This window comes from Desulfogranum marinum (assembly GCF_963675105.2).
Classification (GTDB): domain Bacteria; phylum Desulfobacterota; class Desulfobulbia; order Desulfobulbales; family Desulfobulbaceae; genus Desulfogranum; species Desulfogranum marinum.
In genome coordinates, this window is the sequence record NZ_CAXXRO010000004.1 from 346,029 (window position 1) to 461,371 (window position 115,343).

Annotated in this window: 104 protein-coding genes, 2 tRNA genes, 1 pseudogene and 1 riboswitch (1 of these 108 only partly in view); of the genes and pseudogenes, 42 read left to right on the top strand and 65 right to left on the bottom strand. The window is 46.6% G+C overall.

The genetic code is table 11. From position 1 onward, the window contains the following. Positions 1 to 347: the start of a M48 family metalloprotease gene (locus ACHZCY_RS10370; protein WP_205223353.1), read on the bottom strand. The gene continues 496 nt to the left of window position 1, outside the view; the window shows 347 of its 843 coding nt (coding positions 1-347); it begins with the start codon at positions 345 to 347; the stop codon falls past the left edge of the window. 180 nt (positions 348 to 527) lie between these two features. On the opposite strand from ACHZCY_RS10370, the gene ACHZCY_RS10375 reads away from it, so the two are divergent. Then, the gene (locus ACHZCY_RS10375; RefSeq protein WP_205223352.1) at positions 528 to 2,483 is read left to right on the top strand and encodes an alkaline phosphatase D family protein; all 1,956 of its coding nucleotides are present in this window, start codon (positions 528 to 530) and stop codon (positions 2,481 to 2,483) included. Positions 2,484 to 2,693: 210 nt separating this feature from the next. Here ACHZCY_RS10375 and ACHZCY_RS10380 read toward each other — a convergent pair whose 3' ends face one another. The 5 genes and pseudogenes from ACHZCY_RS10380 to ACHZCY_RS10400 all read right to left on the bottom strand — a co-directional run bounded on the left by ACHZCY_RS10380 (position 2,694) and on the right by ACHZCY_RS10400 (position 7,294). Then, entirely contained in the window at positions 2,694 to 2,966 is a 273-nt protein-coding gene (locus tag ACHZCY_RS10380) for a cation:proton antiporter domain-containing protein (protein WP_319548853.1), read from the bottom strand. A 212-nt stretch (positions 2,967 to 3,178) separates the two neighbouring features. Then, entirely contained in the window at positions 3,179 to 3,349 is a 171-nt protein-coding gene (locus tag ACHZCY_RS10385) for a hypothetical protein (RefSeq protein WP_319548854.1), read from the bottom strand. Positions 3,350 to 3,403: 54 nt separating this feature from the next. Continuing rightward, positions 3,404 to 3,751, bottom strand: a pseudogene (locus ACHZCY_RS10390) (ISNCY family transposase); the annotation flags it as partial. A gap of 759 nt (positions 3,752 to 4,510) precedes the next feature. Next, positions 4,511 to 6,004: a hypothetical protein gene (locus ACHZCY_RS10395; protein ID WP_319548856.1), complete on the bottom strand. Its 1,494-nt coding sequence runs from the start codon at positions 6,002 to 6,004 to the stop codon at positions 4,511 to 4,513. Positions 6,005 to 6,766: 762 nt separating this feature from the next. Beyond that, positions 6,767 to 7,294 (bottom strand): hypothetical protein, encoded by a 528-nt coding sequence (locus ACHZCY_RS10400; protein ID WP_205223348.1) that lies wholly within the window; start codon positions 7,292 to 7,294, stop codon positions 6,767 to 6,769. Positions 7,295 to 7,657: 363 nt separating this feature from the next. Here ACHZCY_RS10400 and ACHZCY_RS10405 point away from each other — a divergent pair, with 363 nt between their 5' ends. Beyond that, a complete protein-coding gene (locus ACHZCY_RS10405) occupies positions 7,658 to 8,776 on the top strand; it encodes a Fic family protein (protein WP_319548857.1) in 1,119 nt (372 codons plus the stop codon). A gap of 140 nt (positions 8,777 to 8,916) precedes the next feature. Here ACHZCY_RS10405 and ACHZCY_RS10410 read toward each other — a convergent pair. From ACHZCY_RS10410 to ACHZCY_RS10435, 6 genes are all read right to left on the bottom strand, one after another. Further along, a tRNA-Leu gene (locus ACHZCY_RS10410) sits at positions 8,917 to 9,002 on the bottom strand. Between the two features lie 37 nt (positions 9,003 to 9,039). Next, positions 9,040 to 9,396, bottom strand: a complete 357-nt coding sequence (gene secG, locus ACHZCY_RS10415) for a preprotein translocase subunit SecG (RefSeq protein WP_205223346.1) — start codon at positions 9,394 to 9,396, stop codon at positions 9,040 to 9,042. After that, positions 9,393 to 10,148: a triose-phosphate isomerase gene (gene tpiA, locus ACHZCY_RS10420; protein ID WP_319548858.1), complete on the bottom strand. Its 756-nt coding sequence runs from the start codon at positions 10,146 to 10,148 to the stop codon at positions 9,393 to 9,395. The genes secG and tpiA overlap by 4 nt, the downstream gene beginning before the upstream one ends. A gap of 47 nt (positions 10,149 to 10,195) precedes the next feature. Further along, positions 10,196 to 11,374: a phosphoglycerate kinase gene (locus ACHZCY_RS10425; RefSeq protein ID WP_319548859.1), complete on the bottom strand. Its 1,179-nt coding sequence runs from the start codon at positions 11,372 to 11,374 to the stop codon at positions 10,196 to 10,198. Continuing rightward, entirely contained in the window at positions 11,371 to 11,814 is a 444-nt protein-coding gene (rimI, locus tag ACHZCY_RS10430; RefSeq protein WP_205223343.1) for a ribosomal protein S18-alanine N-acetyltransferase, read from the bottom strand. The genes ACHZCY_RS10425 and rimI overlap by 4 nt, the downstream gene beginning before the upstream one ends. A gap of 11 nt (positions 11,815 to 11,825) precedes the next feature. Beyond that, the gene (locus ACHZCY_RS10435) at positions 11,826 to 13,046 is read right to left on the bottom strand and encodes a type I glyceraldehyde-3-phosphate dehydrogenase (protein WP_205223342.1); all 1,221 of its coding nucleotides are present in this window, start codon (positions 13,044 to 13,046) and stop codon (positions 11,826 to 11,828) included. A gap of 287 nt (positions 13,047 to 13,333) precedes the next feature. Between ACHZCY_RS10435 and sfsA the strand changes: the two genes are divergently transcribed. After that, complete coding sequence (sfsA, locus tag ACHZCY_RS10440; RefSeq protein ID WP_319548860.1) at positions 13,334 to 14,044, top strand: DNA/RNA nuclease SfsA; 711 nt, start codon at positions 13,334 to 13,336, stop codon at positions 14,042 to 14,044. 270 nt (positions 14,045 to 14,314) lie between these two features. On the opposite strand, the gene ACHZCY_RS10445 is transcribed toward sfsA, so the two are convergent. Genes ACHZCY_RS10445 through lepB form a run of 3 tightly spaced genes read right to left on the bottom strand, consistent with a single transcriptional unit; the run spans position 14,315 to position 17,236 of the window. After that, positions 14,315 to 15,589: a dihydroorotase gene (locus ACHZCY_RS10445; RefSeq protein WP_319548861.1), complete on the bottom strand. Its 1,275-nt coding sequence runs from the start codon at positions 15,587 to 15,589 to the stop codon at positions 14,315 to 14,317. Positions 15,590 to 15,637: 48 nt separating this feature from the next. Continuing rightward, positions 15,638 to 16,570 (bottom strand): aspartate carbamoyltransferase catalytic subunit, encoded by a 933-nt coding sequence (locus ACHZCY_RS10450; protein WP_205223339.1) that lies wholly within the window; start codon positions 16,568 to 16,570, stop codon positions 15,638 to 15,640. 15 nt (positions 16,571 to 16,585) lie between these two features. Continuing rightward, positions 16,586 to 17,236 carry a signal peptidase I gene (lepB, locus tag ACHZCY_RS10455; protein ID WP_205223338.1) on the bottom strand — a complete coding sequence of 217 codons (651 nt, stop codon included), beginning with the start codon at positions 17,234 to 17,236 and terminating at the stop codon, positions 16,586 to 16,588. 325 nt (positions 17,237 to 17,561) lie between these two features. Here lepB and pilM point away from each other — a divergent pair, with 325 nt between their 5' ends. The 7 genes from pilM (at position 17,562) to ACHZCY_RS10490 (ending at position 25,084) form a co-directional block, all read left to right on the top strand. Beyond that, positions 17,562 to 18,608, top strand: a complete 1,047-nt coding sequence (pilM, locus tag ACHZCY_RS10460; protein ID WP_205223337.1) for a type IV pilus assembly protein PilM — start codon at positions 17,562 to 17,564, stop codon at positions 18,606 to 18,608. 6 nt (positions 18,609 to 18,614) lie between these two features. After that, a complete protein-coding gene (locus tag ACHZCY_RS10465) occupies positions 18,615 to 19,187 on the top strand; it encodes a PilN domain-containing protein (RefSeq protein ID WP_319548862.1) in 573 nt (190 codons plus the stop codon). Between the two features lie 15 nt (positions 19,188 to 19,202). Then, the gene (locus ACHZCY_RS10470; protein WP_205223335.1) at positions 19,203 to 19,847 is read left to right on the top strand and encodes a type IV pilus inner membrane component PilO; all 645 of its coding nucleotides are present in this window, start codon (positions 19,203 to 19,205) and stop codon (positions 19,845 to 19,847) included. Between the two features lie 26 nt (positions 19,848 to 19,873). Further along, positions 19,874 to 20,416: a hypothetical protein gene (locus ACHZCY_RS10475; RefSeq protein WP_205223334.1), complete on the top strand. Its 543-nt coding sequence runs from the start codon at positions 19,874 to 19,876 to the stop codon at positions 20,414 to 20,416. 83 nt (positions 20,417 to 20,499) lie between these two features. Further along, positions 20,500 to 22,293: an AMIN domain-containing protein gene (locus ACHZCY_RS10480; protein ID WP_205223333.1), complete on the top strand. Its 1,794-nt coding sequence runs from the start codon at positions 20,500 to 20,502 to the stop codon at positions 22,291 to 22,293. 33 nt (positions 22,294 to 22,326) lie between these two features. Further along, complete coding sequence (mshL, locus tag ACHZCY_RS10485) at positions 22,327 to 24,018, top strand: pilus (MSHA type) biogenesis protein MshL (protein WP_319548863.1); 1,692 nt, start codon at positions 22,327 to 22,329, stop codon at positions 24,016 to 24,018. Between the two features lie 46 nt (positions 24,019 to 24,064). Beyond that, positions 24,065 to 25,084, top strand: a complete 1,020-nt coding sequence (locus ACHZCY_RS10490) for a hypothetical protein (protein ID WP_205223331.1) — start codon at positions 24,065 to 24,067, stop codon at positions 25,082 to 25,084. 116 nt (positions 25,085 to 25,200) lie between these two features. On the opposite strand, the gene secB is transcribed toward ACHZCY_RS10490, so the two are convergent. Together secB and uvrA are read right to left on the bottom strand one after the other, a co-directional pair. Continuing rightward, positions 25,201 to 25,665, bottom strand: a complete 465-nt coding sequence (gene secB, locus ACHZCY_RS10495; protein WP_205223330.1) for a protein-export chaperone SecB — start codon at positions 25,663 to 25,665, stop codon at positions 25,201 to 25,203. A 329-nt stretch (positions 25,666 to 25,994) separates the two neighbouring features. Beyond that, positions 25,995 to 28,832, bottom strand: a complete 2,838-nt coding sequence (uvrA, locus tag ACHZCY_RS10500; protein ID WP_319548864.1) for an excinuclease ABC subunit UvrA — start codon at positions 28,830 to 28,832, stop codon at positions 25,995 to 25,997. Between the two features lie 32 nt (positions 28,833 to 28,864). Here uvrA and ACHZCY_RS10505 point away from each other — a divergent pair, with 32 nt between their 5' ends. After that, the gene (locus ACHZCY_RS10505; RefSeq protein WP_269755863.1) at positions 28,865 to 28,987 is read left to right on the top strand and encodes a hypothetical protein; all 123 of its coding nucleotides are present in this window, start codon (positions 28,865 to 28,867) and stop codon (positions 28,985 to 28,987) included. A gap of 310 nt (positions 28,988 to 29,297) precedes the next feature. Then, complete coding sequence (gene glyQ, locus ACHZCY_RS10510) at positions 29,298 to 30,170, top strand: glycine--tRNA ligase subunit alpha (RefSeq protein ID WP_205223328.1); 873 nt, start codon at positions 29,298 to 29,300, stop codon at positions 30,168 to 30,170. A 102-nt stretch (positions 30,171 to 30,272) separates the two neighbouring features. Here glyQ and ACHZCY_RS10515 read toward each other — a convergent pair whose 3' ends face one another. After that, the gene (locus ACHZCY_RS10515; RefSeq protein WP_319548865.1) at positions 30,273 to 30,956 is read right to left on the bottom strand and encodes a metal-dependent hydrolase; all 684 of its coding nucleotides are present in this window, start codon (positions 30,954 to 30,956) and stop codon (positions 30,273 to 30,275) included. Positions 30,957 to 31,304: 348 nt separating this feature from the next. On the opposite strand from ACHZCY_RS10515, the gene ACHZCY_RS10520 reads away from it, so the two are divergent. Next, positions 31,305 to 31,865 carry a flavodoxin domain-containing protein gene (locus ACHZCY_RS10520; protein WP_319548866.1) on the top strand — a complete coding sequence of 187 codons (561 nt, stop codon included), beginning with the start codon at positions 31,305 to 31,307 and terminating at the stop codon, positions 31,863 to 31,865. Positions 31,866 to 32,372: 507 nt separating this feature from the next. After that, positions 32,373 to 35,543, top strand: a complete 3,171-nt coding sequence (locus ACHZCY_RS10525) for an NAD-glutamate dehydrogenase domain-containing protein (protein ID WP_319548867.1) — start codon at positions 32,373 to 32,375, stop codon at positions 35,541 to 35,543. A gap of 55 nt (positions 35,544 to 35,598) precedes the next feature. On the opposite strand, the gene ACHZCY_RS10530 is transcribed toward ACHZCY_RS10525, so the two are convergent. Continuing rightward, positions 35,599 to 36,297, bottom strand: coding sequence for a hypothetical protein (locus tag ACHZCY_RS10530; protein WP_319548868.1), 699 nt, complete (start codon positions 36,295 to 36,297; stop codon positions 35,599 to 35,601). A gap of 692 nt (positions 36,298 to 36,989) precedes the next feature. On the opposite strand from ACHZCY_RS10530, the gene ACHZCY_RS10535 reads away from it, so the two are divergent. Next, a complete protein-coding gene (locus ACHZCY_RS10535) occupies positions 36,990 to 38,189 on the top strand; it encodes an amidohydrolase family protein (RefSeq protein ID WP_319548869.1) in 1,200 nt (399 codons plus the stop codon). Positions 38,190 to 38,558: 369 nt separating this feature from the next. On the opposite strand, the gene ACHZCY_RS10540 is transcribed toward ACHZCY_RS10535, so the two are convergent. Beyond that, a complete protein-coding gene (locus tag ACHZCY_RS10540; RefSeq protein WP_394713430.1) occupies positions 38,559 to 38,774 on the bottom strand; it encodes a type II toxin-antitoxin system RelE/ParE family toxin in 216 nt (71 codons plus the stop codon). Positions 38,775 to 39,065: 291 nt separating this feature from the next. Next, positions 39,066 to 39,163: transfer RNA gene (locus ACHZCY_RS10545), tRNA-Sec, on the bottom strand. Between the two features lie 128 nt (positions 39,164 to 39,291). Between ACHZCY_RS10545 and ACHZCY_RS10550 the strand changes: the two genes are divergently transcribed. Next, the gene (locus ACHZCY_RS10550; RefSeq protein WP_205223027.1) at positions 39,292 to 39,636 is read left to right on the top strand and encodes a hypothetical protein; all 345 of its coding nucleotides are present in this window, start codon (positions 39,292 to 39,294) and stop codon (positions 39,634 to 39,636) included. 329 nt (positions 39,637 to 39,965) lie between these two features. Here ACHZCY_RS10550 and ACHZCY_RS10555 read toward each other — a convergent pair whose 3' ends face one another. The 8 genes from ACHZCY_RS10555 to ACHZCY_RS10590 all read right to left on the bottom strand — a co-directional run bounded on the left by ACHZCY_RS10555 (position 39,966) and on the right by ACHZCY_RS10590 (position 47,414). Next, on the bottom strand, positions 39,966 to 41,072 hold the full coding sequence (locus ACHZCY_RS10555) for an ABC transporter permease (protein ID WP_394713431.1): 1,107 nt from the start codon (positions 41,070 to 41,072) through the stop codon (positions 39,966 to 39,968). Between the two features lie 11 nt (positions 41,073 to 41,083). Next, a complete protein-coding gene (locus ACHZCY_RS10560) occupies positions 41,084 to 41,998 on the bottom strand; it encodes an ABC transporter ATP-binding protein (RefSeq protein ID WP_394713432.1) in 915 nt (304 codons plus the stop codon). A 14-nt stretch (positions 41,999 to 42,012) separates the two neighbouring features. Next, positions 42,013 to 42,957, bottom strand: coding sequence for an HlyD family secretion protein (locus tag ACHZCY_RS10565; RefSeq protein WP_319548872.1), 945 nt, complete (start codon positions 42,955 to 42,957; stop codon positions 42,013 to 42,015). A 347-nt stretch (positions 42,958 to 43,304) separates the two neighbouring features. Next, positions 43,305 to 43,943: a 3-isopropylmalate dehydratase small subunit gene (gene leuD / locus ACHZCY_RS10570; protein ID WP_319548873.1), complete on the bottom strand. Its 639-nt coding sequence runs from the start codon at positions 43,941 to 43,943 to the stop codon at positions 43,305 to 43,307. Continuing rightward, on the bottom strand, positions 43,943 to 45,373 hold the full coding sequence (leuC, locus tag ACHZCY_RS10575) for a 3-isopropylmalate dehydratase large subunit (protein ID WP_319548874.1): 1,431 nt from the start codon (positions 45,371 to 45,373) through the stop codon (positions 43,943 to 43,945). The genes leuD and leuC overlap by 1 nt, the downstream gene beginning before the upstream one ends. A 106-nt stretch (positions 45,374 to 45,479) precedes the next feature. Continuing rightward, positions 45,480 to 45,767 carry a mercury methylation ferredoxin HgcB gene (gene hgcB, locus ACHZCY_RS10580; protein ID WP_319548875.1) on the bottom strand — a complete coding sequence of 96 codons (288 nt, stop codon included), beginning with the start codon at positions 45,765 to 45,767 and terminating at the stop codon, positions 45,480 to 45,482. An 18-nt stretch (positions 45,768 to 45,785) separates the two neighbouring features. Beyond that, complete coding sequence (gene hgcA / locus ACHZCY_RS10585; RefSeq protein ID WP_319548876.1) at positions 45,786 to 46,955, bottom strand: mercury methylation corrinoid protein HgcA; 1,170 nt, start codon at positions 46,953 to 46,955, stop codon at positions 45,786 to 45,788. A 174-nt stretch (positions 46,956 to 47,129) separates the two neighbouring features. Then, positions 47,130 to 47,414, bottom strand: coding sequence for an ArsR/SmtB family transcription factor (locus tag ACHZCY_RS10590; RefSeq protein ID WP_205223034.1), 285 nt, complete (start codon positions 47,412 to 47,414; stop codon positions 47,130 to 47,132). Positions 47,415 to 47,678: 264 nt separating this feature from the next. On the opposite strand from ACHZCY_RS10590, the gene ACHZCY_RS10595 reads away from it, so the two are divergent. From ACHZCY_RS10595 to ACHZCY_RS10625, 7 genes are all read left to right on the top strand, one after another. After that, on the top strand, positions 47,679 to 49,331 hold the full coding sequence (locus ACHZCY_RS10595) for an alpha-keto acid decarboxylase family protein (RefSeq protein ID WP_319548877.1): 1,653 nt from the start codon (positions 47,679 to 47,681) through the stop codon (positions 49,329 to 49,331). Positions 49,332 to 49,337: 6 nt separating this feature from the next. Further along, positions 49,338 to 50,288, top strand: a complete 951-nt coding sequence (locus tag ACHZCY_RS10600) for a radical SAM protein (protein ID WP_319548878.1) — start codon at positions 49,338 to 49,340, stop codon at positions 50,286 to 50,288. A 338-nt stretch (positions 50,289 to 50,626) separates the two neighbouring features. Beyond that, positions 50,627 to 51,862 carry an aminotransferase class I/II-fold pyridoxal phosphate-dependent enzyme gene (locus ACHZCY_RS10605; RefSeq protein ID WP_205223037.1) on the top strand — a complete coding sequence of 412 codons (1,236 nt, stop codon included), beginning with the start codon at positions 50,627 to 50,629 and terminating at the stop codon, positions 51,860 to 51,862. Between the two features lie 283 nt (positions 51,863 to 52,145). Further along, the gene (locus ACHZCY_RS10610; RefSeq protein ID WP_319548879.1) at positions 52,146 to 53,882 is read left to right on the top strand and encodes a chorismate-binding protein; all 1,737 of its coding nucleotides are present in this window, start codon (positions 52,146 to 52,148) and stop codon (positions 53,880 to 53,882) included. A gap of 78 nt (positions 53,883 to 53,960) precedes the next feature. Beyond that, positions 53,961 to 54,905, top strand: coding sequence for a 2-hydroxyacid dehydrogenase (locus ACHZCY_RS10615; RefSeq protein ID WP_319548880.1), 945 nt, complete (start codon positions 53,961 to 53,963; stop codon positions 54,903 to 54,905). Between the two features lie 44 nt (positions 54,906 to 54,949). Then, positions 54,950 to 55,315 carry a nucleotide pyrophosphohydrolase gene (locus ACHZCY_RS10620; protein ID WP_205223040.1) on the top strand — a complete coding sequence of 122 codons (366 nt, stop codon included), beginning with the start codon at positions 54,950 to 54,952 and terminating at the stop codon, positions 55,313 to 55,315. Next, positions 55,315 to 56,418 carry a phosphotransferase enzyme family protein gene (locus ACHZCY_RS10625; RefSeq protein ID WP_205223041.1) on the top strand — a complete coding sequence of 368 codons (1,104 nt, stop codon included), beginning with the start codon at positions 55,315 to 55,317 and terminating at the stop codon, positions 56,416 to 56,418. Before ACHZCY_RS10620 ends, ACHZCY_RS10625 begins: the two co-directional genes overlap by 1 nt. 91 nt (positions 56,419 to 56,509) lie before the next feature. Here the strand turns inward: ACHZCY_RS10625 and ACHZCY_RS10630 are convergent, their stop codons facing one another. Beyond that, on the bottom strand, positions 56,510 to 56,701 hold the full coding sequence (locus ACHZCY_RS10630) for a hypothetical protein (protein WP_205223042.1): 192 nt from the start codon (positions 56,699 to 56,701) through the stop codon (positions 56,510 to 56,512). Positions 56,702 to 56,865: 164 nt separating this feature from the next. Next, positions 56,866 to 57,858 carry a sirohydrochlorin cobaltochelatase gene (locus ACHZCY_RS10635; protein ID WP_205223043.1) on the bottom strand — a complete coding sequence of 331 codons (993 nt, stop codon included), beginning with the start codon at positions 57,856 to 57,858 and terminating at the stop codon, positions 56,866 to 56,868. A 119-nt stretch (positions 57,859 to 57,977) separates the two neighbouring features. Continuing rightward, positions 57,978 to 58,159, bottom strand: a riboswitch (cobalamin riboswitch). 615 nt (positions 58,160 to 58,774) lie between these two features. On the opposite strand from ACHZCY_RS10635, the gene ACHZCY_RS10640 reads away from it, so the two are divergent. The 6 genes from ACHZCY_RS10640 to ACHZCY_RS10665 all read left to right on the top strand — a co-directional run bounded on the left by ACHZCY_RS10640 (position 58,775) and on the right by ACHZCY_RS10665 (position 63,341). Next, a complete protein-coding gene (locus ACHZCY_RS10640) occupies positions 58,775 to 59,206 on the top strand; it encodes an FKBP-type peptidyl-prolyl cis-trans isomerase (RefSeq protein WP_205223044.1) in 432 nt (143 codons plus the stop codon). Between the two features lie 267 nt (positions 59,207 to 59,473). Continuing rightward, positions 59,474 to 59,671 (top strand): hypothetical protein, encoded by a 198-nt coding sequence (locus ACHZCY_RS10645; RefSeq protein ID WP_205223045.1) that lies wholly within the window; start codon positions 59,474 to 59,476, stop codon positions 59,669 to 59,671. A gap of 33 nt (positions 59,672 to 59,704) precedes the next feature. Next, entirely contained in the window at positions 59,705 to 60,535 is an 831-nt protein-coding gene (locus tag ACHZCY_RS10650) for an amino acid kinase family protein (protein ID WP_205223046.1), read from the top strand. A 399-nt stretch (positions 60,536 to 60,934) separates the two neighbouring features. Then, the gene (gene tgt, locus ACHZCY_RS10655; RefSeq protein ID WP_205223047.1) at positions 60,935 to 62,059 is read left to right on the top strand and encodes a tRNA guanosine(34) transglycosylase Tgt; all 1,125 of its coding nucleotides are present in this window, start codon (positions 60,935 to 60,937) and stop codon (positions 62,057 to 62,059) included. Positions 62,060 to 62,087: 28 nt separating this feature from the next. Continuing rightward, positions 62,088 to 62,432 carry a preprotein translocase subunit YajC gene (yajC, locus tag ACHZCY_RS10660; RefSeq protein WP_205223048.1) on the top strand — a complete coding sequence of 115 codons (345 nt, stop codon included), beginning with the start codon at positions 62,088 to 62,090 and terminating at the stop codon, positions 62,430 to 62,432. Between the two features lie 183 nt (positions 62,433 to 62,615). Then, a complete protein-coding gene (locus tag ACHZCY_RS10665) occupies positions 62,616 to 63,341 on the top strand; it encodes a spermine/spermidine synthase domain-containing protein (protein ID WP_319548881.1) in 726 nt (241 codons plus the stop codon). A 103-nt stretch (positions 63,342 to 63,444) separates the two neighbouring features. Here ACHZCY_RS10665 and mnmL read toward each other — a convergent pair whose 3' ends face one another. The 5 genes from mnmL to ACHZCY_RS10690 form a co-directional block, all read right to left on the bottom strand. Further along, positions 63,445 to 64,401: a tRNA modification radical SAM protein MnmL/YtqA gene (mnmL, locus tag ACHZCY_RS10670; RefSeq protein WP_319548882.1), complete on the bottom strand. Its 957-nt coding sequence runs from the start codon at positions 64,399 to 64,401 to the stop codon at positions 63,445 to 63,447. Between the two features lie 29 nt (positions 64,402 to 64,430). Further along, entirely contained in the window at positions 64,431 to 64,784 is a 354-nt protein-coding gene (locus tag ACHZCY_RS10675) for a cupin domain-containing protein (protein ID WP_205223051.1), read from the bottom strand. Between the two features lie 9 nt (positions 64,785 to 64,793). Then, positions 64,794 to 65,375, bottom strand: coding sequence for an FmdE family protein (locus ACHZCY_RS10680; RefSeq protein ID WP_205223052.1), 582 nt, complete (start codon positions 65,373 to 65,375; stop codon positions 64,794 to 64,796). A 98-nt stretch (positions 65,376 to 65,473) separates the two neighbouring features. Continuing rightward, positions 65,474 to 66,547, bottom strand: coding sequence for a hypothetical protein (locus ACHZCY_RS10685; protein WP_205223053.1), 1,074 nt, complete (start codon positions 66,545 to 66,547; stop codon positions 65,474 to 65,476). Next, entirely contained in the window at positions 66,544 to 67,800 is a 1,257-nt protein-coding gene (locus ACHZCY_RS10690; RefSeq protein ID WP_205223054.1) for a peptidase U32 family protein, read from the bottom strand. The genes ACHZCY_RS10685 and ACHZCY_RS10690 overlap by 4 nt, the downstream gene beginning before the upstream one ends. A 256-nt stretch (positions 67,801 to 68,056) precedes the next feature. On the opposite strand from ACHZCY_RS10690, the gene ACHZCY_RS10695 reads away from it, so the two are divergent. Next, positions 68,057 to 68,353, top strand: a complete 297-nt coding sequence (locus ACHZCY_RS10695; protein WP_205223055.1) for an isoamylase early set domain-containing protein — start codon at positions 68,057 to 68,059, stop codon at positions 68,351 to 68,353. 140 nt (positions 68,354 to 68,493) lie between these two features. Here ACHZCY_RS10695 and ACHZCY_RS10700 read toward each other — a convergent pair whose 3' ends face one another. The 17 genes from ACHZCY_RS10700 to ACHZCY_RS10780 all read right to left on the bottom strand — a co-directional run bounded on the left by ACHZCY_RS10700 (position 68,494) and on the right by ACHZCY_RS10780 (position 84,501). Beyond that, complete coding sequence (locus ACHZCY_RS10700; RefSeq protein WP_205223056.1) at positions 68,494 to 69,048, bottom strand: gamma carbonic anhydrase family protein; 555 nt, start codon at positions 69,046 to 69,048, stop codon at positions 68,494 to 68,496. Positions 69,049 to 69,076: 28 nt separating this feature from the next. After that, entirely contained in the window at positions 69,077 to 70,570 is a 1,494-nt protein-coding gene (locus ACHZCY_RS10705) for an ABC transporter ATP-binding protein (protein ID WP_319548883.1), read from the bottom strand. A gap of 6 nt (positions 70,571 to 70,576) precedes the next feature. After that, on the bottom strand, positions 70,577 to 71,059 hold the full coding sequence (gene gpt, locus ACHZCY_RS10710; RefSeq protein ID WP_205223058.1) for a xanthine phosphoribosyltransferase: 483 nt from the start codon (positions 71,057 to 71,059) through the stop codon (positions 70,577 to 70,579). A gap of 46 nt (positions 71,060 to 71,105) precedes the next feature. After that, the gene (locus tag ACHZCY_RS10715) at positions 71,106 to 72,026 is read right to left on the bottom strand and encodes an ABC transporter permease (RefSeq protein ID WP_319548884.1); all 921 of its coding nucleotides are present in this window, start codon (positions 72,024 to 72,026) and stop codon (positions 71,106 to 71,108) included. Beyond that, the gene (locus ACHZCY_RS10720) at positions 72,023 to 73,087 is read right to left on the bottom strand and encodes an ABC transporter permease (RefSeq protein ID WP_319548885.1); all 1,065 of its coding nucleotides are present in this window, start codon (positions 73,085 to 73,087) and stop codon (positions 72,023 to 72,025) included. The genes ACHZCY_RS10715 and ACHZCY_RS10720 overlap by 4 nt, the downstream gene beginning before the upstream one ends. A gap of 42 nt (positions 73,088 to 73,129) precedes the next feature. Next, on the bottom strand, positions 73,130 to 74,188 hold the full coding sequence (locus ACHZCY_RS10725; protein ID WP_319548886.1) for a BMP family ABC transporter substrate-binding protein: 1,059 nt from the start codon (positions 74,186 to 74,188) through the stop codon (positions 73,130 to 73,132). A gap of 233 nt (positions 74,189 to 74,421) precedes the next feature. Beyond that, the gene (locus ACHZCY_RS10730; RefSeq protein WP_205223061.1) at positions 74,422 to 75,135 is read right to left on the bottom strand and encodes an SDR family oxidoreductase; all 714 of its coding nucleotides are present in this window, start codon (positions 75,133 to 75,135) and stop codon (positions 74,422 to 74,424) included. Between the two features lie 424 nt (positions 75,136 to 75,559). After that, positions 75,560 to 76,243 carry a sensor histidine kinase gene (locus tag ACHZCY_RS10735; protein WP_319548887.1) on the bottom strand — a complete coding sequence of 228 codons (684 nt, stop codon included), beginning with the start codon at positions 76,241 to 76,243 and terminating at the stop codon, positions 75,560 to 75,562. Then, positions 76,233 to 76,622, bottom strand: coding sequence for a response regulator (locus ACHZCY_RS10740; protein WP_205223063.1), 390 nt, complete (start codon positions 76,620 to 76,622; stop codon positions 76,233 to 76,235). The genes ACHZCY_RS10735 and ACHZCY_RS10740 overlap by 11 nt, the downstream gene beginning before the upstream one ends. A 10-nt stretch (positions 76,623 to 76,632) precedes the next feature. Next, the gene (locus ACHZCY_RS10745) at positions 76,633 to 78,474 is read right to left on the bottom strand and encodes a sensor histidine kinase (protein ID WP_319548888.1); all 1,842 of its coding nucleotides are present in this window, start codon (positions 78,472 to 78,474) and stop codon (positions 76,633 to 76,635) included. Continuing rightward, positions 78,471 to 78,824: a NifB/NifX family molybdenum-iron cluster-binding protein gene (locus ACHZCY_RS10750; protein WP_205223065.1), complete on the bottom strand. Its 354-nt coding sequence runs from the start codon at positions 78,822 to 78,824 to the stop codon at positions 78,471 to 78,473. The genes ACHZCY_RS10745 and ACHZCY_RS10750 overlap by 4 nt, the downstream gene beginning before the upstream one ends. A gap of 10 nt (positions 78,825 to 78,834) precedes the next feature. Beyond that, positions 78,835 to 80,223 (bottom strand): sigma-54 interaction domain-containing protein, encoded by a 1,389-nt coding sequence (locus tag ACHZCY_RS10755; protein ID WP_319548889.1) that lies wholly within the window; start codon positions 80,221 to 80,223, stop codon positions 78,835 to 78,837. Between the two features lie 24 nt (positions 80,224 to 80,247). Next, the gene (locus tag ACHZCY_RS10760) at positions 80,248 to 80,385 is read right to left on the bottom strand and encodes a hypothetical protein (RefSeq protein WP_319548890.1); all 138 of its coding nucleotides are present in this window, start codon (positions 80,383 to 80,385) and stop codon (positions 80,248 to 80,250) included. A 221-nt stretch (positions 80,386 to 80,606) separates the two neighbouring features. After that, complete coding sequence (locus ACHZCY_RS10765; protein ID WP_319548891.1) at positions 80,607 to 82,100, bottom strand: SLC13 family permease; 1,494 nt, start codon at positions 82,098 to 82,100, stop codon at positions 80,607 to 80,609. Between the two features lie 21 nt (positions 82,101 to 82,121). Beyond that, entirely contained in the window at positions 82,122 to 82,652 is a 531-nt protein-coding gene (locus ACHZCY_RS10770) for a CBS domain-containing protein (RefSeq protein WP_205223069.1), read from the bottom strand. A gap of 155 nt (positions 82,653 to 82,807) precedes the next feature. Next, complete coding sequence (locus tag ACHZCY_RS10775) at positions 82,808 to 83,248, bottom strand: response regulator (RefSeq protein ID WP_319548892.1); 441 nt, start codon at positions 83,246 to 83,248, stop codon at positions 82,808 to 82,810. 35 nt (positions 83,249 to 83,283) lie between these two features. Further along, on the bottom strand, positions 83,284 to 84,501 hold the full coding sequence (locus ACHZCY_RS10780; protein ID WP_205223071.1) for a response regulator: 1,218 nt from the start codon (positions 84,499 to 84,501) through the stop codon (positions 83,284 to 83,286). 326 nt (positions 84,502 to 84,827) lie between these two features. On the opposite strand from ACHZCY_RS10780, the gene ACHZCY_RS10785 reads away from it, so the two are divergent. From ACHZCY_RS10785 to ACHZCY_RS10815, 7 genes are all read left to right on the top strand, one after another. Next, positions 84,828 to 85,550 carry a (Fe-S)-binding protein gene (locus ACHZCY_RS10785; protein WP_319548893.1) on the top strand — a complete coding sequence of 241 codons (723 nt, stop codon included), beginning with the start codon at positions 84,828 to 84,830 and terminating at the stop codon, positions 85,548 to 85,550. Positions 85,551 to 85,659: 109 nt separating this feature from the next. Beyond that, positions 85,660 to 87,060, top strand: coding sequence for a LutB/LldF family L-lactate oxidation iron-sulfur protein (locus ACHZCY_RS10790; RefSeq protein ID WP_205223073.1), 1,401 nt, complete (start codon positions 85,660 to 85,662; stop codon positions 87,058 to 87,060). Continuing rightward, positions 87,057 to 87,752 carry a LutC/YkgG family protein gene (locus ACHZCY_RS10795; RefSeq protein WP_319548894.1) on the top strand — a complete coding sequence of 232 codons (696 nt, stop codon included), beginning with the start codon at positions 87,057 to 87,059 and terminating at the stop codon, positions 87,750 to 87,752. Before ACHZCY_RS10790 ends, ACHZCY_RS10795 begins: the two co-directional genes overlap by 4 nt. Positions 87,753 to 87,934: 182 nt before the next feature. Continuing rightward, the gene (locus ACHZCY_RS10800) at positions 87,935 to 89,050 is read left to right on the top strand and encodes an efflux RND transporter periplasmic adaptor subunit (RefSeq protein ID WP_319548895.1); all 1,116 of its coding nucleotides are present in this window, start codon (positions 87,935 to 87,937) and stop codon (positions 89,048 to 89,050) included. Positions 89,051 to 89,053: 3 nt separating this feature from the next. Then, the gene (locus ACHZCY_RS10805; RefSeq protein WP_319548896.1) at positions 89,054 to 92,212 is read left to right on the top strand and encodes an efflux RND transporter permease subunit; all 3,159 of its coding nucleotides are present in this window, start codon (positions 89,054 to 89,056) and stop codon (positions 92,210 to 92,212) included. Between the two features lie 15 nt (positions 92,213 to 92,227). After that, the gene (locus tag ACHZCY_RS10810; protein ID WP_319548897.1) at positions 92,228 to 94,621 is read left to right on the top strand and encodes a TolC family protein; all 2,394 of its coding nucleotides are present in this window, start codon (positions 92,228 to 92,230) and stop codon (positions 94,619 to 94,621) included. Between the two features lie 469 nt (positions 94,622 to 95,090). Continuing rightward, a complete protein-coding gene (locus ACHZCY_RS10815) occupies positions 95,091 to 96,602 on the top strand; it encodes a DEAD/DEAH box helicase (protein WP_319548898.1) in 1,512 nt (503 codons plus the stop codon). Between the two features lie 137 nt (positions 96,603 to 96,739). Here the strand turns inward: ACHZCY_RS10815 and ACHZCY_RS10820 are convergent, their stop codons facing one another. Beyond that, entirely contained in the window at positions 96,740 to 97,357 is a 618-nt protein-coding gene (locus tag ACHZCY_RS10820) for a nitrite reductase (RefSeq protein WP_319548899.1), read from the bottom strand. A 367-nt stretch (positions 97,358 to 97,724) separates the two neighbouring features. Here ACHZCY_RS10820 and sugE point away from each other — a divergent pair, with 367 nt between their 5' ends. From sugE to ACHZCY_RS10835, 3 genes are all read left to right on the top strand, one after another. Beyond that, positions 97,725 to 98,054 carry a quaternary ammonium compound efflux SMR transporter SugE gene (gene sugE / locus ACHZCY_RS10825; RefSeq protein WP_319548900.1) on the top strand — a complete coding sequence of 110 codons (330 nt, stop codon included), beginning with the start codon at positions 97,725 to 97,727 and terminating at the stop codon, positions 98,052 to 98,054. Beyond that, positions 98,047 to 98,562, top strand: a complete 516-nt coding sequence (locus ACHZCY_RS10830) for a YchJ family protein (RefSeq protein WP_319548901.1) — start codon at positions 98,047 to 98,049, stop codon at positions 98,560 to 98,562. Before sugE ends, ACHZCY_RS10830 begins: the two co-directional genes overlap by 8 nt. Before the next feature lie 122 nt (positions 98,563 to 98,684). Continuing rightward, the gene (locus ACHZCY_RS10835) at positions 98,685 to 99,617 is read left to right on the top strand and encodes a DMT family transporter (protein WP_319548902.1); all 933 of its coding nucleotides are present in this window, start codon (positions 98,685 to 98,687) and stop codon (positions 99,615 to 99,617) included. Positions 99,618 to 99,648: 31 nt separating this feature from the next. On the opposite strand, the gene ACHZCY_RS10840 is transcribed toward ACHZCY_RS10835, so the two are convergent. From ACHZCY_RS10840 to ACHZCY_RS10880, 9 genes are all read right to left on the bottom strand, one after another. Next, positions 99,649 to 100,668 carry an alpha-hydroxy-acid oxidizing protein gene (locus ACHZCY_RS10840; protein ID WP_319548903.1) on the bottom strand — a complete coding sequence of 340 codons (1,020 nt, stop codon included), beginning with the start codon at positions 100,666 to 100,668 and terminating at the stop codon, positions 99,649 to 99,651. A 188-nt stretch (positions 100,669 to 100,856) separates the two neighbouring features. After that, positions 100,857 to 101,444: a hypothetical protein gene (locus tag ACHZCY_RS10845; RefSeq protein WP_319548904.1), complete on the bottom strand. Its 588-nt coding sequence runs from the start codon at positions 101,442 to 101,444 to the stop codon at positions 100,857 to 100,859. A gap of 94 nt (positions 101,445 to 101,538) precedes the next feature. Continuing rightward, a complete protein-coding gene (locus ACHZCY_RS10850) occupies positions 101,539 to 102,435 on the bottom strand; it encodes a DUF1835 domain-containing protein (protein ID WP_205223085.1) in 897 nt (298 codons plus the stop codon). Between the two features lie 181 nt (positions 102,436 to 102,616). Continuing rightward, a complete protein-coding gene (ade, locus tag ACHZCY_RS10855) occupies positions 102,617 to 104,272 on the bottom strand; it encodes an adenine deaminase (protein WP_319548905.1) in 1,656 nt (551 codons plus the stop codon). Positions 104,273 to 104,317: 45 nt separating this feature from the next. Continuing rightward, positions 104,318 to 105,937: an ABC transporter ATP-binding protein gene (locus ACHZCY_RS10860; RefSeq protein WP_319548906.1), complete on the bottom strand. Its 1,620-nt coding sequence runs from the start codon at positions 105,935 to 105,937 to the stop codon at positions 104,318 to 104,320. A 36-nt stretch (positions 105,938 to 105,973) separates the two neighbouring features. Continuing rightward, positions 105,974 to 106,798 (bottom strand): ABC transporter permease, encoded by an 825-nt coding sequence (locus ACHZCY_RS10865; protein ID WP_369125059.1) that lies wholly within the window; start codon positions 106,796 to 106,798, stop codon positions 105,974 to 105,976. A 22-nt stretch (positions 106,799 to 106,820) separates the two neighbouring features. Further along, positions 106,821 to 107,792 (bottom strand): ABC transporter permease, encoded by a 972-nt coding sequence (locus tag ACHZCY_RS10870; RefSeq protein WP_319548907.1) that lies wholly within the window; start codon positions 107,790 to 107,792, stop codon positions 106,821 to 106,823. Positions 107,793 to 107,907: 115 nt separating this feature from the next. Then, on the bottom strand, positions 107,908 to 109,500 hold the full coding sequence (locus ACHZCY_RS10875; protein WP_319548908.1) for an ABC transporter substrate-binding protein: 1,593 nt from the start codon (positions 109,498 to 109,500) through the stop codon (positions 107,908 to 107,910). A 133-nt stretch (positions 109,501 to 109,633) separates the two neighbouring features. Further along, positions 109,634 to 110,191, bottom strand: coding sequence for a MarR family winged helix-turn-helix transcriptional regulator (locus ACHZCY_RS10880; protein WP_319548909.1), 558 nt, complete (start codon positions 110,189 to 110,191; stop codon positions 109,634 to 109,636). Positions 110,192 to 110,873: 682 nt separating this feature from the next. Between ACHZCY_RS10880 and prs the strand changes: the two genes are divergently transcribed. Beyond that, on the top strand, positions 110,874 to 112,073 hold the full coding sequence (prs, locus tag ACHZCY_RS10885; protein WP_205223091.1) for a ribose-phosphate diphosphokinase: 1,200 nt from the start codon (positions 110,874 to 110,876) through the stop codon (positions 112,071 to 112,073). Positions 112,074 to 112,798: 725 nt separating this feature from the next. Further along, the gene (locus tag ACHZCY_RS10890; RefSeq protein WP_205223092.1) at positions 112,799 to 113,149 is read left to right on the top strand and encodes a PilZ domain-containing protein; all 351 of its coding nucleotides are present in this window, start codon (positions 112,799 to 112,801) and stop codon (positions 113,147 to 113,149) included. A 157-nt stretch (positions 113,150 to 113,306) separates the two neighbouring features. Here the strand turns inward: ACHZCY_RS10890 and ACHZCY_RS10895 are convergent, their stop codons facing one another. Together ACHZCY_RS10895 and ACHZCY_RS10900 are read right to left on the bottom strand one after the other, a co-directional pair. Continuing rightward, positions 113,307 to 113,507, bottom strand: coding sequence for a cold-shock protein (locus tag ACHZCY_RS10895; RefSeq protein ID WP_205223093.1), 201 nt, complete (start codon positions 113,505 to 113,507; stop codon positions 113,307 to 113,309). 637 nt (positions 113,508 to 114,144) lie between these two features. Then, positions 114,145 to 114,888 carry a GGDEF domain-containing protein gene (locus tag ACHZCY_RS10900; RefSeq protein WP_319548910.1) on the bottom strand — a complete coding sequence of 248 codons (744 nt, stop codon included), beginning with the start codon at positions 114,886 to 114,888 and terminating at the stop codon, positions 114,145 to 114,147. Positions 114,889 to 115,343 lie beyond the last annotated feature (455 nt).

Genomic DNA, 115,343 nt, shown 5'->3' on the forward strand with positions numbered 1-115,343 from the left:
ATCAGCTCCATTAAGCCGCTGTATATTCTTATACTTCCGTCTGCCATGGCAAAGGCATTGATATCCTTGGCCAGATAGACTTTAACATTGAAGTCTGTTTGATCAGTCGCAGAGATTCCCTTGAGTAACCGCCTTATGCGTTGATCATAGTCACTCTGTTGCGGGGCAATCTGGTGTTTACTGTCTGCCGTATATGCGGCCTGACGAGCAAGGCTGTTTACCTGCTTATCGGATAAAGTGATTGCAGTCACTGCATCTGTCACTGCTCCGGTCACCATAAACAGGTTGGTATCCTCGCATGCACAGAGCGACAGGCTTAAAAGTATGGGTAACAAATATCGAATCATTTTTGTTTTTGGCTGGTTTATTGATCACTTGTGGAAACAGGCTGCGGCCACTTTACTACAGCTCTTGTATCTTGCAACCAGCAGCAATTGCTTTCTACATGGAAGGGGAAACTAACGCTCTTAAGGATGCCTGAAAAGAGCCCGAAGTAAATTGACACCAACAAATGGTTTGGCTAGGGTATGCGCAGAGTACACTACCCTTCTAAACGACATCACAATCAGCCTCTTTATCCCATGCAGCAACATGCAGACTTACCGCCCATTATTGCAGGCCCTATTCTTCGTCGAGTAACCCGTGATCAACTTGTCCTGTGGGTTGCAACCAGCAGCGAGTTGTCCATGTCGTTATGTCTCTATCGCCATACAGATCAGCACTGCTTTTTCAAGGGCGATATTGGAGATTTTTCACCACCTCCAGTTCGGATTGGTGAACATGCCTATATTTATCTGATTGATTTCAAGCCCCAAGACCCTTTCCCAGCTGAAGAGCTTCTGCAGTATGACCTGCTTTTCCACAATGGACAGGAAGAGTCCAGCTTGGTGGACTGCATGTCACATATTGTCTACGAGGGACAATCAAGGCCACTCTTTGTGGTGAAGCCGGTGCTGGACCATATACTCCATGGATCATGCCGCAAGCCGCACGACCCTTCAAAGGACGCTTTGCTCCGTATTGACAACGAACTGGCAACAACCGTTACCAAGCCGGAAAAGCGCCCGGCACTCCTGATGATGACCGGGGACCAGATCTATGCCGATGACGTCGGTGGTCCAATGTTGGTTGCCATTCACCAGGCTGCCGCCAAATTGGGTTTGTTCAAGGAACACTTGACCGGTGCAGTTGTCGCAGACAGTGACCAATTATTAGCCAGCAAGTTCTGCTACTACAAGCGGGAGGAACTCCTGCCCCACAACAAAGAAACCAAAAATTTACGGGATCGTTTTTTCGGAGGAGTTCGAAAACCGATCTTTACCACCGCATCGGCACACAACCACCTGGTCACCTTGGCTGAGCTAGCAGCAATGTACCTGCTTATATGGTCGCCTGCTCTCTGGAAATATGTAGACTTGGATTCCGGAGACATACCTGAGGGAAACCGGGAACAATATAAGACAGAAAGCAAGGATGTTGGTGCCTTTGCAGAGGGTCTTGGCAATGTTCAACGACTCCTGGCGCACATGCCCACGTATATGATCTTTGATGATCATGATGTCACCGACGACTGGAATTTGAGCCGCGGGTGGGAAGAGGTTGCCTATGAGCACCCTTTTTCAAGGCGTATTATAGGTAACGCCCTTATTGCCTATTTTCTCTTCCAGGGGTGGGGAAACAATCCTCAACAATTTGAAGGAGTTTTCCTTGAGCATGTTCATGATTGTTTTCATGAGCCAGGCGGTGAAAAACAGGATGCACTGATTAATTACCTGCTCAAATTTGAAGCTTGGAATTACAGTCTGCCGACCAAGCCGAAAATGGTTGTTCTCGACACCCGTACCAATCGGTGGTGGTCCGAATCCAGTCTGACAAAACCTTCTGGTTTGATGGAATGGGAAGACCTGTCTGAACTACAGCAGGAATTAATGCACCAACCTTCCGTGCTGCTGATTTCACCAGCCCCTATTTTCGGAGTCAAATTGATTGAGGTGGTACAGCGAATCATTACCTATTGTGGACATCCCCTGGTGGTTGATGCAGAAAACTGGATGGCCCACCCTGGATCAGCCAACGTTATCCTCAATATTTTCAGGCACCGCCACACCCCCAAAAACTTCGTCATCTTATCTGGTGATGTTCATTACTCCTTTGCCTACGACGTCAAACTGAGATATCGCCGTAACAGCCCCAACATTTGGCAAATTACCTGTAGCGGCTTTAAAAATGAATTCCCCCATCGCCTGCTACGATGGTTTGATAGAGCCAATCGCTGGCTGTATGCCAGCCGATCGCCCCTTAACTGGTTTACCAGGCGGCGTAAGATGCGCATTAAAGCGCGAAGGCCAGACAACCATGACGCCCGCCAACTGGTGAACGAAAGCAGTGTCGGCAGAGTTCGGTTAAATGAGCAAGGGGAACCAACAGAAATCAGTGTCCTGCCTGGACGTGGTGGGGAAGTAAAATTTTATGCGCAGCAATAATGGCATCTACTCACTGTAAAGGGCTGCCGGCAAATACATTGGAAAATATCGAGTTCATATTCAGGTTAGACCTGGATCTTCTCATTGAACACAGCCGCAGACGTAACTGTGCTACGTTGAGGAATTTATGATTGAAGATCAGCTAAAGATAACCTGAGGATACGAAGCGGGCTCTTCAAGGTATTTCAGGACAAATTCTAAGGTTGCATCTTACTCTTTAACTTTCAAAACCTTGGCCGCAAAAGAGATGGACCAGCCTTGGATGACGAGTGATGCTATCACCACGACAAACACCTCGTTGAAAAACTCCACCGTAACCGGGCCGGGGCTGATAACCGGAATAATGGCTAGAAAAAGGGGCACAGCCCCGCGCAGACCAACCCAGCCAATAAAAAGTTGTTCCCTCAAGGAAAATTTCAACGGAGCCAAACTGACCATTGCAGCCAGCGGGCGAGCAACAAACATTAACACAGCAGCTATCATTAAAGCCTGCGGTGCATCCTTAACTAATGCCTGACCGAAAAGCCCTTTTCATCCTACGATCAGAGCATTTTAAGTTCATTTGTTATTCATCTGGCTGGTCTTGATTACTCTTAACCTCTAAAGAGTACACCACCGTGCGCTAACCACATGATTTTGTCGATTTTAGACGGATTTCACCACGCTTGCATTGCTGCGAGGGGTAGCGTAAAATGTTACGCTGCTTTTTTTAATACTTTTTCCTTCCGCTCCAACAATGCGAGTTCTTTCTGGCGGAGCTTTACTCCAAGCTGCTGGATGTTACGTGCCAGTACAGCAAGAGCGACATAGCGTTTGAAACCGTAAATGCCGTGATCAGGACACCGATCAAGACCATGGACTTCCAAAGCGTTGATAGCTGACTCAACAGCCTAATGCCGATATCTAGCCCTAATAAAGCTTGGTGAATGTTCCCTTTCTTTATCCATTAATGAAAGCTTGCTTTTCTTGGGCAGGATCACATGGTCGAGGTGTTTTTGTAAATCTTGTTGATTTGCAGACGAATGGAACCCTTTGTCAAAACTGCAGGCGGTGAGACTTGAAAATTTCTTTCGACTCTCTTCAACCATGGGGATGGCAACCTGATCATCAGTCTCATGTTCCATCACACGATAATGGAGGATAAAGCCGTACTGATCCTGAAGTACACACACTTTCAGGCCAAGCTCAACAGGGACACCAGCTTTCCCTTTACTGATCCACTCGGTATGTTCTTCAAAAATCGAGAACACTTTCTCTGCATGTGCGATAAAGTTTTCAATCGCAAAAACAAGGGCAATAGCAACCGGTTTACCACTGTTTTCCTGTTTGATTGACAAACGTGCTCTATCAAGCAAAATATTCGCCGCATCAATATATTTCTGGTGCGCCGCTTTGATGAGTTCTTCCCGTTTTTCTTTCTTAGCCTGGTCTTTGGACGTAGAACGTTTAAGCTGTTGCGCGGTACGAAACAGTCGTTTAATGGCTTTTATGTTATGGTTATTTTGCCGCCATCCGCAGAGTCTCTACAGAGTGCAGAGTGTCGCTACCAAAGTAATCACTTTCCGCATGGCATCAACGAGTACACTGCCTAAAAATATAAAATTATTCAATATTTATTCGCTTTCGCATGGGAACTTCAGTTTGGATGTTACCTACAGCTATTTTTGGCCTCCTCCCGGCTACAGGTGGTCGACCTATCGCTGCAAGACGAAAGAAAGCTATGACCCGATTGTGGATTTCGCTACATCACACCTGTCTTTGAGAAATAATAAACGGAATCCTCAGACAAACTATGGACAGTATGTTTGTGACATAATCCCTACAGCAGAGATCAAGTTGACCTGAGATGTTATCCAAAGGGTATTTGACCAGCAGCGAATTATATCATCAGGAAGTATCTCAGAGACGGAGAATCCGTATATCAAATAAGGAGCTTGGGCGACACCGAAAAGCTAACAAAGAGTTCTGACTCCTTTTCGCAACCTTAGGTCTATCCTAGCTGTCCGGCTTATCTTTGGAAAATAACTCTACCGAGGACTGTACAGCGGACAGGAGAGCTTTTTCAACATTCTGTAGTCTTGATCTTGCCACTTCCGTGGAGCTGGGGTTTTGCCTGAATTATAGAAAATAGTGATCCGGTTTCCACCCCAGGTGAAGAGCTCTTCTCTGCCATCATTAAATAGGTCAACAACCAACACAGCAGCTTCGTATGGGTTGAAATTCGCTTGGTTGCTTTGTCCAACCCATGCTTGAGGATCTTCCATCATTCCACCACCAAATATTGGAGTGAGCGGCCTGTCATTAAGGGGAGAAACCACCCTAAGCCGTGGCCTCACTGCCTGAGAGCTAACAACGCTCATATGTCGTTCAACATAGAGTATTTCAGTGCCTGTGGTATCGTCCCACTCAATTGCTTGAACATATTCACCATCTCCGTCCCAGCCCGGATGGACTCTCCAGCCCTGCCTCAAAAGCTTTCCTTGGGAATTGATGATCCAGTGATTATAGCCATCACTATTTCTCACTACGGTTTCAAGCCCCCTTGCCTGGGGAAAAAAGTCACCTACCGCATGCTGGTGAGGATGGCGGTTGGCATGAGGGGAATGGGCGGCCCAGATTTCATTTTGAGCAGAATCGTACCCATAGGCGATAATCGAAGGGTGGCCACTGGGCGGACCATAGAGACTGTACACTGCCTCAAGTCCTGTGGTTGTCGGGTCGATATCCCGGACCGTAAAGGCGTGAATACCTCGATTCCCCGTCCTACTGTTGGCATCGGCCAACCAGATAAAGCCACCCCCCTGGTCTAAGGCAAGAGTACCATGGAAAATTTCATCGCCTCCCACACCGTCGAGATTTGCTGTCTGCGGAGGTGGATACATAAACATACCTTGGCCGTGCACCGCTTTTCTCTGGTACCATTCTACTGTGGGACTGTCGGCTCGCATATCAATGGAGATGACCGAAACCGTCGGGTCACAGGAGGCGCTGGCAGCAACGATGCGGGTCGCTGCCCCATTCCGGTCATCAGCCCTGCGTGCTAATATTACGTACATCCACTGCTCATCCCCAGGTAAATCAACCCTATATTTAAGCCCCCCTGTCCTCCCGTCGCGGATAAAGAGTGTTCTCCAGTCAGAGCCGATATGCAAAAACTCAGCCTTACCGTCACCGTCGGCATCCCCAATATAACCATAGGTGGTATAGTTCCAAAAAGAGTGTTTGGGATAATCCCAGTTGGTATCTGCCTTGATATCCCAGAAGGTATTTCCGCAGACATCGTAGGCTGCAATCCTATTTCTCGAAGAGATCACATAATCTGGCCAGCCATCATTATCAAGATCACCTATTGCCGGTCTTCCGTTGAAATTAATTTTGAAGGCATGGGCCTGCACCTCTCCAGTGGGGCCCTCAAATGCACCGACTAAACATTCCGGCATATTCGACTGAGTCTGGGCAACCGCTCCATTGCAGGCCGCAAAGAGAGCGATGCTGCAGACAAAAAGAATAATTTGGTTCAAAGATTTCGTCATGGCAATGGAAAAAACAGGTGGCTGGTATTGTCCTCTTTGAGCAGCTGGAGAGAGAACGGAATAAAAGGGTCAGAATTATTTATCGAACATTTGCGGCACGCATGGAAGCATATATAATAGACATCGACTATTACGAATACTTCTCCCAAACAAACCTCATCATATCGTCCAACGCGGTCACAATCAACAGAGCGTTTTTGTTTGAAACGACGACAACTATTATCGGGACAATCTCATCCATTTCAGCAAAGAATTTTGTGCAGGATTTACTCCGACTGCCTGATGACCAATCACATGCACCTTGTTATTGATCCTAAGTCGCTTTTAAGGTCCATGAACGGATCGACGGGAGGCAGACGCGGTACGCGAATAAACTTGAATGGTGATCCAGCAGCCTCTGGGAAGGCCGTTTTAAATCCAGCATCATCTTAACAGCAGAATACCTGCCGGCGTGTTGCCGTTATATTGAATTGAATCCTCTACGTGTCGGTATGGTCCCAGACCTGCGATACGATAGGTGGTCGAGCTATCGCTGCAAGGCTGAAGGAAGAAATGATCAGATTATGGATTTCAATACATCATACCTGTCTTTGGGAAAAAATAAACAAGATCGTCAGATAACCTATGGGCAGTATATTTGTGACACAATTCCTGAATCAGAGATGGTTTTGCTCAAAAGCTGCTTTTAGCAAGTAAAGATCTCTGGCCATTTCTTTGATCCGCCCCGAATCTTATCTTTATCCTTTTCGGTTAGATCAAAACTGTCCTGGAGGTAATCATAAGAGAGTTCAGCCTGAACATTCTCAGTCCAGGCTTATGCTTCCGTAATGCCCGGAGAAAAACTCTAATAGTCTCTTTAAACAAGCCGTAGCGGGACAAGATGGAAAGCCAGCCAAGCATAAAAAAAGAATCCACACGCTGACTTTTCTTAGAAACATTACATTCTTCGATGAAGCTTTTGGTCAAGCCGGCAAATATTTGATATGCGAAATCATTTTTTAATTTCCGATAGAATTTAAATAGGGTGGTATGATCTACAAATGCTTTGCCAAACTCAGTAAATGTGGCATTGATCCAATCGAGTCGGCGCATGAACATAAACTCTACCTGACGCCAATTGAGTTGCTCCAGAGCCATAAATACCAGCAGAGATATTTTAAGTTTAATTGAAACATTTGGAGCCCCTCCTTCTTCTGTATAAAGATGTTTAAATTGTTCCTCGTCAATGAGAGGCCATATTTTATCTTTGCAGACAAATGACCAATCAGCTTCCGGCAAGATATTGGCTATCAGGAAAGTGGGTTCTGTGAGAGGTTATTGGCTACTTGTGGCTCTATACATGCTATTTTTATTCGATCGGCATTTAATCTCAATATATCAAGTACATGCTTAACATGAACCCTAGTGCCAAGCCAAGACGTCTTGCTGTAAAATTAACACTATTACAGTTAGTTGCGACATGCTAACAGAAGGGGTTGGTAAATCAACAGATTCATATATGACATAAATTACTCTCTTTGTGTGGTATGGAATTAGCCTTATTTCCGCTTCTTAATATATTAAGGCATCGAGCTGTATGCCACATTCGATGAAAGAAATGATTATCTTTAAGAATCGTGTCATTTATGATACGATTAGCTTATGGAAATACATCAATGGATATGGCAACATCGGGACTGGCCCGACTTTTCGTTCAATGCAGCCCCGCTTCTTACATATATTGCAACAGCTTCCCAACTGATTGGTGAACTTGCAGCAATCAGTCGATCAATAAGTGATCAAGAGAGGAGGGGTGCTCTGGAGCGAGTTTTGTCTGATGATGCCATTGAAACAGCAGCCATAGAAGGGGAAATCCTGCGTCGAAGCTCTGTGCGAAGTTCAATTCGCAAACGAATTGGGTTACCCGTTGAACAGAAAGACTGGGATGATCTGGCAGATGGGCTGGTTGCCATGTTGTTTGATGCAAGGGATCAAGATCCTAAACCACTTACAACCGAGAGATTGTTTGGTTGGCATGCAGCGCTTTTTCCCACAGGTTATTCAGGCCTTAAAAAAATCCGTGTAGCCAAATACAGAGGCGCTGAAGAAATGCAAATCGTTTCTGGACCAATTGGCAGAGAAACGATTCATTATATCGCCCCACCGCAAAGTCAAATTCAAGCTGAAATGGATGTGTTCCTCAACTGGGTGAATACCAACGATGATCACAATCCATTACTCAAAGCAGGAATTGCTCACTTGTGGTTCATCATGATCCATCCCTTTGATGATGGGAACGGTCGAGTGGGAAGAGCCATTACAGACTACATAATGTCTAAGAACTATCCAACGCTTATGCAAGTTATCTCATTTTCAAAACACTTCAGCTTGGATAGAAAAGGATATTACGCGGTCTTGGAAAAAGCCGGCAAACAAGATTGCAACATTACGGCCTGGCTCAAGTGGTTTTTACAAACCACAATTGCGGCCTTGCGCGAAGCTCAATGGATAGTTGATGGGGTTATTACAAAAACAAAATTTTGGCAGTTGCATCAAGACACGCCTTTGAACAGGAGGCAGACAAAGGTTATTAACCGGCTACTCGATGCTGGAGATACATTGGAAGGAGCCATGACAACCAGGAAATATGCAGGAATGACCAATTGCAGCAAGGTTACTGCAAGTCGCGACCTCTCTGATCTTCTGGATAAAAAGATTTTACAAAAAACTGCTGCTGGCGGCAGAAGTACAAGTTACGAAATATGTCTTCCAGGCCTTTGATCTCTGGCAGGAGAGGTTTTGGTGTGCAGATTGGAGACTCTCTACAGGTTGAGCAGGAGCAAGGCGAAAAACGCATATTACCGCAGATCCCAAAAGAAAAAGCCTTGTAATCAATTAAGATCACAAGGCTTTTATATAAATGGTGCCGAAGGCGAGAATCGAACTCGCACGACCGTGGGCCACTACCCCCTCAAGATAGCGTGTCTACCAGTTCCACCACTTCGGCACACAAATTTTTATTCTATTTTTTCCTGCTGCATCCGTTATTCTGCCGGAGCTGCTGTCTCACCGGTTTCAGCCTTAGGCATTGGGATAGTCACCTGCTCTGTTGAAAGCGGCTCAGCTTTTTCCTGTACCGGCGCTGCAATATTTTTCATGACTGAGCTGGTACTTTTGTCCACAGATATATACGCTAAAGAAACCGAAGTTGCCATAAAAATAATAGCAGCAAGCGTGGTAATTTTATTCAACATCGGCACAGGTCCCTCCGTTCCAAAAAGAGACTGGCTTGAACCACCGAAAGTTGCCCCAATATCTGCACCCTTACCGTGTTGCAACAACACGATTGCGATCAGAAAGAAACAAACTACAACATGTACTATAATTAATATCGTTGTCATATAAAATTAATAATTCGAGCAAAAGACTCGAATTTAAGCGCTGCCCCCCCAACCAACGCCCCATCAATATCGGGCTGCGCCATCAGGGAATCAACATTATCGGGCTTGACTGAGCCACCATACAGTATTCTTATTTTCTGGGCAATATCTTTTCTGTATTTTTCTTCTAAAAATTGGCGCAGGTAGGCATGTACCTCCTGGGCCTGCTCTTTGCTCGCAGTTTTTCCGGTGCCAATCGCCCAAACGGGTTCGTAGGCAACCACAATATCGCCAACCATTTCCGCGGTACAACCCTCCAGGCCTTCTGCAAGCTGTGACTCAAGCACCTTGAAGGTCATATCTGCTTCGCGTTGTCCCAGGGTTTCACCAATGCAGAGGATCGGAACAATACCATTTGCAAGGGCACCTTTGACTCGAAGATTCACCATTTTATCCGACTCTTGGAAAATCTGCCTTCTTTCCGAATGGCCAATGATCGCCATCGGTACCCCAAGATCGACAAGCATTGTTGGCGATATTTCCCCTGTGAACGCCCCTTCTTTTTCCCAAGCCACATTCTGAGAGGCAATAAACGTAGATGTTTTCCCCACTGCCTTACTCACAGCATCAAGAGCTGTAAATGGCGGAGCAATCACGACATCCCGATCATTGCACCCAGCAGCAACTTCTGCAACTTTCTCTGCGAGCTCAACAGCCTGAGCGACAGACAGATGCATTTTCCAATTTCCAGCAATTAAAGGTCTTCTCGGCATAATAGTCTCCTTTTACGACAGGAAAGTTAAGCAATCAGTCTCAAGGGTTAATCAGACAGCGCAACAACACCGGGAAGCTGCTTGCCTTCCATTAACATGAGAAAAGCACCTCCACCGGTTGACATATACGATATGTTGGCCGCTTCTCCGGACTTTTTAATGGCAGCATTCGAATCTCCTCCTCCTGTTACACTCAATGCATGGGAAGTAGCCACGCAATGGGCAATTGCCATGGTTCCACGGGAGAAGGCATCCATTTCAAATGCGCCCATCGGTCCATTCCACACTATGGTTTTGGCATCTGCAAGCGCCTCTTCAAAACAAAGAACTGATGCCGGCCCTATGTCCAAGGCCATCCATGCCTCTGGAATATCCTGTATGGTTACATGCTTGCTCACCGCATCCGGAGCAAAGGTTTCTGCCGCCACCACATCCACAGGCAAATAGACCTTTACCCCTTTAGCCTTTGCCTTTGCTAATAGGGTGTTGGCTGTTTCCAGCAAGTCGTCTTCCACCTTTGAAGCACCAACATCGTACCCCTGGCCTTTGAGAAATGTATTGGCCATGGCCCCCCCGAGTATCAACCGATCTACCCGATCCAGCATATTTTCCAGGGCTTCTAATTTACCAGATACTTTTGCACCACCGACAATGGCAACGAACGGACGTTGTGGTTCTGCACAGGAACGGCGGAAATAATCAAGCTCCTTTTGCAAAAGCAACCCTGGTGCCTTAATGGCGACACACCCTGCAACACCGACCACTGAAGCGTGGGCACGATGCGATACGGCAAAGGCATCGTTGACGTACACATCTGCCAATCGGGATAATTGCTCGGAGAACTGTGGATCATTTTCCACTTCCTGCTGATGGAACCGAACATTTTCAAGCATTATAATATCGCCTGGTTCCATTGCCGATACAAGCGCTTCCACTTCCGGCCCGATACAATCCGGAGCCAGCTTTACCTGCTCAGCAAGTAAGCCTGCCAGATACTCCGCTACCGGAGCGAGGGAGTACGTTGCAACTTTTTGTCCCTTGGGCCGCCCCAGATGCGTACAGAGAATGATTTTAGCCTTTTTCTCCAACAGATAGGTGATGGTCGGGAGCGCCATTTGAATACGAAGATCATCGGTTACTTCACCGGCATCGCTCATTGGTACATTAAAATCTACCCGTACCAACACCCTTTTCCCTGTAACATCAATTTCGCGAAGTGTTTTCACAGTCCCCCTCCCGGCTCCTTGATTACTTTTGTTATCATCAGCACAGCAGCTTCCGCAGGATTTCTATAATACTTTGGCCGCACCCCCCGGCGAAGGAATCCCTTGCCCTGATAGAATTGCTGCGCAGACTCATTGGAAGCACGAACTTCCAGCCAGCATTGTTCAACGTTCTCTTTTGCAAGAAGCATCAGGCCTTTATCAACCAGTGCGCCGCCAATACCGATTTTCCGTTTTCCGGGTGCGACCCCAATGCGCAGCAGTTCAGATTCGGGACCACACCATCGAAAAAAGACATAGCCGCAGACCTTGCCTTCTGCTTCTGCGACCAACTGCACACCCTCAGCATATTCACATTCTGAACGAATCTGCTTTTCACTCCAGAAGGTTTCCATAACCTCCTGTTCAATCAAATGTACAGCTGCAAGGTCTTTCGGCTGCATCTTGCGGACGATCACACCATTTTTTCTGCAACCGATACTGTCAAATCGCCCAGCATATTGGTATAACTTCCCAGCTCATTATCATACCATCCATAAATGACTGACTGAGTGACCGGCACCTGCAGTACAGGAGGCACGTCCTCTTGATCAAAGCTAACTCCTTTCACATGCTTCAAGTTAACATTGATAGAGGCTGTTCGGGTGTGGATCTCGGTTGACTCAATCACAGCAGCTGCCTTTGGAATGCCGACGATATCCGAAGATACATTTTGTTCGGTGGAGTGAACAAGATATGGGGTATTAGCTGCGTATTCGCTGTAAATGGAATTAATCAAACCGCGCTTAATCGGATTTTCCAGCTCGTCTTGAAAATTGAGTACCAGCACGATCAGTGACCCTGTGGAGGTTGGGATCCTGACGGATTCGGCAATAAAGCCAATGTTTTTCATTTCAGGAATAACCAGCCCCAGTGCTTTTGCTGCCCCGGTGGTGGTCAAAATAATATTATTGAATATTGACCTGTCCTTACGCAGGTCGGTCGCTCCAGCGGCCGGCATACGATCCAGCACCTGTTGGCTTCCTGTAGCAGCATGCACTGTTACCATAGAAGCAGACAACATTCTGTCTGCTCCGAAATGGTCCAGCAAAGGTTTCATCATATAGGAAAGGCAGGTTGTGGTACATGAAGCGGCAGACACCACGTTATGTTTTGCAGGATCATAGTCGTCATCATTAATTCCCATGACCGTTGTGATGGCATCCTCAGGCATATCCAACCCTTTTGCCTGAATTTTGAAAGGTGCGGAAAGCATGACTTTTTCAGCACCAGCCTGCAGGTGGCCGCGTATTGCGCCCCTACCCTCATTCGCGTCGGCTGTGGGATCTTTAAAGACACCGGTTGTATCAACTACTAGCCGAACCTGATTACCCTTCCAGTCAATATCTTTCGGATTGCGCGCCTCACGAAGGATCGTGACCGGTACACCGTTTACGGTCATTGTTCCTGTTGCATCGTCAAGGTTCTCAATAACTCGTCCGCCTTTATGACCGTGGAGATACATGCTCAAGCGACCGTAACTTGAATCTTTTTCAATGGCTGAGGCAATATCTTCCAGCCCTGAACCAACGTTTCGGCCGAGATTGACAACAATTTCAGAAAAATGCCGGCGTGAGACATGGTGCCATAATGATAGTTTTCCGATTCTGCCAAGGCCATTGAGTCCGAGCTTCATAGGTATGCTCTCCTATACGGTTGCGATTAAGTCGTTTATAAAACGGTACCCAGGACAGGGTGATACCGCTTTTGTTAGTAACAATACATTTATTCTGGAAGAGTATAGTCGAAAAACAGTGCCACCGAAAGTAGTAATATGACAAAAAAATTCAGCCTTTCAATACCATATCAAGGATGGTTATCTTAATAAGACCAGAGGAAAATTGGGTTGCACCGTACAGGATTGCGCTGTAAGCACTGCACGACTGTTCTTTTCGTCAACAATCAACTTAACCACAGGTGACCATGCAATTGCCCCCGGTTCGCACCAACGCTATCCTAGTTAAACGATACAAGCGTTTCCTGGCAGACGTCCAGCTTCCGAATCAAGAGCCGATGACCGTCCATTGTCCAAATAGTGGCTCCATGCTCGGCTGTTCAACCCCCGGCAGCCCTGTGATTATCTCCCGATCAGATAACCCAGGAAGAAAATACCCGTGGACGCTTGAAATGGTACAATCGAAAGGCGTTTGGATAGGTGTTAACACCTCCATGACCAACAAGTTGGTCCATGAAGCCCTTCTTAATGGGACCATCGACAACTTTGGAAGCATTACAAAAATCTCCCCTGAAAAAAAAGTTTCAGAAAAGAGCAGGCTTGATTTTTTGTTGGAATCAGCACAAGGATTGACATACCTGGAGGTAAAAAACTGCTCGCTGGCCCACAACCAACTTGCCATTTTTCCAGACGCAGTAACAGCGCGGGGGACCAAGCATCTTGTCGAACTGATGCACCTGGCAAACCAGGGGTCTGCAGCAGCTGTACTATTCTGTATACAAAGGGGCGATGTTGACAGCTTTGCTCCTGCTACGGAGATCGATCCAGTGTATGCTCAAACATTACAGCAGGTGGCAAAAGAGGGTGTTCAGGTGTTAGCGTATCTTGCAGAAGTAACACCCGAGGCGGTCACAGTAACCCGGCAAGTACCTGTCCACCTCGACCATGTGCAGGCTTAACCCGAATTTCTCATAAACATTTTGTAGGTGTTTGAAAAATAAGTACATTCAAACTAATGCAGTTAAAGTGAGCGAGATGGAGAATTAACAATATTTTCACCAAAAGTCAGTCCATGCGGCGCCATCTTCTTCAGTGTTTTGGCAGTAAATATAGCCTACTATGATTTACTACCAAAAACTTTGAACCTGACACCGCCTGAACTGATGAGAAATCCAGGTTTAAAGCTGCTTATCGGACCCGGCGGGAACTCCGGTAACACTTGCGGCTATCTAAATAAAACGTGAGAACTGTACAGCACCATCGACCATGGTCAACATCGATCGTCCGGTCAATGTCCAGTCAAGAAACGGAGAATTGCGGCTTTTGGAAACAACCTGATCCACGGAATAGGAGAACTCTAATTTCGGGTCGATAATAGTTATATCAGCGGCTGCACCAGGAGCAAGGCTACCACCTTCAACGCCGAGAATACGAGCAGGGTTCACGGCCAGTAATTCCACCATCCGAGAAGCATCAATCACTCCTTGATGGAGCAAGGTCAAGGTAAGTGGAACCGCAGTTTCAAGGCCGATGATGCCAAAGGCGGCGACATCGAACTCCATCTCTTTTTCCAATATGGAGTGGGGTGCATGATCCGTTGCGATTGCGTCAAGGGTACCGTCCTGCAATCCACGAATGACAGCCGCCCGGTCTTCACCGGTGCGGAGCGGAGGATTCATTTTAGCGTTAGTTATATACCCTGACACAGCCTCATCGGTTAAGGTGAAATAGTGCGGAGCTGTCTCTGCCGTAACCCGTACCCCCCTGGTTTTGGCTTGACGGATCAAATCCACGGACATTGCAGTACTGACATGGGCGATATGAACCTTTTTACCGGTGAACTCAGCTAGAGCTATCTCACGATAGACCATTACCGATTCGGCAGCATTGGGTATACCTTTCAAGCCAAGCTGAGTGGACATCTCTCCTTCATTCATGACCCCGGTACTCAAGGCTGGATCTTCGCAGTGGGCTATAACGGCCAAGTCAAAATCACTGGCATACTCAAGGGCCCGACGCATAAGCTGGCTGTCGGTTACCGGCAGCCCGTCGTCGGAAACAGCCACTGCTCCGGCTGCACGCAATTCTCCATATTCCGCAAGTTGCTTCCCTTCACTCCCCTTACTGATTGCTCCTACGGGGTACACTCGAGCGGCAGCGCTACGTGCTTTCTCAAGAATCATCGCACAAACAGCGCTATTGTCATTCACCGGGCAAGTGTTGGGCATACAGGCAACAGCTGTAAAACCACCGCTTGCGGCAGCAAGAGTACCGGAAGTAATATCTTCCTTATACTCCTGGCCCGGCTCACGCAGGTGAGTATGCATATCTATAAGTCCGGGAACGACCAGGCAACCGGCAGCATCTATAACAGGTAAATCATCGGCTCCAATTTCATCACCTGTGCTAATGACCCCGTCCTGTACAATAATATCGCACTGCTGATCGACTTTGTTCGCCGGGTCAACAACTCGCCCGTTTTTTATAACCCACGATCTTTCCATTACACCTTCACACTGTCGCATTGGATATTTGATTTGAGCATGTCTGCATCAGGAGTTGCCCATGACCAGATAAAGCAGTGCCATCCGCACAGCCACCCCATTGGTCACCTGGTTTAAAATTACCGACTGGGTAGAGTCAGCCACCTCCGGCATAAGTTCTACACCACGATTAACAGGCCCAGGATGCATAACCAGTGCATCCGGTTTAGCCAGGGACATCATTTTTTGGGAAACACCAAACCGGCGCGAATACTCTCTTAACGACGGCAAGAGTGGATCATTTTGCCGCTCCAGTTGTATTCGCAGGGTCATCACCACATCGGCATCGCGCACCACCTCTTCCATGGAGGTGCATACTTTTGCCCCCAACTGTTCGAGCCCTTTAGGGAGAAGAGTAGCAGGCCCGAAAACGTGAACCTCGGATCCCATTGTTGTAAAGCCCTCAATCGCAGAATGCGCAACCCGGCTATGGGAGATGTCGCCTATAATCGCTATTTTCAGATCGTTCAGACGGCCTTTATGCTCCTTGACGGTCATCATGTCCAATAATCCTTGCGACGGATGCTCGTGTGCTCCGTCTCCAGCATTGATCACTGCCGCATTGACATAACGGGACAGCATGTGCGGTGCACCTGAAAAAGAATGACGGACAATAATAATATCCGGATGCATTGCAGAGATATTACGCGCAGTATCAATCAGGGTTTCTCCTTTAGTAGCACTACTTGTAGAAGGAGAAATATTAAAGGTGTCCGCACTCATCCTTTTTGCCGCTATCTCAAAAGAAAGACGGGTACGAGTCGATGGCTCATAAAAAAGATTTATAACGGTGTGTCCACGTAGGGTGGGAACCTTTTTAATAGGCCTGGCTGATATCTCTTTGAAAGAATCTGCAGTATCCAGAATATGGAGGATATCATCCTTGGAGAGTTCGTCGATGCCAAGTATATGGCGGTGTGAAAAAAAATATCCGGTAGCCATGCCACCCTCCGGCGTTTAATGTAGAACATCCCCCAGCCTGCTCCAACGGATGGAACTGAGCCGGTCAAGAGATAATAAAGGTTTCTGCACATCCCACGACCAGTAGATGAAAAAAGCCTTGCCTCGCACAGCCTTCAAGTCAACAAATCCCCAAAAACGTCCATCATAGGAGTTATCACGATTATCCCCCATAACCAGCAGTTTGCCCGGCGGCACGGTTACTGGTCCGAAATTATCCCGGGGCCCTATCGCCGCTGACAAAACATTGACATCGCGATACACTCCATACTTATCCTCAAATGGCTGACCATTGATAAATACCTTTTTATTGCGAATTACGACCGTGTCTCCTGCCACTCCTATGACCCGTTTAATATAATCGAGCTTTGGGTCTTTAGGGTATTTAAACACTATAATATCATTTGGTTGCGGATCCTTAACAGGGATCAGTACAGATCCGCTAAAAGGGACCTTAACTCCATAAATAAACTTATTTACAAGAATATGGTCGCCAATTTGCAAAGTAGGCAACATTGAACCGGATGGAATTTTAAAAGCCTGAACAATAAAAGTTCTAATAAAAAACGCCAAAACAATGGCTATTATTACAGCTTCAATATTTTCACGTAATCCGGATTTATTTTTTTTCTTTTTTAAATTTGCCACAAATGGTGCCTTTCGGTAAAGGAAGCGTAGGTAAAAGCCTGGGCAAAATTAACCCAACAGGGTCTAAAATACAAGCAGGATTTCCAGCGGCTGGAAATGGATCATGTTATGCACAGCATTTCAGAGAGTTACAAAAAATACCAACTGAAGATATATTCATTCACCATTAGCTATCTCCTCTGTTTTTATTAGATAAAATACAAAAAAAACAGAGCTTGCCTTGACAAAGCGATTTGTTTGTGTGCTAATAATTAGGGGATAAAAGACGAAACTTCTTTTTGACGTTAATTCAAGCTCATGCCTCAACCTTTTTAAAGAGAAAACCATGGCTAAGAAAGACCAGCTAATTACGGGTGTCGATATTGGCTCCCACGCCATCAAAGTCTGCCAGCTACAGCAGACAGGCAAGGGCTACAAGCTCCTTGCCATAGGCAGCACTACTCTGCCTCCAGGTGTAGTAGAGGATGGTGTTTTGCAGGAGCCGGATGTTGTTGGCAATGCCATTGCCGCCTTATTTAAAAACCTGAAAATAAAAAACTCAAAAGTAGGCATATCCATCTCCGGCTACTCCGTCATCGTAAAGAAAATTAACCTTGAATACATGACTGACGAGGAATTATCCGAGTATATTGTAGCTGAAGCAGAACAATACATTCCTTTTGATATCAATGACGTATATATCGATTTCCAAAAGCTCCCTACCAGCAGTCAAGAAAATGACAGAAGTGATATAATGCTGGTAGCTGCGAAAAAAGATGTCATTGACGATTACCTGTTGATGCTCCATGAACAAAAGCTCAAGCCTGTTCTGGTAGATGTTGACGGTTTTGCCCTGGAAAACATATGGGAGAAAATGTCAGGCAACGCTGAAAACATCGCATTGGTTGATATTGGCGCATCGAAAATGAATATAAATGTCATTGCTGATGGAGTAAGTGTACTGGCAAGAGACGTAGTGGTAGGTAGCAGTCAACTTACAGACCAGTTGGCCAATACATTAAACGTGGAAGAAGAAGAAGCGGAAAACATCAAATTAGGTATGGTTTCTGCAGAGGAAAACCAGAGCACAGTAGAAGAAATTTTCTTACAAACCTGTACTCAATGGATACTGGAAATAAAAAAAGCCATCGATCTTTATATGGCAAATAATCCTGACAATCCCCTCAAGTTGCTGGTGCTCAGTGGGGGGGGAGCGAAAGTGAAAGGTCTTCTGGAGTATATCAAACAAGAAACCGGACTGGACGTTGTCTTATTCAATCCGTTTGAAACGATGATAATTGATGAGAAAAAAATTGATCGTCAATATCTTGACTCAATCGCGCCGGAAATGGCCATTGCTGCTGGGCTGGCCATCCGGGAAGCAGCCTTCTAAGAAACTATGATATATATAAACCTTTTACCTGTTAAGGAAATCAGGCGCAGAAACAAAGCGAAAAAACAAATATTCAGCTTGGCCGGCGCATTCGTATTGGTCGTTGCCCTGCTCTCCATCTTCGCTATGCTTCAAGCCAATACGATCACCGCGAGAAACAAAACCCTTGCAGACCTGAAAAAAGAAAGGCAGCGTTATACCGCAATCCTCAACAGGATTAAGCAGCTTGAACAAGACAAGCAGGTCTTACAAAACCGAATCGCTGTTATCAAAAAGCTCAAAAAATCGTCATCACTTACGGTACATGCACTTGATGAGGTGGCCAATATTACACCTTCTAAAAGAATGTGGTTGACCACACTAACGCAGAGTGGCGGAAACATGAAAGTATCTGGAATGGCGCTGGACAACAGAACTATAGCCAAATACATGGATGACTTGAAATCCTCTCCCTACATCCAAAGCGTTCACCTTGCAAGCTCATCGCTTAAAGGATTTGCCGGGAGGAACCTGAAAGCATTTTCTATTTCCTGTTCCATTGCCGTCCCTGAAGATAAAAAAGAACCACAAACGAATTGATCACAGGCACACGATATGGCTGCTGGCACTATCACCAACAAGTTCGATACCTTTATTGACGAAAAATACATCCCCCTTGATGTAAAGGTAAAAATTGCGATTGCGGTTTTAACACTGCTCATACCTGTTGCGCTCTGCTACTTTCTCTTGTTTGAGCCTAACCAGGAAACAATCGCCAACCTTGACAACCAAATAGTCCGAGCACAAAAAGATTTGAACAAAGCGCGAAAAGCAGCGCAGAACCTGCCCAAACATGAACAGGAACTGGCAGAAATTAAAAAGGAGTTTGAAGCAACAGCGGTTATCCTGCCCAAAAGCCAGGAAATACCAAACTTGCTCAGAAGTATATCAGACCACGGTAAGAGTGCCGGCCTTGATTTTCTCTCCTTTAAGCCTGGCGCAGAGATACCTAGGGATTTTTATGCTGAAATTCCAGTCGATATCTCGACCAAAGGCCCATACCATAACATGGGTTTTTTTCTGGATCAGGTAAGCAAACTGGAACGACTGGTAACAGTTAACAATATCAAAATGGGGTCGCCCAAAAAAGAGGGGTCGGAAATGCTTTTAAATTCGACCTGCAGGCTTGTAACCTACCGTTTCACCAACACCAAACTCCCTTCAGAAAACGAGGGAAAAGGTAAAAAAAGAAAACGATAACATAAGGCCCTGGCAGGACTTATATCATGCTACGTAAAAAAAACAGCAATCCTTATTATTTCGAGCTATGCGCATTGACGTTGGCTACTTTGAGCCTCATCATGCTGCAAGCCCCCCCATCATATGCGACTGAAGAGGTGGTACAACCTGCACTCCCTCTCACTCTGGAACAAGGAGACTCCAGCAATAGTAAGACCTTTTTCTATGAGTTAGAGGGGCGGTCTGACCCTTTCGTTCCATTTCTCACTCCAAAGGCGACTTCTGCCACGCCTCTGGATCCGGACGAAATTATTGACGAAGAAACTATTTTAACCGGCATGCAGCTCTTTGAACCAGGACAGTTGAAACTGGTTGCAGTCATGGTTGCAAAGGGTGAACCAATGGCACTGGTCGAAGATGTAACTGGTAAGGGCTACATGTTGCGTGAAGGTATTCCCATTGGCCGCCGTGGAGTGGTCGATGAAATTTTTGCATCGGAAGTGAAGATCATTGAGACCGCCAAGACCCGTGCGGGCAAAGAGATTTTAACTACGATTACAATGAAATTAAAAAAAGAGGGAGACGAATAAACATGTTTCACTTTTCTTCCCCAACCAGCTGGACAACGCGTAGGCTTTCAACCGCGCAGCTGGCATTTCTATGCGTCGTGAGCATGGGTCTACTTGCTCTGATGACTGGTGCTGCTTTTGCGGCAGAAAATGACAACGGAGCGAACAAGGTTGGCTCCTTAACTGCAACCGACCAGGGCACCTCCCTTGAAATAAGAGTCAGTAGTTCCACAACTCCAACATACACAATATACGAGCTATTCAACCCGTCAAGGATAGTGCTCGATATTGCCGAAACAGTGCCGGCTCCGGATTTTGCCCCACAGCTTCCGCCGGATACAGGTATTAAGCTTTCAACCAAACAACTCACTGATGTTTCTCCATCGTTGTTTCGTCTTGAATTTACTTTGTCACAGTCAATGCCCTTTGAGGCTTCACTGGATGGGAATGATATTATTTTGACTGTTGACAAAGTTAAATCTGCCGGTACGGCCCAGACGCCCGCCGGCATGCTTGAAGTAACAGATATTCAGGTAAAAACATCACCGGATCAAACCCGTGTCAAGCTACTGGCAAACGGTGAACTTACCGATTACACATACGATGTTCTTGACAGCAAAGCAAATACACCTGCAAGGATGTACATTGATCTCAACAACATCACTGGAGATACCCTTTTGCAGGAACAGATGGTTGGCACCTCTCTGGCACGGATTCGTGTAGCAAAGCGCGGTTCAGGGCTACGGATCGTGTTTGACTCCTCTACCAAAGATCTGTTTCCGTTTTCAGTTCAGTCAGTCCCCAATGGGATTGAAGTCGTTATTGATGAACCGCAGCAGGTTGATCAAATTTCTACACTTATTAAAGAAAAGACCACCATTGAAAGCCAGCTTCCCGAAGTAGATCCTCTTGAAAGCAGGCTTTCTCCCCAGGCAACGGAAAAACAGCTTCAGGATGCCTTTAACTTTTCCGGCTATAATAAAGAACGTATAACCGTCGATTTTTATAAAATCGACTTACACAATGTCTTTCGTCTCTTTCGTGAAGTAAGTGGTATCAACATAGTTGTTGACGAGTCAGTATCAGGATCTTTAACGCTCGCTCTTGACGATGTTCCATGGGATTTTGCGCTTGATATTATCCTCAATCTAAAAAATCTCGCCAAAGAGGAACGTTTCAACACCTTGGTCATCCTGCCAAAAGACAAATCTTTTAACTGGGCCAAGCAGGCTGAAAATAATATTAGCTTTGAAGCAGATATTGAAGTCGCCGAGCAAGAAGCACTCATTATTAAGCAGCAGCAGAACCTGCCGAAAGAAGTAATCGAAGCAAAGCAGCTTATAGCTCAGGCAAAAAAAGCAGAAAATAAAGAAAATTTTGAATTGGCAATCAGCCTATATGAACAGGCATTTGTCAAGTGGACTGATAATGACAAACTGGCAAATAGAATAGCCTCTATTTATCTGGTCCGGCTGCGTCAAAATGCCAAGGCAGTCTTTTATGCAAAAAAAGCACTTGCTGTAGATCCAGAAAATACTGCTGCTGCTCTTAATGCAGCCATTGGTTTAGCTAACATGCAAGAGCTTCAACAGGCAGTAGATTTTTTTGACCAAAGTATCAGCGTTGAAAAACCAAGTGCAGAGGCATTGTTGAGTTATGCCGTGTTTAGCGAGGGCAAGAAAGAATACGAAAGCGCCCTGAAACTGCTCTCACGATACGATAAAATCTATGGTCAAAGCTTGAACTCCATGGTTGCGGTGGCCCGCGTCAATGACAAGCTCGGCAACCACGCTGTTGCTACAGAAAAATATCAGGCAATCCTTTTGGCCGGATTTCGCATACCACCAGATCTTGCCAAGTATATAAAGGGCCGAATCGCTCTTAAACAGACAATGTAAATGCGCTCTATACTGAATTTGAGGAAAAGCCATATGAAGTTAGTTAACTGTTCATTGCCACTGGTTCTCTCGCTCATGATCCTTGCATTATCGGCTTGTGCCAACAAGGACACCGCCGATGAAGCACCGCCTGCACAGGAGTCGCCTTCCGTTGCCCAGGAGGCGACGACTCCTGCACCGCCTCCTGAGCCAGCTCAATTACCTGTCCGATTCCAGCAGCCCGGTTTCGTTACCGCGGATCTTGAGGCGGAAGAAGAGTTGGAGGAGCAATCAGGTGAATATCAACTGAAAGTCGGTGCTACCATACGCTCAACCGCCGGTCCACAACCCTTATGGGATATCCTGAACAGATTAGGCGCCCTCAAAGGAATGAGTGTGAGCTGGGCAAGTGATGTGGATCAAAGTGTCTTGGTGGATGTTAATATTGCTGCTGAGGATGACTTTTTTACCGCCATTGACAACTTACTGCGCCAGGTTGATTACTACAATGAAGTAGAAGGCAACACTATCATTGTCAAATACAGGGAGACAAAAAAGTTTTTCATTGCCATCCCTAACATGAAAGGTACCTACACCTCTACCACAGGTGGTAATTACCTTACAGACAGAGATGCGGCAAGCGGCACAGAAGGTACCATCAAGATAACCAGTGATGAAAATGGATTTGACGTCTGGGCAAACATTCGCGCCAACCTTGACTTGATAATGCAACAGTGGGCAACAGTGACAACAGAACCTGCTGATGAAGCCGCAGAGGATGCAGAAGGTGCAGGTCCCGCCAATACGACATCTGACATCAGAGCGACCAGGCGCATGGCAACAGGTGGTTCCTATTATACAGTTGATCAATCTGTTGGCCTTATCACTGTTACTGCCCCAAGGCCGTTGCTGGATAAAGTGGAGCTCTATCTGACGAGCTTGAAGGATGAACTGTACCGCCAAGTCGTAATTGAGGCAAAAATCATCGAAGTATACCTTGAAGATAATTCCAAGATCGGTCTAGACTGGAGTCTCGTTCTGAAAGACTTCGACATCACCGGAACCACCTTTTTCGGCACAGCTGGCACTGGAGGAGATGGTCAGGTTTATCCTTGGATTCCTGCTGAAGGTGACGCAGATTCGATAACCACCTTTATCAGCAAAATCACACTGAACCCTGCAAACTTCTCGGTCATGCTCAACGCCCTTAATGAACAGGGTGATGCAAATGTCCTTTCCAATCCGAAACTGACGGTTTTAAACGGCCAGCCTGCCCTTATCTCCGTTGGCAAAGATATTGCCTATATCAAAACCGTTTCTCAAAATATTGACTCCGGGAGCAATAGCTCCCTGACTACTGTAACCTATACGGCTGAAGTGGATAATGTGGTAGAGGGAGTCGCACTCGGAGTGGTGGCATCCATTGTCAATGATAAAAAGGTAGTACTCCATCTCACTCCGGTAACAACTAATCTCATCGATGATCCTATCGAGTACAGAACGTTTGGCGACGGCCTTGAAGTCGGGCTCCCCAGGGTCGGTGTTCGTGAAATGTCCACCATGGTGGAAGTTGCTAACGGTGAAATGCTTGTCATTGGCGGCCTCATAGATGAAGTAGACGGCAAAACAAGTAAATTTGCACCTGTGGTCGGCGAAATACCCATCGTTAAATACCTTTTTGGTTACGAAGAAAAAATCAAAACCAAACGAGAACTGGTTATCCTACTGACCCCAAAAATCATATGAACCAGGATTTTTTTCAAAACATATCCAGAAAAACAGGAGAAATGGAATGAAGTACAGTCGCTATCTGCTGATTGGTTTACTTGCGCTGCTTCTCGGAGGATGCGGCACAACCGTTAAGGAGTCGCTGAAGGTTCAACCGGCTGCCAAAAGTGATAAAGGCGCCGACAAAACCATAGTCATCCTTCCATTTGCGGACTATTCCTATGCAGACAACCTAGACACCGCATACCACCGAAATTTGTATATTACTGAAAACTTGACAGACAACCTCGTCTCCAACAGCTTCCACCTGCCGGTTCAGGAAGATGTTTTTCTTTACTTGGTAAATCACAATATTATTAATGTGGTTGCCTATGAAAAGAAAAAAACCGGCATGCTTGAGGACGAGTTAAACGACGAATGGTCTGATGCAATGAAGGGGCAGATCCAACGCTACATTGACCTGACCAAAAGCAGGAACAATAATGTGCCGGTACTTGAAAGCCCCGGTACCCATGGCCTGACCCAGCAGGAAGTGGTCAAAATCGGCCGCCATTTTTCCGCTGACTATATTGTTCGCGGACGAATCATTCAATACAAGGAACGAGAGGATCCTTCCTGGGCTCCTTGGAAAAAAGGTGTGATCGGTTTTATTACCGGTGTAACCAACAAAATCGCATTTGGTCAGGCCCGTTCAGATCAGTATGATAACTGGGGCAACATGGCTGCCGGTGCCACTTATGGCGCTCTCATTGGTGATAACGTTCACTGGCCTTACACCGGCGATGCAGATCAAACCATCTTCGGTGTCTCCGGTGGCCAAATGGGTAATACCCTCATTTGGGGAGCTGTAGGTGCAGGCCTTGGCCATATGGCGCACAATACAGGAAAAATTCCACAGGCTGTTGTTCAGCTTCGCGTCTGGGTGCAGGATGCGTATAATGGCGATGTTGTCTGGACCAATAGAGTTGACGTGAAAGTGTCACCAGAGTCGGTCCTTGCCGATTACCAATATGACGCTCTGTTTGAAGGGGCCACTGAAAAAGCAGTTTCAACCCTAATTGATAACTTCACAGCTACACTCTGATTGTGAAGTAAAAACCATTCCTCCTCAAAAAAAGGGGCTTACCGATTATTATCGGCAAGCCCCTTTTTTCATGTGCAAAGTCTTTTTTGCACCAGCGAGCGCTTAAAGTTCACACTTTAAGAATCTTTCTTCTGCTGCTGGGCATTGTCATACAGAGCCACGAAATTGATTGGTTCCATCAAAAACGGCATAAAACCACCATCAACAGAAACCTGGCTGACCACCTGCCGGGTAAACGGAAACAACATCAGCGGACAATCAACGGCCATAACCCTGGCCAGGTGTTCTTCAGGAATATTCTTCAGTAAAAAGACGCCTGCATGTTCAATCTCTACAATGAACATCACTTTATCTTCGGCTTTTTTGTCGAGTACCTTGGCGGTAATGGCCAGGGAGACTTCATAATGGTCGTTGTCAATTTTTGTATTCTTGATCTGCAGATTAAAATCGACCTTGGGCTCTTGGTTTTTTTCTAAGAAAATTGTAGGCGCATTGGGGCTCTCAAAAGAAAGGTCTTTGATGTACATCTTCTGCATCCGGAAAACCGGTGCTTCCTGTTGATTGTTCGCTTCTTCTGTCATGTTCTATCCTTTTTCTATTTTATGGTTAAATCTTTACTCGCTTCTTAATCTCTTTTCCAGCCACTGGCACACCACCATCGCAAGAGAAATACATTTGCTCTTATGCCTGCGGGTACACAACATCGATACACCTTAACAAGGAAAGGCAATCTGGCAAATTGAAAAAATAGTAACTCTTCAGCAGCATCCAACCTGCGCACGATCAGATCACTTTGCATACCGATATAGAGCCTAATCGATCCGCTTATGCTCAGATGGAGCACCGCTCAACAGCTCTAGTTGTCAAAAATGAGACAATGTTGTTATTTTGTCTAAATAGTGACAAATAATTAATCGTTATTAAGTGTCTGCTTAAGAAATTTGCCGGTATACGACAGGGGCTCGCAGGCGACCTCTTCCGGCGTGCCGCAAGCTACAATGGTCCCTCCTCCATCTCCACCTTCAGGGCCAATATCTAGTATATAGTCTGCGGTCTTAATCACATCGAGATTATGCTCTATAACCACCACACTGTTACCACCGTCTACCAAACGCCCCAGCACACGAAGCAGATGCTGGATATCAGCAGGATGGAGGCCGGTTGTCGGCTCATCCAGGATATATAATGTCTTGCCTGTAGAACGTCTGCTGAGTTCCTTGGCGAGTTTTACCCGCTGTGCCTCACCGCCGGAAAGTGTTACCGATGATTGCCCCAGTTTAATATAACCAAGCCCCACATCCAAAACAGTCTGCAGTCGATTTTGTATTGGTGGAATATTTTTAAAAAACTCAAGACTCTCTTCCACTGTCATATCAAGGATATCGGCAATATTCTTTCCTCGATAACGAATATCCAATGTCTCCTGGTTATACCTTTTTCCGTGACAACGCTCACAGGTCACATATATATCCGGTAAAAAATGCATGGCAATCCGGATAACCCCATCACCTTCACATGTCTCACAACGCCCACCCTTGAGATTAAAACTGAAGCGTCCCGGCTTATATCCTCTAGCACGTGATTCAGGTAATCGCGCAAGCAGTTCTCTTATTGGGGTAAAGATACCGGTATAGGTTGCCGGATTTGAGCGAGGGGTTCTTCCAATGGGACTTTGGTCAATATCAATCACCTTATCGATATTCTCCAGACCGCTTAATACCGGCTTTTTGGCGGCAACAGTCTGCTTATCATGAAAAGCGCCTTGGGCCTCATTGTATAACGTCTCGATAATCAGTGAACTTTTGCCGGATCCGGACACACCGGTAACACACGTCATCACGCCAAGGGGAATGGCGGTGGACAGATTCTTAAGATTATTGACAGTGGCACCATTGATCCGCAACTGGAATTTTTTCCCTTTACGGATTTTTCTTCTTTTTTCCGGTACCGGAATTTCCAATCGACCTGAAAGAAATCCTCCGGTTTGTGATGCCTCACAATCAAGTAATCCTTTCACTTCCCCGGAATAAAGTATCTCTCCGCCATGGACGCCGGCACCTGGCCCGATATCAAGCACGTGATCTGCAGAGGCAATAGTATCAGTATCATGCTCGACCACAATTACACTGTTTCCCAGATCACGCAAATTAAGCAGGGTTTTAATCAGCTTGTTGTTATCACGCTGGTGCAAACCAATACTTGGTTCATCAAGAATATAGAGCACGCCCGCTAAACCTGACCCGATTTGCGAAGCAAGTCGGATACGTTGCGCCTCTCCACCGGAAAGTGTCCCCGCTTTTCTATCAAGGGAAAGATACCCCAAGCCAACCCCCTGCAAAAAAGAAAGCCGTTCATTGACCTCCTTGAGTATGGGCTTTGCAATAAAAGCCTGTCGTTCGGAAAACGCCAGGGTTTGCAGCTGGTCAATCAAATGATCTATGGAAAACCCAGTCAGATCCATAATGGACCATTCCCCTACCCGCACTGCAAGAGCTGCAGGTTTCAGCCGCCGACCATTGCAAGCTGGGCAAGCCTGCTCATTCATGAACTTTGCAATCTCCTCTCGAACCCTGGGTGAGGAGGTATCTCTAAACAATCGATTTAACCTGGGAATAATGCCCTCAAAACTCACCTGAGAAACAAGCACCTTGTTGCCGCGCTGGTGATGAAATTCCAGTTTCTCCCTGCCGGTACCATGTAAAATTGCCTTTTTGACTTGAGCAGGTAAATCAGCAAAAGGGGTGTCAGGCTTTATTTGAAAATGACGAATAAAGGCTTCGACCCATTGAGTTGCATAGCTGGAAAGTTTGCGTCGACGCCAAGGTCCGATGGCCCCATCAAGCAGGGTGAGTTGTGGATCAGGAATAATGAGGTTTTCATCAAGGAACTGGTTGACTCCCAGCCCGCTACATTCAGGGCACGCCCCTTGGGGATTGTTAAAGGAAAACAACTGGGTTGACAGTTCCGGCACGGATATACTGCACCGGTGGCAGGCTGCAGATTCACTGAACAGGACTTCTTCCCCACTGTCAGGAAAAGCGGCTATCATTGTCCCTTCACCAAGCTGGACGGCTGTGCTTACAGATTCATCCAACCTTCTGCGAATAGACGGTTTCAGGACCAGCCGGTCAATAACCGCTTCTACAAAATGACGCTTATTTTTCTCCAGAATAATATCTTCAGTTAACTGGCGAATCTCTCCGTTTACGCGAACCCTGACATAGCCTTCCTTGCGCAGGCGTAAAAAAATCTGCTCGTGCATCCCTTTTTTCTGCTTAACAAGCGGTGCCAGTAAAACAACCTTCTCACCTTCATCCCGGTGGAGCAAGTTTTCTACCATGTCTTCAATCGATTGCGACCGTATGGGATCACCGCACTCCGGACAATGGGCTTGTCCGGCCCTGGCATAGAGCAGACGAAGGTGATCATAAATCTCGGTCACGGTACCTACGGTAGAACGGGGATTTTTACTCGTCGTTTTCTGTTCAATAGACACTGCCGGGGAAAGCCCTTCCAGCAAATCCACATCAGGCTTTTCCATTTGCCCCAGAAACTGCCTGGCATAGGTGGAAAGGGATTCAACATACCGTCGCTGGCCCTCCGCATACAGGGTATCAAAGGCCAGGGTAGATTTCCCCGACCCCGAAAGACCGGTAAAGACGACCAGTTTATTTCGAGGAAGATCGACTGAAATATTTTTCAGATTGTGCATTCGCGCACCACGAATACGCAAAAACTGTGGTTCCATAAGTAACTCATCAACAAAAAAAGGGAAAAGCAATGACTGACGATGAACAAATAACCAACCCAGAGCAGGCTCTGCCCCAAAATGAAAATTTTGGTTTGAGAGCAGGTAAGCGCCGGACTCCCAAGCACGCGAAAAAATTTACCACAGGCATATAATTAATATCGGACCCTAGCGTTTACCTCCGAGGATCATTTTTTTCGTATAACGCCACTATCGGTCCTAAATATCATTTGTGGACTGACAAGAGGTAAGCTATATACAATTTCATTTGCCACATGCCGTTACTGTGGTAGACTAATATGCTTACACATGAAGTCCACAACCGGCGTTTCGATCATTGCAAGATCCGCCGGTAACAAAGCAATGTAGGATACGTGCCAAGCACAGAGCATCACGCCCCCATGGTCGGTTACCTAACAGTAGCCATCATTTTACAACAATCAATACAGGAACCATTTCTTTGCCATGTATTTTCAAGATATCATTGGGACTCTGAACAGTTACTGGGCATCTATGGGCTGTGTCGTTCTCCAGCCTTACGACATGGAGGTGGGAGCAGGAACGTTCCACCCAGCCACTCTTCTTCGTTCCCTGGGCCCTGAACCTTGGAAAGCAGCTTATGTTCAGCCGTCTCGACGCCCGACAGATGGCCGCTACGGTGAAAATCCAAACCGTCTGCAACACTACTACCAATATCAGGTAGTGATCAAACCCTCGCCGCCGGACTCTCAGGAAATGTATCTTGAAAGTTTACGCCAATTCGGACTCGATCTGCTGGAGCATGATATCCGTTTTGTTGAAGACGACTGGGAATCTCCGACCCTTGGTGCGTGGGGACTGGGTTGGGAAGTATGGTTGGATGGCATGGAAATCACCCAGTTCACCTACTTTCAGCAAGCCGGCTCCATCGATCTCAAACCGATCACGGTTGAAATCACCTATGGGCTGGAGCGTATTGCCATGTATCTGCAGAAAGTTGATTCGGTCTACGATATCAAGTGGAATGAACACGTAACCTATGGCCAGATTTTTCATCAGGCTGAAAAAGAATTTTCTGCTTTCAATTTTGAAGAGGCCAATGTAGGCGACATGATTACCGCCTTTGACAACTATGAAAGGGAAGCCTTAAAACTTGCTGAGAAAAATCTCATCCTGCCGGCATACGATTTCTGTCTTAAATGTTCACATACATTTAATCTCCTTGATGCCCGCAAGGCAATCAGCGTAGCGGAAAGAACTCGTTATATAGGGAGAATACGTAACATAGCCCGTCAGGTTGCCCAGAAATATGTTCTGCAGCGAGAAGAAATGGGGCACCCGCTTCTCAATAAAAAGTAATCAGTTTGTTTCGCCTTAATTCGATGAAATATAATTAGCCGGTGGAATCCTTGCGGCTCCACCGGCTAATTGTTATTCTTGTCTCTTTGCCTACCAAAAAATCTACAATTCCAATTCCTCTCCAGGGTTAAGGACAGTCACTGTCACGCCTGTTTCCGCCTTCACCCTGGCAGCCCATCCATCCGCATCCTGCTCAATCATATCAAAGGTATTGTAATGAATCGGCACCACCTGTTGCGGTGCAAGCAGTTTGACCGCGCGCAGGGCATCATCCGGTCCCATGGTGAAATTGTCGCCAATGGGGAGGATAGCGAGGTCAACACCTTCTTCACCGATAAGTTTCATATCATAAAACAGGCCCGTATCACATGCATGGTAAATGTTTTTCCCTTCCACACTCAGCAGAAAGCCACATGGTGAACCACCATAGGAGCCATCCGGTAATTGTGAACCATGATGAGCAATGGTCAGCTTAACCCGTCCCCACGGATAGTCAAAGCCACCTCCTATATGTTGGGGATGTACCTTATCAATGCCTTGGCTGTTTAACCAGTTACATATCTCAAAATTGGCTACAACAGTAGCTCCGGTTCGCTTGGCAATGGCAATGGTATCACCAATATGGTCGCCATGACCGTGAGACACCAGGATATAATCAGCCATCACTTCTTCTTCCTTTACAGGGCAGAGAGGATTTCCCGATATAAATGGATCTATGAGTATTTTTGTTTCTCCGGTTTCCATCAAAAACGCTGAATGGCTGAGCCACGTTACTTTTATTCCCATATCCTCCTCCTTTCATATGATACGCTATACAATTTTCTGCGAAGTAAACTCGCGGTTATTGTTACCATTATTATCAAACGCCCTACATAAATCACATTACAGGGTCTATGTCCCCATACTATAATCCCAACCAAGAGTGCATGTCCACGATTCAATAATATCATCTCCCCCCTTCCCATCCTGGTTAGCGTTGCAGCATGCTTTACCCAGAGCCTGCATTATTGTTCCTTCAAACTTGACAACATGTGCTTGCGCTATAGTTTAACCGCATACTCCTTATCAAAAAGCCCATACCTTGGAAACTCACTTTCGAGCGAACCAATCAAAACAACGTTACGGAGAATAGAAATGACAAAAATGCTGGTTATTTATGCAAGTGACTATGGCAACACCGAAAAAATGGCCAATGCAGCAGCGAAAGGGATCACTTCTTTACCTGAAGCCGAGGCTGTTTTGAAAAAGGCAGAAGATGTAACAGCTGATGACTTTACTTCCAGTGATGGTGTCCTCCTTGGTAGCCCGGTGCATATGGGCAACATGGACTGGCGAATAAAAAAAATGATAGATACTGTCTGCTCAGGCCTCTGGATGCAGGATAAAATGAATGGGAAAACAATAGGCCTTTTTGCCTCTGGCGGCGGATTCGGTGGCGCTGGAGGCGGGGTCGAGCTAGCCTTTATTTCTATGCTGAACAACTTCAGTGAACTGGGGATGGTCTTTGTTCCTCTCCCCAAAATCACAGAAAATTACAAAAAGGGAGGCCTGCAATGGGGCCCCTACGGGCGTTCAGCAGATGAAGAGATGAACCACCAGGGTGTCAGCGAAGAAGTTCTCGCCCTTACCCAAAAACATGCCATGCATGTTACCCGCGTGGCCAAAGAATTGAAAAACAAAAATATCTTTGCCTAATATCTCCCCGACTACCTCTCCATACTGTTTGTCAAAAATTGCCACCGTATGGGGAGGGCAGCAATGATGCTCTTCTCCTTCATTTTTTATATTTCTCAAACTCCAGCGCCACTGAACAGGGTCGATACAAGTCACCGGTTATTTATTTATCCTGGCCTGGTTTCACGTTAACGTTTCGAAAACACTTGCTGTTATGTCTCAGACCTGCTTAATCTCCAGATTAAGGCAGACCCGTTCGTAAACATTCAGCAAATATCCAAAAACTGACAATCTACCGCGAGCTGTAACTGTTCAGCAGTGCTCCCAATGCTCATTAGCTGACCAATTAGCAGATAAGCCCCGACTTCGATACATCGGCATGCTGTACGAACAGATCATTGAGAGCTGGGGGCTGCTGAAGTGACATTACTTTTTCAATAGAGGCCGGGACACCGGTTGTACTGCTGAAGTTACCACCGTTCCCTCAATCAAAACTTCAATGGTCATCGAACAAGGACCCTGAAAGTCATGATCCAGCAATCCACTCAAACTGTACTCGATTCAGCCCAGGAAAATCAAACCACACCCGGCAGTGGTGCCGATATTATAAACAGGGCTGTCAGCGTCGGCCTCGCTCCACGGATACTGTACCAGGCGGTCATTGACCTCTCTTCTCAGGGATTAATAACTGCCAATTGCATTAATATGGCTGCAGGTATCCTGCTCCATGACCTTGGGTTACCAAATTATTTCTTTGAACATATTCAGCCACCCGCACTGGCGCATCTCCTGCAATCTATTGCCACCACTGTTAAGCGTATCGACAACAAAGTGGTTCTTTACGGTCGAGTAGCACATGTTGACTTTGATGTGGAAATAGGGAGCAATATTCAACAGGTACGGATTGCCACCGAAGAGACAAGAAACAGCATGGAGGATATGCTGGAAGGATTCATCTCAGGGCATCGTCGTGAATACTATTACAGCCCGCAAAGCAACTACTATACCTATATCATTCGTCCTGAAATCGTTAACGAACTCCCCAAAGAAGCATTCACTGAGTCCCGCTTTCTGTTCAACATTTCCCAAGACTACTCAAGCACGCCCGAACCAACACGCAGGCGCTATGAAAAATTCCTTATGCAGACCGAAAACTCGGTAATGCCCCTGATTGAATTTTTCAACCTTCCCCAGACCGGTGAGACTCGCTTGATGTTCAAAACCGATTTTGCCACCCCACAGCTTCCTGTGTTCAGGAAACTGCTTGAAGAGCACGGCCTCACTCTGGTCCGAGCCTATTGGGAGCCTTATTATTCGGGTACCGACGTTCCCACCTCTATCTGCACCCTCTACATTCTAGGCGAACTGTCACGGACACAGGAACAAGCCGTTGCCGCTGATCTGGTTGCATTTCTTGCATTTGCGGTCAATGGAGCGAAACAGCTTTACCTGGACGAAAAGCTGTCTTTTCCGGCTATGCTCTTTGCCGGGAATGCAATTGATTTCGCACACATGTTCATCTTCCAAGAAAGTGAAAATGCCACAGACCGAGAAATACTCAACAGCCTTTCCGGACAAGATTACCAGGATGCTTTTGCCAAGAGAATCCAGGGTGCCAATAAATCCACCTACGGTGATGCCCTGATTGAAGACATCGTCTGCAGACATCCTGATCTTATCCAGTCTCTGTTCGAGCTCTTTGACCAGCGCTTCAACCCTGATATAAAAAGCCATATCTCTGCTGAGGAACTCAGCAGTAGCTATGAAGAGTTTGAACGGACTATAGCCTCCAGATTCATTGATTTCCATCTCGGCTATGACATTTTCAAATTCATGTTTAAGCTGGTTGCCTCCACTCTAAAGACCAACTTTTACAGCCCTCTAAAGCGTTCATTTGCCTTCCGTTTTGATAACTCGATCCTGGACCCTCTTGTATTCAGCCAATTCGTCTATGGAGTATTTTATATAAACGGTCACTATGCCTGCGGAACGCACCTGCGTGCGGCCGATATCGCCCGCGGCGGTCTCCGCCTCATCAGAGTCTCCCCGACCAACTACGAGTCTGAACTGGACAACGCAGTGCTACTCAACTACGCCCTTGGCCCCAAGGCTCAGCGCCTTAAGCACAAAGACATTTGTGAAAGCGGCTCTAAGGGTGTTGTCGTTCCCCGCCCTCTCTATGCGGCCTACCCCCTTGAATCTCTGCAGGATTATACGGAAGGAATCATGGACCTGATGCTTCTCGACAATTCCGTGGTGGATTACTATGGAAAACCTGAAATGATTTTTTTCGGCCCTGACGAAGGAACAGCGCTGCTCATGGACAAAGTCGCCTACCGTGGCAGAGAGAGAGGATATCCTTACTGGAGAACCTTGACCACAGGGAAAAGTTTCGGAATCCCCCACGATACCTACGGCCTGCTGGAAACCGGCGACCTTTTTGCGCTCTACGGCAAGGGAAACCAGGGAGTAGATCTTCATATTAACGGCCAGTCCGTCATCCTCACCGATGATATGGAGCAGATATACAACCACATCGGCGGGAAAATCGCGACCAGCGGCATGACCACCACCAGTGTGATGTCGACCTTCAGGACCCTTGTCTCCGAATTCGGCACCAAAGAAGAAGATCTGAACCTGATGTTGACCGGCGGCCCCGACGGTGACCTCGGGGCAAATCAGATCCAATCGTACCGGGGGAAAATCTGTCTGGTCATTGATGGCGGTTCAGTACTCTTTGACCCGAATGGACTGGATAAGGAGGAGTTGACAAAAATTGCCTTTATGCGCCACACTTCGCCTCGGCACAACACGCTTGCCTTTCCTGTAGAAAAACTCAGTGAAAACGGATTTATGGTCCCGATAAGGGGCAAAAACATCCGCCTGCCTGATGGCACAGTAATCGAAGATGGAGCCTATTTTCATCGTCATTTTCTCTCCAACCCCGATAACCGCCGATTTATCGCCCAGGCCAACATCAGGGCGTTCACCCCCTGCGGCGGGTTGAAAGATACGATTAATCAAAACAATATCAAACAGTTCCTTTCTCTTTTTACCGAACTTGAATATATTGTTGAAGGAGCAAATGTCTTTTTTGACGACGCCTCAAGGCGTTATATCGCCACCACAAGCGCCATTAAACACATCAAGGATTCCACAGCTAATAAAGGGGGCGTTTACAGCAGCTCCATCGCCGAAATTCTCACTGCATTTCTTTTCCAAGACGAATATGAACACCAGCTCCTGGAGAAAAATGAGATTAGACTGGCGTTAATCAAGGACGTTCTCCTTCAGGTGGAAGAATACGCCCGCATCGAGACAACCATGTTGCTGCGTATCCATCAGCAGGATCCACAACTAAACCTTTTTGAACTCTCAGAAAGTACCAGTGAGTCGATATTTGCTTTTCAGAATGTTTTAGAGCAACACTTACCAACCATTTTAGAAGACGATGCACTGGTTTGGTCTGTTATCGAAGCATACACACCGGTTATTCTCACGCAGACACTAGGAAGAAAAAAAATAATGGCCACTCTTTCTGTTCCTGACCTGCAGCCATATCGCAACGCAATCCTCACCAAAAAGTTGGCATCCACTGCATTTTACAGGTTCTATACCGACTGGAGCCCTTACTTGGAAGCGACAAAAACGGATTTAAAAGGAGCCTTACAAAAGGCCATGCGTGAAAGTGTAGCATAAAAACAAGCCTTTGGCGGCACACCACTGTCGTTGGTGGTGTGCCGAACAGATGGGGCTACTGCACTTCATCCTGTACAGCAGAGAGCTGCTCGTTAAAAAAATTACCTGCGATTTCTTCTATCATGGAAGTAATATCTTCCATCACTGATTCAAGAGCACTGTATATTGGATTGTTCCCCTCATTTTCCTTGCCAAGCGCATGGAGATGATGTTTGAAAAGCTTGTTAATGGGCCCTTGAGCATTACTCAATAATTTATTGCCATGGATTAGCAGTTGATTTTCCAGCTTTTTGAAAATCGTATTAAAATCGAAAAACTGTCCGTTCTTTTTTCCCGGAACACCTTCTTGAACCGGAGCAGTTGAAGTTACTGTGCTAGCAACTTCGGTTCTTATTTCATAAGATCTTTGGTAGGTTATATCTGCTGCAAACGCGGAGACGGAGCGAAAGCTTTCCATTTCCATTACCTTATCCAATGCTCCAGCAGTATCGCCCTGACTCATTTCGGACATGACGCCATCAAGTCCTTTTACAATCGCTTCGATGTCCTCAAGCTCAGCCTCATTCAACTCACCTTCTACGGTAAAGGAAAAACTCTCACCCGATGCCAAGGTAATTTCTCGTTGCGATTGGCTAGCAACAGTTATTTCCGACTCAGTCTGTAAAATTGCTCTACTATCATACGTAAAGGCGTCCAGCTGCGAGAAGCTGTTTGAACGTAAGGTGACCTGATCGCCCTCCTTTGTCTGCAGCACCAAGTCTGTTGCAAAGCTCTCACGGGATCGAAAAGACTGCTCTCTGACATATGTTGAAGAGCGGAAGTCAGCCAAAGGGTTATTATACTGGGAAAATAATTCTGCGAGGGGGGACTGGATTGCCATATTGTTCATGCTCATTCCTCCGTGAATCTGCATAAGAAACAATTGTGTACTCTCTTATCGGCAACAAAAACTGAAAAAATAATGATTTTCCGTTATGTTTTTCATTTATCTTTATAAACCATGTAATAATGGCATATTAGACGGTACTATTGCCAATGCAGAGGTATCAAGAGCCTCAAATATTTTTCCCTCTCCTTGAGTGCATTTGACTTCGGTTTTGTGCAATCTACCTATGCTGTGAAAAAAGATGAGGGTCAGCAAGAATAAGTACGGTCATGCTGACCTGACCCCAGTCTTTTTTATTGTGCTGTGGAACAGAACATACTCTTTGTTTGAAGGTTCACATATATCACATAATAGCGGCACCAGACCTTTAAGAAGAAAAGGGCCTCGCCTCACATCGAAATGTTTCACCACGTTCGCTTTGCTCACTGGACTTGCGGACGCCCGCCGGCGAACTTAGCGTTATGCTTATGGAATAAAACAATATAGCCAAAAATAGAATCCATAAATTGCTGTAATGTTAACTTATTCGTTATATATTTTTTTTTAGGAGCCTGTCTGCGATGAGTGATGTGCTATTTATAACCATAGGAACCTTAATCGATGGTAGTGGTGCGCCTGCCCGTAGAAATGTTTACTTAAAGACACAAAACGGTACCATCACTGCTATTGATTCTCTTGAAAACCTTCCTTCCGGCATCATTGCCTTAGACGATCTCACCCACTGCACAGTTGTCCCACCGCTGATCGATTGTTCCGTTTCCCTGTGCCTTTCTCCTTCTATCGATCAAAGTGTCAGAAGAACTTCCCGGCAAGGGAGTACTGCAAAAAAAGCGGCTTTGCTGGAGCAGCATGTTCACTACTGCCACAGCCATGGGGTACTTGGAGTGGCAGATTGCGATGATACAGAAGGTCTGGTGAAGCTGAATCAAAGCACATTGTCAGCAGAAAACATATTGGAAGTTCAATCAGCGGGCAAGGCCATAGGTAGTCTGGATGAGTATGCAGCCGGTAATTGGCATGAGAGTGATTTTCTCAAAATTCGGTATACAAAGAACATTGAAGATCAATATCCTTCGGCCCAGAGTATGCAGTATGAAGACCTGTATACAATCCTGCAACACAAAGGCGAGAAAAAGGCGGTTGTAATCGCGAATGGAGAACAACAGGTAGGAGAAGCAGTAGCAGCCGGGTGTGAGGCCATAGAACAGGGATACGGGATGGGGGAAGCCAACCTCACGCTGATGGCGGAAAAAAACGTGTTGTGGATTCCCAGCATCCTGCGGGCGAAAAATGGGTTGGACAGTTCCGGAGCCAATGGAGAAATAGGGTGTCGTTTTTCCACCCGCTATGTAGCACCAGGAAAGGCAATTCCCGGTGCAGAAGCATTTTGGAAAAAAACCTTTGCGGACCAAAGTCTTTTGCTTGGCCTGGCCAAAAAACTGGGAGTGAAAACAGCTATAGGAAGCGGGGCAGGAAACATCGGTATCCTTCATGGTGAATCAGTGGTGGAAGAAATGAAACTGTTTATCAAGGCAGGATATTCTTTGGAAGAAAGCATCCAGTGTGGTTCTATAAATGGAGCTGTTTTTTTTGCCCTGAAAAGGCTGGGAAGTATCTCGGTTGGCCAGAAAGCTACCTTTCTCGTGACTAGGGGGACAGCCGGTCAACTACCGAGAAAGCTTGGTTACCTGGAGGACATCTATGTTAATGGCAGGCCAAGCAGTGCGTACCGAAAAAATCCTGTCAAGGCAGTACAATAACGCAGTAGAGTGATCCCAAGTGACACTTACTGGATTTTTTCCGTTATTTAGCAAAGAATAGCGTCAGATCTCATTTTAACTTTTGGTGGATAGCGAAAAGGTCAAAGTGAGCCCACTTTACTACTAAGATGCTGCGATTTGCATCCTATATTGCGCTTGCTCGAACAGGTCCAGGTTGCCCGCTGTCTAATCAACCCGCCGTGCAGAATGCATAATCTTCCACTGTCCGTCGAATTGTTCGAAATTATTGGTATATTCACCCATCACGGTTACAACCTTTTCAGGAGTGGTCATGGCAGAATTAGGGTCGCTAAAAATCACGTGGTCGGCATCTAAATACTCAAGCCTAAAGGTTAAAAGAACTCCTTCTTAACGGTAGCCCACGATCTGAACATCAGAAGCATTGCCACCTTCGAATCTAAAACAGACTCTCCATTGTTGATTGATTCTAATTGAATATGAACCTTCCCAGTTGCCTGATGGATGTTCCAGGTGACTATTGGCTGGTGTCTTTAGAGTTTCAGGCCTTGAAGAAGAGTAGGCATAATGAGTTTTCGTCCGGCTCTCGGCTGAATGCCTTGAGATAGCTTTCTAGAATCAACTCCCCTTATATTGGATAAGGTTAAGGGTTTGCCCCCTCGTTCAGAATCCCAATGTGTATCACACCCTGAAGATTTCCCCTGTGTGTTTTACCCATTCAGCTGAGGCATAAGGTTCAAATCTTCGTCCTCCCACAAAAAAAAGTTCTTTTTTCTTTCCGCATTGCATTATTGTTCCATCTGTAAATAAGGCAGATTAGGCGCAATAGCAGTGACAATTCGGGACAATCGCTGGATACTGTTCTACAGGGAGAATGTGTTGAAATAACACGATAAATGGCGGAAGTGCATGGGAATCGAACCCACCTAGCAAGCTGTTCACCCGCTACACCGGATTTGAAGTCCGGGAGAGCCACCAGTGCCCTTTCCACTTCCATTTTAAAATTTCAGAGTAATATCTATTGACCTTAAAAACAACTTTTTATTATAATCACGCCCAATCGTAAAGTAATTTCTCTATTAAATTTTAGATACCACTGGGTTGGAGTTTTCCCGAGCTATTTATGGAATGTGAACGACTGATTCGCCTGATCAAAGACTGGTACCTTCGCGTCAAGCAAGAAACCATGGCCCCGGCACGCATGATGCAGTTTGTTGATCAACATATCAAGGAATGTGAAACCTGCCGAGCAGACGCTGGACTGCAGGAAGAAATTGAAAAAATCAGGGAATTCGTCCTTCCTGAATCAAAAATTCCTAAAGCTATCCGTGTCCAGGAAGATAAACCCACACCGGAAATTTCGCCGGATGAAGAAGAAGAAGTCGAAGACAAATACATCGATGATGATGACGATGATGAAAGTGAAATTAGTGAAGACCTGAACGAAGAGGCTCCACCGGAAATATAGGACCGATCTAGTTACTCAGCAAAATTATTTTTTGTTCCGGCCTGCAAACAATCTCTCATTTCCCCTTATAGTTATGCTGTGAAGACGTCGTAATAACTTTGTTTTACGACGTCTTTTCATTTTCCAAGGCACTTGACGCGCCCTCTTTCCCCTTCAATACCGTTTCTCTGAACCTTGACTCGTCGCTCATCTTATGCCTTATTCACGATTTTTCATAACCATTGTGTTGCCTTTTTTAAATTACACGCAATCTCCTTTTGGTCGCCAACTGTCATTCCATTCTGTTTTGCACAGTAGACGATGAAATCAAATTTTCTCTTGCCTGAAATTTAATCAAGCCGTTTTGAAAAACGAACGGCACTGACCAACAGAAAAAACATTGCGAATCCAATCAGATATAATATATCAATCGCGACTCCGTTTAACGTTTCTCCTCTGAGAACGATTCCCCTGATAATACGAAGAAAATGGGTTAATGGCAATATTTCTGCCAACAGCTGAGCAATTTTCGGCATAGCCACAAAGGGAAACATAAACCCTGAAAGCAGCATGGAGGGAAGAAATATAAAGATAAACATCTGCATTGCAGCCAATTGATTGCGAGCCAGGGTCGAGATAGTCAAGCCCAAAGTAAGGTTGGCAACAATAAAGATTAGGCAGACAGTGTAGATAGCAAGCAGTTTGCCGGCCACGGGAATATTGAACAGCAAAACGCCAAGGAACAGAATGACAGACACCTGTATAAGCCCAATGCCGATGTAGGGTATGATTTTCCCCAGCATCAGTTCAAGATTTCGTACCGGTGTGGTAATAAGCAACTCCATATTACCCCGCTCCCGCTCTCTAACAATGGCGATTGAGGTAAACATCACCATGGTCATGGTAAGAATAACACCAAGCAATCCAGGCACCGTAAATAAGGCTGCCCTTCTTTCCGGATTATAGAGCAGGCGTACTGCTATCTGCTGCGACTGCGATTGATTGGCAACCGTGCTCCCCGGCTGAAAGGAAAAATTACTCAGCTGACGAACAGCCGCAGCCAAGGTGGTATCAGACCCATCTACAAGTAATTGCACCAATGGCCGTCCTTCTCCTTCATAATAGCGCTGCTCTCCATCGTGAGGAATATACAAACCAGCACTCACTACTCCATCTTGAATGAGGCTTTCTAACTGCTGAGGACTTGTCGCCATTTGGTTAAAATCCAAAATCTGGGTTGCCTCCAAATCCAGAATCAGTTGCCGGGAAAAGCCGCTATTCAAGTTATCTGCAACAGCAGCGGGAATATGTCGCACATCGGTATTGATTGTATAACCAAACAGGACCAGTTGAAACAGTGGGATCATAACCACCATGCCAAACGTTAAACGATCATGGACAAGATGAAGAAATTCCTTACGAGAAATTGCTATAATTCTGACAAAAGCAGCAGGCATGGACATCACCGTCAAGCTCCTTTGTCCGTTTCCTGGGTAACCATGACAAAAACATCCTCCATCGAAGGTTCAACGGTCTTGATAGAGAGATCGCAGCCAGACACCTGCTCAGCCAGCCACGCTTCGTCTTCTCTTTGTCCAGGCCTGAGCATGACGCGTAAGGACACTCCTATTCTAGTGGTTGTCAGCACCTCCGGCAGCCCTACGAGTAAGTGCCTTGCCGACGTGATGTCCTGTCCGTCCATTTGAAATATTCTACTCCCCAAATTCTGTTTCAGGGCTTTCGGTGTCCCATCAGCTACCTTTTGCCCCTCATGCAGAATAGCGAGCTGGTGGCACCGCTCTGCCTCGTCCATGAGGTGGGTGGTGACCAGGACCGTTGTTCCTCCCTCACACATAATAAAAAGTTCATCCCAGAATTCTCTACGCGTATTTGGATCCACTTCTGATGTCGGTTCATCCAGAAGCAGCAGTTTGGGGTGGTGGATAACAGCCGCTGCTAGTGCCAACCTTCGCTTCTGGCCTCCGGAAAGGGCACCTGCAGGTCTGTTGCTGAAACTGCTGAGATGAAACCGATCAAGCAGCTGGTGAACACGTCCGCTTCTTTGACTCTTTTCAACCCCCATAATCTGCGCCATAAACTGCATGTTTTGTAATATGGTCAGATCGCTATAAAGAGAAAACTTCTGTGTCATGTAGCCGACTTCTCTTCTGATCTGTCTGGTCTGTTCAGGGATCTTCATTCCCAGTACTTCAATTTCCCCGGCAGACGGTTCAAGCAAGCCGCACATCATCCGTATAGCGGTTGTTTTTCCACTTCCGTTAGGGCCGAGAAAGCCATAGACCCTCTCTCGTGGAATCACCATATCAACCCTGTCAACTGCCGTAAACCGCCCAAACCTTTTGGTTAACCCTTTCACCTGAATAGCGTTCTTCACAATTATTCCAGCAAGAGCTGTACGGGAGTACCCGCAGTAAGTTTGCCGGCTTCCGGATCCATAATCTCCAGTTCAGCTATATAAGACAGCCGGGAACGATCTCGTTCAGACAAGGCAAAGTAAGGTGTAAAAGAAGCCACTGAGGAAATAAAACGAAGACGTGTGGAAAAAACCTGCTGCCGGCCATCAATTTTTAAACGAAAAGTGGATCCAGGCAGCATTTGGGATCGATAGGGTTCCGGAATATAGACCCTTGCCCAAGGGCGCTCACCGGCCAGAAGGGTACAGACAACCGCATTCAGCGGCGGCCTGTCGCCTAATTTAAAGGGTAAACTGTCAACCACGCCGTCACGAGTAGCCCTGATTGAATACTCATCGCGAATCAATTGCATCTGTTCCAACTGAGCCTGCAAAGAAGCTACTCTGCATTTTGCCTGCTCAACCTGCTCCTTTCGTGAGCCGGCAAGGAGTTTATCCAGGCTTGCAGACAAGACATTGACCTCGCCCACGGCATTCAAATACGTATTCCTGGCATTATCCAGCTTTTGCTTGCTTGTCGAGTTTGTTGTAAAAAGAGCCTGCTGCCGCTGATAACTTTCATCACTGTTTTTCATGGTCGCCAAAGCTGCATTCAGCCGGGCTCGGGCTTCAGCTATTATTTCCTCGCGTGGCCCGGCCTTAAGTTCTTTGAGCTGCCAGATCGCCTGCTCCTGTCGCGCCTGAAGATCATTGTAACTACTTGCAATTTTTCGGTCATCTATCTGCACCAGCAAGGTGCCTGCATTCACTCGCTGCCCCTCCTGAACTGCAATTTCCAGAATGGCTTCGCTGGCTGGAATGCGGCTGTTTACTCGATCCCACTCAAGAGTCCCTAGAGCCTGCTCAGGTTCATTTCGGCACCCCAGCAGACAAAGCATGGTGAGTGACAGTATCAAACTATATTTCATGCCTCTTACTATCATGATCAAGAATTCCATGTGGATACGCTGCGCTTGCCTTGTCTACCCTGCGTAAAGGCCTGGTCAGAGACGACAACAAGGGGTGCTGGTAAACGATTGTATGACCTGCACCCCATCATAACTGAGCCCGTTGATTTACTGTCTTTTCGCCCAATCTCTCGGAGTCTAGCGCTTACCTCGTTATGCTGAAAAAATAATCCTCGGAGGTAAGCGAAGACTCCGATATCAAATATATACCTGTGGTTATTTTTTAAGCATGCCTCGGAGTCTTCGCTTACTTGACCTTGAACGAAAACCCTAGTAAATCAACAGACTCATAACTCAAAAATAAAAAATCAGGAAAACAACCAAGGCGTTATCTTTCGACGCTCTGCTTCATAGGCAAAAATAGCATCTTTTTTCTCTAAAGTGAGACCGATATCATCCAGACCATTTAAAAGACAATGTTTTCGAAAAGGATCTACTTGAAAAGATAAAATCTCTCCACTTGGTTTTTTTATCTGTTCGCTCTCAAGATCAATTTCCAGAGTATAGCCGGGAGCTGCATACATCTCAGCAAAAAGAGCGGCAACGACCTCCCCCGGTTGCACAATCGGCAGCATACCGTTTTTAAAACAGTTATTAAAAAATATGTCTGCAAAACTCGGCGCAATGATCACCCGAATGCCATAATCCAGCAACGCCCACGGCGCATGCTCCCTGCTTGAACCGCAGCCGAAATTTTCCCTGGCAAGCAGAATCGAAGCACCTTGATAACGCTTTTGGTTTAAGGGAAAATCAGCATTGAGCGGACGGTTGCTGTTGTCCATTCCAGGTTGCCCTTCATCCATATAGCGCAAGGTATCAAACAGGTTGGGGCCGAATCCTGTCCTTTTAATGGATTTTAAAAACTGTTTAGGGATAATAAGATCCGTATCCACATTCGCCCGGTCCATAGGGGCAACAATCCCTTTTTGCACGGTAAAAGCTTCCATTACTTTTCCCCCTCCCATGTTCTGATATCCACAAAGTGTCCTGCAATTGCTGCGCAAGCCGCCATTAATGGGCTGACAAGATGCGTACGCCCTCCAAAACCCTGACGCCCCTCAAAGTTACGATTGGAAGTGGAGGCGCAATGTTCCCCCTTACCCAATTTATCATCATTCATGGCAAGGCACATGGAGCAACCAGGTTCACGCCACTCAAAGCCGGCCTCTTTAAAGACTGTATCCAATCCTTCCTGCTCGGCCTGTTTTTTTACCAGACCGGATCCTGGTACGACCATGGCCTGTTTAATGGTTGCTGCAACCTTGTGTCCTTTCACGACCTCTGCTGCGGCTCGGAGGTCTTCAATACGGGAATTGGTACAAGATCCGATAAAGACACGATCCAGTTTGATGTCGGTTATCTTTTCACCTGCCTTCAATCCCATATATTGTAAAGCACTGGTGATGCCTTCAGCCTGGGTTTCTGTCTTGGCCTTCTCCGGATCAGGGACAATACCCGTCACTCCGGTCACCATTTCAGGAGATGTTCCCCAACTCACCTGCGGTTCAATGACAGTTGCATCAATGTTGATCACCTTGTCGAACTCAGCATCGTCGTCAGAAACCAACTGCTGCCAATACGCCTTGGCCTGTTCCCACATTTCCCCCTTGGGAGCGAAAGGCTTATTTTCCACATAGGCTAAGGTTTTTTCATCAACTGCTACCAAACCGGCTCTTGCCCCAGCCTCAATAGCCATATTACAGATCGTCATCCGCCCCTCCATTGAAAGAGACCGAATAGTTGATCCGCCAAACTCAATGGTATAGCCAGTCCCGCCAGCTGTACCTATCTGACCTATAATGTACAGAATCAGATCTTTGGCGGTCACTCCAGGCCCAAGTTCCCCCTCAACCTTGATCAGCATGTTCTTCATTTTTTTCTGAAGAAGACACTGGGTTGCAAGAACATGCTCCACTTCAGAGGTCCCAATCCCCTGGGCTAATGCACCAAGCGCACCGTGGGTAGAAGTGTGCGAATCGCCACAGACAATGGTCATTCCCGGCAGGGTTACCCCCTGTTCCGGTCCCATCACATGAACAATACCCTGACGCTCATCGCCCATACCAAATTCACGGATATCAAATAATCGACAGTTCTCGTTAAGTGTCTGTACCTGAAGCCGTGAGATGGGGTCCTTAATACCCTCGAAACCTGAACTTCTTTCAGCCAACAAAGTAGGTACATTATGATCAGGAGTTGCCAGGTTGGCCTTCGGTTTCCAGGGTTTTCTCCCCTGCAGCCTCAGCCCTTCAAAAGCTTGGGGTGATGTCACCTCATGGAGCAAATGGCGATCAATATAAATAAGCGAGGTACCGTCAGGGCGTTCCTCTACCAGGTGCGCCTCCCATAATTTATCATACAAAGTTTTCCCAGCCATTACGCATATGCCTCCACGGATATGATGTGATTTTTCTCTCTTCTTCTCATGTTGTGCCCTTGCGCGCCCTTCATCTTGATTGTACTCGCCTTTTTCCGATTCCCAATCAGCAGCAGCCTTTTACAATCTCCCGCCCTAACAGTCTGTTGACCCACTTGGCGATAATATAGGCAGCACACCCGACTCCAGGATCCACGGTTATCGCCTCTGTTGGACAATTAGCCTGACAAGCACCACACTCCATACAGAGATCAACGTTGGTTATATACGCTTTTCGTTGCTCAAGATACAAAATCCGGTGCGGACAAACCACGACACAACTTCCGCACCCTATACATGCCTCCTGATCCAACTGCAGGGTCACTGGGCCTTCTATATATCTGAAAGTATCCACACGTCCTCCTGCTTATCTCTAAATTACAAAAGGGCTTAATAACCATAAAACCAATGCCCCTGCTGCACATAGGCACTGAACAAGAAGTCCTCGTTTCATTTCGTACTCCACTCCACTTGGGGAGGTAAAAGGGGTAGACCCGGTGAAATTCATTGCCAGGTAGGAACTGATAGCAACGGACCATAGGGCCATGGCTGCTTTTTCAAAATCACTAAGAACCGTATCACATCCCCACAGACACCACAATCCGACCAATAAGCCAGGAAAGAGCCCTTTGATCCAAAACTGGCGCCCAGGAAGCCATGGCAAAAAAAGAGGCACCACCAAGGCACCACTAAACACTGCAGCTATTGTTATTATTACAAAAATGCCCCCCCGGTCAAACATGGCTGCAGCAGAAAAAGCATCCGGTCCTATCCCCGAAAGAGCAACTCCTACTAACAAAATAACCAGCAGCTGTCTGGACAGCAGATAAAACTCGACTGGTACCAGGACCATTCTTTCTGCCATGGAAAATGTCACCGTACGCATTGCCTCGTCAGCCTGGTTTCCATTGGCGACAAACTCCTGCAGCGCACTTGCCCGCACCGGGCCAAAGATTACTGTAAATCCGCTCCGCTTTTTCACCTCGTGAGCACTGACCGCAACGGCTGCCAGCTGGGGAACGATAATCTGTTGATGGTCAACCAGCTGCTCTACCCGGTAGCGCTCAAGGCTCATCACTATTTCCTGGGTGGAAAATGTTTGCTTACCTGCTGCACACCATACATTGATCCCCCTTGTATCAAGCACCAAAATCCACGCTGAAAAACCGGCCAAGTGAAAACGAAGGGTATCAAATGATAACTTATAGTTTGCAGATACAAGTACCGGAGAAGTGGATGTCGGCGATCCTACAGCGTAGATTCCGGGAGCAATCGCATAGGTATTGCGTATGGTTCCCACCCTTGCCAGCACTGTTTCATATCGATCACGGACCGACGGAATCGTGAAGACCTTCGGTACAGAGCCTATAGAGGTTGCCATAAACTGCTCCACAAAAGGCTCAATACAATAACCTGCTCGTTGGTCAACCCCGGCCCGGGGCTCCTGTTTAGGTCCTCAGCACGGCGCCTCCCGCTCTGCTGCAATCGGAATTACCGGTTTCGGTTGCAACTTTTGCAATTCTATCATTTTTCCATCATGCATGTAGTTTTTCCAATCCTGTTAAGGATGATGGCGTCGTAAAAAGTCTGATCTACGGTATTGCAAGTTTTGCCCGAAGCCCTGACTACCATATGTATAGTCAAAGCCTCGGGCAAAAAACTGCGCCTTGTATATCGAACTTTTGTACTTAGCCATCTTTAGTGTGTGATGGACTTTTTACGAGTCCATCAAGGATGACATACTGTCGATAGCCCGTACCAAAACAGGTTTATTAACGCAATAACAGGTCATTTTACCTGTAATCTCTCCCTTTACCAATCCTGCATCCTTTAATATCTTAAGATGCTGACTTACCGTTGACTGTGCCAGGGGCTGTAGTTGCACAATTCTCCCACACACGCAACCTTTCTCCCGCAGTAGCTGTTTGATTATCTTTATTCTGGCAGGGTGTGCCAAGGCTTTACAGACAGCCGCAAGTTGCCTGTCGTTTAATCCATCCACAACTTATGTACCCTCATTAAAATATATACCATAACCAACAAATCGTTATTCGACGATAAACGATATGAAAAGATCCGGCAACTTCTCTTGCAACCTAACAAAGAAAAGCTTCTTTTCCAGCTCGCAGAAATGCCTGCAAAAGCCTTGTTTATACCAGCCTTTTCTGAAAAGGCCGCTATATAGACAAGCGAACGGTCCTGTTATATACTTTGAAATATATAGGATCTTACTTCGACCTGAAGACCTTTCACTCCAGGAGGTACCATGACAAAGAAGATAACTATCGGTGATTACCTTATCGAAAAATTGCATCAGGCTGGAGTTCGCCATATGTTTGGTATTCCAGGCGATTATGTGCTGGGTTTTTACGACATGGTTGAAAAAAGTCCAGCCATTGACATAATCAACACCTGCGATGAACAGGGTGCAGGGTTTGCAGCAGATGCCTATGCCCGTATAAGTGGTCTGGGCGCTGTTTGTGTTACCTATGGAGTAGGAGGGCTCAAGATTGCCAACACCACAGCCCAGGCATATGCTGAAAAATCTCCAGTGGTTGTTATCAGCGGCAGCCCAGGATTAACGGAACGAGGCCACCAAGGCCTTCTGCACCACCAGATAACAGACTTCAGCGCCCAAATTCGCGTATTTGAACAGTTCACCGTCTTCTCAACAGTTATCACCTCGCCCCAAACTGCGCAAAGAGAAATCGATAGAGCCATAAAAACAGCTATAAAGTATAAACGACCGGTATATATCGAACTGCCCAGGGATATGGTTTTTTCTTCTTTTTTTCCGCACCAGGAAGAAGATATCACAGAAGAAACAAGTCTCCAGGACGCTCTGAAAGAGTCGATAGAGGAAGCGACAACACTCATTAACAGGGCAAAAAAACCGGTTATCCTCGCAGGTGTTGAAATTCATAGATTTGGCCTGCAGGAAACAGTGACAGGGCTGGCCAGGGAGAAGGGCATCCCCATTGCCGCCACCATGCTTGCCAAGTCGGTCGTCCCCGACACTGAGGACTATTACCTCGGTGTATTTGAAGGCGGCAGAGAGGAAGTGACCCAATACGTTGAATCAAGTGACTGTCTGATTATGCTGGGTACTTTTCTTACCGACCTCAACCTGGGCCTTTTCACCACCACCATTGATCCCAACAAGGCGATTCACGCCACCAGTGAGAAAATAGCCATCCGCTACCATCGTTACGAGAAGGTCGTCTTTACAGAATTTCTGTCTGCACTGCGCCAGGCACCAATCACTCCAAGGACGATAGAGACTCTGCCCAAAGCACCGGCACCAGAACCTGTCCCCTATCCAGCGCCCAAAAAGCCAATCACTGTGGCCACCCTTTTTCAGCATCTCAACGGCTTCATCCAAGAAGATACCATAGTCATCGCCGATGTCGGTGACGCCCTTTTTGGTGCCAACGATCTCTTTGTCCACAACGCCACCGATTTTCTTTCACCAGCCTACTACGCTTCGCTTGGTTTTTCAGTTCCGGGAGCACTGGGCGCACAACTGGCCAACCCGTATGCCCGACCGCTGGTACTGGTCGGAGACGGCGCCTTTCAAATGACAGGAATGGAATTATCAGCAATCGCCCGTTACAAGCTTAATCCCATTGTGGTGGTCCTCAACAACGACGGCTACAGTACCGAACGGCCCATGCTGGACGGTTCTTTTAATGACGTTCATCCATGGGCATTCAGCAAAATACCGGATATACTAGGCTGCGGAAAAGGTTTTGCAGTGCACACAGAATACGATCTGCAACAGGCATTGAAAAAGGCCCTGGAATATATCGACGGTTTCACCATCATCGATGTAAAAATCGACCGTCATGATCGCTCACCAGCCCTTGTTCGGCTAACCAGGAAGCTTGCCGCCAGGGTAAAGGCTCCAACTACCTCCTAATCAGCAATGACTACTCGATCACAGACCTTGTTTGCATCCGGCCAACTCCAGCAACGTGCTGATCAGGCGCATGCACTCCTTAATCGCTGCACCCTTTGCCCCCGGAAATGTGCAGTCAACCGGCTCAAGGGAGAACATGGCTTATGCAAGACCGGCGAAAAGGCGCTTGTTGCGAGCTATGGACCTCACTTTGGAGAAGAACAGCCTCTTGTCGGCAGCAAAGGATCCGGCACCATCTTTTTTGCCGGCTGCAGTCTCCTCTGCTGCTTTTGTCAGAACTTTGATATAAGCCATACAACCGATGGCAGCCAAGCAGTGGATGATCAGGCACTGGCCGCCATCATGATCGAACTGCAAAATAGAGGGTGCCACAACATCAACCTGGTCACTCCAAGCCATGTCGTCCCACAAATTTTAGCAGCACTTGTCCATGCATCAGCAAACGGGCTGCAGATTCCCATTGTTTACAATTGCAGCGGGTACGATTCAGTTGAGACGTTAGCCCTGCTCGACGGGGTGATCGACATCTATATGCCTGATTTCAAATTTTGGGAGATTGCGACGAGTAATCGTTGGGCTAAAGCACCTGATTACCCCCAACGCGCCCGGGAATCATTACGTTCCATGCACCAACAGGTTGGCGATTTACAGATAAATGACCAAGGGCTTGCAACCAGTGGGCTATTGGTCAGGCACCTGCTGATGCCGGGCAAAGAGCAGGAAACAGAAGAGATACTTGCCTTTATTGCCAATCAAATTTCCCGCAACACCTATGTTAATATAATGGATCAGTATCATCCATGCGGCGACACGACTCACTTTCCCGAGCTGCAGCACACGATCACCACCAAACACTACCACCAAGCGCTGGCTGCCGCTCATGCCCTGGGACTACACCGCCTGGACCAGCGGGACCTTTCCGACTTACTCAGGAATCTGATATTTCAGCAAAAATAAGTATTACTCCATTAACCTTGTATTGACAGGTCGCGCCTCATCTCGTATCTTACTCCCTGCTTATTATAACTTTTCATATTACACTGATTATAAATTTTGCAAATGCTCCCTAAATATTACGCTGGGGCGGCGGCAGCCAGGAACATGGTTCACTGGCATCCGACGGCTCCCTGGTAACACCACACAGCAGTCAAACGCCATTTGGACCATCTCTCCGGTCCATGGCGTCTTTCAAGCCTGGACCGAAACGGTTCAGGCTTTTTTTGTTTTCATGAGCCTGAGCAAAGGATGCCTAATGGCAGGATATCATCTACAATCGCCTGGAAGGAGAATACACTATGAGTGAAGAACGAAAATTCAAATTTGCTGATCGCATGAATCACCTGCCGCCCTATCTCTTTGGCATGATCAACAAAATAAAGATGGAAAAACGATGGAAGGGTGAAGATGTCATCGATCTTGGCATGGGCAATCCGGTAGACCCGGCTCCACAGCAAGTGACGGAAAAACTCTGTAATGTTGCCATGGACCCAAAGACCCATCGCTATCCTGCAGCCGGCGGGATGAAGAATCTCAAACGTGAAATCGCTCTGTATTACAAGCGGAACTATGATGTGGACCTCAATGGGATTGATGATGTCATATGTACCATAGGCTCCAAAGAAGGTATCTCCCATCTCTGTCTTGCCCTGCTGGGACCTGGCGACACGGTACTCGTACCGGCACCTGCCTTTCCCATCCATGTCTATGCCGCTGTCATTGCCGGTGCCAATGTCCTCAGGATATCCTTAAATTCTGAGGAGGAATCCCTGCAACAGATCAGCACTATGTGTAAATCTCTCTATCCCGGCCCCAAACTGGTGATGCTGAACTATCCGCACAACCCGACAGGCATCCTTGCCACCAAGGATTTTTTCAAAGAAATTGTTGTCCTTGCCAAAAAGCACAATTTCATGGTGATCAACGATTTTGCCTACTCACGGATAACTTATGATGGTTATGTCGCACCTAGTTTTCTAGAGGTTCCGGGAGCTCAGGATGTTGGGGTGGAATTCGGGTCCTTTTCAAAATCCTATAACATGGCCGGTTGGCGGTTGGGATATTGCGTGGGCAACAAGGAGATGATTGATGGATTGTCAAAAATAAAAGGGTATTATGACTATGGTATTTTTTCTGCCATCCAGATAGCTGGTATCGTGGCCATGCGAGACTGTGATGATACCATCCAGGAACAGGCCACCCTTTACCAGAGCCGCAGGGACGTGATGTGTGAAGTCCTTCTGCGGATGGGCTGGGATGTGGATATTCCCAAGGCAGGCATGTTTCTCTGGGTAAAAATCCCGGAACCTTACGCGCAAATGGGTTCTATCCGCTTTGCAGTTGAAATGATGAACAGGGCCAATGTTGCCGTCGCCCCAGGAGCAGGATTTGGTGAGGAAGGAGATGGTTACCTTCGCCTTGCACTGGTTGAAAATGAAAATCGCATCAGACAGGCACTCAAACAAATGAAGCGGGCATTGACTGAAATTGACAAAGAAATAGAAGCTGGTACTTTTCAACTAGAGCAGGACTAACCCGAATCTCTCATGAACATTGTGTCAATATGTTCAATTGGCAAGAATTTCATTATACTAAGAATAAATAGATGGAATTGTAAATTTTCACAATGTTCACCAAAGGTCAGTCCATGCGGTACCATCTTCTTCAGTATTTTGGCAGTAAAAGGTAAGCGTAGACTCCGATAGCCGACTATAATTTACTGCCAAAAACTTTGAACCTGGCACCGCCTGAACTGATGAGAAATCCGGGCCAAGTAGTAGGCTCCAGGTTAACGGTTACTTAAGGATTGAACCGGCTATGTGGAAAAACCAAGCTCTTTTCTTTGATGATGCTGCCGGAAAGTGGCTGCGTTTTTCCTCACCCCTGGAGGTACTGGTCGCCCACACCGTTGATGATGTTCTCCCTCTGTTGGCAACGGTTGAGCATCGGGTGGACCAGCAGGGGTATGCTGCGGCAGGATGGATCAGTTACGAGGCTTCGCCGGCCTTTGACGATGCACTGGTCGTCAACAGAGACACCTCAGGATTCCCGCTCCTCTGGTTCGGCATTTATGATGGACCTGTCCATGGCAAGCAGCCAAAAGAGCGAAGCCTGCCAACTCTATCCTGGGTACCGACAGTCAGTGACGATGAGTATAAACATGCCATTGCTCTCATTAAGCAGCTAATAGCCAATGGCGATACCTATCAGGTAAATTATACCTTTCGCCAACACGCCAAACTCGTTGCGAAAAATGTGCAAGGACTGCTTTCTATGCTCAATCAGCAACCGCCCTACTTTGGCGGTTGTATTTCCACGCCGGAGTGGTTGATCACGAGTGGCTCACCTGAATTGTTTTTCAGCCTGGACAGGCAGCATATTGTTTCCCGCCCGATGAAGGGCACAGCTCCGCGCGGTATTAACAGTGAAGCAGATGCGCACTTAGCACAGCAGCTATATACCTCGGTAAAAAACCGTGCGGAAAATGTCATGATCGCGGATATGGTGCGAAATGATATCAGCCGTATTGCTGATCAAGGGTCGCTCAGGGTTCCTGAAATGTTTACCATTGAACAGTATCCCACCCTGTTGCAAATGACCACCACTGTGGAGGCGGAAACCAGGGCACCTTTTACGGGTATCCTGAAGGGATTATTTCCCCCGGCATCCATTACCGGAGCCCCCAAAGCCCGTACCATGGAAATCATCGCCCAACTGGAGACCACTCCCAGGCGTATCTATACAGGCACCATGGGGTTCCTCCTTCCTGGAAGGCGAGCACAGTTCAATGTCGCTATCCGAACCTTGCTCTACGATCGGCAACAGGAACAACTCGAATACGGGGTCGGCAGCGGGATTGTGTGGGACTCTGACCCATTGGAAGAGTTACAGGAATGCAGGACCAAAACCAGGATATGTGACCCTCAACCTGCATCCTTTGCGCTGCTGGAGACCATACACTGGAGCAAAGAACAAAAATACACCCTCCTTGAAGAACATTGCAGCCGTATTAGGGCATCGGCACGCTATTTTGGCTACCCCTTTAACACACAAAAATGTGTCCAAGGATTAGCAGATTTGGCTGCAACCTTCACAGAAAGCCATTACAAGATCCGTGTCACCCTCCAAAAAGACGGTACCTTGCAATACCATCACGAATCTTTCCCTGCGCCTAAACAAAATCGAACGGTAACTGTTTCTTTGGCCAAGGAACCCGTCGATCGAACTGACCGATTCCTCTACCACAAAACCACCAATAGAACGGTGTACGAACAAGCACGGGCAGCATGTCCGAAAGCTGATGATGTTCTGCTGTACAACGACCGGGAAGAACTCACCGAAGCGACCATAGCCAATATCATCATGGAAATCGACGGTACGCTGTATACCCCACCTCTGCGTTGCGGTCTCCTTCCTGGCACGGCCCGAGCCCAGCTCTTGGCAACAGGGCAAATCAAAGAAAAAGTATTGCCGGTTGCATTGCTTGAAAAAGGATATCCGCTCTACTTGGTCAATTCTGTTCGTGGCAGATATCAAGCCATCATGGTACCCTAGCAGGCATGGTCTTGAACCCTTCCTGCATCATGTCAACGCAGGAAGCTGAAATATCACCCTAGGAAAGGAGCAAACCCCATGAACGGCGTATTTCTAGACAGCGAAAGCCTGGCTGACCTTGACCTCTCCTCGTTACAAGCGCTTTTTGATACTTTTGAGATATATGAGCAGACCGCCCCGCAACAAACAGAAGAACGTATCCGCAAGGCAGAAGTGGTGATTATCAACAAAGTGAAGCTTTCCCGTGATATTATAGAGAGCGCCCCTCACCTTAAACTGATCTGTCTGGTTGCAACAGGAACGGACAATGTGGACTGCCAGGCGGCAAGGGAAAACAGCATTACGGTCTGCAACTGCCAGGCATACGGTACCGACTCCGTTGTCCAGCATGTTTTCGCCATGATCCTTGCTCTGCACACCAACCTCATACCCTATACCCAAGCCGTGAACCAAGGCAAATGGCAGCAGGCAAGTCAATTCTGTCTCCTTGATTATCCCATCGTCGAGCTCAAAGGCAGAACTCTGGGGATTATTGGGTATGGTAACCTGGGCAAGGGGGTTGCACGAATTGGAGAAGCATTCGGTATGTACATCCTGCTGGGTCAGCGTCCAGGTACCAGCCAAGATGGAAGAATTCCACTCGTTGAACTGCTCCCTCAGGTGGACGTGTTGACCCTCCATTGTCCCCTTACTGACCAGACCCGCAACCTGATTGATAGAGACGCCCTCCAACTGATGAAGCCGACCAGTTTTCTTATCAATGCAGCTCGAGGAGGCATTGTTGAGGAGACAGCCCTTGCTGATGCCCTGCGTGCTGGTATCATTGCCGGTGCAGCAACGGACGTGCTTACCAAAGAACCACCGGAATCAACCAACCCGCTTTTAGCTGCCGATATTCCCAACCTGATTATCACTCCTCACTGCGCCTGGGGGAGCTATCAGGCCAGAGAAAGGATTGTCTCCCAGACTGTTGACAATATAACCACATTTTTAGCCGGCAATCCTGCACGAGTCGTGAACTGAATCGACCCGAAAGCAACCCAGTAAATTCCGTCTTATCACAGAATATGAACCCAGTACGCCTCACCACAACCTTTACAGACCTCCAGGAATTGTCCCTCTACCTCCGCCGATTTGCAAGGGAGAGGGACTGGGAGCAATACCATTCTCCTAAAAATCTTGCAGCAGCTCTGAGCGTTGAAGCCGCAGAACTGCTGGAGCACTTTCAATGGAAAACAGAGCAACAGAGCGGGAACCTTACCCAAGACGAGCAACAGGAAGTTGCTTACGAAATGGCGGATGTCCTCATGTATCTCACACGAATGGCTGACTGCCTGGGGATTGACCTGCTGGAAGCTGTGGCCAAAAAAGTAGCACTTAATCACCTTAAATATCCTGCTCCGGATGACGTTAAACAAGGTAAGCAGAGGTAATGAGCAGGAAAACTATGATGGCCCCGGAAAAAATACTTGCGTTTTTCCTGCAAAACCAGCCACAAATAAGCCTGCGCCCACTTGGTCTGGGAAAAATCAATGACACCTGGCTGGTAACTCTTAATTCGAAAGAACGGCTTGTCTTGCAGCGTTTACCTGCTGCTGTATTTCCAGATCCCCAATGCGTTATGCACAACATACGCCTTATAACCAATTGCCTCCACGCATGGTCACAACAAGCAGAGGTTCACGTCCCCTTCCTTTCGCTGTATACCAATCCCGATGGCGAGGATCTCTTTATTGATCCCGATAAAAATGGCTGGCGCCTGCTCACCTATATTGAAGGCTCACGTACGGTTGAGGAACTGGAATCGACACAGCAGGCCTACCAGATTGGCCGTATGCTTGGCCGGTTTCACACGATCCTGGCCGATGTGGATCAGGATCGGCTGCAAGAGCCTTTACCAGGATTTCATGATACGCTTTCCTACCTGGAAAAATATGACCGGATCAGCCGACGCTCTGCCGTAAATACCCTTGAAGAAATTACCTGCATTCAATTTATTGGGCAGATGCGAGACATAGCCGCAACCTTTGCAGAAAGAACAGATACCCTCACCCGCCTGGTAATACACGGCGACCCCAAAGCGTCCAACTTTCTCTTTGCCGAAAATGACGACATTGTGATCAGTATTATCGACCTGGACACGGTGCAAGCCGGGCTTCTTCTCCATGATTTGGGCGATTGTCTGCGTTCCTGCTGCAACCGACAGGGAGAGGAACATGATAATCCAAAGGGAACAGTTTTTTCGGCTGATTATTTTGCAGCTATCCTTAAAGGATATGGTTCAGTAGCAGCATCACTGCTGGGTGATGCCGACCTCCAGCTCCTTTCGGATGCAGCCGGTCTGATAAGCTTTGAGCTCGGTATTCGCTTCTTTACCGACCACCTCTGTGGGAATAGATACTTTAAAACATCCAGAAAAAATCAAAACCTGGACCGGGCACTGATCCAATTTCACTTGGCAGACTCGATCATAAGGCAACAACCTTTGCTACAGACAATTGCGGCTGATATTTTCAGAACCAGCCCAATGAGGTAGTGAACGTAGAGGGGAAAATGTGTGTAGATTGATGATGGAGATCATTCTCATATCCTTCCTGCCATAGAGCATGACAGGAAGGAAAAGGATGTTACTTGCACTTCTCTTTACTGGGGTGACAGCAGGTACCTTTTAATCCCCGCACATCACTTTGGTGTTTTGCAATGGAAACAATGGTCTTCAAACGTTTTTCCATCTTGCCCGATACATCTTTCTTGAGCATTTTTTCTGCTTCTTCACATATTGCCTTAAAAGCCTTGTCTATTTTATCGCTAGGTAGCATAGAGTATCCTCTTCGTATAGATAGTAACTGTAGATCCTTAGTCATTTGATCTTCTTATGAAAATAGGAACCTATCAAAAAAAATCAAGGTGCCTCCCACCGTTTAGGAAAACACCTTGAAATAAAGAAAAGCCAACGCCCTCAAACGAGGTCTACTTTCAGCTGCTACTTCAACAAAATCCCTCTTTCTTTTGCAGCATCAGCAATATGATCGACAAAAAGCTGGGCAAACTTGTCGTTAGAACCAAGCCCTTCCATTACAGCCTCAACGTCGTAACCATCAGCATTGAGCATAGATTTCCAGGAATCGTCTTCCTCACCGGCCATATCGTTGGTAGCATGGTCACCGGCAACAATCATGAACGGCTTCAAGATAACTTTCTTGGTATCAGCATACTTTAAGTGGCTTGCAAAATCATCCAGGCTTGGGTGTCCTTCGACTACACCAACAAAAGTTGCAACATCAGGATAAGCTTTGCGCATTTTCTGCTGCACTTCGCTGTATATTCCGGTGGACCAATGCTCATTTCCATGACCCATGTAGACTAACATCGCTCCTTCTTTTTTGGCCATTTCCGCATCAGCAGCAAGGGTTGCAATAGCCGCATCCACATCTACATGATACTCATAACGATCTCCAGGCATACCAAGTGCGGGACGTCCCATCACGATAGTGTTAAACGGACGCCATTTATCTTTCATTGTCCGGATAGAAGCTATGGCATTGACGTACTGCATCAGGTCATGAGACTGCTCCATAAAGAACATATGGGTGGGCTGAACAATGATATTTGTATACCCTTCTTCACGCAGGTCGCCAAAGGTAGCAATGACATTTTCTACATAAAGTACTTCTTTTGGAATCCCCTGATCAAGCCATTTTTGCGCTTCCGCCTGCCGCTCTTTCCATACGGAGCGTATGATATTGGAAGTAAAGGTGACGCGGACCTCAGTCCCTGGGTACGCAGCTTTGACCTTATCCACAATATTGGTAATGGATTTAACCGCACTGGGAACAGTAGTACCAAAGCTGGCTACAATAATTGCGTTCTTACTTTCCTTCGGCTGGCTCATCCCACCAGAGGCGAATGCTGCGGTAACACACATTGACAACGCGAAAACGGCTGTTGTCACTACAATTTGCATGAACTTTTTCATCGAGAATGCTCCTTTTTTTATACGATCCATTTCAAAAAAAAATCCCCGAATCATTGTAAAAATGATTCGGGGATGCCCTTGTAAATCCACGTATCTCTATCAGTCGCCTTGTCCACAGGAAACGATCTTTTTTTCAGGTAGGTCTTCTGACTTTCGAATCTACCTACTCACTGCGCCTTCCCAACATGTATGTCAGTGGCATTGTGCAGCTTTCGTCCTCGATTACAGCGGCGGGCCCGTCTCCGAATTACACGGAATTCCCTTTTCATCCAATAAAGGAGCCTGAAAACAGGGAACAATCTACCGAACAAGAAATCAACATGTCAACAAAAAACGAAATAATATCTTATAATTCCAATTTCATACTTTACAAAAGTATTCCTTGTTACATGGATATAACAAAAAAATTAACCCTTGAGTCCAATGCTGTCTGCAACAAAATTGTGATGATAAGAATCAGCTCAAATAGCTACTCATAGGGCGTCCCACAGATTCTCCCGTTGAGATAAGCTACCTGGATCTTTGCCTACCTGCTGTAAATTACGCTTTTCCAAATATGAGGCACCTATAAGCAATTACAGGTCTTATCCTCAAGTTTCTCGTTTAATTAAAACGTTACCCAGCCGCTCTCTCAGCAAAATCAATTGCAATTAATAGACTGCCTTGGTACATCCCATAGCCAGTAAAGAAATGACTCTCCATTATTTTACATCGCAAATCCTTTTAGTGGGCCTGCTTACCAGGTACCAGAAAGACAACGTAAGCCATCATTTTGAAATAACTGAAGACCAGTTATCCCCTCTGAGGATTCTCTGCAATCAAGATTATTTTCGTACTCCATTTTCGAGAGGTTCTGAACAATCAGGGCATACGGAAGGATTGCATACTTTCCCATTTAACTTATCAGGAGATAAGAATGACACAGGCCAAAAGTGGTGATAACGTCACTATCCATTACACAGGCAAACTAGCAGACGGAACAATTTTCGACTCATCAGAAGGCAGAGAACCGCTCCCTTTCATCATAGGCAAGGGGCAGGTGATCGAAGGATTTGAGGAAGCCGTCATCGGTATGAAGCTGGGTGAAGCCAAAACGGTGACCATACCATCTGAAAAAGCATACGGGCCCCGTAATGAGCAAATGATTATTAATGTGCCCATCGACCAGGTACCACCAGATATAACCCCTGAAGTAGGAATGCAGCTCGAACTCATGAACGAGGCTAACCAGCCGGTAATAGTCCGTATCACTCAAATTACAGAAGAACACGTTTCCCTGGATGCAAATCCACCGCTTGCAGGAAAAGACCTCACTTTTGATATTGAACTGGTCACCATTAGTGGTTGATTGATATTCAACTCCAGGCAAAAATCCCATCCATAGCCAGGCGGGGAAAAGCCAGCGCTATTTCCCTGCCTGCCTGTCTTTCTCATTTTCGCTCACTCTCTGTGCTGTTTTGAGTAAACTCAAAGCATCCTTATTCTCCACCGCAAAAGAGGGCTATATGCATCTTCGGAGCTGCCTGAACGTACCTTGCCATCTGCGATTAAAAGACATATCATGTAGAAATGGTTGTAACCCAAAAACGATAATTTTAGCCTGAGGAGTAGCAAAATGCCTGGAAAAATCTTTTATCGTGAACGAATGAAAGTAAAAGAAGGGACCCAAACACCTCGATTCCGTATAGTTGCGGTCAGTGGAGTTGATCTTAAGGTATACGCTGATCATATTCGCAAAAAAGAATTGCAACAGATTGCAAAAGCTACCAAAGCGGAGTTAGTCGCCCTTGAGCGAGACAAAAACAAAAAATAAGACGACATTAGCGCATAAGGGGGAGAGAAAATTATGGCATTGGTGCGAGAAAAGGATGGCAAAAGACTGCATGTTGAAAGTCCACTTATGGGGGAAAGCCTGGTAAGCAATGAGTTTATCGGTAATCTCGATATTGCTCCTCAGGAAAAGTTATATCCGGATGTTCCTGTTGTGAAAATCGGCGGGCAATCCATTTGTGACCGCGGGGCAAAGGCACTGCCTGCAATACTGAAGGAAATTGTCAGCAATCGCGCTGATCACAAAATCCTGATCACCACCGGCGGGGGGACCAGGAGCCGTCACATCTACACCATCGGTCTTGAAATGGGAATGCCGACCGGCGTTATTGCCAAATTCGGCAGCATGGTTTCAGAACAAAATGCGCTGATGATAGCGACCCTGCTTTCGCCCTGGGGAGGCGTCAAAATTTCTCATTCTGATATTGTGAAACTACCTGCCTACTTTGCAGAAGGTATCATACCGGTAATGCATGGCATGCCTCCTTACGATTATTTCGCAATCAAGCCCAAAGTCGGCAGGATCCCCATTCACCGGACCGATGTCGGCCTGGTGATTCTTGCTGACCTAATCGGCTCGACCACAGTTCTTTTTATTAAAGATGAAAACGGGCTCTACACAGACGATCCGAAAAAAAATCCAGATGCGGAGTTCATAGCGGAAATAGGTGCCAAGGACTTGCTGGAAAAAAATCAGGACGACCTGGTCATCGAACGGCCCTGTCTTGACATTATTCAAAACTCAGAAGTCATTGAAAAAGTACAGATAATTAACGGGATGGTCCCCGGAAACATCACCAAAGCGCTTAACGGCGAACATGTTGGTACGTTTATTTATAAGCAATAACTATTAAGCTGCTGACCCCATACATCTAGAGGTAATTGGGACTAACATTACCCCGATTACCAGGATGTATGGTTACGTTATTCGTTTTTTTTGTTTCCCGTAAATGCAACCCCTCCCAGATAGATACCGCTCTCTGGTTTCGTTGTGACAGCGAGTTATTCCTTCCTGCTTGCGAAAATGTGGTCGTAAGCGTATAACACTCCAATATTTTTCCAAGGTACTTTTAAAGGCAGATAACTCTCTTTCTCATTTTACCGTTACCGTTGTCGATTTTCTTGACCACCGTTGGCTGGAACGAAATGAAGAGCATGCATAGTATAGGGCCTTTGATCGCAACCGAAACAGAGTAGTATCAATCAAGCCCCTCCAGCTAATTCAACTCTTTTACAAATAAACGGCATGACAACATCACCTTACACACTCACATCTACCTCCTCACAGTGTAATGCCCGCTGCGGAGAAGTCACCACCCTGCATGGTACCATTAAAACACCGGTCTTTATGCCCGTCGGTACGCAGGCAACGGTTAAGGCGGTTACTCCAGAAGACCTTTCGCAGTTGGGTGCCCAGATTATTCTCGGTAACACCTATCACCTTTTTATTCGTCCGGGCCATGAACTTGTTCGCCGGTTTGGCGGGCTCCACAACTTCATGAACTGGCAAGGACCGATACTGACGGACTCTGGAGGATTTCAGATCTTCAGCCTCCAGGATCTGGCAAAAATAACAGAGGAGGGGGCGGCGTTCAGATCACATCTGGATGGGAAAAAGCTCTTCCTCAGTCCGGAAGATGCTGTCCATGTGCAGGAGGCGCTGGGCTCCGATATTATGATGGCACTCGACACCTGTATTCCCTACCCTGCCGGCAGAGATCAAGCCGCAGAGGCAACAGCGCTCACTACCCGCTGGGCAAAAAGATGCAAGCAGGCCCAGTCAGCAACAGGACAGCATCTCTTTGGCATCATTCAGGGCGGCATGTATTCCGATATGCGACTGGAAGCCATAGAGCAATTGGTGGACATAGGTTTCCCCGGCTACGCTCTTGGCGGTTTGTCTGTTGGAGAACCCAAGGAATTGATGTACGAAATGCTTTCCGCTACGGTTTCCCATATGCCTGCTGCTCACCCCAAGTATCTGATGGGAGTTGGCACTCCTGAAGATCTTGTTGAAGGTGTCTTCCATGGCATTGACATGTTCGATTGTGTCATGCCGACACGCAATGCCCGTAATGGAATGCTCTTTACTTCGCAGGGGAGACTTGTTATAAAAAATGCTTGTTTTCGAGATGACCAACGGCCCCTGGATGAAACGTGCAGTTGCTATACCTGTAGAAATTATTCCAGGGCATACCTAAGACATCTCTTTCAGTGTCGTGAAATTTTGGCATATCAACTGAATAGTATCCACAACTTACATTACTATTGTTCATTGATGGCAACCATGAGGGAGGCCATAGCCAACGACACTTTTATGACATTTCGTACCGAGTTCTATCAACAGCGGGATGTGCCCGCACCCTACTGACATAATTCTTATTTGGAGGTTTTTTCCCATGACCGGAATTGCACACGCAGCTGGTGCTTCGCCCTTGGGAGGCGGCGCCGGAGGTATAGCTTCTTTTGTACCGCTTATTCTTATCTTTGTTGTTTTTTATTTCTTATTGATTCGCCCACAGCAGAAAAAAGCGAAAGAACATCAGCAGTACCTGGCCAATCTGAAAAAAGGTGCCAAGGTCGTTACTGGTGGAGGTATCCATGGACAAATTACCGGTCTTACCGATACCGTAGTTACTCTTGAAATAGCTGATAACGTACGTATCAAAGTTAACCGTGGCTCTATAATGGGTGCTGCTGCTGATGCGGAAAAATTGGCGGCACCGGCAAAAGGTGGTGGTTGAGGAATTGGCGGCAAGTGCTGATTTTCATCGTGCATGAAAATTTTCTCTTTTCCCACGTTGAATAAAACGGCTTCAGGAGACCATCCTCAAGCCGTTTTTCATTTCTCTTGATCTGACCTGATCTGTATTATTGTGGAACGTGTTATATACAGAGGCAACACTGGTAGTCACCCGATTGAGGTTATGGATGAAGGATCACTCCGCAGTTTGCGCTTCGGAGCCGAAGAACGGCAAAGCTGCATCGATCTTGATGCCCCCCATGAACTGCAACTAGCCTACACCCGATGGATGATGACAGCGCTGTTGTTGCATCCCGATCCAAAAAAATTCCTGTTGTGCGGATTAGGGGGCGGCTCGATCGCCCACTTTCTGCTCCATCACCACCCGGATGCCTTTCTTGATATTATAGAAAAAGAGGAAAAGGTCATTCATGTTGCAAAAAAATTCTTTCATCTCCCCCATGCGAACGGGCTTCATCTCTACAAAAATGATGTAATTGACTTTCTGTGTTCCCCCTCCACGCTCAGGATTAGGTACCAGATCGCCTTCATTGACATCTTCGGTCCCCGTTCCATGTCCCCCCCGCTTTTTATACCTGATTTTTACCGCAGTATACTCGACAGGCTTGAGCCAAACGGTGTTATGGCGGTTAATTTATGGAATGGTGACAAGCATCTCTATGGCATGGCCTGCCAGGCAATACGAGAAAGCTGCAATAACCAAATGTTGGAAATGGCTGTCAAAAAAAGGAGCAATGCTATCCTGCTTGCCTTTCCAGAAGAACTGCCCAAAAAAACGCTCCGCAAAGCCCGCAAACACGTTGCTCACCACCAGCAACATTATGACCTGCCTTTTCATCGTTATTTAAAAAAAATACGCCGGACCAACAAAATCACTCTTTTTGCGTAACCCGAAGGGAGAACTTTTTGATTGAAAATTGAAAACAGACTGTTAATTGGAGAATTACTCTTTAAGCTATAATATCAATTAATTGAGTTTAAAATCAAAAAGTTTATCCGAGATTCGGGTTAAGGGGAGAATAACCAGTTGCAACCTGCTCGTTGTTTACCTTGCACCCCTGGTACACCCCATTTTCCTCCAGCCGGCGCTGCAAAATCCGGCTAAGTTCTCCGACAAGGACATGCCACTTGGGGGCAACCAGTAAAGAGGGATGAGAGGTGGACCAGAGGCGGTGCAGGGTAACGTTCGCTGGTATGAGAGGAATAATCTGGAGTAAAAAATCCATGTATTCTTGCAGGGAAAACAATGCAAACCTGTTTTGCAGATACATGGTGTGCAGGACGGTGTCTTTAATAACCTGCAGATGGTGCAACTTCAGAGCATCAAGATGCAGACCAGCCACACACTCTACCGTCTGCACCATTTCCGCCCTAGATTCACCTGGGATACCGAAAATAAGGTGCGCCCCAACCTGTAGCCGGTCATATCGTTTGACTCGGTCTACAGCTCCAAAAAAATCGTCTAAACTATGATTACGGTTGAGTAACTCCAGGCTCTTGGCATGCACTGACTGCAGTCCCAGTTCAATCAGACAGTCTTTCTTACTTTGCTCGATGAGCAGGGCAAGTGACTCTACCAATTCCTCAGGCAAGTGGTCAGGACGGGTGGACAGGACAAGACCGAGACAGGACGGATCTTCGAGAACGTCTGCAAGCAGGGGCAGCAGCTTTTTTTGTGCCAATGCGGTCACAGTCTCCTGCTGAAAATAGCCGAAATAATATCGAAATCGCCCTTTGAGCAGGTGCTGTTTGCCCCGTTCAATCTGGGTGGGGATATCGTCTTCACTACGGAGACATGAAGGGGTAAAACTTGCCGGACGGCAGTAGATACATCCGCCGCGAAGACGATTGGGACAGGTGATCCCTACATCAAGGGGAATCTTTCCGACCGCCACTCCGTATTTTTGCCTGCAATGATAGCTGAAAGAACGAACACGCGGTGCTTTCATTGGAGACAATGGGAAGTGAAAACCAAATTCTAGTCAAGGATTTCTATAATATCTTCTTTATTGGGGATAAGACAGAGAAAGGTAAAAGGTTCCTCTCCAGTATTTTTATAGTAGTGGGGTACTCCGCTGGGGATCAATACCACATCATTTTTTTCCACTGCAAACAACTCGCCATCCAAGCTTACCTCAGCACTCCCGTTTAAGACAAACTGTTCATGCTCTACCGTATTGGTATGCATCGGCATAAATCCGCCCGGATCGATACTGAAGATCCGCATGGCAAAATTGGGTGCTTCCTCAGGACTAATCAGCATTTGCCGGGATACGCCCTGCCCCACGGGGATGGATTCGGCAGTAATTGTGCTCAACTTTTTGACAAACATATTCAACCTTTATAATTCTTTGTAGTATCGATTACCTGCACAACCACGACAAAGCGTTTTGCCGTCCTGAATCACCTCGCGACAATCCTGCACCCAGTCACCACACTCCTCGCATTCCACCCTGCGTATTGGCCGTCCCGGCATCTCACACTCTTTGAGTGTCACTTCGACATCCTGAAAGGAAAATAATTCATCAAGGGGCATTACCTTGTATGCATCCAACTGGCGCTGGTATTTTTCCACGGTCTGCGGAGCATATTTCTTGGCGAGTTCCCTTGATTCCTCTCTGGCTGTTACCCGGACTGCTTTTCCAGTGTCCAGATTGACAAAAGTGGCGGCCATGACCCCGTGATCAACCCAACGCATCGACCGTTTTCCCAGACTGCATCCGGTTACCGACTGAATAGCATCGGTTGCGCAGCGATCAATTTCCACTAAGACATAGGTTTTTTTCCGATCCTTCCCTTTTGGATCATCAATTCCCACCCGACCCAGTCCCTCCATTGCCATACGAACCCCGATAACCTGACCGGCACAAATATGACCATGAATTCTGGTTGAGACCTCAAGCAACTCTTCAAATGACTCCATATATCCGTCCCCTCCACCAGGCATAATGCACTGCCTGCATTTTTTCTCACCTTTCCTGGATGTACAACAGATACATGTAACCCTGGAGAGGCTCCCTGTCAATTCAACGCTTTCCGCCTATCAGGAATGGACAAAGGCTGCCATTGGGCAATCATTTCAAACAACTCTTGGCAAAAACCGCACTTTTCACAACGCCCATCGCATTGTGAAAGCATATTTGCAAAATCAAATGACAACGAACCATTATCGATATACAACTTATCGGCCAGCCAATTAGTGGCATCAAGCAGATCAAGCAGGTTACCGTCATAATGGCGGTTGCTGTAGGCCTTAAACAACCGACCCAGAAAAGCCGGCCCTAATGAACGTCCGCATAATTTGATGGTATCAATATGGTAATAATACAGTTCAATATCTTCAGGCCGGATAAAAGGGGAAAAAAGAATTCGGTGTGGCTCCTTGTAAAATACATTTACACATCCCAGATTGTCGTTAAAGCCAAAATTGTTTTTTTGACCGTTGATATTAGCCAAGGCAATGTAGGAATCATGGGAAAGCTTAAACGGACAGTAGGGAAGACACCCTTCATTGGCAAGCACTTCCAGCCGTATGTGAGGAAACTGGGTATGGGTTTTAAGAGCTACCTTGGCCAAAGCATCTAGATCCCTATTCAAAGATCGATCAAGAATAATCTTTTGCGGCCTCTTGAACTTGGTCAACTCAATATAGGACAACTGAGCATCAATCTTACTAAACGAATCCAACATGGTGTTCACTCCGGGGACTGCTTCCAGAGAAGAGGCAACCTCCGGTGCTGCGTCGGAAAGATACTGCAACAAATAATGATCGCAATAGATAACGCCGGTAATGAGATCATGTTCCAGATAGTCCTGAAGTGTATTGACAATGCATTGCATATTCTCTTTGTTGCTCAGCAATTCGGGAGAATAAAAGCGGCTGTTCATCAATGCATACTTTTTTACGCCCTGCAACCGACCAAGTTGCTCAAGATACTTATCACTGTCCTGTAGATCATCAAGTAAAATGCGACTATCTAAACGAAAATCAGGAAGAAGACTGAAATGAATACAATCGAGTTCGTCTGCATGCTCAACCAGTAAGTCTACATATGCTGAATCAGGAAGAAACGGAACATCAAATAACGGTTTCATAGTGGTTCTATATATTTTCTTACAATACTATTTATTTGTGCTGAAACGAGTTGTGGTTCAGTGTGTAATTCGATCCTGTTGCCAGGGTTTGCCCGGACTATTTCCTCGCCATCTTTGCTGACCATTTTTAGCACACGAGCCGTGACCGGTTCAATACTGTCAGTCCCAAGGTATTCAACCGTATCACCGCTTTCCAGTACATTTCTGGTTTCAATGATTAAAGGACCAATCGCACGTACAATGCCCACCGGTGCATACCCTTGGGCTAATCGCATTGTATCATAAAGCATGTCATCAGATGAAGGGTGTCCCTCAAAAAAATTTTGAGAGTGGCCACGAGTGCCGATCTTCTTCATTTCCTTATGAAAAACAGCCGGTAACTCGATATTATTGAGGGCTTCGCCTGAAAAAAGTTTTTCCCTGATCAGGTCCAATGCCGCTCGATACAGTCTGACAACACTGCCAACATACCCCATAGATTTCATCCGCCCTTCAATCTTGATAGAGTCGGCACCCGTGGCAACAAGCCTGGGCAGATGAGGCAGCAAGCATAGATCCCGGGCATTAAAAATATAAGTACCTCGCTCATCTTCTTCGACAGGGTAATATTGACCTGGTCGTTTTTCTTCCACTAACTTATAGGAATAGCGACATGGGTGGGCACAATCTCCCTTATTGGCATCTCTGCCGGTCATATAGTTACTGAGCATGCATCGCCCGGAATAGGAAATACACAGTGCTCCGTGGACAAAAATTTCCAGCTCTACATCAGTTGCTCTCCGTATTTCCTGTATTTCACCGTATCCCAGTTCTCTGGCCAGGTTTATCCTCGACACGCCCTGTCTGCTCCAAAATGCAGCGCTGGCTCCATTGGTCACATTTGCCTGAGTGGAAAGGTGTACAGGCAGCGCAGGTACAGTTTGCCGGGCAAGGGAAAAAACCCCTGGATCCGCAACAATAATGCCATCAACGCCATGGGACTGCAATGATTCCAGGTAGTCTGGAAGTCCTTTCATATCCCGGTTGTGAGCAAAAATATTGACGGTTACATACACTTTCGCGCCATGCTGGTGAGCATACTCCACAGCCCGACCGATGCCTGCATCGTCAAAATTAGCAGCCCTTGCACGGAGGCTGAACTGCTTACCACCTAAATAAACAGCATCCGCACCATAATGCACTGCTGTAACCAATTTTTCAAAACTACCTGCCGGAGCAAGTAACTCAGGAATTTTGTATTGTGTGTTATCCATAATTTCCAATCAATGTAATACGTATATTTACTTTACTGCTCTTCCATCGCTTAACTCGTATCAATATTTTTCAACCGGTCGTATATGACTATCAGGCGGCGAAAAAAAGTAAAATGAACTAAATGAAATATCAATTTGACCTGGCCATTAACATACTTTACAGTTCATGATGAACGAATCATTTATATGCACCATGTACCCACAATCTTTCATTTCATTTATCCATATTTTCTAACATGGTTCTCAGGAGGACAATATGTTAAAAAAAAGCTACTCGAAAACCGGTAAGATATGCAGGGTAACCTTTAAGTATGAAAACGAGGAAGGTGCTGAAAGTGCGGTGATCGCTGGTGAGTTCAACACCTGGTTACTGGATGCAACCCCGATGAAAAAACTCAAAAATGGCAGTTTTTCGGCAACGGTTTCGCTGCCGGCTGGAGAGACATTTCTCTTTCGTTATGTACTTGACGGCAATGTATGGGTAAATGACCATCAGGCAGACGGATATGCACCCAATGAATACGGTGAAGAAAACAGTATTGTCAGGGTATAAATCCCAACCCCACCACTCCTTTCTTCCGCCCTACCAGTTCACCCTATGGCTCCTGCTGAGATGCCTATCAGATCCAAAACGTCTCAATAGAACCACAGGGTGGTCCGTAGGTTGTTGCTCTACAATGGTAGAACTATAACCTAAAAACAATGGCCGACTTTCGCCCGGACATATTCATTTTTCAATTCGACATATCGTTTCCAGGATGCACGAAACCCTTCTACCTGTTCATCGGTAATCTCGCGAACCACCTTGGCCGGTGAACCGAGGATCAGAGAGCGCGGAGGAAATATTTTTCCACCAGTCACAACAGCTCCGGCACCGACAATCGACTCGCGTCCGATCACTGCCCCGTCAAGTATAATGGCGCCCATCCCGATCAGGCAAAGGTCCTCCACCGTGCACCCATGCAATATCACATTATGACCTACCGTCACTTCACTGCCGATGACGGCAGGATGACCATCGTCAAGGGAACGCCCTCCCCCCTCAGCTCCTGTTGTATGGATCATACAATTATCCTGGATGTTGGTCCGGTCACCAATCCTGATACTGTGGACATCGCCCCTGGCAATGGTACCAAACCACAGGGATACATCTTCGCCTATTTCAACATCACCAATAAAGGTCGCATTGGGTGCCACCCAGGCACCTTTTCCTGCCTTTGGCTGGTAATCTCTGTAGGATAAAATCATAATTCCCCCTCAGTTTAAGTCTGATAGATCAATTAGTTGCAAGGCCTGCCATCATCTCAGGTATCTTGTCAATTCGCTCCTGGTCATCAGCAGCAAAGGTCTCCACCAGCATACCGCCATACATGACTCCAATCCTATCGGACAAGGTCAACGCTTCAGAGAGATCCCCGGTAACCAGTAATATGCCTGCCTGCTCTCTGGCTTTCATCAATAAATTCCAGACGTCTTCTGCTGCAGCAATATCCAGCCCCTGGGTTGGCTGCTCTGCAACAATCAATCTTGGCCGACGATAAAACTCTCTTGCCAGAACCATCTTCTGCAGGTTACCACCGGAAAGCTGCCAGGCCAAGGCATCCAAATCCGGCGGGCGGATATCAAAATCATTAATGAGCTTATTGACAGTAGCACCGGCCCGTTTTTTCAACAGCCATGGACCACGCACGAACCCACCCCTGGTGGTCAATAAAAAATTATCAAGCAGGCTCAGGCCAGGGCAGGTTGCTAACCCCTGGCGATCTTCCGGGATATAGCTAAGTGTCTGCTCCCAATTTTGCTTGGAAAAAAACTGTTTCCACTCCAACCCCAGGATGCGAACACTTCCTTTTTTGGGAGAGGTTAAGCCGCAAATGGTTTCCACCAAGGGCTTTTGCCCGTTTCCAGCAACCCCGACAATACCAAAAACCTCTCCCTGGCGAACTTCAAAGTCAGCTCCTTTCAATCCTTTTCCAGTCAGAGAAGATACTTTCAGGACAATTTGTCGAGGCTCTACAGGTTCTTTATCAACCTCTAAAAGAACAGCGCGCCCCACCATACGCCTGGCGAGTTCTGCGGTCGAATGTACCGACTTTTTCGGAAGCTGATCAATAACTCTGCCACGCTTCAATATTGCTATATCGTCGGCAAGAGAAAGAACTTCTTCCAGTTTATGACTGATAAAAACAATGGCCGTCCCCATCTCAACCATCTGTCGCATGGTTGCAAACAATGCTTCCGACTCTTTTGGGGTCAGTACGGCCGTAGGTTCGTCAAAAATCAGGATAGAGCTTTTGCGGTGGAGTAATTTAAGAATCTCAACCTGCTGTTTTTCGCCCATGGACAAATCGGCAATCACAGCCTCAGGGTCAATCGACATACCATATTTTTCAGCAAGTTGACGCACCTCGGTATTCATCTCTTTATGCCGCAACCACACACTATCAGATGCGCCAAGAAAAACATTTTCAGCAACAGTCATGGCGTCTACCAGCTTAAAATGCTGATAGACCATACCGATACCGCTCTGGATGGCCTTGTCCGTATTGGTAAAGACGACAGGTTTTCCTGCGTGCGATATCGTGCCGCTATCGGGCTGCAATTGACCGGCAAGAATGGACATCAGGGTGGATTTACCGGCGCCATTTTCCCCCAAAAGAGCAAGAATTCGTCCCTGATGGACATCCAGGGTAATATCCTGGTTGGCCTGCACACTGCCAAATGATTTTGATATACCTTCCAGCCGTATGACCGGTTCAGCAGTTGCCATTACCTGCTACTTCCCCGCTGCCAGCGGCTGGACAAACTGAGATTCGGAATCCCAGGGAAAAAGAATCCACGTATCCTGACTGACCTCGGTGATAAAAGTATCTACCAAGGGCCGACCTGCCGGTTTTGCGTATACGGTCGCGAAATGTGCTTTGGGCACCATTTTTTTCACAATCTGGGCTGTCCGCCCGGTGTCCACCAGGTCATCGATAAGCAACCATCCTTCGCCCTCTCCGGCAAAGGGTTTGAGTATTTCAGCATCTCCTTTTTTATCCTTCCAATCATAACTGGAAATACAGATAGTATCGACAAGATGAATGTTGAGCTCACGAGCAATTATCGCAGCCGGCACCATTCCGCCTCGTGTTATGGCGATGATACCCTTGAAGTACTCCGTACTCAGCAATCGCCAGGCAAGTGCCTTGGAATCACGGTGCAATTGGTCCCAGGATATGGGATATGTTTTTCTATACTGAGATTTTTCTTCCATTGCTTAACTCCTTACACAAACAAGCTTAATACGAATTTTAGACAGGTTAATCGGCCGGTTCAACATTCACGCCCAAAGCAGCCGGCTCATTGGTGCGTCTGCGGCCCAGTGAAGACAGGACAAGGACAAAGACAGTCAGACCGTAGGGCAGCATAAGCAGCAATGATGAAGGCAATTGAGTGCCGGTTGCCTGCAGCCTGAGCTGAAGCGCCATAATACCCCCGAAAAGATAGGCTCCAAACACAGCCCTCCCAGGACGCCAGAAGGCAAATATCACCAAAGCCACCGCTATCCAGCCGCGTCCGGCAGTCAGATTATTGGTCCAGAGGTGAGTATAAGCAAGGGACAGGTAGGCACCACCAAGCCCCATAAAAAAGCCACCACCAAGTATTCCCAGCCAACGATACCCTCGTGCATTGAGGCCAGCTGCTGCTGCTGCCTCCGGGAATTCGCCCACAGCCCGTAATCCTAGTCCATACCGAGTATTGTTGAAAAAAATCCACAGGCATGGCGGGAGTATATAGGTGAGATAGACCAACGGATCATGCTGAAAAAATATTGGCCCGATGGCCGGAATATCAGCAAGTAGAGGCACTGCCATGGGTTGAAACCCCGGAGCGGACAAACCGACATAGGACGTACCGAAATAATTGGCAAACCCCGTTCCTAAAATAGTGAGTGCCAACCCGGAAACTACTTGGTTTCCTTGAAAAACAAGACACACAATGCCATGCAGAGAGGCGGTTGTTATACCTGCAGCACCAGCTGCAAAAAAGGCCAAAGAAGGACTGCCGGTAAAATGTGCTACCAAAAAAGCAGTCAGCCCACCAACAATCATGATCCCTTCGACCCCCAGGTTCAGCACCCCGGATTTCTCGGTAATCATTTCTCCCAGGGTCGCATACAGAATGGGGGTCCCGGCAACAATGGTGGCAGCCAAGAGCGGTATGATCATCTCCAGGGTCATTGTTTCCTCACCGGTACCATTTTGTAATGGACAAAAAAACCGCTGGCTAGAACGGTCATCAGAATCAGCCCTTCTATCATCCCGCCGAACGCTGCCGGTACCTGCATGTCCAGCTGCAGGCTTTCCACTCCGACACGCAGCCCGGCGAGCAGAAAAGAAGTTATGGCAATATTCAAAGGATTAAGGCGAGCAAGCCAGGCAACCACGATGGCAGTATAGCCATAACCGACCATTATGGATGGCTGTAATCGATTAATAGTTGCCGAGGCTTCTAAAAAGCCTGCCCATCCGGCAAGGGCCCCGCTTAGCACCATTACCAGCACCACTAAATAATTATAGGGAATGCCGGCATAGCGTGCGGCACGGACGCTGTCTCCAGAGGCCTTTAATTCGAAACCGGTCCTGGTAAAAGTAAAAAATATCCAGAACAACACACCAAGAACAAGACAATGAAATATACCGCTGTTAACCCCGCTGGTACCGATCTTGCCGACAATGGCCTGCTCGCTAAACATCGGGGTCATGGGAAAACCGTAGCTGGCAGGATCCTTCCAAATACCATACACCAGGTATTCCAGCAGCAAAATGGCTATATAATTCATCATCAGGGTGACAATGATCTCATTAGTACCGAGCCGCTGTCTGAGTATTGCCGGAATCATACCCCATACACCGCCGGCTATACAAGCGGCGCCAATCATCATGGAAAGGAGTACTGGTTTGGGAAGTTCGGGAAAAGTCAATGCGGCCCAGGTAGCGCCAATAGCTCCCAGAGCAAACTGTCCCTCTGCGCCAATATTCCAGATTTGTAACCGAAAAGCTGTGGCCACGCCCAGGGAGCAGAGAAAAATAGGGATCGCCTTGATAAGACTGTCTTCAATGGCCCATTTGGAACCGAAGGCCCCCTTAAAAAGGGTCAAGATTCCTTCCACGGGCGGTGTGCCGCGCATAACCAGCATCACTGCACTTAACAACAGGGCAAGAGCGATTGCGGTCAATAAAATAAAACAGGAACGCCAACCAAGACGTTCCTGTCTTTTAATAATCCTGAATCGCTGCATCAGCTACGACAAGGCTTCCAGTACATTTTAACTATGCGGTTCTTATTCAGTGGTTCCAACAACACCCTCGACAAACCAGGTCATACCGAGCAATGTTTCGTCGTTTGCTACGGTCCCGTCAGCAATTTTTACAGCGCCCTGCTGGTCCTTGACAGGCCCGGAGAATACCTTGAAGGCACCAGAGGCTATTTCCGTCTGTTTCGCGGTTACTGTATCCTGAACATCTTGAGGAACCATGGGGCCAAATGGAGCAAGTTTGACTATGCCTGCATCCATTCCCGGCCAAGCCGATTCAGCTTTCCAGGTACCTTCTTTGACCTGATTAACAATCTGCTTGTAATAAGGTGCCCAGTTCCATACAGGAGCGGTGAGATGTGATTTAGGAGCAAAAGTACTCATATCAGAATTATAACCGATTGAGTAGACACCTTTCTCCTGCGCCGCTTCCTGTGGCCCTGGAGAATCCTGGTGCTGGGCAATAACGTCTGCTCCAGCATCCAGCAGAGACTTTGCAGCCTCTTTTTCAGTTGCGGGGTCATACCAGGTTTTGGTCCATACTACCCGTACGGATACCTCGGGATTCACGGCCTGCGCTCCAAGTGTAAAAGCGTTGATGCCGCGAATAACTTCAGGAATAGGAAAAGCAGCTACATAACCGAGGATTTTACTTTTGGTCATCGCACCGGCAACCATGCCGCTCAGGTACCTGGCCTGGTACATGCGGCCAAAATAGTTGCTCATGTTCTCAGCCTTTTTAAAACCAGAGCAATGCATGAAAACGGTATTTGGAAACTGCTTTGCCACCTTGAGCATCGGATCCATATAACCGAAACTGGTTGCAAAAATTATATCGTATCCCTTACGAGCCATATTAAGGATGACTCGCTCAGAGTCAGGTCCTTCTTTCACGGACTCAACATAAGCGGTTTTGACGCCGTCCATCTCTTCCACCGCCAGACGGCCCTTATCATGGGCAAAGGAATAACCGGCATCACCGATGGGGGAAACATAAACAAAGCCTACATTCATGTCTTTGGCCATCGCTGCAAAGGCAATCCCTAAGCTGCACAAGACAACAGACATTACTTTGACAATACGCATACTTAACCTCCGGAATACATGACTTACCCCTGATTTCACCAAGGATAATACGTTGTGGGGATGAGAATAAATTTCAAATGTTTCTTCTTATACGTAATAGACAATGGAGTGTCAAACGAAAAGGTGTGCATCGGCAACGCCCCACCTTCAACCATATTCCCTGGAACAGCTGGAAAAACACAGGCCTGCAGCTTTTCTCGACAACAGATGACTCTCCTGATCACAACGGCCCGTTAACGCGGCTGCTTAGATGGAACCACCAATAAACGGGGCACAAGTACCTCCTCCGGCTGGAGCAACATAAAACGTACGCAGCGCGCAATGTCCTCCGGCTGGAGCATACCTTCGGCGGGATCAAATCTTTTTTCTTCCGGCCAGTGATCAAACAGACCGGTATCAGTTCTTCCCGGTTCAATGGCCCCCACTCTCACTCCAGAGCCTGCCAGCTCCATTCGCAACGCGTCGGTGAATGCCTCCACCGCAAACTTGGTCCCGTTATAGGCGCCGATTCCTGGAAATGTCTTTAATCCGGCAAGACTTGAGGTGTTGATCAGGAATCCGCTTCCCTGGCTCTTCATGTGGCGCAGCATGGTATAGCTTACCCGAACAAGGGCTTCAAAGTTAACCCGTACCATATGGCATAAAGCCTCTACATCTGCCTCCTCCACATTGCCGATATGCATTACCCCTGCATTATTAAAAACATAGTCAAGCCGCTTAAAATTACTCAATGCCGCCTGCAGCAAGCGCTCCGGTAGGGATGGATCAGTAATATCACCGGCAACAAACACAGCATGCTGAAGTTGAGCAGCAAGTTCTCCTAATTTTTGTTCATTGCGACCGGTAAGGACAAACAAGACTCCGTCCTGATCCAGCATTTTTGCGGTTGCAGCGCCAATACCGCTACTTGCTCCGGTGATCAATAGAACCTTTCCTGTTAAATCCATCTACGTTCCCTCCTTAGAATAAAGATTATCTTGAATAATTGCCTTTTAGCCCGATCTCCCGGAGTCTTGCGCTTACCTAGTTATACTCAAAATTTAATCCTCGGAGATAATGTAGACTCCGATATGAACTATATGCCTGTGGTAAAATTTATCGCATGCCTTGACCTTGAACTGAATTGCTAATAATTCAAAATACCCTAAAGCATTATGTCCATACGAACAGGACAACAACCGTCCTGTCTTCTCTTCATGACATCTTAACCCCAATTTCTCATAACCTTTTTGATTTACAACTCAATTAACTGATATTATTGCTTAAAGAGTAATTGCACAATTGATAGTCTGTTTTTCGTTTTCAATCAAAAAGTTCCCCCTTCGGGTCAATCCTTCAGGAAAAGGTGATTTTTCTCCCCATAACACGGGTTCATTGCTCAAAAAAATCACTGGAAAGTGAAGGAACTCTCAAGTGCAAGCCGGTGCAGGCATCTGCAGTGGGCTCAGCCAAAAGGACCCCTCCCACCTTGGTGAGAGCCGCTTGTAATACGTCTGTTTCCTCAACAACAATGGCATGGGAAAGTTGATACGTTACCTGTACCGAATTTTCTTCCATGGTAGTCTTGATTATCAGACTGCAGTCTTTGCTGAGCTGGTCCAGGCAAAGCTCAAACAGGCGATAAAAAATGTGCTGAAGTAAAGAAGGGTTGTTGTGTACCGCACGTATATCCTCACCAGGATGCACCTCGAAGCTGATTTGTTTCAACCGCGCAAAGCGGACAAGAAATGCATACTCTTCCAACAAAAGTTCATTTATGCTCAGTGTTGTATATTCAACATCTGCTCTATGAGCAAGCCCACTGAGATGGTGGAGCACATCTGCAACGACAACTATCCGGCGCTCAACAGATGCGATGGCCTTTTGCATCCTCTCCATAGTTCTTTCATCTCCATGCATTTCGGAAAACTCTACAAAATCGCTGAGCAACCCATTGGATTCCCGAATAATACCAAGATGATTTTTCATGTCGTGAGAAAAACCAGCCATCAGGCGCCCTAATGTCTGGACCTGCTCATGGCGAAGGGCATTTTCTGTGACCGCGTCAATTATCATGTTGCGTTTCGCTCCTTTTCTGATCGGCTTGCTCAAGTTTGTTGAGCAATTCTCCAAGGTCGACCGGTTTCATAATATAATCAAAGGCCCCTTTTTCCATGGCCTCGATGCCAGAGGCTGTTGAACCGTGACCGGTCAGCATAATCACTTCTACTTGGGGATCTCGTCCCTTAACCTCAGCCAGCATGTCCAATCCATTCATATCGGGCATTTTCAAATCAAGGATAATGATATCAGGTTTGAACTCCTCTATTTTCGCCCCCCCATCAGCCCCGCTGTGCGCTTCTGCCGTTTCAATGCCGCGTAAGCGTAAACGCTGACACAAGGTTGATGCGAATTCTACTTCATCATCGATTATGAGTACTTTTGAGTCTATCATACTTCCTCCATCAATCGTGCGTAACCGGCAGCGTAATTACAAATGTTGTTCCCTTACCAATTTCCGACTGCACTTTGATTGTTCCTCCAAGTTTTTTCAGTATACCGTAGGATATGGACAACCCTAAGCCTGTCCCTTTACCTGTTTCCTTAGTAGTAAAAAAAGGATCGAAAATACGACGCTGTACATCTGCAGACATCCCTTCCCCGGTATCTGTAATTTTTATTTTTATGGTGTCCTGATCAATTTTGCTGCTACTGAGCAGGATCCGACCATTTTTGCCGATGGCATCCACTGCATTATTGACAATATTTAAAAAAACCTGCTGCAGTTGACTTCGATCACTGAATATATTCTGAACCGTATCATCCAAATCAAAATCAATACTTATCTGGTTATAGGTTGCTTCCTTGGCTAAAAAGGCAACCACTTCCTTCAACAGCACATTAATCTCTATCTCTTCAGTCTGTACATCCGTATGACGCGCAAACCCCAGAAGGCGATGGGTAATGGTCTTACAGCGAAGCACACTCTCCTGGATTCCATCCAGTGCGCCCTGCATCTCTTTCTTATATTGAAAGGGCCCTGTCATTTCAAAATAATCTTCCACCAACCCGGCTTTCTGATTGATAATGGAAAGCGGGTTGTTAATCTCATGGGCCACACCTGCTGCCAGCTGGCCGATGGAGGCAAGCTTACTGGCACTCTCAGCCTCGGCAAGAAAATGCTCCCTTTTTCGATCACCCTCACGAATATAGGCGGTAATACCGGTACTGATTTTTAAAATCACAAGAACGGCTATAATGATGCAGGAAAACAAAATAAAAAATAAACGAAGCTGGAAAAAAAACCAGACATTGCCATGGATATAGAGCTCTTTGACCATAACCAGGTGCCAGGGAGTATTTTTCAAGGCAACATCAACATACAGAACATCCGTCCCCTGCTCGGTTTTAAGGACCGATATCTTAGCATCCTTCTGTGCAATTCCTTCATGCTCGGAAAAGTCATTTGATAGATCATAGTTGACCTTCTCCAAATGCTTAAAATCAAAAAAGGAGAGTGCTATGGGTAAAATAGTTGACGAATCATAGTTAACCTTCTCCGGCACATGAAGCCTGATTTTTTGGCCGAGTTTACCAAACTTTCTCGGCTGCGTCTGGGCCACATTGTCAGCATCAACCATGTAGATATCAGCAACTGAGGTGGTACTAATGGTATCCACATATCGCTGCAGGATTTTCCCATCAATGGTTACCCTCAACACCCATGATCCTTCTCGATCAAGATGCTTGCGGCTCACCGCGATCACAAAATGCGGCACTTGGCGATATCCGGAGAAAACATGAGAGATATACACTCCCCGGTTCAGCACTTCCTGGTACCATTGTTGCTCGGTATGGTCATAGCCAACAAGTTTGTATGGACCGATATAAGACTTTTGCTTGCCTTGGGAATCGATGATTTCAATGTCTGCGAAATCTGGATATTCCTCCTGTAAGCGGGTAAATAGAGCTTTAAGCTTATCAGGGTTAAGCAGCTCCTCGTACCGGTCAGCACTTCCGACAAATCGAACAACGGACTGCAGTTTGGAAACAAACCGCTCAATAGTACTTTCCGCCTGTTCGATATTGAGCATTAGCTGAGTCAATTCCTCTTTTTGCAGAAGCTGCTTATACTGGTAGTGGGAAAGCCCGGAAATAATAGTAAGCGGAGTCAACACCAGGACAAGAAGCAGAATAAAAAGGCTCCTTGCAAAATTAGCATAGTCTTTTTCCAGCACCACATTGTTTGCCATATTGTCACCAAAAAACGGCAAGAGTCGTGATAACCACCTGTTGTTCCATTTCATGACGTCACCCCGGACAAGTTTGCTCCCGGCAATATACTCCCTGAGGCCAAAGTATTAATGACCGCCAGCTCCATCGCATCTTTAAAAGGCCCGATAACGGAATCAATCACTGCAATTTTTTTCCAAGTGAGGAACTGATAATGTTTTTCCTCTATCGCCCCGCAGACAACAACATTGATATTCTCCTTCAGCACGAGATCGCACATCTTCTCTGCGGAAAATTCCGACAAAATGATGGAACGGGGTTCTTCCAGCAGCTGATGATCATAGCAGGTCGCTACAATCACCTCTGCCGTCAGGTCAAATCGAGGTGCAATAAAATCACCTCTGACAGTAATTAATATCTTCATGGCCTTCCTTTCAGTTCAATCCGTATTTTTTCAACTTCCGCCACAAAGTTGTCCTTCCCCAGCCTAGCAGCTCAGCCGCCTCAGAACGCTTCCCCCCTGTCTGTTTAAGCGTATCCATAATTTTCTGTTTTTCTACCTCTGCCCAGGAGCTGATGGATCTTGCAGCTGAAGAATCCGGAAATATGGAGGAAGTTAATGACTGGGCATGGATAGCGGGCTGCCGAGGGACTTGCGGCGGAGGTTTCACTACAAACTGCGGTAGATCCTCCACATCAATCTGTGCCTGCTGACAAATATTTACGGCGTACTCGACAATATTGCGCAGTTCACGCACATTTCCAGGATAAGAATAGTGGGTTAAGAGTTTAATTGCCTTTCTGGAAAAACCCTGAAAGTTCTTACCAAGGGCCTCGCTGAAATGTCGCAGAAAATAATCCAGCAAAAGCCGTACGTCACCATCCCGCTCCCTTAACGGCGGCATATGGAGATGAAGGACATTCAAGCGGTAATACAAGTCTTCACGAAAACGCCCCCGGAGGACCTCTTCCTTGAGCGTACGGTGAGTCGCTGCGATCACACGCACATTAACGCTTACTTTCTTACTACTGCCCACAGGATAAAATTCCTGGTCATCGAGAACAGAGAGGAGTTTCACCTGCAACTGCAGCGATAAATCACCGATCTCCGTCAGAAAAATAGTTCCCTTGTCAGCTAAGCGAAACATCCCGACATGATCATTAAGGGCTCCGGTAAAAGCTCCCTTTACATGCCCAAACAGTTCGGATTCCAGCAAGGCTTCAGGTAAGGCACCGCAGTTAACTTTCACAAAAGGCTGCCGGGCTCTACTCGATGATTTATGCAGTTGTTCGGCGATCTGATCCTTGCCCGTTCCGGTCTCGCCGGTAATGAGCACAGAGGCATCGGTGCGAGCCAACACTGCCATCAACTCAAAGATCGCCTCCATCTGGTGACTATGTCCTATGATTTCTGAACGGGCTTTACTTCCGAGATAGTCGACTTTTGCAGCCTGCAGGGCTGACATGTCTTCCAAAACGATCAATACCCCTGTAGGCCTTCCCTCTTTTACAATCCTGGAAATGGTAAAATGAATAGGAATAATGAGGCGTGACTTGTTAATAATGTTACCGTCTCTGACAACAGATTGCCCATCTTCCAGCACCTTTTTGCAAAGCTGATCATTACCACTGAGATTGGAACGAAGAATAAAATCTCCATACACCCCTACAGCCTCATGGGCTGTAAATCCAGTCATGGCTTCCAAAAAACGATTCATGGCCACAATGCACAAATCCGTATCCAGAAGGACAACCCCATGGGGAATGGCGTTGAGCAACTCCATCAGTTCAGGAAGACTTTGCAGGGTAAATGTTGATTTCATGACCGGCACCCACTAAAGACAACGTTATTCTGGAATCATAGACACCTGCATACCATAGACAGCAACTGTTTCCTCTTTAAAAACCACCCGCTGCAACGTACACCAACCGTTGCAGCAGGCAGCAGGAAGGGGATAATGGATGGTGGGGGGAAAGATATCCATTATCTCGATCCTACCTACAGGGGAATATTATCAAAAAAACGTTTATTCACAAGCAGATGCATCCCGATGCTTGCCGCATACCCTAAAGCTATTGCCGGCAACCATTCCAATATCCTTTTTGTATATCTATTCACGTAAAATTCCCTGAGCAGAGCCGGAAAGGCATAGACAACGCCTTCCCGTCTCTGATCGTTTATTGTTATCTATCAAAGCTATTCTTTTCACATCACCTTTGACACATAAATCTCCATCCCCATCAACGGCCAGATAACCGTAACCGCCAGCCAGGTAACCGCCATCAGCAGAATACTTGCAGGGATACCGTAAAGGAAAAACTCGCCGGTGGTAAACTGCTTGGAACTGTAGGCAATGGCATTGGGGGCGGCGCCGACTAACAGTAGAAACGGCATACCTGCCACAATAAGGGAAGAGAAAAGGATTACTTCACCGGCCACACCGAGATACGGTGCAATAACCAGGGCCACTGGCAGAGAGATGGCGATTGCAGCCACGTTCATGATAAAGTTGGTCATAATCATCACAAAGAAAGCCATACCCAGGATAAATACCAGGGGTGGTGAATTCTGAAACAAGACCAGCCAGTTGACGGCCAGCCATTTTGCGGCCCCGGTTTCCCACAGACAGAAACCAATGGACATGGCACCGGCAAACAGCAGAATTATGTTCCATGGAATTTCTTCCAGATCATCCAGATCGAGGATGTTGCACAGAAAAAAAGCAATAGTTGAACAGAGCAGAATGCCGGTCTTATGCAGACCGCCCAAAGCAGGGATAAAGTTTTTCAGGGCAATCACCAGAATGGTCACACAGACGATCACCGCCGTTAAGACCTCCTGCCTGCTCCAACCGCCCAGTTCCTTGTACATCCTTTTGGATTTATCCTTCAACCCAGGGATGGTTTTTCTTTCCGGCCTAAAGGCGATCATCGCAAATCCCCACAGGAGAAAGGTCATCAACCAGCCGATGGGAAACATGTAGGTTGTGAGCTGAAAAAAGCTGATATCCACATCCATAATATCTTTGTAAAATCCCAAAGCCACCGCACCCCGGGCCGCACCAAGTAAAGTAATGATACTCCCGGCACCCGCTACATAGGCCATACCAATAAACAGCCCTTTGCCGAACTTGGTCGATTCTTCCTCGGAATAAAGCGCATGAATGGCCATGAGCATGGGAAACATGGTTGCCGCCACTGCGGTATGCGCCATCAAATGGGTCAAGGCAGCGGTCATCACAAAACAACCCAACATAATCATGCTCGTCTTTTCACCGACAATGGAAAGCATCTTGTAGGCAATGCGCTTGGTCAAGCCGGTCTTGGTGAACACCATGCCGATAACAATTGAGCCAAAAATAAAAAGGACCGAAGGGTCCATGAAATCCTTGAACGCCACCTTGGGATCACGGATCATAAACAAGGCCTGAAGGGCACCTATGGTTAAACTGGTGATCCCGATGGGGACAACTTCAAAAACCCACCAGGTTGCAGCCAGTAAAAAGACGGCCAAAGCTCCTTTTGCCTCCTTGCTCAGTTCAAAATGCGTGCCCATGGGGTCAATGGCATCCGGCCATGGCGGACAGTAATAAACAAAGGCAAACAACCCTATGCCAAGCAACATAAACAGGAGACGCTTCCAATCAAATTTTTTATGCACTTCAGGAAGACTTATGTTTGTAGACTCTGCAGCAGTCATCTTCTTATCCTCATTCTTTATTTAAGGCAGCATGCAGACAGAATTGCACATTGCCGCAAAGATCTCTTCCAAACGCAGGACCCCGATAATGGTACCGTTATCCGTCACCGGGGTATCAAATTCGTTGCGACCGGACATCATTATCAGGGCCTCGAGCATGGGGATGTCTGCACCAATCGTGAAATCAATGGCCCGTATATGGTTTTTTATCGGGGTTTTCCTGCTTTTACCGCACTCTGCATACACTGCCTCTTCGTGGAGCAGGGCGAGACCGGGATATTGACCTTCCTTACCATCAAATTTTGCCACCTTGGTCGCGTCAAAAAGCCGTGGTGCAAATCCATGCAAAACATCCATTAATGACAACTTACCGACCAGCTCATTGCTGTTATTCACCACAAAAAGCATTCCATATTTTATGCGCCCACCATTTTCCTGGCGAAGATCCATAAAAGTTTGGATGGCCTCCTCCAGCATCTGGTTTTCGTTGAGGTAGGGATACTTCTCCAGTGGGATGAACAAATCCCTCACCTTTATCTGTTGCTGTTCCATGACACTCTCCTCTTGTCCTCTAAAGGTTTGCAGCTGCCGGCACATTTCCCCTCACATCCAAGACGCACCATTACACCTCAGACCTTGCCCAACAGTCTTCTCATTAAATTACAATGATTTAGGGGATACCTATCGCTGCTGAATACAGCAGATATTTACCAGCTTTTGCTCTTTAAAATATGCTTGACTTCTTCTGCAGATTTCTTTTCCAAGCTGGTCATTCGCTCATTTTTTGCCGCCCGAATCGCCTCCATCAACACATTAAGGTCAACCGGTTTCTCCAGGTAGTCTCGCGCCCCATGCTTCATCGCCTCAATACCACTGTGAAGCGTGGCGTGGCCGGTGAGCATGATAACTTCAATGTCCGGACGTTTTGCTTTCACCCGTTGCAGCGTTTCGATGCCGTCTATGCCGGGCATGGCCAAATCGACCACCGCCACATCGATATTTCTGTCCTCCACCGCAGCAACGGCTTCCTCCCCGCAGGTAACGGCAACAACTTTGAGTCCTCTAGTTTCCAGTCGCTGGGACATGAGGTCGATAAACTCTTCCTCATCATCTACCAGCATGACTTTGGTTGCAAATTGGCTATCCATTCCCGCCCCTCTCAATCTAAAATTATCGAAAACTATCAGGCCTGAGCCATCTTGGCTGCAGCCACCTCTTTGTACGCCTCGTCAATAATAGCCGTCAATTGCACGATATCGACAGGTTTCTGTAAATACGCGTAAGCACCAAGTTCCAAACAGATCTTTTTATCTTCCTCTGATCCATGCCCAGTAAGAATAATGACCTCTATTTCAGGTTTGGCTTCCTTGGTTTTTTTCAACACTTCCACTCCTTGCATACCCGGCATTTTCAAATCCAGCACCATCACATCAGGTGTCTCGTGTGTTAAAAACTCCATGGCCTGCTCACCGTCAAAAAGCGGATAAGAACCATAACTTCTTGTATTAAGACGATCAGACAAGGTCTGCACGAACTCCTGTTCATCATCCACCAGCAGCACTTTGGGTGGCAATGTAAATTCCTGGTCGCGGTAGATAGAAACGTGATAATCCTTACCAGCAACTACCTCAACCTGCCTCACACCCTCTACCTGGCCTGCAATCGATGACAGTGTTTCCGTCAACTTGGAAAAACTGTGGACGCTTTTGTTGACCCGCAGCACAACCTTTGCATTACTGCACTGAACTTCAGTGGTATACCCTTTGCTAAGTAGTGCAAGTTCCACCCTTGCTCCAGTTGCCATATCAGCTACAGCTTGCAGTGATTCATCTGTTTCCATCACTGCAGGCTTACGATAATTTTCCATTATAAGCTGCACGGCCTCTGCAGGCGTCTTAGAACCCACCGGGATAAAGATATCGTACAAACTGTGATCACTGGCCGGCTTGCCATGGAGAAAATTCACCCAATCGCTAATACTGTTGTCATTTTTTTTAATCAGCTTGCTTGCATTTTTTTCGCTCACGCCCTCTTTCACAGCCCGGTGGATACGATTGGTTTTTTCATCAAAAAGACCGACTTTGAGTATATGCGTTGCGGCCGGCGGGACAAGATGGGTCACAAAACCCGAAAAAAGTACCCCTTGCTTCCCCATATGTTCAGCCATTACCAATTTCAGATACGCTCTCATGGTTTCCCTCTCATGAGTAAACCTATTGAATGCTGATGGCGGGCCATACACAGCTCGTTCGACCTTCTCCCTCCCAAACTTATACCGACTGCAGACTTCACTTATGATATCTGCATCTTGAACAACCTCATATCCTGAAACCGCTGCAAGTTGCTCCCGAATTTCCTTTTCCTGGGTAAACACGCTATAAGACATTGCTATTGCAGACATTTTGAACCTCTCTTCTTTTAATTTAAGCAATAATGCTTTCAACTATCAAATTCATTGAACAATTTAAACCTTATCAAGCACAAGTCGAGCCAGTATTAAAATATTTATTTTTTTTACTTTAATTTTATATAGTTAAGATGGAAATCGCTAACAACACACACTCCCCCTACTGTTTCGTTTATGAAACATAATGGAACTAAATAAAAAATACGTTTCATTACGGTTTTAATTGAAACACAAAGAACTGCCACCGATTCCTTTAGAAAAATTTACTTTCATGGTATCTTATCACCACTACTTTAATCTGGTTACAAGGAGATCCGAATATGCACGTATCGTTCTTCTCGACCTGTCTCGTCGATAATATTTTCCCCGATATCGGTATAGACTCTGTCAAGCTGCTTGAAAGACTCGGCTGCACAATCGTTTTCAACCCACAGCAAACCTGCTGCGGCCAACCGCTTGCCAACAGCGGCTATCAGCAGAAAGCAAAAAAAAGCATGCACCTTCTCCTCGACACACTGCTCGAAGACAAGGCCGATTATATAGTGGCCCCCAGTGGCTCTTGCGTGCTTCAAATCAATGAATATTCGACATTATTTGCCGATGACCACCAAATAGCCGACAAAGCGGGAGAGCTTGCGGCAAAGACCTTTGAATTGACGGATTTTATCGTCAATGTGCTGCAAAAAGACAGAGTAGAATCTACTCTCAGGGCAAAAGCCGTCTATCACCCTTCTTGCCACATGACCAGATTACTCGGAGTCAAGGAGCCACCATTAACCCTTCTGGCAAACGTTACCGGGCTGGAGCTCGTGCCTTGTAAAGGCCAGGATAAATGCTGTGGTTTTGGTGGCACTTTCTCAGTCAAAATGGCTGATTTAAGCGGAGCCATGGTTGCAGAAAAAGTTGATAACTTTATCGCCACCGGTGCCGACTGTGTTATCGGGTGTGATGCAGGTTGCCTGATGAATATCAAGGCCCGCCTGGAAAGGCTCAACCATCCGATGCAAGTCTTACATATTGCCAATGTGCTGGCACACTCATAGCCCGAACTTTTCATAAACATTGTGCTCATTTGTCCAGTTGCACACAATGTTCATGCATAATCCGGGACAGATTTCTCACCGTTCACTTTCATTTTATTGAGGGAACCCAATGAGTATCCAAACAAGTGACCTTCCCCTGCATGACAGAATCAATACTGAGCTTGAAAAACCATTCATGCGCAAGGCCATTGCCAATGCCCAGGACCTCCTCAACCAAAAGCGGGAAGACGTTTTCAAAGAACTTGGCAATTACGAGCAATGGAAAAGTCAGGCTTCTGCCATTCGTCACCATGTCCTTGAAAACCTCGACTACTACCTCGATCTTTTCAGCAGCAATGCCGAGCAAGCCGGAGCCCATGTCTATTTTGCATCTACCGATCAAGAAGCAACAGAACGTGCTCTTGCCATTTGCCAAGCCAAGAATGCTTCTAAGGTGGTTAAATCAAAATCCATGGTTACCGAAGAAATCGGGCTCAACGAGGTACTCGAAGATCAGGGAATTGAGGTGATTGAGACAGACCTGGGCGAGTACCTGCTCCAGATAGACAACCACGATAAACCTTCTCATATTGTAGTACCGGCTTTGCATAAAAATCGTGATCGAATTCAGCAGGTTCTCCAGGAGAAAAGAGGGTATGACGGGGACAACTTGCCGGAAAATATGACCAGATTTGTCCGCCATCTCATTCGTAAAGATTTCCTTGAAGCCGACGTTGCCATTACCGGCTGTAATTTTGGCGTTGCCGAAACCGGTACCTGTACCCTGGTGACCAACGAAGGCAACGGGCGCTTCGTGACCACCGTCCCCAAGACCCAAATTGTTGTGATGGGTATGGAACGTTTGGTGCCGTCTTTCAAAGAGCTTGACACGATGCTTAGCCTGTTAGCCCGCAGCGCGGTTGGTGCCAAGCTGACATCTTACATGACGCTCTTTACAGGCCCCAAGAAACCCGATGACATGGACGGCCCGGAAGAGCTGCACATCATCATCGTCGACAATGGCCGCTCAAAGGTGCTTGGCTCTCCTTTTAAAGAGGTTCTAAAATGTATCAGGTGCGGCACCTGCATGCTGGAATGCCCAGCCTACCGCCATGTTTGCGGGCACGGATATGGTGCTCTCTACCCAGGCCCACTCGGTGCAGCACTGGTGCCGGTCCTCGCTGGATACACCCCCTTCAAAGATTTAACCAAAATCTGTACCCTGTGCGGCGCCTGTAATGAGGTTTGCCCGGTCCAAGTACCCCTGTACGAGTACATTTATGAGCATCGACGAATAATTGCAGAGGAAAAACAACTTGAAGGCCGGCTTGAGGGGATCGCAATGGGACTCTACGGGGGTATCATCGGCAACGCAAAATTATATGATATGACCACCCGTTTTGCTTCAGTGGCAAACATCTCTCCAAAGATCGGCCCACTCAAACAGTGGTGTAAAAATCGAGAACGACCCCATGTGGCTACCCAGAGGTTCAGAGACTGGTATAAAATTACAAAGAAGGGGCAAAAATGATGCACACCAATAAAAAAAACTTCCTCCTCACTGTTTCAAGGGCGCTGGGCAGAGAGGCCATTGCAGATAACCCAACTTCGATCGATCTGCCGCAAGCCGTTCAGGAAGAGTATTACCAGAACACCACAGCTCAAGAACTCAAGGACCTCTTTATTGAACAGAGCAGAACAGCCGGCACCATTGTTCATGAATGCGCCTTGGCAAGCCTAAATGATACCATTCTGACAGTGGCATCGGAACTGGGAGAAGGCCCTATACTGATTGGCGATGAGCCTCTTCTGCGCGAGCAGCAAACTGCTGCGGCATTGAGCGATAAATACACCCATGTCCACATGTGGGACTGTGCCCGGGGTCGAGAGAACAACATAGACACTGCCGAGTCGGCAGGCATCGGTATTACTGTGGCACAGTTCGCACTGGCTGAAACAGGCACAGTAATGGTCCACAGCCACAAGGGATGCGGGCGGGCGGTCACCCTTTTACCGACGACCACCATTTTCATCATCAAAGAAACTACCATCTTACCAAGGCTCACTCAGGGTATGGCGTGGCTTGCAGAACAGAGTCAAGATGGGCTTCCCGCATCGGTGAACTACATATCCGGGGCAAGCTCGACTGCCGACATCGAACTGGTGCGGGTGCAGGGAGTCCATGGCCCGATAAAAATCGCTTACATTATCGTCACTTCATAGACACTACCGACCACCAGTTGCGTGACATCAACTGGTAATTATTGCGTATTTTTTTCCAACAACAATGCGCGGTACTTGACAGGGCAAGTTGTTGCGATTTAACTGTACACTCATTCAAATACATATCAGCGCATGTACAGCGCTCCATAGTCCGCGATCTTATTTCCGGAGGCATAGGCACCATGACCACAAAAGGCCTTAAAAGAAGTTCCAGTTACCCCTTCCTTTCCATTCCTTTTTTCTGTTTCCTTATGAGCATACTCCTTGTTTTCGGGGGGTGTCGCGACAAAGAAGAAAAAAAAGTGGTAGAAATAGTGAAACCGGTCAAATTTATTACCGTCCAGGCTGGTCAAAAAAATCTCGCCATGTCACTCCCGGGCCGCGTTCGTGCTGCCCGTCGTTCCGAGCTTTCATTCAAAGTTTCCGGCGACCTGAGCAAGCTCCCCATAGAAGAAGGCCAGGTCATTAAAAAAGGAGCACTCGTAGCCCAGTTACTGCCACGTGATTTTCAGACGGCAGTCAACGAGGCAAAAGCTCGTGAGCTTGAAGCGGAACAGCAGTACCGCCGCTATAAAGAACTCTATGCAAAAAAGCAGGTCTCAAAGGCTGATTTTGACAGATATCGTGCAGCACGGGATGTTGCACGCGCCAGACTCGAGGATGCCCAAAATGCGCTCAAAGACACAAGGTTGATTGCTCCTTTTGATGGCGTTATCGCCAAACGCTATGTGGAAAACTTTGAGAAAGTACAAGCAAAGGAGCCCATTGCTTTTTTGCAGCTCATAGAACAACTTGAAATCCTCATTGATGTTCCCGAACTGATGATGGCTCGGTTCCAGAGTAGTGAGGGAGTGCAAACCATAGCCTCATTTGAATCCATTCCAGGGAAAAATTTCCCCCTGATCGTCAAGGAATACTCTACAGAGGCCGATCCTGCTACCCAAACCTATCAGGTGGTGCTTATCATGGATCAACCTGAAGAGGCAAATATCCTGCCGGGCATGACCGCAAAAGTAACTGCTGAAGGGAGTGACACCACGGGTGAAGTTATCTCTATTCTTATTCCTGCCATAGCTGTCCTCAATGACCCTGACGGCAAGAACTATGTGTGGTTACTGGACCAGGAAACAATGACTCCCAAGAAGACGCTGGTCAGCATTAAACAACTGGAAGGAACAGATAAGATATACATTACAGAAGGCTTACAAGGTGGGGAACAGCTCATTACAGCAGGGGTTACCCAACTTCGGGAAGGGATGAAAGTCAGGCCTTGGGAAGGTCAGCGAGAAGGGAAATAGCCTATGAATATCGCAGAATTTTCCATCAAAAAATCGGTCATCACCTGGACCATGACAGTGGTCCTGCTTGTGCTTGGGTTCTTTGCCTACCTGGATCTTCCTCGCCTGGAAGACCCGGAGTTCGCCATCAAGGATGCCGTTATCGCAACACCTTACCCCGGTGCTTCGCCGGGAGAAGTTGAACAGGAAGTCACGGAAAAAATAGAAAAGGCCATGCAGGAGATGGGACAACTCAAGCGAGTCGAGTCCTATTCATCGCGAGGGATGTCCGTGGTCAAGGTAAAAATCCAGGACAAGTATGACAAAGACGCCCTGCCGGCGGTGTGGGATGAAATGCGGAGAAAGGTGTTGGATGTTATTCCAGAATTGCCTCCCGGATCCGGACCGCCTATCGTCAATGATGATTTTGGTGATGTCTTTGGCGTCTATTTCGCCCTGACAGGTCCGGGTTACACCTACGCCGAATTGAAGGATATTGCAGAACTGTTGAAGCGGGAATTGCTTGTCGTTCAAGATGTGAAAAAAGTCTCCTTTTTCGGTGAGCAGTCCGAGGCCATCTTTGTCGAGATGTCGCGTAATAAAATGGCGGCCCTTGGCATTACCAAACAGGAAATTTTTGATGCGCTTCAGGCAAAAAATCTACCAGTGAACGCCGGCAGTATTAAAATCGGTCCTGAGTATATGGCCATCAACCCCACGGGCGACTTCCAATCAGAAAAAGATTTCGCTGATTTGTTTATAGCCTCCAAGGGCGGCAAACTTATTTATCTACGTGATGTAGCAAACGTAGTTCGTGACTATGTGGACCCACCGCAGAATCTTCTCAGGATTAATGCTGCTCCTGCCATTGGCATTGCGATCTCAACGGTCAGTGGTGGGAATGCCGTAACCATGGGTGATGGGGTTCTGCAAAGAATTGATGAGCTCCAAGGAGAGATTCCACTTGGCATGGAACTCATTGAGATTGCCATGCAGTCCAAGGCAGTGACTCAAGCAGTGAACTCGTTTGTCATTAACCTTATTGAAGCCGTGGCAATCGTGGTGGTGGTACTGCTTATTTTCATGGGGTTACGATCCGGACTGATCATCGGCTTTATCCTTGTCCTTACCATTGCGGCGACCTTTATGGTTATGGGCTACTACCAGATCACATTAGAACGGATCTCTCTAGGGGCACTAATTATTGCCCTTGGCATGCTGGTTGATAATGCGATTGTGGTGGTGGACGGGATGAAAGTCCGCATGGAGCAGGGCATGGATGGACTTGAAGCCGCCAAAGATGTGGTGGGACAAAATTCTATCCCACTGCTGGGGGCGACGGTGGTCGCTGTACTTGCATTTGCCTCCATCGGTGGCATGGACAACTCCACCGGAGAGTACTGCCGCTCCCTCTTTTATGTCATCCTCATCTCGCTACTGCTTTCCTGGCTGACAGCCGTAACCGTCACCCCGCTCATAACCAAAACCTTTGTCCTTGGCAAAAAATCAAAACAAAAGAAAAATGGGGATAAAAAAGATCCCTATGGTGGCAAATTCTACCAAATATACCGAGGCCTTCTGACTCTGGCGATTCGCCTCCGTATGATCACCATTCTCATTGTTTGCGGCCTCTTTGGTCTGTCCATTTATGGCTTTGGTTTTCTGAGTAATCAATTTTTTCCCAATTCAACCACTCCCCAATTTATGGTCGAGGTTCAATTTCGGGAAGGTACCCACATTCGGGAGACGGAAAAAGGCGTCGCCCAGATGGAGGAGTATTTAATGGACCAAGAGGGGGTCACAGAGGTAGCATCTGCTATTGGCGCAGGCCATCCGCGCTTTTTGCTGGTGTACAGTGCGCCGGTTGACGCCTCCTCCCATTATGCATGCCTGCTGGTTTCCGTTAAGGATCACAAGATTATTGATCCGCTCCTTCCGCGGATACAAGATGATTTCGAAAGCATGCTCCCAGATGTGGTCATCAACACGAAAAAGTTCCTTTTGGGGCCAGGCGAAGGGGGAAAAATTCAACTGCGTATCAATGGGCCAGACCCGGATGAGCTCCGTAAAATGGCAGCAACGGCCATGGAAGTCATTAATCAGGATCCCAACTCCAAGGCTGTGAGGACTGAATGGGGTGAAAAGGTAAAAGTGCCGCAGCCTGTGATTGCCGAAGACCGCGCCAGGTCTTTAGGTATAGACCGCCCCATGATCGCTACTGCCATCGAATCAAATTATTCAGGTACGACCACCGGCATCTATCGAGAGGGTATCGACCTTATTCCCATCATAGCACGAGCTCCCCACAATGAACGAAGCAGGATGGATGACCTGGAAGAACTACAGATCCACAGTCCTTCCGCACAAAAAGATGTCCCCATCCTCCAGGTTATCAATGGTATAGACACCACCTGGGAGAATGCCAGGGTTTCGCGCTGGCACCGTCGACCGTTCATCAAAGTCCACGCCGACCCGCGCCAGGGCCTCCCCTCGGAACTGCTCAGCAGCATCAAACCGAAAATAGAAGAAGCACTTGGGGTTGATTTTGCTACTGCCGCCGGCCCAACCTTTAAAGAAGGTTCACCCATTACAGCTGCAACCATTCCTATCCTCTACGATGATATAATCCCTATTAAAGGAAAACCCGGTTACTTTATTGCGTGGGGTGGTGAGGCAGAGGATTCGTCTGATGCGACAGCTCAGCTTGCAGCCAGCATCCCCATCTATTTTGGGATGATGATCCTGGCTGTTATTTTCCTCTTCAATGCATTTAAACAACCTCTAATCATCTGGCTAACGGTTCCACTATCCCTTATTGGAGTTACAGCTGGCCTTTTGATCTTTAATCAGCCCTTCGGCTTTATGGCACTTCTGGGCTTAATGAGCCTTTCCGGCATGCTCATTAAAAATGCCATTGTCCTTATTGACCAGATTGACCTGAACATAAAGACAGGTATGGACAAAATGGAGGCTATCATTGAGTCGGGAGTGTCCAGAATGCAGCCAGTGATGATGGCCGCGTTGACAACCATGATGGGCATGATTCCGCTTTTTCAGGATGCCTTCTTTGTGGCCATGGCCGTAACCATCGTCTTTGGCTTGGGATTTGCGACGGTACTCACTTTGGTATTTGTCCCGGTTCTGTATGCAACGTTTTTTAAAATTCCTTCAAAACAACACTAATAGAGGAGCAGCCGAATGAGACTTCGTCTACTCGTACTTTGCCTATCCATACTCTTTTTATCGTCTTCACCTTTAGGTGCCGAACAGAGTCAAGAACTTCCATTTCAACTGGATACAGAAATCCCTCATTTTAAGATAGGCATTCTCACAGATGGACCTATTCGCTCTTTTCCGGACTTAATTGATACATATCGCAGGGAAATAGAACAGGTAGCAGGGGACGAATACACCATTTCTTTCCCGCCGGAAATGACACTGGAGGCTGGTGGCACCAAAGCAAGCGTTAACAAACAGCTCGATAGACTCCTTGCCAATCAGGAAACCAGCCTCATCATTGCCTTAGGGACAGTTGCTTCCAGCGAAGCACTCAAACGCAAATCTCCCGCCATACCGGTAATTGCTCCATTCGTGCTTGATCCTAGTATACAGAATGCTCCAAAAGAGGATTTAGGCAGTGGAGTTCACAACCTGACTTACGTATTTATCGGAACATCAATCAACAAGCTCTTAACAACATTTCGCGGGATAGTCCCTTTCAAACACCTTGCAATGCTCGTTGATGCACGCGATATCAATGGTATTGATGGTATTACCAAAAAGGTGAGGCAGCTAACCAACGAACATACCATAACCATAGACCTCATCCCGGTAGCAGCATCAGCTGGAATGGCAGTGCAGGCTATACCACCCGGGGTCGAGGCGGTCATGGTGGGGCCACTCTGGCAACTAGACAAAAAAGAATTTTCTGCTCTCAGCCAGGGACTTATCCAGCGGCAACTTCCCAGTTTTTCCATGTGGGATTATAGGTATGTTGAGCAGGGACTTTTTGCGACCTCCATGCCGGAAAACATCCAAGAGCACCTTGCTCGTAGAGTTGCGGTGACCGTCCAGGAGATTCTCTTGGGAGAAGACCCAGCCACTTTGCCAGTAGTTTTCACTAAGACCCAAAAAATGGCCTTTAATATGGAAACTGCCAGAGCTATTAATATCTATCCCAGCCTCGGCCAACTGACGGGTTCCAAACTCCTACATGAACAGCGGCAGGATATCCAACGCCGCCTTTCTCTTCCTGAGGCCGTTCAGGAGGCCCTTTCAGCCAACCTCGATCTTGCGGTTGCCGAACGTCAGGTAACGGCAGGCACCTATGCCGTAGGCGAAGCCAGATCTCCTTTGCTGCCCCAGGTTGGAATCGGTGCTTCTGGCAGGGTCATAGATGATGACCGTGCATTTATCAGCGGCGGAACCACTCCGGAAAAGGCCTGGATAGCAAGCGCCAATGCTTCACAACAGATTTATTCAGAAAAAAGCTGGTCAACCTATACGGTTGAAAAATACAGGCAAAGCGGAAGAGAATTCAATCGTGACACAGTCCGGCTTGATATAACACTGGATGCGGCAAACGCCTATCTCAACGTGCTTCGTCAAAAAACCATTGAGCAGCTGCAAAAAGAAAATATGCAATTGACCCAGGCTAACCTGGAACGGGCTCAGATACGCTTGAGCACAGGGGTTGCAGGACCGGATGAACTGTATCGATGGCAGACCAAATTTGCTAATGACCGCCAAGTTGTACTCCGTGCCGAATCAACTACACTTGATGCCATGCAGCAGTTAAACCGTATCCTGCATCGACCATTGCAGGAGGAATTCATAGCTGAAGAAACTGACTTGAGTGATCCTTTGCTCATTACCGGTGACCAACTTTTTTACCAACTCATGCACAATCCCAGGTATTTAAAAGACTTTAATGCTTTTGCAATGGAGGAGGGGCTTAAATTTTCTCCTGAGCTGCAGGTAATTGATGCAGAGATCGCTGCCCAGGAACGTATCATCGTCCGCTCCAAACGAGAATACTGGCTTCCTGATTTCACTGTTGAGGGTAATGTTGATCAAGTCCTCTCTGATTCCGGCGAGGGACAGCGTGATGAAGCAGTAACCGGTCTTGATGATACAGACTGGTCAGTAGGTGTTTTTGCACGGCTCCCGCTCTTTGAAGGGGGAAGAAAAAGCGCAACTCTCGGTAAAACCAGAGAACAGCTCAACCAGCTCAAAACTGAACGGATGGCCACAGCAGAAAGAATCAACCAACGGATTCTTGCGGCCTCAAACAATACCAGGGCTTCCTATCCATCTATCAATCTTTCCAGGGAAGCTGCCGAAGCTGCACGCCGTAACCTGCAGCTCGTTACTGATTCCTACGTACAGGGTATCAAATCCATTATTGATCTCCTGGATGCACAAAACCAGGCTCTCAATTCAGACCTTGACGCAGCCAATGCAGTATACAACTTCCTAATTGATTTTATGGGAGTCCAGCGATCCATCGGTCAATTCATTATTTTCCTGCCCCAGGAGGAGCAGCAAGAGTGGCTTGAACGCGCAAAAGCTTTTCTCCAGTGGCAAAAATGAACATTAGCCCAAATTTCTAATGAGCATTTTGCCATTTTTGGAAAAAAATGTGATTTCAGAGCCATGCATCTAAATTAATACGGTACAAAATGTAATTATTCAGCCAATAACAAATAGTTTCGCTTTAACCTCCACCTGTAACTGTTTAGCAATGCCCCAGATGCGTGTACAAGCAGTCTCGATAACTATAGTAATGCTCTATTTTCCTGCCTGATCGTGCGAAGAGGTAAGCGCAGACTCCGTGGGTTGTTGCTGAATAGTGACTACAAAATTAAAAAAATACTCAGGCAGGTCAGTCCACGCGGCGCCTCTAGTTCAGTATTTTGAACCAGCAACCGCCTGAACAGATGAGAAATCAGGGGTAGCGATGAAAAAAATTCTAATTGCTTTATTTACCCACACCGGCTACACGCTTATGATTACCTAACGCATATCTAGCCATCATCATTCACAGCACCCAATCTAACTAATGATAAAAAAATTTTTCTCCCTCGCAGGCCAGTCCATTAAAAAGCTGGCGCGTTCAGCAACAGGGAAAAGTAAAACAGCTCCCAAGTCACCTGCCCAAGAAACAATTCCCGCCCAGGAAGCCCTCCAGGAAAAACACCAAAACCGCAAGGAGCAAAAACCGCAGCAAACAAAATTCAGGCAACCTCCCAAAAAGAAAAAAGCAACTGTCGCTTGGCGGATTGAAGAATTCGAGGTTACCCCCCTTCCGGATAAAACCAGATTTCACGACTATGAGCTGCCACTTGAGATCATGCACGCCATTGCAGACCTTGAATTCCAGTACTGCACCCCTATCCAGGAAAAGGCATTTCCCACTGTCCTGAAAGGACAGGACATGGTCGGGAAAGCCCATACCGGAACTGGGAAAAGTGCGGTTTTTCTTATTACCATCCTCACACGGCTCCTTCAGCAAAAACGGTCCTATTCGCCGTCCGGCACGTACAAGCCTCGGGCACTTGTTATTGCCCCTACCAGGGAGTTGGTCATCCAAATTGCCAAAGATGGCAACAAGCTGGCCACCTATACGCCACTGACCATTACAGCGGTTTATGGAGGTGTAGATTATCAGAAGCAAATCAATGAAGTCAGCCAGGGAAAGAGTGATATAATTGTTGCCACCCCGGGAAGGCTGTTGGATTTCATCGACAAAAGGCTCCTCAAGCTCGACCAGTGCGAAATTATGGTCATCGATGAGGCGGACAGAATGTTGGACATGGGTTTTATTCCTGATGTGCGTCGCATAATAGGCAGGGTAAAGAAAAAAGAACAACGCCAGACCATGCTCTTTTCGGCAACCATCACCGAGGAAGTGAAACGCCTGGCATTCCAATGGTGCCGAAACCCGGAAATGGTTGATGTCGAAACCGAACAATTATCCATTAAAACAGTTGAGCAAATAGTTTACCTGGTTACCACCGAAGAAAAATACACGGTTCTCTACAATCTTCTGAAAAAGAAAGCCAACCAACGCATCATGGTTTTTACCAACCAGAAACATGAAGCAAAAACTCTCAGCGCCAAGTTGCAGGCCAATGGTATCAACTGTACTCTGCTTTCAGGCGACGTACCTCAACAGAAAAGAACCCAACGGCTGGAAAAATTTCGTGAAGGCAAGGTAAAGGTACTCATTGCAACAGATGTTGCAGGAAGGGGTATTCATATCGATGGGATCAGTCACGTGGTCAATTTCACGCTCCCTTATGAACCGGAAAATTATGTGCACCGTATCGGCAGAACAGGCAGAGCAGGTGCTCATGGAACCTCGATCAGTTTTGCTTGCGAGGAAGGCTCCTTTTATCTACCAGAGATTGAGGAATACACCGGCAGAACGTTGGAATGCGTGGTTCCAGACGAATCACTGCTGGCGGAAGTTCCGCCGCCGCGGAAAAGACCGAATAAAAATCGTCGAAAAAAACCGCCTCACAGTCGGCATAAGCAAACACATCATAAAAAGCCTGGCAGTTCAGCTTAACCAGCGCCCCACACCACATCTGCCACCCTGCCTATCCGTACAACGTGGCAGATGTGTAAGCTGTAATATACAGAAATAGTGTAACTGTAGACTCCGTGTGGGTACTGCTAAACAATTACAATCTATAAAAAAGCCTGTTACACTTCCGCAAAGGGGAACTCAGAGTCCTCCAGCAGTGTAAACATCCGTTGTTTCTTCTCTGTTTTGCGGTTGTGAAAAGCAACCAGTTCGCCGATGATTTCCAGCACCCTTTCCTCATCAGCTCCCTTGGCAATCCGTTTACCGATTTTTGGAGATGGCCCGCCCTTGCCCCCAACAAAAACCTCATACCCTTTTTTGGTCGCCATAAGACCAATATCAGTTATTTTCGGATTGGAGCAGCTAATAGGACAACCGGAAATAGCCATCTTGACTTTTGCTTTTACATTGGGTAGGTCACCGAATTTATCAAGGATTTTTTGATTCATAGCCACAGTATCAATAACGGCAAGATTGCACTGTTCTGCACCGGCACAAACCTTGGGTAAAAGAAATTTTCCCGGCCCTTTAAAGGTGGCACCCAAGGAAGCCAGCTCTTTCTTAATTGCAGGAGCAATTTCTTGTGGAACACCTGTCAGGCGTAGGTTCTGCACAGTGGTAAGGTATACGCCTAACCCATATTGCTCTGCCAGACGATGGGCAGCTGCCATGATATCCAGCGGTAGCCTGCCGGCCGGTACGAGTACGATGATATTTACTTTTTTTTCTTCACTCATTGTTCTTTATTTTGTTGTTATTAATGAATGGCGTCATAAAAGCTTCAGTCTATGGCGTCGTGGCCTTGTGCATGGCATTCCAAATACTCTATGTAATTCGTCGTACCATGCAAGTTAACCTAGTAGGCTCGGAGTCACACAGACACCACGACGGAAATCGCAGTTTACGGGGTGATGATGTGTTGCTCCCCTCTCTTGTTGCATAATCCATCTTGTTCTTGGCAACACTATAGAGCAAACTGGTCCATGTCGTCCATATCAAAAGAGTCAAATGGTTTTATTTTGGCACAAAAATAAAGAAAGACACTCACTCTTTTTTGCAGTAAGAGGCGTAAGACATCCCTTGTTTACAACCACAGGAAAACTGATGAACTGGTTTATTCTCTTTCTCGCAGGCCTTTTTGAAACCGGCTGGGCTGTGGGGTTAAAGTACTCAGAAGGTTTCACCCGACTGTGGCCATCGGTATGGACCGTCATCGCTATGGCGATCAGTCTCTGGCTGCTTGGGATTTCAATGAAGTCGCTCCCTCTGGGTACAGCATACAGTGTCTGGGTTGGTGTTGGTGCGGTGGGCACTGTTATTCTAGGCATAATACTGTTCAAGGAACCGGCAAACGCTTTCAGGATAATCAGCCTCACACTTATACTGGCCGGGATTATCGGCCTTAAAGTTGCCACCCCCGGAAGCCATGGTTGAAAATACTGATACAAAACCCATCATGGACATGGCGCAATTGTGCCCCTGTGGCTCCGGCCTCACCTATGGCAAATGCTGTCACCCTTTACACTCGGGCCAAAGGCATGCTCCTACGGCCGAAGCCTTAATGCGCTCCCGCTATAGCGGGTATGTGGCCCAAGAGATACCCTATATCCTGCAGACATGGCACCCCTCTACCAGACCCCTATCCATAGACCCGAATACCATTGCCCACTGGTGCGGTTTAAAAATACTAGCGACCAGTAAAGGTGGGGAAAACGACCATCAAGGAACAGTTGAATTTACAGCAACAGCGATGGACAGTGGCAGAATCAGCCAACTGCATGAAGTGAGTTGTTTTGTCAAAGAAAACGGGCAGTGGCTGTATGTTTCCGGAGAAGTAACAGAAAACAACACTCGCCAAAAGACTGCAAACGGGAAAGTCGGTCGAAATGCTCCCTGCCCATGCGGCAGCGGGAAAAAATACAAAAAATGCTGTGGACGTTGAACTGTTTACTTTGCATAGATGTATTGGCAGTAGACAGCAAGAGATGAAGTCCCCCTAACTTTTCCAACAGTAGGGTATTATCCCTCTCATCCACCTCTTACAAACAAGGAACTTACGATCCAATGAGCAACACACGCCGGCAGGCACTCCTCGGCTCTCTCTTTGCCCTAGGAGCCACAGCAATTTGGTCGGGAAATTTCATTGTTGCCCGTGGCCTCAGTGAAATTGTTCCTCCAGTGAGTATCGCTTTCTGGAGGTGGGTTGTGGCTGTAATCGTCTTTCTCCCCTTTGCCTTAAAGGCGCTTGTGGCAGAAAGGCACATGCTGCTGAAAAATATCCGTTACCTTTCCCTTACTGCACTGTTGGGCGTAACCGTTTTTAATACGCTTATCTACATTGCCGGGCACACAACCACGGCCCTCAACCTGTCTCTGATCGCCATCACCTTTCCCATTTTTATCGTCATCCTGTCGCGGATTTTATATGGAGAACTGATAACTACCAAAAAAATACTGGGGATTGTTCTGGTTACCTGTGGAGTCGTGTTACTCATCACCAAGGGGGACTTATCGGTCTTGACCAATATCACCTTTACAGTGGGAGATTTTTGGATGCTCTCAGCATCGTCAATTTTTGCCGTTTACAGTATCTTGATCAAACACAAACCCCAAGAACTCAGTATCTGGTCTTTTCAGTTAAGTACCTTTTCCCTGGGCTTGCTCTTTCTTTTTCCTTTCTTTGTTTGGGAATCGGCGACCACACCACCGGTCACCTACAGCATCACCACCATTTTAGCTATTCTTTACATAGGGATATTTGCCTCACTTACCGCTTTTGTCCTCTGGAACAAGGCCATAATAACCATTGGCCCTGCAAAAGCAGGCTTGATTTACTATACGCTGCCTCTGTTCAGCGGCTTTTTGGCCTATCTCTTTTTAAAGGAAAGCATTGGTATCATACACCTTATCAGTGCCCTGATGATTGTTTCCGGCATATTGACTGCCAATCATCAGGCAAAAAAAAAGGAGCCCTGCTATTCGCAAAAGGCTCCTTAATATTGTATAGAAAAGAGTGAACGAGTTTGTATCAACTCTCCTGACGAAACACTATATTTTTATCTACAGTTGCAACTGAGGCACTCCCGGTCAGCACCATTGCCTGCTTTAATTCCATCAACAGGGTGTCTAAATACGTTTCAACCCCTTGCTGAAGCCCTCCGACAGCAGCAATGGAAAATGGTCTTCCTATCATCACCGCATCAGCGCCAAGGGCAATCAATTTCAGCACATCTGCACCGGAACGTACCCCACCGTCGGCAAAAATGGTTATTTTCCCTTTTACCTTGTCCGCAATGGCCTCCAGCACATCTGCCGACCCAGGCGTATAATCCAGCACCCTGCCACCGTGATTGGAAACGACAATTGCATCGGCTCCGGCACTGACAGCCAGCTCGGCCTCATCCGGGGTCATAACACCTTTAAGGATAAATTTCATACCGATGCTACTGATCATGTCAGTCAATTTTTCCAGAGGCTTCGGCGAAACAGGCCTTCCCATCTTACGCAGGGTAATCAGACCGGCAGCATCAATATCCATACCGATGATGTCGGTACCGGTTGCCTTTGCCCATTCAAGCTTCTGGTTAAACTCTACATCTTCCCATGGTTTAATAAAGGGAATACCATGCCCGTCAGCCTGCGTGATCGCGGCATATCCTGCCTGATAAATAAAGTCAGGAACACCGTCACCGATACAGCCAATGGTGCCTTTTGCCTTACAGCCATTGACAATTGCCAAGGCGTAATCTTCCTCCGAAACACCACCGCCCATGTTAAAAGAAACGCCGCCAATGGGCGCAGCCAGAACCGGTAACGCGAGCTTTTTGCCCAAAACCGACACAGTCGTATCAGGCTCGACTACATCATGGATAAGGCGCATGTTAAAACAGACCTTTTCCAATGCCTTGAAGTTATTGCTAAATGAAGAACCACTTCCCAGCCCCCCCATTCCAGGCACCTGTCCCACACAGGCCTTACCATTACAAACAGGACAGACCTTACAAAACGGGGCCATTAATTTTCTGGCGTTATCACGAATTTCCTTCATTATTTTTCATCTCCCACAAAATGTTCAACGATCAGTAATACAACGTATTTGCAGAGCCAAGACTAAAAATTCCCAACTGGATTTGTCAATCTCTTTCCCTATGGAATTTTCAGATACCGCTGTCCAGCACTACATTTCATCGAGGAGTCTGTCTGACTCCTAGACATAATGTTCATGAAAAGTGGGGGCTAGTCCAGTAAATAGTCTATAGCCTCTTCGTCTGTGAGCCCTTCTTCACCTGATTGGATACAATTTCTATCGTCGCCAAAATACCACAAACGATCTTCAACAGTTTCACCTTTAACAGGGGATCGTCTGTTTTTACAGTTTACCTTCAACCCCTGTTCTCTTGCGAGTCTCCTGATTCTTGAATTCGCTATTTTCGCATTTCGTTTACGTTCTGAAAAAGGTTGGCTCGGATGCAGAATCTCATCAATCATGCCCAAGTAAAAGAAATTTTTCTGAACGGCTACTATCCGTTCATCTTGGCTGAAGAAAAATTCCAGCGCCTCTTCCTTCAAAATATCAGCTTTCACCCCATCATGGTATGTGGTATCGCAATAGACAGCCATCCACTCTCTGGCGCACACTCTGCATTTTTCAAACTCTTTATTTGCCGCATCTCTAGAAGGACCTGTCATTTGTGTACTGATCCTAACCACATACTCATCAAACTCGATTTTCATTTTTTCCAGCTCTTCAGTATCCTTTGCCAGGATACTCGCGGCCATCTCGTTTATATTTTCAATAAGTGCATTTACCGCTGTTACATCCATAGAATTTCCTTAATACGTGTAGTGACATGACGCCATTTTCAAACATACAAGCACGACCGCCCCGCTTGTGCTTTCATTACAAAAAGACTTTAACTCATTTATCAACATCACTTCTCATTGGTCGATTGACAAGAGCCTTGACAGTAAAATCCTGAAGCGGGATATCGCTTTTCCACTGTGGCAGCTTGTTGCCAGGCCCCTTGATCCGTACGAGCGGTCTTTCACGTTCCGCAAGTCCATTAATTTTTGCCCAAAGGGTTATGTCTCCCCAGTATTGCGGCGGTGTATCTTCTGCAGCCACAGCTTTAAATATCTCACCTGGTTTTTCGCACCCATCGATAATCGCTTGGATGGCAAGTGTTTCGAGCCGGCCAAGTCCGGTCTGGGGATCAGGCTGTTCCTGTAATAATCGCGTTGCAGCCGCAGCAATCCAAGGTAAAGGCAAATCTGTTGCATGAGACAATTCTTTTAACAATACTCCATCCAGGGTTGCAAAAGCCTTGTCCGCGCTAACACCACAGGCAAACTGCAGGTCTGTGACGTGACGACGATCATCATACAGGGAAGCCAACTGATCGGGTTGTAATTGCCCCAATCCGTGGAAGGGTACAATTCCGGGAAAAGACTCCACACAGAGCAGTTCTACCTGTTCGATATTCCGGGCAAGCAGACACGTGAGTACATGGGCGAGCATTGACTGATCAAACAGACATGCATCAAACCAAAGGATGATATGCTCATACTTTCCGGCTTCCGCCAGTTTGACATATTGGTGCCGCAATGTTTCCAGAATGGACTGCCTGTCCAACCCACCGTCGGTGACCTTTTCCAAAAATAATGAACGGGCAATAAGCGTATCATCATCCGGCCACCCTGGATTTCGGGGCCCGTCGTAGAGGATATCGTGCCACACAAACACCTCTCCCGGAATTCCCGATTTTGTAAGAATGTCTCCTGCGATATCGCCACTTGTGATGTGAAGGATATTCATATTTTCTGTCGAAAAAAAGTGAAAGCTACTACTACCGGATCCTGGAATAGAGCAAAAAGTGGAAAGGAACTTGAATGTCACCCAAACAAGTTATTTTTTAGAAGAGAGTCTGCAACGATTTCCCTTTGCAAAAAGGAAACCGTGCGATATTCCATAGCATAATGCGGGGTAAAAATGAAGGTTATCCGGCAAAAACACTCGTCAGTTGAAACTGATCACCATCAAACAATCCCTGATCGCCAATTTTCAGGCTTGGGATAACCAACAAAGCCATAAACGACAAGGTCATAAATGGAGCTGACAATGTACACCCTAACGATTTGGTTTTTTGATTAATAGAGTTGTACAGTTGCGCAACTTGCTCGCCCTTTGTGGCTGTCATCAACCCGGCGTACTCTAAAGGAAGCGTTGTACACCTTCCTCCAGCCACAACTGTCATGCCTCCTCCGGCATCTATGATTGCATTGATGCCGGAAACAATATCCAGGTCATGTACCCCTACCGCAATAATATTATGCGAGTCATGGGCAATGGACGCGGCAATAGCCCCCTGTTTCAGGTTAAATCCTTTGATAAAACCAACAACAGGCTGCGCATTTTCTTCATAACGATTTAAAACCACAATTTTTAAAATATCACGGCCGGCATCAGTCTCAATACAATCCTCTTTTACAGGCAGTTCAGCAGTAAAGGACGTGGTGAGTAACTCGCCATCAATCACCTCGATTACTTTCACCTTGCTCCCTTGCTGTTTCAACCGAACTGAGGAGGGACTGATCTTTGCTCTGCGAAATCGATTAACAGGTTTGCTGCTGTGTGGGGAGAAACTTGTTTGCCCATTTTCATAAACAACCTGCCCATCAATATAAGTTGCCAACACGGTAAATGTTTCGGGATGGTCAATCACGATGAAATCCGCCCGATCTCCAACTCGGAGTAACCCGACATCTAACGCGTAGTGCTCAACAGGATGTACAGTACAGCAACGAAGCAAGTCGTATACACTGTGTCCTTGCGCCAACCCCATTTTTATAATTTTATTGATATTACCATGTTCCAACAACTCGTCAGGATGTGAGTCATCGGTACACAGCATTACCTTTTCATTATCGGTAGCAATGAGTGAATGCAAGGAATGAAAATTTCTGGCAGCTGATCCTTCACGAATGAGAATCTTCATGCCCAGGCGAATTTTTTCTTTTGCCTCGGCAAGCGTTACGCATTCGTGGTCTGTGGATATACCGCTTAGAACATATTTCTCTAAATCATCACCCTGTATACCGGGAATATGACCATCAATCGGCTTGCCATACTTCTTAGCGATTGTCAATTTTGCTGCAACTTCAGGGTCATCATAAATCACTCCCGGAAAATTCATCACCTCGCCAAGAGCAACAACCTGTTCATGGGCGATAACAGGCTCTAAATCGGATGCACTTAAATCAGCGCCACTGCTTTCAAAATGGGTTGCGGGCACACAGGAAGGAGCGGTCCAGTAAAATTTAAAAGGAACACGGTTTCCATCTTCAATCATGAAGTTGATACCGTCAATGCCCAGCACATTCGCTATTTCATGTGGGTCAGATACGGTGGCGACACATCCATGTTGTACAGCCTGACGAGCAAACTCGGAAGGAATGAGCATGGAGCTTTCGATATGCACATGGGCATCAATCAACCCGGGACATATATATCGATCATAAGTGTTATCATTACGCGTGATGCCGACAATCCTCCGGTCTTTAATCACGATACCGGCACCATAGGTTTCACGCGTATGAATATCTATGAGATTTGCCTCTATCTTTTCAACAGAAAGCTCTCTACTTTTTTTCATTTTTATCTCAACATCAACGTTAGAGCTGCTTGTGTCTGTCTGCACCTATGCAGCTGCTGCCAGGATTCTTTTCTCAAGCAGACCATCCAGCCAGTCCGGATCCATTTTAGGTACAGATGAGAGGAGGAGATCGGTGTACTCATGATGAGGCGGTTTGAGAATCTCTTTTTTCGGCCCTTGTTCGATAATCCGACCATTGAGCATCACCACAATTTCATCGGCAATGGCTTTCACCGTTGTCAAATCATGGGTAATAAACAGATAAGAGACCTGGAGTTTCTGCTGCAGGTTAAGGAGCAGTTTGAGGATACCTTCTGCTACCAGCTGATCCAGCGCAGAGGTGACTTCATCACAAATAATCAGATCAGGCTCTGCTGCCAGGGCGCGAGCGATGCAAATACGCTGCTTTTCTCCACCGGAAAGTTCCGCTGGGTAACGATCAATATAATCAGCCGGCAGTTCAATCTGCTCCAGCAGCTCAAGAATGCGTTGTTCCCTCTGTCGGCCATTCATTTTCAAATAAAACTGCAATGGTCGACCAATAATTGTACGAATCGTATGGCGGGGATTAAGCGCTGTGTCCGGCATCTGATAAATCATCTGCAGCCGTTGCAATTCTTCACGACTACGAGGCTTGAGCTTGGGCGCCAACGGTTTGTTCTTGAAAAGCACCGACCCTTTGGACTGAGGTAACAACCCGGTGATGACTCGTGCCAGGGTTGATTTACCGCTCCCTGATTCGCCAACCAACGCAACAGTCTGCCCTTTGCGAATCTGCAGGTTTATATCGGACAACACCTCTTCAGTTCCCGTATAGCTGGCAGTGACGTCTTTAATATCCAGGATCACTTTGTTGCCGCTCTTGTCTTTATTGCCCTTGGTGCTGAAAGATCTGACACTGAGCAGTTCCCTGGTGTATTCCTCTTTGGGAGCAGCCAATATTTCACGAGCATCATTTTCCTCTACCAACTGACCATCACGGAGCACCATAATTCGGTCAGCCAACTGGGCGACTACTGCCAGATCATGGGTTATGTAAATGGCGGCAGTGTTATACTTGCGGGTAATATCCTTGATTGCGGCAAGCACCTCAATCTGCGTGGTTACATCCAGGGCTGTGGTCGGTTCGTCAAAGACGATAATATCTGGTTGGCAACTCATCGCCATTGCCACCATGGCACGCTGAAGCTGACCGCCTGAAACCTGATGAGGAAATCGATAGCCTATATGTTCCGGATCCGGCAGCAGCAGTTGATCATAGATAGTCACTGCTTTTTCCTCTGCTGAGGAAAAATCCATCAGGTTATGCTGCACAGGCCCTTCGGCAAACTGGTTGATAAGCCTGTGGGCAGGATTAAAAGAAGCAGCTGCACTTTGCGCAACATAGGCAATACGTGCCCCACGGATAGAACGTAGTAATGAAGCTGAGCCATCAAAAAGCTCCTGACCATCAAAAACAATAGAGCCCGACGCTATGCGGCAGCCTGGACGGGTGTAGGCCATGGAAGCCAAACCAAGCGTAGATTTTCCGGCACCGGATTCACCTATGAGGCCAAGAACCTCTCCCTTTTTCAGCGTCAGGTCAATGCCTTTGACAATGGGCACCCACTGATCGCTGGTTTGGCCTTCAATAACTATATTTTTAATTTCAAGCAATTTCTTCATAGTAACCTTCAATGTGGTTTGTATGTCAGAATAACATTAATCTTTAAGCCCGCTGGCTACGTGAAGAGCCCAGTCAACTATCAAGTTGACACCAACGGTTAAAAAGGCGATGGCAGCAGCAGGCCACAGCGGGGTGAAAATACCAAAGGTGATAGCACCGGCGTTTTCACGCACCATGCCTCCCCAGTCTGCAGCAGGCGGCTGAATGCCCAGTCCCAAGAAGCTTAAGGCTGCGATAAACAGGAAGACAAAACAAAAACGAAGCCCAAATTCAGCGACCAGCGGCGGCATGGCGTTGGGAAGAATTTCATGGCGCATGATCCACCAAAGTTTTTCCCCCCTCAACCGGGCAGCTTCTACGTATTCCATCACTTCGATATCCATAGCCACAGCTCTGGAAAGCCTGAACACTCGTGTTGAGTCAAGCAATGCGATGACAATTATCAACGCTGGGATAGATGTCCCGACCACAGACAGGACCATCAAGGCAAAAATAAGGGTTGGGAAGGCCATCAAAATATCGATCATGCGGCTAAGAAGCTGGTCTACCCAGCCACCGATAGTAGCGGCAACAAATCCCAACGTAACTCCAAAAACAAAAGAGAGAAACGTAATGAGAAAGGCGATGGCAATGGTATTGCGGGCACCATAAACTAGCCGTGAAAACATGTCTCGGCCAAGACTGTCTGTCCCCAAAAAATGGGTGGAACTGCTAAAAAGCCATACATCACCGGCTATTTCAGTTTCCCCGAAGGGAGCAATCAGTGGTGCAAAAATGGCTGCAATAAGTGTAATCAACACCATACCCATACCAATTTTAGCACTCAAAGGGGCGGTTCGCAGGTGAGAGAGTAACGTTATCATTTGAATAGCGGTCTCCTGCCTATCGTGGATTACGAAGTCTTGGATTACTGATAATAGAGAGTATATCAGCAATCAGATTAAGAAGGATATAGGTGGCGGCAAAGATCAGCCCACTAGCCTGGACCACCGGAATATCGCGCTTAGAAACCGAATCAACTAACAATTGACCAAGACCGGGGTAAACAAAAACCACTTCAACAATCACAACCCCCACAACCAGGTAGGCAAGGTTCAGAGCAATGACATTGATAACAGGCGACAGTGCATTGGGAAAAGCATGGAGGACCACCACCCGCAACCTGTTAAGCCCCTTCAGATTGGCCATCTCAATAAAGGGGCTGGACAGGATATTTATGATCGCTGCACGCGTCTGGCGCATCATGTGCGCCATGACCACCAGGGTCAGGGTCAATGCCGGTAGAACTACGGCATTGAGTTTTGCCGCAAAACTCATTTGCTCATTAATATTGGCAATACTTGGGAACCAGGCCAGTTTGACCGAAAAAAGAGCAATAAGGATATAGGCCATGAAAAATTCGGGAAAACTGATCATGCTCAGCGACGTCATGGAAAGTACTTTATCAAAAAAAGTATTTCTATAGAGAGCCGCTGCGATACCCATTATCACCGCCAGCGGTACTGCTATTAAGGCGGCAATGGAGGCCAGAAAAATGGTATTTTTAAAACGCCAGCCCAAAAGATCGGCAATGGGGCGACCATTGGCCAGAGAGGTCCCCAGGTCTCCTTGAACAAAACCTCCCAGCCACGAAAAGTATCGCTGCACAGGTGGTTGGTCCAGATTCAATTCCTGACGAAAAGCTTCCACCGTTTCGGCCGTGGCGCTCTGACCAAGAATAGCTTCGGCAAAATCGCCGGGTAATGCCTCTACACCAATAAAAATGAGCAGCGAGATGATAAAGAGTGTTAGCAGGCCAAAGCTGAGACGTTGGGCAACCAGAGCAACTATTGAGTTTTGTTTCAAAAAATCCATGCGTTATGTCGAAATCACCTTTAATAAACATTGAGGACTGAATCCGCCTGTTAAATAAAGAGAAGGTAGGAATTCCCGCCGACATCAGGAGCGTTGGCGGGAAAGTAACAGGCGACTACCCTTTAAACCACCAACGTTCAGGGGCCTGGCAGCCGTCAAGCTCCCAGGTGGCTCCCAGCTCATTGTGGTCTATTTTATCGGTTGCTGCTGACAGGTCGGCACTGAACATAGGGATGATGACCCCTCCATCGTCCCTGACGATCTGCTGCATCTCTGCATACATGGTCGCCCGTTTTTTCTCGTCCATCTCAGCACGGGCAATCACCAGCAATTCATTGAACCTTTGATTGTCCCAATGAGAATCATTCCAGGGAACTCCTTTGGCATAGGCTGTGGAAAACATCATATCCGCGGTGGGGCGTCCTCCCCAATACACTGCGCAAAATGGTTTTTTCAACCATACATTGCTCCAGTAACCGTCATTGGGTTCTCTGACCACCTTGATGTTAATACCTGCCTTGCCGGCCTGTTCCTTGTAGAGTACTCCGGCATCCACAGCTCCGACATAGGCGGAATCAGCCACATGAAGAGGGAACTCCTGCTTTTCCAAACCAGCTTTTTTCAAGTGAAACCGGGCTTTATCCGGATCATATTGGCGCTGTGGTAAATCTTTTGCAAAGTAAGGGTTGGACATACTGATGGGATGATCATTACCAACGGTTCCGTATCCCCTGAGAATGGTTTTGACCAACTGTTCCCGGTTAATACCGTACTTGAGCGCAAGCCTGACATCGTTATTGTTATAGGGTGCGACATCAGTATGCATGGCAAAGGTGTAATGCTTATTGCCGTTCTGCTGCATGATATTAATACCGGGCATGCGTTTCATCAGGTGAACAGTCTTGAGTTCACAACGATTCATCACATCTATCTGACCGGTCTTGAGCGCGTTGGTGCGTGCATTCACATCACTGATCCCCAATACCTCGATTTCGTCGAACCATCCTCGATCAGATTTAAAATAATTGGGGTTGCGAGTTAGAAATCCGCGCACACCAGGCTCAAATTCCTTAACAACATAGGCTCCGGTAAAAACACCGTCCTTAAAATCAGTACCTTCAGGCCCGACGACCAAATGATAATCAGATAGCACATACGGAAAATCAGCATTACCGCTTTCAAGCTCAAAAATGATGGTGTGTGGGTCATCCTTTTTGATGGCAACAATAGAATCTACCAGGACTTTTGCACCGGACTTGGTGCCTTCTGCACGGTGATGATTAAGGGAATAGATAATATCGTCGGCATCCATGGTTTTGCCGTTATGAAATTCCACCCCCTTCCTCAGTTTAAAAATCCATTTTTTTGCACCCGGCGTTGCTTCCCAGCTCTCGGCCAGTTCAGGTACGGCTGTATTTTTGTGATCAATTTCCACCAAGTTATTGCCCATGGCCCCATAAAGCATAACCCGCATCATGGTATCAGTTATCTGGGCCGGATCAAGGACATCGGTAGTGGAGCCGCCGGAAAGACCTAAGCGCAGCCGACCACCTCTTTTTGGCTGAGATGGAGCAGCCAGTGATTGCCGAGCAAAAAAAGCCTGCGAACCTGCCATGACAACGCCTAACATTGCAGCCCGTTCCATAAACTCCCGCCGTGACAGCTTGCCTTCTGAGAATAATTTTTTCAATTGTTCCAGATAGATCATCCTTATCTCCGTTGTTATAAATGAATTACTTTGATTCGGTTGTACGCCTCATAATTTTTCTCGGTACCGCCTGTATGCAAAAACACGGGCCGATCTTTATTGCCGAGCTATCAGCTGTATGAAGGGTTCCTGCTCAACCTTGACCGTTCTCTGAACCGTGAGTACCTGTCCTTTCACCTTTTACTTCAACCGACTCCATTATATCTCCGGTGGAAAGAATCGGTGCCGCAGGGACTCTTTTTTCAACCATCAAAGATTCCAACAACTGGAGAGAGGTCAAAATCATGGTTTGTTTCCATGGCTCCTGCTCGTTAAATTTTTGCAGGAAAGTTTCCTGCAAAGGCGATGGAGCCGCTTCAAGCAATTTACGCCCTTCATCTGTCTCTTTTAACAGCACCCTTCTTCGATCCAGGTTATCCCGTTCACGGCAAACAAGATTTTTGCGCTCAAGACGATTCAATATATCCGTGACAGTAGCCTGCTTCAGACTAATCTCGTCGGCCAACTTACTTACCGAGATACCCCCTTCCGCATTTATCTGTTTCAGCACCAACAATTGTGGCGTTGTAATCCCATGTTGTCGGACCAATTGCCGAGATTGCAGATCAATGGCTTGAATAATACGTCGTAGACTGATCAGTACGCTATCAGAGACATGTAGCTCTTTATTTCTTAGTAATGGGTCTATCAATGCAGCCTCTTAATCCATCGGAAACGATATAAAAAATACATATTCACCTTATCCGCCCCCACTGACGCCTAGCCACAACCAACACCCAAAATACTGATATAAAAAGAATTACAACGGAAACCAACACACAGGGCGGACAGCAGAACCCCTCTAGTATACATAGGGAACTATGCATTGTCAAATGACGGCCTTTGTGGGAAACATCCTGAGTTGTCTTGTTGGAGGGCAATCCGACCAGGCAAAGCCCTGGCGACTCTTCTTCTGGTGTAGCCGCTCAGACATGGTCCAATACCTGCAAGAGAGAAGACAAACCCAAATCCGACAATTCAAATATAAGCTTGATCCGACGGTGAGCCTGCTATGGTGAGAGGTGTATAAAGAAGTTCAACGCCAAATATGCAACAAAGATCTCTACGTTGCTGAAAGGACAGTGATTTGCCTTGAATTGTTGATACAGAAACCACGTAAAAGAGCAGGATTTTTCTGGCGAATGAAATTTCTAGAGTTAAGATGAAAGGAGCTGGTCGAACAACCAGAGATGGGATGAATTTTTTTCAAACAGAGTGAGCACTATTGTCTCAATTTTACTTCATGCTACTGGAAAACCCAGAAGGTTTTCTTTTTCTTTGCCCTTTTTCAGATATAAAAAAATTACCTGATTTAATTAGGAGCATAGAGAACAATGACAAACTACACCAACAAACCCAAACCAGTTATAGCTTCAGGCTTCAGTAGTCAGCACCTGTCTAAAGAAATTGCAGATTACCTGGAGACACGTGTTGTCAAAATGACATACAAGCAGTTTAAAGACAAAGAAATTCAAACGACCATAGAAGAAAATGTGCGTGGCTACGAGGTCGTAGTTGTCGCCTCTGCTGCAGGTGATTCGAACAAACAGGAAAAAGAGGCTCGTCTTCTTATGCGGGCTGCAAGCCGTGCAGGAGCAAAGCATGTAACGCTTTTTCTCCCGTACATGTGGTATGGCAGATCAGATGATATTTGGGATGAAAGGAATTCTCCTGCTCTTACAGACACCATCGAAACACTTCGTGCTCATTGCGAAAGCGTAGTTATTGCAGATCCTCATAACGCCGGGCTGACGCGAGAAAAGTTCCTTGATACAGGAAGCCCTGTTAAAGATTGCACGATTGCGCATTTTGCTTTCCCTTATGCCGTTCAACTGAACAGCATGATCGAAAATGGTTTTGTCAGAAAACAAGGTCTCCTTTTTGCTCATGCGGATGCAGGAGGGGTGAAGCGCATTAGTCGTAATTTCCGCGCATGTCTTTACAATATTCTGGGCCTGCAGCAACGAAACTATAACCAGGATGACTGGCCACAAGGACTGAAAGATAGAGATAAAGCTACGGGTAAGATTCGTATCAAAGGAGTGAGCGAAGAAGTAACAGGAAAAGATGTAGCCATATTCGAAGATATGATTAGCTCCGGCGACACGGCATGTGAGAGTGCGGCTCTGTTAAAGAAGTTAGGGGCCAGATCAGTCTCCCTTTTTGCCACCAGCGGTCTTTTTACAATTGATGATAAAAAGAGAGAACCTCCCAGCGCCTCTGTCGACAAGATAGATGAAAGTGAACTTGATGCGGTTTTTATTACTGATACTTATGATCATCGCTTGACAGATCCGGCCCTTCACCAGGCAATTGAGGAAAGTACAACCATCCATACGATCAGAACCGGGCCATATCTTGGTGCCATTATTCAAGCGCTTCACATGGATGTGACAAGTGATACATCTGTTGATAAAAACTCTGTTTCCGCACTTATGAAAGGTACACACCCGGATCAACACAATAATGAAGAACAAATTGCAACGCCGGTCGCTTTGAAAAAGGGGAATTCGTTGACGAAGTTAACAATGTAATTGTCTGATGGGAAGAGAAACGACTTAACCTTTTCCGGATTATCGACTGTCAGGCTGAAATATAGACGAATTGATTATAATCCATATCAGTAACTATCTCTCGACATTGAATTATTTTGACTTAACTGATGCCTGATCCAGACATCTCACAGGCCTTTTTGCCGCCAAGACGACCACTATTTTTGGGCAACATAGGCCCCTGACCTAACATACAAAAAGTAATAGGGGTGCTGTGGTTCTTGGTTGAAAAGAACCACCATAATTGCTCCAAATGCACCACTTCTTCTTTTCACTGCACCATTTATTTCAGAAACGTTTAACAAAACATAATCTTAGAGTTTAATTACAGTGGAATACTAGTCAGCGAGAATAAACTTTTATTAGTGGCATGAAACATGCTGCACACAATTCATTTGAAGTATCAATAATTCAATATAGTTAAACGACATGTAGTATTTTAAAAATTACATTACAAAACATTGCGCCTGACTCCATAATATTGGATTCCATGGCGCGTATATGGTTCTCTCTGGAGCCTCTGCATCGAGGATATTTTCGTTTCTCGCATTTCATCTTTTTAGTGGAGGTCTTTTTTTGCTGATATGATCAACTACCGCCCTTTTCCCTTGTTTTCTCAATACCAAAGGCCATATACTATTTTCATGTAATTGCGGTATTAATCCACTCCAAAATTAATTCAACATTTGCATAGATGAGGACTTGTCATGGATAATTATCTACAGCCTGTGGATCGCCGGAAACATGACCGATACCCAATAAAGGTAGGTGAAGATGTACTCATAGACTTTAAGGGAGATACAATAGAGGGTGCCCCTACCGTAAGAGATCTAAGCGAGGGAGGTTTAGGGTTTTACGCAGAAGGCGTAAAGAATGATATGACGTCCAAAAGTCTCCGTATTGATTTAATTTTTGCAAATCATGATGTGATTTTCAGTTCTCTTCTATCACAGGTTGTCTTCTGCGGCGCCCCTGCGAGGTATGGCCTGAAATTTTTGTACCTTTCCGATTTTGAGAAAAGAGCATTGAGAGTATTTATTAATAAATATTGTCAGTAAGTTTCTTTGCAACTGCTCAACGACAGGAAATAATACACAATAATGCTGTCTCATACTTAACGCTTCGGCCCTTATCCGTCCTTATGTTTGCTTCATGTCTAACGAAAAAGACCCAGCAATATGCTGGGTCTTTGTCAAAGTCGATAGAAAATATTTTTTACTGCTTAACAACGTTCTCTGCAGCGGGTCCCTTTGGACCGTCGACAACATCGAAGGTCACACTTGCGCCTTCCTCAAGGGACCTGAAACCATCTGACTGAATTGCGGAATGATGAACAAAAACATCCTTGCCGTCTTCCTGCTCGATAAAACCAAAACCTTTTGAATCATTAAACCACTTTACTGTACCTTTAGCCATCTTGCAAAACCCCTTCTTTGAACGAGGTCCCATCAGGGACCATTTAGTTATAGCCCGAGGCATCATATAATGCTTCGGACTTGAAATCTGAGTGCCCGGAAAACAGCAAAAACAGCATATCGCTTTGCCGACTTGCTTGTGCCGAAATCACAGGAAAAACCTTTGCTCAAAGGCAATGACCTGTGAGTTGGTAATGTTTCCAACTTCTCTGCTTTCTAATGCACCATAGATAACGATTTCAAACAACCAAGCATATTCTATACCCTAACTAAAAAAAAATAAATTTTGCAACCATTTGTTTACAGTTGGATTTTCCATCTTACGGACAATTAATTATTTGAAGGGAAAAAGTGCAAAGGTGGTGCATATGCACCAACTTTGGTGGTGCATTTCAACCAAGAACCACCCAGCCCGTATTGCAGCCTTACAGATTGGACAAGGGGTCGACGTTGCCTAAAAGCATCGCTTATTTTGGTGTCTAACTGCCTCGACGCTCCCCAATAATCCTCCAGCGGATCGCGCACCACATACTCCCCAAAAGCCCTGATCTGCTGAGTAAGGGCATTTTTGAGCTATACGGTGTCCCTCTTGTTCAGTCTTTTCAACCTTGAAAAGCTTTCCAGGAAATGTGGATAGACTAAGCTCGATAAACAGCAACTCTGTTGCGGCCTTCTTTTTTTGCACGATACAGCGCTTGATCTGCTTTATTCAATATTTGTGACAACGATAGCTCCTGATTCGAGGATACCTCGAAAACTCCCGCAGAAATAGTCTGAGGACCTGGAAAGCCTAAGTTATCTGAGCGCAATTCTTCAATGGTGGTTCGAATACGCTCTGCAAGTTCGTAGCAATCGTTTACGCTTGTATGGGGGCAAACAACAATAAATTCTTCACCGCCAAACCGACTACCAAAATCCGTTTCCCTTATTTCCTTCATAATACAAGATGCGGTGGCTTGCAGAGTTTTATCACCAACGGCATGGCCATACGAATCATTTACTCTTTTGAAATGATCTAAATCCAGCATAATAAGACTGAATCTTTCTTGATATCGTTTATGCAAAGCCATCAACTCGTTCAGCTGTTCAATCAGATAATGGCGATTATAGAGACCTGTAAGTTTATCGCGAAATGCCAGCTGTTCGATCTTTTCAGTGTGTTTCCCAAGAATGAAGCCAAAAATACTAAAGGCGACCAAGGTTAAAAACTCAGCATAAATCAACGTTAAAAAAAAGGAATCTTTTATTAATCCCGAAAAAGTTTTGACAAAAACCAACTCTCCTAACGGACCTATGAAACTGAGCAAGATGCCAAAAATTGCATACTGCCATCGTCTCTGTTTTAAGCTGTCCAAAAACTTATTTTTGGATACCAGATTCATAAACTTTTTTCCGAGAGAAATTCAGACTAAATCTTACAGCTGCAAATCTCAATAAAGCACCATTTTAGCAAATTAGCTTTCTATAGACTTAGTAAAGTATTCTATTTATCGTCTCGTTGCACGAAGGTATTGTTAGCTTTGATTTCAATTGCCCTTTGTTTCACTATCATGTATTTTTTCGATGTTCAGGGCAGCTGCGCAAATCGCACCGGAGAAGCAATGATGATGGAGAAAAAATTACCGGGACAATTGAAATCCAGCAGCATTAACTGCCTATAACGCTCTTCTTGAAATAGAGAAAAAAGCAGCACCCTGCATTACAACTCAACCATTCGGCACGCCATATCGGACTTGAATTGCTTTTTATATTCCCAGAACCTATAATGGCATTTAATAAAGAATTCTTATTCGTTACCTTTTCAACAAGTAACTGTTCAGCGAAAATCTAAAAGCTG

What these genes read in the sequence shown, in the direction of transcription:
- ACHZCY_RS10375 (WP_205223352.1), top strand. Translation starts at nt 528, where the DNA reads ATGCGCAGAGTACACTACCCTTCTAAACGACATCACAATCAGCCTCTT.
- ACHZCY_RS10380 (WP_319548853.1), bottom strand. Translation starts at nt 2,966, where the DNA reads ATGATAGCTGCTGTGTTAATGTTTGTTGCTCGCCCGCTGGCTGCAATG.
- ACHZCY_RS10405 (WP_319548857.1), top strand. Translation starts at nt 7,658, where the DNA reads ATGGAAATACATCAATGGATATGGCAACATCGGGACTGGCCCGACTTT.
- secG (WP_205223346.1), bottom strand. Translation starts at nt 9,396, where the DNA reads ATGACAACGATATTAATTATAGTACATGTTGTAGTTTGTTTCTTTCTG.
- tpiA (WP_319548858.1), bottom strand. Translation starts at nt 10,148, where the DNA reads ATGCCGAGAAGACCTTTAATTGCTGGAAATTGGAAAATGCATCTGTCT.
- rimI (WP_205223343.1), bottom strand. Translation starts at nt 11,814, where the DNA reads ATGCAGCCGAAAGACCTTGCAGCTGTACATTTGATTGAACAGGAGGTT.
- ACHZCY_RS10435 (WP_205223342.1), bottom strand. Translation starts at nt 13,046, where the DNA reads ATGAAGCTCGGACTCAATGGCCTTGGCAGAATCGGAAAACTATCATTA.
- sfsA (WP_319548860.1), top strand. Translation starts at nt 13,334, where the DNA reads ATGCAATTGCCCCCGGTTCGCACCAACGCTATCCTAGTTAAACGATAC.
- ACHZCY_RS10445 (WP_319548861.1), bottom strand. Translation starts at nt 15,589, where the DNA reads ATGGAAAGATCGTGGGTTATAAAAAACGGGCGAGTTGTTGACCCGGCG.
- ACHZCY_RS10450 (WP_205223339.1), bottom strand. Translation starts at nt 16,570, where the DNA reads ATGGCTACCGGATATTTTTTTTCACACCGCCATATACTTGGCATCGAC.
- pilM (WP_205223337.1), top strand. Translation starts at nt 17,562, where the DNA reads ATGGCTAAGAAAGACCAGCTAATTACGGGTGTCGATATTGGCTCCCAC.
- ACHZCY_RS10465 (WP_319548862.1), top strand. Translation starts at nt 18,615, where the DNA reads ATGATATATATAAACCTTTTACCTGTTAAGGAAATCAGGCGCAGAAAC.
- ACHZCY_RS10470 (WP_205223335.1), top strand. Translation starts at nt 19,203, where the DNA reads ATGGCTGCTGGCACTATCACCAACAAGTTCGATACCTTTATTGACGAA.
- ACHZCY_RS10475 (WP_205223334.1), top strand. Translation starts at nt 19,874, where the DNA reads ATGCTACGTAAAAAAAACAGCAATCCTTATTATTTCGAGCTATGCGCA.
- ACHZCY_RS10480 (WP_205223333.1), top strand. Translation starts at nt 20,500, where the DNA reads ATGGGTCTACTTGCTCTGATGACTGGTGCTGCTTTTGCGGCAGAAAAT.
- mshL (WP_319548863.1), top strand. Translation starts at nt 22,327, where the DNA reads ATGAAGTTAGTTAACTGTTCATTGCCACTGGTTCTCTCGCTCATGATC.
- ACHZCY_RS10490 (WP_205223331.1), top strand. Translation starts at nt 24,065, where the DNA reads ATGAAGTACAGTCGCTATCTGCTGATTGGTTTACTTGCGCTGCTTCTC.
- secB (WP_205223330.1), bottom strand. Translation starts at nt 25,665, where the DNA reads ATGACAGAAGAAGCGAACAATCAACAGGAAGCACCGGTTTTCCGGATG.
- uvrA (WP_319548864.1), bottom strand. Translation starts at nt 28,832, where the DNA reads ATGGAACCACAGTTTTTGCGTATTCGTGGTGCGCGAATGCACAATCTG.
- ACHZCY_RS10505 (WP_269755863.1), top strand. Translation starts at nt 28,865, where the DNA reads ATGACTGACGATGAACAAATAACCAACCCAGAGCAGGCTCTGCCCCAA.
- glyQ (WP_205223328.1), top strand. Translation starts at nt 29,298, where the DNA reads ATGTATTTTCAAGATATCATTGGGACTCTGAACAGTTACTGGGCATCT.
- ACHZCY_RS10515 (WP_319548865.1), bottom strand. Translation starts at nt 30,956, where the DNA reads ATGGGAATAAAAGTAACGTGGCTCAGCCATTCAGCGTTTTTGATGGAA.
- ACHZCY_RS10520 (WP_319548866.1), top strand. Translation starts at nt 31,305, where the DNA reads ATGACAAAAATGCTGGTTATTTATGCAAGTGACTATGGCAACACCGAA.
- ACHZCY_RS10525 (WP_319548867.1), top strand. Translation starts at nt 32,373, where the DNA reads ATGATCCAGCAATCCACTCAAACTGTACTCGATTCAGCCCAGGAAAAT.
- ACHZCY_RS10535 (WP_319548869.1), top strand. Translation starts at nt 36,990, where the DNA reads ATGAGTGATGTGCTATTTATAACCATAGGAACCTTAATCGATGGTAGT.
- ACHZCY_RS10550 (WP_205223027.1), top strand. Translation starts at nt 39,292, where the DNA reads ATGGAATGTGAACGACTGATTCGCCTGATCAAAGACTGGTACCTTCGC.
- ACHZCY_RS10555 (WP_394713431.1), bottom strand. Translation starts at nt 41,072, where the DNA reads ATGCCTGCTGCTTTTGTCAGAATTATAGCAATTTCTCGTAAGGAATTT.
- ACHZCY_RS10565 (WP_319548872.1), bottom strand. Translation starts at nt 42,957, where the DNA reads ATGAAATATAGTTTGATACTGTCACTCACCATGCTTTGTCTGCTGGGG.
- leuD (WP_319548873.1), bottom strand. Translation starts at nt 43,943, where the DNA reads ATGGAAGCTTTTACCGTGCAAAAAGGGATTGTTGCCCCTATGGACCGG.
- leuC (WP_319548874.1), bottom strand. Translation starts at nt 45,373, where the DNA reads ATGGCTGGGAAAACTTTGTATGATAAATTATGGGAGGCGCACCTGGTA.
- ACHZCY_RS10595 (WP_319548877.1), top strand. Translation starts at nt 47,679, where the DNA reads ATGACAAAGAAGATAACTATCGGTGATTACCTTATCGAAAAATTGCAT.
- ACHZCY_RS10600 (WP_319548878.1), top strand. Translation starts at nt 49,338, where the DNA reads ATGACTACTCGATCACAGACCTTGTTTGCATCCGGCCAACTCCAGCAA.
- ACHZCY_RS10605 (WP_205223037.1), top strand. Translation starts at nt 50,627, where the DNA reads ATGAGTGAAGAACGAAAATTCAAATTTGCTGATCGCATGAATCACCTG.
- ACHZCY_RS10610 (WP_319548879.1), top strand. Translation starts at nt 52,146, where the DNA reads ATGTGGAAAAACCAAGCTCTTTTCTTTGATGATGCTGCCGGAAAGTGG.
- ACHZCY_RS10615 (WP_319548880.1), top strand. Translation starts at nt 53,961, where the DNA reads ATGAACGGCGTATTTCTAGACAGCGAAAGCCTGGCTGACCTTGACCTC.
- ACHZCY_RS10620 (WP_205223040.1), top strand. Translation starts at nt 54,950, where the DNA reads ATGAACCCAGTACGCCTCACCACAACCTTTACAGACCTCCAGGAATTG.
- ACHZCY_RS10625 (WP_205223041.1), top strand. Translation starts at nt 55,315, where the DNA reads ATGAGCAGGAAAACTATGATGGCCCCGGAAAAAATACTTGCGTTTTTC.
- ACHZCY_RS10630 (WP_205223042.1), bottom strand. Translation starts at nt 56,701, where the DNA reads ATGCTACCTAGCGATAAAATAGACAAGGCTTTTAAGGCAATATGTGAA.
- ACHZCY_RS10635 (WP_205223043.1), bottom strand. Translation starts at nt 57,858, where the DNA reads ATGAAAAAGTTCATGCAAATTGTAGTGACAACAGCCGTTTTCGCGTTG.
- ACHZCY_RS10640 (WP_205223044.1), top strand. Translation starts at nt 58,775, where the DNA reads ATGACACAGGCCAAAAGTGGTGATAACGTCACTATCCATTACACAGGC.
- ACHZCY_RS10645 (WP_205223045.1), top strand. Translation starts at nt 59,474, where the DNA reads ATGCCTGGAAAAATCTTTTATCGTGAACGAATGAAAGTAAAAGAAGGG.
- ACHZCY_RS10650 (WP_205223046.1), top strand. Translation starts at nt 59,705, where the DNA reads ATGGCATTGGTGCGAGAAAAGGATGGCAAAAGACTGCATGTTGAAAGT.
- tgt (WP_205223047.1), top strand. Translation starts at nt 60,935, where the DNA reads ATGACAACATCACCTTACACACTCACATCTACCTCCTCACAGTGTAAT.
- yajC (WP_205223048.1), top strand. Translation starts at nt 62,088, where the DNA reads ATGACCGGAATTGCACACGCAGCTGGTGCTTCGCCCTTGGGAGGCGGC.
- ACHZCY_RS10665 (WP_319548881.1), top strand. Translation starts at nt 62,616, where the DNA reads ATGGATGAAGGATCACTCCGCAGTTTGCGCTTCGGAGCCGAAGAACGG.
- mnmL (WP_319548882.1), bottom strand. Translation starts at nt 64,401, where the DNA reads ATGAAAGCACCGCGTGTTCGTTCTTTCAGCTATCATTGCAGGCAAAAA.
- ACHZCY_RS10675 (WP_205223051.1), bottom strand. Translation starts at nt 64,784, where the DNA reads ATGTTTGTCAAAAAGTTGAGCACAATTACTGCCGAATCCATCCCCGTG.
- ACHZCY_RS10680 (WP_205223052.1), bottom strand. Translation starts at nt 65,375, where the DNA reads ATGGAGTCATTTGAAGAGTTGCTTGAGGTCTCAACCAGAATTCATGGT.
- ACHZCY_RS10685 (WP_205223053.1), bottom strand. Translation starts at nt 66,547, where the DNA reads ATGAAACCGTTATTTGATGTTCCGTTTCTTCCTGATTCAGCATATGTA.
- ACHZCY_RS10690 (WP_205223054.1), bottom strand. Translation starts at nt 67,800, where the DNA reads ATGGATAACACACAATACAAAATTCCTGAGTTACTTGCTCCGGCAGGT.
- ACHZCY_RS10695 (WP_205223055.1), top strand. Translation starts at nt 68,057, where the DNA reads ATGTTAAAAAAAAGCTACTCGAAAACCGGTAAGATATGCAGGGTAACC.
- ACHZCY_RS10700 (WP_205223056.1), bottom strand. Translation starts at nt 69,048, where the DNA reads ATGATTTTATCCTACAGAGATTACCAGCCAAAGGCAGGAAAAGGTGCC.
- ACHZCY_RS10705 (WP_319548883.1), bottom strand. Translation starts at nt 70,570, where the DNA reads ATGGCAACTGCTGAACCGGTCATACGGCTGGAAGGTATATCAAAATCA.
- gpt (WP_205223058.1), bottom strand. Translation starts at nt 71,059, where the DNA reads ATGGAAGAAAAATCTCAGTATAGAAAAACATATCCCATATCCTGGGAC.
- ACHZCY_RS10715 (WP_319548884.1), bottom strand. Translation starts at nt 72,026, where the DNA reads ATGACCCTGGAGATGATCATACCGCTCTTGGCTGCCACCATTGTTGCC.
- ACHZCY_RS10720 (WP_319548885.1), bottom strand. Translation starts at nt 73,087, where the DNA reads ATGCAGCGATTCAGGATTATTAAAAGACAGGAACGTCTTGGTTGGCGT.
- ACHZCY_RS10725 (WP_319548886.1), bottom strand. Translation starts at nt 74,188, where the DNA reads ATGCGTATTGTCAAAGTAATGTCTGTTGTCTTGTGCAGCTTAGGGATT.
- ACHZCY_RS10730 (WP_205223061.1), bottom strand. Translation starts at nt 75,135, where the DNA reads ATGGATTTAACAGGAAAGGTTCTATTGATCACCGGAGCAAGTAGCGGT.
- ACHZCY_RS10735 (WP_319548887.1), bottom strand. Translation starts at nt 76,243, where the DNA reads ATGATAATTGACGCGGTCACAGAAAATGCCCTTCGCCATGAGCAGGTC.
- ACHZCY_RS10740 (WP_205223063.1), bottom strand. Translation starts at nt 76,622, where the DNA reads ATGATAGACTCAAAAGTACTCATAATCGATGATGAAGTAGAATTCGCA.
- ACHZCY_RS10745 (WP_319548888.1), bottom strand. Translation starts at nt 78,474, where the DNA reads ATGAAATGGAACAACAGGTGGTTATCACGACTCTTGCCGTTTTTTGGT.
- ACHZCY_RS10750 (WP_205223065.1), bottom strand. Translation starts at nt 78,824, where the DNA reads ATGAAGATATTAATTACTGTCAGAGGTGATTTTATTGCACCTCGATTT.
- ACHZCY_RS10755 (WP_319548889.1), bottom strand. Translation starts at nt 80,223, where the DNA reads ATGAAATCAACATTTACCCTGCAAAGTCTTCCTGAACTGATGGAGTTG.
- ACHZCY_RS10760 (WP_319548890.1), bottom strand. Translation starts at nt 80,385, where the DNA reads ATGGATATCTTTCCCCCCACCATCCATTATCCCCTTCCTGCTGCCTGC.
- ACHZCY_RS10765 (WP_319548891.1), bottom strand. Translation starts at nt 82,100, where the DNA reads ATGACTGCTGCAGAGTCTACAAACATAAGTCTTCCTGAAGTGCATAAA.
- ACHZCY_RS10770 (WP_205223069.1), bottom strand. Translation starts at nt 82,652, where the DNA reads ATGGAACAGCAACAGATAAAGGTGAGGGATTTGTTCATCCCACTGGAG.
- ACHZCY_RS10775 (WP_319548892.1), bottom strand. Translation starts at nt 83,248, where the DNA reads ATGGATAGCCAATTTGCAACCAAAGTCATGCTGGTAGATGATGAGGAA.
- ACHZCY_RS10780 (WP_205223071.1), bottom strand. Translation starts at nt 84,501, where the DNA reads ATGTCTGCAATAGCAATGTCTTATAGCGTGTTTACCCAGGAAAAGGAA.
- ACHZCY_RS10785 (WP_319548893.1), top strand. Translation starts at nt 84,828, where the DNA reads ATGCACGTATCGTTCTTCTCGACCTGTCTCGTCGATAATATTTTCCCC.
- ACHZCY_RS10790 (WP_205223073.1), top strand. Translation starts at nt 85,660, where the DNA reads ATGAGTATCCAAACAAGTGACCTTCCCCTGCATGACAGAATCAATACT.
- ACHZCY_RS10795 (WP_319548894.1), top strand. Translation starts at nt 87,057, where the DNA reads ATGATGCACACCAATAAAAAAAACTTCCTCCTCACTGTTTCAAGGGCG.
- ACHZCY_RS10800 (WP_319548895.1), top strand. Translation starts at nt 87,935, where the DNA reads ATGACCACAAAAGGCCTTAAAAGAAGTTCCAGTTACCCCTTCCTTTCC.
- ACHZCY_RS10805 (WP_319548896.1), top strand. Translation starts at nt 89,054, where the DNA reads ATGAATATCGCAGAATTTTCCATCAAAAAATCGGTCATCACCTGGACC.
- ACHZCY_RS10810 (WP_319548897.1), top strand. Translation starts at nt 92,228, where the DNA reads ATGAGACTTCGTCTACTCGTACTTTGCCTATCCATACTCTTTTTATCG.
- ACHZCY_RS10815 (WP_319548898.1), top strand. Translation starts at nt 95,091, where the DNA reads ATGATAAAAAAATTTTTCTCCCTCGCAGGCCAGTCCATTAAAAAGCTG.
- ACHZCY_RS10820 (WP_319548899.1), bottom strand. Translation starts at nt 97,357, where the DNA reads ATGAGTGAAGAAAAAAAAGTAAATATCATCGTACTCGTACCGGCCGGC.
- sugE (WP_319548900.1), top strand. Translation starts at nt 97,725, where the DNA reads ATGAACTGGTTTATTCTCTTTCTCGCAGGCCTTTTTGAAACCGGCTGG.
- ACHZCY_RS10830 (WP_319548901.1), top strand. Translation starts at nt 98,047, where the DNA reads ATGGTTGAAAATACTGATACAAAACCCATCATGGACATGGCGCAATTG.
- ACHZCY_RS10835 (WP_319548902.1), top strand. Translation starts at nt 98,685, where the DNA reads ATGAGCAACACACGCCGGCAGGCACTCCTCGGCTCTCTCTTTGCCCTA.
- ACHZCY_RS10840 (WP_319548903.1), bottom strand. Translation starts at nt 100,668, where the DNA reads ATGAAGGAAATTCGTGATAACGCCAGAAAATTAATGGCCCCGTTTTGT.
- ACHZCY_RS10845 (WP_319548904.1), bottom strand. Translation starts at nt 101,444, where the DNA reads ATGGATGTAACAGCGGTAAATGCACTTATTGAAAATATAAACGAGATG.
- ACHZCY_RS10850 (WP_205223085.1), bottom strand. Translation starts at nt 102,435, where the DNA reads ATGAATATCCTTCACATCACAAGTGGCGATATCGCAGGAGACATTCTT.
- ade (WP_319548905.1), bottom strand. Translation starts at nt 104,272, where the DNA reads ATGAAAAAAAGTAGAGAGCTTTCTGTTGAAAAGATAGAGGCAAATCTC.
- ACHZCY_RS10860 (WP_319548906.1), bottom strand. Translation starts at nt 105,937, where the DNA reads ATGAAGAAATTGCTTGAAATTAAAAATATAGTTATTGAAGGCCAAACC.
- ACHZCY_RS10870 (WP_319548907.1), bottom strand. Translation starts at nt 107,792, where the DNA reads ATGGATTTTTTGAAACAAAACTCAATAGTTGCTCTGGTTGCCCAACGT.
- ACHZCY_RS10875 (WP_319548908.1), bottom strand. Translation starts at nt 109,500, where the DNA reads ATGATCTATCTGGAACAATTGAAAAAATTATTCTCAGAAGGCAAGCTG.
- prs (WP_205223091.1), top strand. Translation starts at nt 110,874, where the DNA reads ATGACAAACTACACCAACAAACCCAAACCAGTTATAGCTTCAGGCTTC.
- ACHZCY_RS10890 (WP_205223092.1), top strand. Translation starts at nt 112,799, where the DNA reads ATGGATAATTATCTACAGCCTGTGGATCGCCGGAAACATGACCGATAC.
- ACHZCY_RS10895 (WP_205223093.1), bottom strand. Translation starts at nt 113,507, where the DNA reads ATGGCTAAAGGTACAGTAAAGTGGTTTAATGATTCAAAAGGTTTTGGT.
- ACHZCY_RS10900 (WP_319548910.1), bottom strand. Translation starts at nt 114,888, where the DNA reads ATGAATCTGGTATCCAAAAATAAGTTTTTGGACAGCTTAAAACAGAGA.